Source organism: Amycolatopsis sp. cmx-11-32 (assembly GCF_047608695.1).
Lineage (GTDB): Bacteria > Actinomycetota > Actinomycetes > Mycobacteriales > Pseudonocardiaceae > Amycolatopsis.
The window spans coordinates 167,566-282,312 of record NZ_JADNQN010000010.1 but is presented as its reverse complement, the minus strand read 5'-3'; the positions used below and the strand labels follow the sequence as shown (position 1 = coordinate 282,312).

At 67.4% G+C, this 114,747-nt stretch carries 107 protein-coding genes and 3 pseudogenes (2 of these 110 cut by a window edge); 56 read left to right on the top strand and 54 right to left on the bottom strand.

Features of this window, described 5'->3' with window-relative positions:
- The 15 genes from ACM6LR_RS28180 to ACM6LR_RS28110 form a co-directional block, all read left to right on the top strand.
- Positions 1-113 carry the final stretch of a BTAD domain-containing putative transcriptional regulator gene (locus tag ACM6LR_RS28180; protein ID WP_414944880.1) on the top strand. 2,974 nt of this gene lie to the left of the window's left edge, so 113 of the gene's 3,087 nt are visible here — the last part of the coding sequence; its start codon lies beyond the left edge, outside the window; its stop codon occupies positions 111-113.
- A gap of 991 nt (positions 114-1,104) precedes the next feature.
- A complete protein-coding gene (locus ACM6LR_RS28175) occupies positions 1,105-1,377 on the top strand; it encodes a hypothetical protein (RefSeq protein WP_414944879.1) in 273 nt (90 codons plus the stop codon).
- A gap of 83 nt (positions 1,378-1,460) precedes the next feature.
- Positions 1,461-1,748 carry a hypothetical protein gene (locus ACM6LR_RS28170; RefSeq protein ID WP_414944878.1) on the top strand — a complete coding sequence of 96 codons (288 nt, stop codon included), beginning with the start codon at positions 1,461-1,463 and terminating at the stop codon, positions 1,746-1,748.
- 35 nt (positions 1,749-1,783) lie between these two features.
- Entirely contained in the window at positions 1,784-2,974 is a 1,191-nt protein-coding gene (locus tag ACM6LR_RS28165; protein WP_414944877.1) for an AAA family ATPase, read from the top strand.
- A gap of 42 nt (positions 2,975-3,016) precedes the next feature.
- Positions 3,017-4,771: a VWA domain-containing protein gene (locus tag ACM6LR_RS28160; RefSeq protein WP_414944876.1), complete on the top strand. Its 1,755-nt coding sequence runs from the start codon at positions 3,017-3,019 to the stop codon at positions 4,769-4,771.
- A 51-nt stretch (positions 4,772-4,822) separates the two neighbouring features.
- Positions 4,823-5,056, top strand: a complete 234-nt coding sequence (locus ACM6LR_RS28155) for a hypothetical protein (RefSeq protein WP_414944875.1) — start codon at positions 4,823-4,825, stop codon at positions 5,054-5,056.
- Between the two features lie 71 nt (positions 5,057-5,127).
- On the top strand, positions 5,128-5,379 hold the full coding sequence (locus ACM6LR_RS28150) for a hypothetical protein (protein ID WP_414944874.1): 252 nt from the start codon (positions 5,128-5,130) through the stop codon (positions 5,377-5,379).
- The gene (locus tag ACM6LR_RS28145) at positions 5,379-6,236 is read left to right on the top strand and encodes a hypothetical protein (RefSeq protein ID WP_414944873.1); all 858 of its coding nucleotides are present in this window, start codon (positions 5,379-5,381) and stop codon (positions 6,234-6,236) included. Before ACM6LR_RS28150 ends, ACM6LR_RS28145 begins: the two co-directional genes overlap by 1 nt.
- A gap of 73 nt (positions 6,237-6,309) precedes the next feature.
- Positions 6,310-7,008, top strand: coding sequence for a hypothetical protein (locus ACM6LR_RS28140; protein WP_414944872.1), 699 nt, complete (start codon positions 6,310-6,312; stop codon positions 7,006-7,008).
- Positions 7,005-7,913, top strand: coding sequence for a hypothetical protein (locus tag ACM6LR_RS28135; RefSeq protein WP_414944871.1), 909 nt, complete (start codon positions 7,005-7,007; stop codon positions 7,911-7,913). The genes ACM6LR_RS28140 and ACM6LR_RS28135 overlap by 4 nt, the downstream gene beginning before the upstream one ends.
- A gap of 39 nt (positions 7,914-7,952) precedes the next feature.
- Complete coding sequence (locus tag ACM6LR_RS28130) at positions 7,953-8,432, top strand: hypothetical protein (RefSeq protein WP_414944870.1); 480 nt, start codon at positions 7,953-7,955, stop codon at positions 8,430-8,432.
- Between the two features lie 62 nt (positions 8,433-8,494).
- A complete protein-coding gene (locus ACM6LR_RS28125; protein WP_414944869.1) occupies positions 8,495-8,713 on the top strand; it encodes a hypothetical protein in 219 nt (72 codons plus the stop codon).
- Positions 8,714-8,727: 14 nt separating this feature from the next.
- Positions 8,728-8,934 carry a hypothetical protein gene (locus ACM6LR_RS28120; protein ID WP_414944868.1) on the top strand — a complete coding sequence of 69 codons (207 nt, stop codon included), beginning with the start codon at positions 8,728-8,730 and terminating at the stop codon, positions 8,932-8,934.
- A 440-nt stretch (positions 8,935-9,374) separates the two neighbouring features.
- Positions 9,375-9,731, top strand: coding sequence for a hypothetical protein (locus ACM6LR_RS28115; RefSeq protein WP_414944867.1), 357 nt, complete (start codon positions 9,375-9,377; stop codon positions 9,729-9,731).
- On the top strand, positions 9,728-10,066 hold the full coding sequence (locus ACM6LR_RS28110; protein ID WP_414944866.1) for a hypothetical protein: 339 nt from the start codon (positions 9,728-9,730) through the stop codon (positions 10,064-10,066). Before ACM6LR_RS28115 ends, ACM6LR_RS28110 begins: the two co-directional genes overlap by 4 nt.
- Before the next feature lie 103 nt (positions 10,067-10,169).
- Here ACM6LR_RS28110 and ACM6LR_RS28105 read toward each other — a convergent pair whose 3' ends face one another.
- Positions 10,170-10,445, bottom strand: a complete 276-nt coding sequence (locus ACM6LR_RS28105; RefSeq protein WP_414944865.1) for a hypothetical protein — start codon at positions 10,443-10,445, stop codon at positions 10,170-10,172.
- A 642-nt stretch (positions 10,446-11,087) separates the two neighbouring features.
- Here ACM6LR_RS28105 and ACM6LR_RS28100 point away from each other — a divergent pair.
- A complete protein-coding gene (locus ACM6LR_RS28100; RefSeq protein WP_414944864.1) occupies positions 11,088-11,546 on the top strand; it encodes a DNA/RNA helicase domain-containing protein in 459 nt (152 codons plus the stop codon).
- 232 nt (positions 11,547-11,778) lie between these two features.
- Here ACM6LR_RS28100 and ACM6LR_RS28095 read toward each other — a convergent pair whose 3' ends face one another.
- Positions 11,779-12,594: a hypothetical protein gene (locus ACM6LR_RS28095; protein WP_414944863.1), complete on the bottom strand. Its 816-nt coding sequence runs from the start codon at positions 12,592-12,594 to the stop codon at positions 11,779-11,781.
- Positions 12,595-12,890: 296 nt separating this feature from the next.
- On the opposite strand from ACM6LR_RS28095, the gene ACM6LR_RS28090 reads away from it, so the two are divergent.
- From ACM6LR_RS28090 to ACM6LR_RS28070, 5 genes are all read left to right on the top strand, one after another.
- Complete coding sequence (locus ACM6LR_RS28090; RefSeq protein WP_414944862.1) at positions 12,891-13,115, top strand: hypothetical protein; 225 nt, start codon at positions 12,891-12,893, stop codon at positions 13,113-13,115.
- 373 nt (positions 13,116-13,488) lie between these two features.
- Positions 13,489-13,737 (top strand): hypothetical protein, encoded by a 249-nt coding sequence (locus ACM6LR_RS28085; RefSeq protein ID WP_414944861.1) that lies wholly within the window; start codon positions 13,489-13,491, stop codon positions 13,735-13,737.
- A 354-nt stretch (positions 13,738-14,091) separates the two neighbouring features.
- A complete protein-coding gene (locus ACM6LR_RS28080) occupies positions 14,092-14,964 on the top strand; it encodes a hypothetical protein (protein ID WP_414944860.1) in 873 nt (290 codons plus the stop codon).
- A 397-nt stretch (positions 14,965-15,361) separates the two neighbouring features.
- The gene (locus ACM6LR_RS28075) at positions 15,362-15,868 is read left to right on the top strand and encodes a hypothetical protein (protein WP_414944859.1); all 507 of its coding nucleotides are present in this window, start codon (positions 15,362-15,364) and stop codon (positions 15,866-15,868) included.
- A 3-nt stretch (positions 15,869-15,871) separates the two neighbouring features.
- Positions 15,872-16,393, top strand: a complete 522-nt coding sequence (locus ACM6LR_RS28070) for a hypothetical protein (RefSeq protein ID WP_414944858.1) — start codon at positions 15,872-15,874, stop codon at positions 16,391-16,393.
- A 22-nt stretch (positions 16,394-16,415) separates the two neighbouring features.
- Here ACM6LR_RS28070 and ACM6LR_RS28065 read toward each other — a convergent pair whose 3' ends face one another.
- Positions 16,416-18,170, bottom strand: coding sequence for a sigma factor-like helix-turn-helix DNA-binding protein (locus ACM6LR_RS28065; protein WP_414944857.1), 1,755 nt, complete (start codon positions 18,168-18,170; stop codon positions 16,416-16,418).
- 142 nt (positions 18,171-18,312) lie between these two features.
- Entirely contained in the window at positions 18,313-18,525 is a 213-nt protein-coding gene (locus tag ACM6LR_RS28060) for a hypothetical protein (protein WP_414944856.1), read from the bottom strand.
- Positions 18,526-19,096: 571 nt separating this feature from the next.
- Here ACM6LR_RS28060 and ACM6LR_RS28055 point away from each other — a divergent pair.
- Positions 19,097-19,522, top strand: a complete 426-nt coding sequence (locus tag ACM6LR_RS28055; protein ID WP_414944855.1) for a hypothetical protein — start codon at positions 19,097-19,099, stop codon at positions 19,520-19,522.
- A gap of 149 nt (positions 19,523-19,671) precedes the next feature.
- Here ACM6LR_RS28055 and ACM6LR_RS28050 read toward each other — a convergent pair whose 3' ends face one another.
- The 11 genes from ACM6LR_RS28050 to ACM6LR_RS28000 all read right to left on the bottom strand — a co-directional run bounded on the left by ACM6LR_RS28050 (position 19,672) and on the right by ACM6LR_RS28000 (position 34,584).
- On the bottom strand, positions 19,672-20,637 hold the full coding sequence (locus ACM6LR_RS28050) for a C40 family peptidase (protein ID WP_414944854.1): 966 nt from the start codon (positions 20,635-20,637) through the stop codon (positions 19,672-19,674).
- A gap of 26 nt (positions 20,638-20,663) precedes the next feature.
- Positions 20,664-21,752 carry a replication-relaxation family protein gene (locus ACM6LR_RS28045; RefSeq protein ID WP_414944853.1) on the bottom strand — a complete coding sequence of 363 codons (1,089 nt, stop codon included), beginning with the start codon at positions 21,750-21,752 and terminating at the stop codon, positions 20,664-20,666.
- 68 nt (positions 21,753-21,820) lie between these two features.
- Positions 21,821-24,430 (bottom strand): type IV secretory system conjugative DNA transfer family protein, encoded by a 2,610-nt coding sequence (locus ACM6LR_RS28040; RefSeq protein WP_414944852.1) that lies wholly within the window; start codon positions 24,428-24,430, stop codon positions 21,821-21,823.
- Between the two features lie 44 nt (positions 24,431-24,474).
- Positions 24,475-26,355 carry a VirB4 family type IV secretion system protein gene (locus ACM6LR_RS28035; RefSeq protein WP_414944851.1) on the bottom strand — a complete coding sequence of 627 codons (1,881 nt, stop codon included), beginning with the start codon at positions 26,353-26,355 and terminating at the stop codon, positions 24,475-24,477.
- A 115-nt stretch (positions 26,356-26,470) separates the two neighbouring features.
- A complete protein-coding gene (gene ltrA, locus ACM6LR_RS28030) occupies positions 26,471-28,240 on the bottom strand; it encodes a group II intron reverse transcriptase/maturase (RefSeq protein WP_414944850.1) in 1,770 nt (589 codons plus the stop codon).
- 661 nt (positions 28,241-28,901) lie between these two features.
- Positions 28,902-30,047: a PrgI family protein gene (locus ACM6LR_RS28025; protein WP_414944849.1), complete on the bottom strand. Its 1,146-nt coding sequence runs from the start codon at positions 30,045-30,047 to the stop codon at positions 28,902-28,904.
- Between the two features lie 12 nt (positions 30,048-30,059).
- Positions 30,060-30,716 (bottom strand): hypothetical protein, encoded by a 657-nt coding sequence (locus ACM6LR_RS28020; protein ID WP_414944848.1) that lies wholly within the window; start codon positions 30,714-30,716, stop codon positions 30,060-30,062.
- The gene (locus ACM6LR_RS28015; protein ID WP_414944847.1) at positions 30,677-32,353 is read right to left on the bottom strand and encodes a hypothetical protein; all 1,677 of its coding nucleotides are present in this window, start codon (positions 32,351-32,353) and stop codon (positions 30,677-30,679) included. Before ACM6LR_RS28015 ends, ACM6LR_RS28020 begins: the two co-directional genes overlap by 40 nt.
- A 3-nt stretch (positions 32,354-32,356) precedes the next feature.
- The gene (locus ACM6LR_RS28010; RefSeq protein ID WP_414944846.1) at positions 32,357-32,899 is read right to left on the bottom strand and encodes a pilin; all 543 of its coding nucleotides are present in this window, start codon (positions 32,897-32,899) and stop codon (positions 32,357-32,359) included.
- A gap of 340 nt (positions 32,900-33,239) precedes the next feature.
- The gene (locus tag ACM6LR_RS28005) at positions 33,240-33,746 is read right to left on the bottom strand and encodes a hypothetical protein (RefSeq protein WP_414944845.1); all 507 of its coding nucleotides are present in this window, start codon (positions 33,744-33,746) and stop codon (positions 33,240-33,242) included.
- Positions 33,747-34,401: 655 nt separating this feature from the next.
- On the bottom strand, positions 34,402-34,584 hold the full coding sequence (locus ACM6LR_RS28000) for a hypothetical protein (protein ID WP_414944844.1): 183 nt from the start codon (positions 34,582-34,584) through the stop codon (positions 34,402-34,404).
- A 1-nt stretch (position 34,585) separates the two neighbouring features.
- Between ACM6LR_RS28000 and ACM6LR_RS27995 the strand changes: the two genes are divergently transcribed.
- The 11 genes and pseudogenes from ACM6LR_RS27995 (at position 34,586) to ACM6LR_RS27945 (ending at position 43,469) form a co-directional block, all read left to right on the top strand.
- Positions 34,586-35,359 (top strand): hypothetical protein, encoded by a 774-nt coding sequence (locus ACM6LR_RS27995; RefSeq protein ID WP_414944843.1) that lies wholly within the window; start codon positions 34,586-34,588, stop codon positions 35,357-35,359.
- A gap of 71 nt (positions 35,360-35,430) precedes the next feature.
- Positions 35,431-36,569: pseudogene (locus tag ACM6LR_RS27990) on the top strand (TRM11 family SAM-dependent methyltransferase).
- A 246-nt stretch (positions 36,570-36,815) separates the two neighbouring features.
- A pseudogene (locus tag ACM6LR_RS27985) lies at positions 36,816-36,995 on the top strand (DNA cytosine methyltransferase); the annotation flags it as partial.
- A gap of 68 nt (positions 36,996-37,063) precedes the next feature.
- Positions 37,064-37,327 (top strand): DNA cytosine methyltransferase, encoded by a 264-nt coding sequence (locus ACM6LR_RS27980; RefSeq protein WP_414944902.1) that lies wholly within the window; start codon positions 37,064-37,066, stop codon positions 37,325-37,327.
- Between the two features lie 501 nt (positions 37,328-37,828).
- Positions 37,829-38,335 carry a hypothetical protein gene (locus ACM6LR_RS27975; RefSeq protein WP_414944842.1) on the top strand — a complete coding sequence of 169 codons (507 nt, stop codon included), beginning with the start codon at positions 37,829-37,831 and terminating at the stop codon, positions 38,333-38,335.
- 83 nt (positions 38,336-38,418) lie between these two features.
- Positions 38,419-39,096 carry a recombinase family protein gene (locus ACM6LR_RS27970; protein ID WP_414944841.1) on the top strand — a complete coding sequence of 226 codons (678 nt, stop codon included), beginning with the start codon at positions 38,419-38,421 and terminating at the stop codon, positions 39,094-39,096.
- A 136-nt stretch (positions 39,097-39,232) separates the two neighbouring features.
- On the top strand, positions 39,233-39,571 hold the full coding sequence (locus ACM6LR_RS27965; RefSeq protein WP_414944840.1) for a helix-turn-helix domain-containing protein: 339 nt from the start codon (positions 39,233-39,235) through the stop codon (positions 39,569-39,571).
- An 81-nt stretch (positions 39,572-39,652) separates the two neighbouring features.
- Positions 39,653-41,164 carry a tyrosine-type recombinase/integrase gene (locus ACM6LR_RS27960; RefSeq protein ID WP_414944839.1) on the top strand — a complete coding sequence of 504 codons (1,512 nt, stop codon included), beginning with the start codon at positions 39,653-39,655 and terminating at the stop codon, positions 41,162-41,164.
- 219 nt (positions 41,165-41,383) lie between these two features.
- Entirely contained in the window at positions 41,384-41,662 is a 279-nt protein-coding gene (locus ACM6LR_RS27955; protein ID WP_414944838.1) for a hypothetical protein, read from the top strand.
- On the top strand, positions 41,659-42,219 hold the full coding sequence (locus ACM6LR_RS27950) for an RNA polymerase sigma factor (RefSeq protein ID WP_414944837.1): 561 nt from the start codon (positions 41,659-41,661) through the stop codon (positions 42,217-42,219). Before ACM6LR_RS27955 ends, ACM6LR_RS27950 begins: the two co-directional genes overlap by 4 nt.
- Positions 42,216-43,469: a DEAD/DEAH box helicase family protein gene (locus tag ACM6LR_RS27945; protein ID WP_414944836.1), complete on the top strand. Its 1,254-nt coding sequence runs from the start codon at positions 42,216-42,218 to the stop codon at positions 43,467-43,469. Before ACM6LR_RS27950 ends, ACM6LR_RS27945 begins: the two co-directional genes overlap by 4 nt.
- A gap of 178 nt (positions 43,470-43,647) precedes the next feature.
- Here the strand turns inward: ACM6LR_RS27945 and ACM6LR_RS27940 are convergent, their stop codons facing one another.
- From ACM6LR_RS27940 to ACM6LR_RS27895, 10 genes and pseudogenes are all read right to left on the bottom strand, one after another.
- Complete coding sequence (locus tag ACM6LR_RS27940) at positions 43,648-44,334, bottom strand: NYN domain-containing protein (RefSeq protein WP_414944901.1); 687 nt, start codon at positions 44,332-44,334, stop codon at positions 43,648-43,650.
- 157 nt (positions 44,335-44,491) lie between these two features.
- Positions 44,492-47,266, bottom strand: a complete 2,775-nt coding sequence (locus ACM6LR_RS27935; protein ID WP_414944835.1) for a pPIWI_RE module domain-containing protein — start codon at positions 47,264-47,266, stop codon at positions 44,492-44,494.
- 25 nt (positions 47,267-47,291) lie between these two features.
- On the bottom strand, positions 47,292-50,732 hold the full coding sequence (locus ACM6LR_RS27930) for a hypothetical protein (RefSeq protein ID WP_414944834.1): 3,441 nt from the start codon (positions 50,730-50,732) through the stop codon (positions 47,292-47,294).
- Entirely contained in the window at positions 50,725-51,834 is a 1,110-nt protein-coding gene (locus ACM6LR_RS27925; protein ID WP_414944833.1) for a hypothetical protein, read from the bottom strand. Before ACM6LR_RS27925 ends, ACM6LR_RS27930 begins: the two co-directional genes overlap by 8 nt.
- A 31-nt stretch (positions 51,835-51,865) precedes the next feature.
- On the bottom strand, positions 51,866-53,521 hold the full coding sequence (locus tag ACM6LR_RS27920) for a PD-(D/E)XK nuclease family protein (protein WP_414944832.1): 1,656 nt from the start codon (positions 53,519-53,521) through the stop codon (positions 51,866-51,868).
- Between the two features lie 471 nt (positions 53,522-53,992).
- Positions 53,993-54,179, bottom strand: a pseudogene (locus tag ACM6LR_RS27915) (hypothetical protein); the annotation flags it as partial.
- 123 nt (positions 54,180-54,302) lie between these two features.
- The gene (locus ACM6LR_RS27910) at positions 54,303-57,350 is read right to left on the bottom strand and encodes a type I restriction endonuclease subunit R, EcoR124 family (RefSeq protein WP_414944831.1); all 3,048 of its coding nucleotides are present in this window, start codon (positions 57,348-57,350) and stop codon (positions 54,303-54,305) included.
- Complete coding sequence (locus ACM6LR_RS27905; protein ID WP_414944830.1) at positions 57,347-58,591, bottom strand: restriction endonuclease subunit S; 1,245 nt, start codon at positions 58,589-58,591, stop codon at positions 57,347-57,349. The genes ACM6LR_RS27910 and ACM6LR_RS27905 overlap by 4 nt, the downstream gene beginning before the upstream one ends.
- Positions 58,588-59,403, bottom strand: coding sequence for a hypothetical protein (locus tag ACM6LR_RS27900; protein ID WP_414944829.1), 816 nt, complete (start codon positions 59,401-59,403; stop codon positions 58,588-58,590). Before ACM6LR_RS27900 ends, ACM6LR_RS27905 begins: the two co-directional genes overlap by 4 nt.
- Complete coding sequence (locus tag ACM6LR_RS27895) at positions 59,390-61,000, bottom strand: type I restriction-modification system subunit M (protein ID WP_414944828.1); 1,611 nt, start codon at positions 60,998-61,000, stop codon at positions 59,390-59,392. Before ACM6LR_RS27895 ends, ACM6LR_RS27900 begins: the two co-directional genes overlap by 14 nt.
- A gap of 692 nt (positions 61,001-61,692) precedes the next feature.
- Between ACM6LR_RS27895 and ACM6LR_RS27890 the strand changes: the two genes are divergently transcribed.
- Positions 61,693-64,263 carry an NACHT domain-containing protein gene (locus tag ACM6LR_RS27890; protein ID WP_414944827.1) on the top strand — a complete coding sequence of 857 codons (2,571 nt, stop codon included), beginning with the start codon at positions 61,693-61,695 and terminating at the stop codon, positions 64,261-64,263.
- A gap of 90 nt (positions 64,264-64,353) precedes the next feature.
- Here the strand turns inward: ACM6LR_RS27890 and ACM6LR_RS27885 are convergent, their stop codons facing one another.
- On the bottom strand, positions 64,354-65,175 hold the full coding sequence (locus ACM6LR_RS27885; RefSeq protein ID WP_414944826.1) for a hypothetical protein: 822 nt from the start codon (positions 65,173-65,175) through the stop codon (positions 64,354-64,356).
- Between the two features lie 278 nt (positions 65,176-65,453).
- Here ACM6LR_RS27885 and ACM6LR_RS27880 point away from each other — a divergent pair, with 278 nt between their 5' ends.
- From ACM6LR_RS27880 to ACM6LR_RS27865, 4 genes are all read left to right on the top strand, one after another.
- Positions 65,454-66,722: a hypothetical protein gene (locus tag ACM6LR_RS27880; RefSeq protein ID WP_414944825.1), complete on the top strand. Its 1,269-nt coding sequence runs from the start codon at positions 65,454-65,456 to the stop codon at positions 66,720-66,722.
- Between the two features lie 305 nt (positions 66,723-67,027).
- Positions 67,028-67,567, top strand: a complete 540-nt coding sequence (locus ACM6LR_RS27875; RefSeq protein WP_414944824.1) for a DinB family protein — start codon at positions 67,028-67,030, stop codon at positions 67,565-67,567.
- A gap of 25 nt (positions 67,568-67,592) precedes the next feature.
- A complete protein-coding gene (gene pcaB / locus ACM6LR_RS27870; protein ID WP_414944823.1) occupies positions 67,593-68,966 on the top strand; it encodes a 3-carboxy-cis,cis-muconate cycloisomerase in 1,374 nt (457 codons plus the stop codon).
- A gap of 82 nt (positions 68,967-69,048) precedes the next feature.
- Complete coding sequence (locus ACM6LR_RS27865) at positions 69,049-70,041, top strand: SCO0930 family lipoprotein (RefSeq protein WP_414944822.1); 993 nt, start codon at positions 69,049-69,051, stop codon at positions 70,039-70,041.
- Positions 70,042-70,050: 9 nt separating this feature from the next.
- Here ACM6LR_RS27865 and ACM6LR_RS27860 read toward each other — a convergent pair whose 3' ends face one another.
- Positions 70,051-70,647, bottom strand: a complete 597-nt coding sequence (locus ACM6LR_RS27860) for a DUF4383 domain-containing protein (protein WP_414944821.1) — start codon at positions 70,645-70,647, stop codon at positions 70,051-70,053.
- A gap of 197 nt (positions 70,648-70,844) precedes the next feature.
- On the opposite strand from ACM6LR_RS27860, the gene ACM6LR_RS27855 reads away from it, so the two are divergent.
- Positions 70,845-71,744 (top strand): hypothetical protein, encoded by a 900-nt coding sequence (locus ACM6LR_RS27855; RefSeq protein WP_414936215.1) that lies wholly within the window; start codon positions 70,845-70,847, stop codon positions 71,742-71,744.
- 66 nt (positions 71,745-71,810) lie between these two features.
- On the opposite strand, the gene ACM6LR_RS27850 is transcribed toward ACM6LR_RS27855, so the two are convergent.
- A complete protein-coding gene (locus tag ACM6LR_RS27850; protein ID WP_414936216.1) occupies positions 71,811-73,028 on the bottom strand; it encodes an alpha/beta hydrolase in 1,218 nt (405 codons plus the stop codon).
- Between the two features lie 131 nt (positions 73,029-73,159).
- Positions 73,160-74,107 (bottom strand): alpha/beta hydrolase, encoded by a 948-nt coding sequence (locus tag ACM6LR_RS27845; protein WP_414936217.1) that lies wholly within the window; start codon positions 74,105-74,107, stop codon positions 73,160-73,162.
- Between the two features lie 143 nt (positions 74,108-74,250).
- On the opposite strand from ACM6LR_RS27845, the gene ACM6LR_RS27840 reads away from it, so the two are divergent.
- The 5 genes from ACM6LR_RS27840 to ACM6LR_RS27820 all read left to right on the top strand — a co-directional run bounded on the left by ACM6LR_RS27840 (position 74,251) and on the right by ACM6LR_RS27820 (position 79,279).
- A complete protein-coding gene (locus ACM6LR_RS27840) occupies positions 74,251-74,718 on the top strand; it encodes a MarR family winged helix-turn-helix transcriptional regulator (protein ID WP_414936218.1) in 468 nt (155 codons plus the stop codon).
- Between the two features lie 27 nt (positions 74,719-74,745).
- The gene (locus ACM6LR_RS27835) at positions 74,746-75,594 is read left to right on the top strand and encodes an SAM-dependent methyltransferase (protein WP_414936219.1); all 849 of its coding nucleotides are present in this window, start codon (positions 74,746-74,748) and stop codon (positions 75,592-75,594) included.
- Positions 75,595-75,712: 118 nt separating this feature from the next.
- Complete coding sequence (locus ACM6LR_RS27830) at positions 75,713-76,249, top strand: PadR family transcriptional regulator (protein WP_414936220.1); 537 nt, start codon at positions 75,713-75,715, stop codon at positions 76,247-76,249.
- Positions 76,250-76,258: 9 nt separating this feature from the next.
- The gene (locus tag ACM6LR_RS27825) at positions 76,259-78,277 is read left to right on the top strand and encodes an FAD-dependent oxidoreductase (RefSeq protein ID WP_414944820.1); all 2,019 of its coding nucleotides are present in this window, start codon (positions 76,259-76,261) and stop codon (positions 78,275-78,277) included.
- A 48-nt stretch (positions 78,278-78,325) separates the two neighbouring features.
- On the top strand, positions 78,326-79,279 hold the full coding sequence (locus tag ACM6LR_RS27820) for a prephenate dehydrogenase (RefSeq protein WP_414944900.1): 954 nt from the start codon (positions 78,326-78,328) through the stop codon (positions 79,277-79,279).
- A gap of 69 nt (positions 79,280-79,348) precedes the next feature.
- Here the strand turns inward: ACM6LR_RS27820 and ACM6LR_RS27815 are convergent, their stop codons facing one another.
- From ACM6LR_RS27815 to ACM6LR_RS27805, 3 genes are all read right to left on the bottom strand, one after another.
- Entirely contained in the window at positions 79,349-79,618 is a 270-nt protein-coding gene (locus tag ACM6LR_RS27815; RefSeq protein ID WP_414944819.1) for an antitoxin, read from the bottom strand.
- Positions 79,619-79,680: 62 nt separating this feature from the next.
- On the bottom strand, positions 79,681-80,613 hold the full coding sequence (locus ACM6LR_RS27810; RefSeq protein WP_414944818.1) for a TauD/TfdA dioxygenase family protein: 933 nt from the start codon (positions 80,611-80,613) through the stop codon (positions 79,681-79,683).
- 233 nt (positions 80,614-80,846) lie between these two features.
- Positions 80,847-81,185 carry a hypothetical protein gene (locus ACM6LR_RS27805; protein ID WP_414936224.1) on the bottom strand — a complete coding sequence of 113 codons (339 nt, stop codon included), beginning with the start codon at positions 81,183-81,185 and terminating at the stop codon, positions 80,847-80,849.
- Between the two features lie 89 nt (positions 81,186-81,274).
- Here ACM6LR_RS27805 and ACM6LR_RS27800 point away from each other — a divergent pair, with 89 nt between their 5' ends.
- Entirely contained in the window at positions 81,275-81,892 is a 618-nt protein-coding gene (locus ACM6LR_RS27800; RefSeq protein ID WP_414936225.1) for an AAA family ATPase, read from the top strand.
- A 3-nt stretch (positions 81,893-81,895) separates the two neighbouring features.
- On the opposite strand, the gene ACM6LR_RS27795 is transcribed toward ACM6LR_RS27800, so the two are convergent.
- Positions 81,896-83,863: an FUSC family protein gene (locus ACM6LR_RS27795; protein WP_414944817.1), complete on the bottom strand. Its 1,968-nt coding sequence runs from the start codon at positions 83,861-83,863 to the stop codon at positions 81,896-81,898.
- Between the two features lie 49 nt (positions 83,864-83,912).
- Between ACM6LR_RS27795 and ACM6LR_RS27790 the strand changes: the two genes are divergently transcribed.
- On the top strand, positions 83,913-84,353 hold the full coding sequence (locus tag ACM6LR_RS27790) for an SRPBCC family protein (protein ID WP_414936227.1): 441 nt from the start codon (positions 83,913-83,915) through the stop codon (positions 84,351-84,353).
- Between the two features lie 228 nt (positions 84,354-84,581).
- Here ACM6LR_RS27790 and ACM6LR_RS27785 read toward each other — a convergent pair whose 3' ends face one another.
- From ACM6LR_RS27785 to ACM6LR_RS27760, 6 genes are all read right to left on the bottom strand, one after another.
- Entirely contained in the window at positions 84,582-87,185 is a 2,604-nt protein-coding gene (locus ACM6LR_RS27785; RefSeq protein WP_414944816.1) for a CHAT domain-containing protein, read from the bottom strand.
- 42 nt (positions 87,186-87,227) lie between these two features.
- Positions 87,228-87,707 (bottom strand): hypothetical protein, encoded by a 480-nt coding sequence (locus tag ACM6LR_RS27780; RefSeq protein ID WP_007030725.1) that lies wholly within the window; start codon positions 87,705-87,707, stop codon positions 87,228-87,230.
- Entirely contained in the window at positions 87,704-88,309 is a 606-nt protein-coding gene (locus tag ACM6LR_RS27775; protein WP_414936229.1) for an RNA polymerase sigma factor, read from the bottom strand. The genes ACM6LR_RS27780 and ACM6LR_RS27775 overlap by 4 nt, the downstream gene beginning before the upstream one ends.
- A gap of 331 nt (positions 88,310-88,640) precedes the next feature.
- Positions 88,641-88,808 (bottom strand): hypothetical protein, encoded by a 168-nt coding sequence (locus ACM6LR_RS27770; protein ID WP_414936230.1) that lies wholly within the window; start codon positions 88,806-88,808, stop codon positions 88,641-88,643.
- Between the two features lie 116 nt (positions 88,809-88,924).
- Positions 88,925-89,650, bottom strand: coding sequence for an SGNH/GDSL hydrolase family protein (locus ACM6LR_RS27765; protein ID WP_414936231.1), 726 nt, complete (start codon positions 89,648-89,650; stop codon positions 88,925-88,927).
- A gap of 83 nt (positions 89,651-89,733) precedes the next feature.
- Complete coding sequence (locus tag ACM6LR_RS27760) at positions 89,734-90,366, bottom strand: NAD(P)-dependent oxidoreductase (RefSeq protein WP_414944815.1); 633 nt, start codon at positions 90,364-90,366, stop codon at positions 89,734-89,736.
- Between the two features lie 96 nt (positions 90,367-90,462).
- Here ACM6LR_RS27760 and ACM6LR_RS27755 point away from each other — a divergent pair, with 96 nt between their 5' ends.
- Entirely contained in the window at positions 90,463-91,080 is a 618-nt protein-coding gene (locus ACM6LR_RS27755) for a TetR/AcrR family transcriptional regulator (protein ID WP_414944814.1), read from the top strand.
- Positions 91,081-91,142: 62 nt separating this feature from the next.
- Here ACM6LR_RS27755 and ACM6LR_RS27750 read toward each other — a convergent pair whose 3' ends face one another.
- Positions 91,143-91,646, bottom strand: coding sequence for a GbsR/MarR family transcriptional regulator (locus tag ACM6LR_RS27750; protein WP_414944813.1), 504 nt, complete (start codon positions 91,644-91,646; stop codon positions 91,143-91,145).
- Positions 91,647-91,740: 94 nt separating this feature from the next.
- Between ACM6LR_RS27750 and ACM6LR_RS27745 the strand changes: the two genes are divergently transcribed.
- Together ACM6LR_RS27745 and ACM6LR_RS27740 are read left to right on the top strand one after the other, a co-directional pair.
- Entirely contained in the window at positions 91,741-92,637 is an 897-nt protein-coding gene (locus ACM6LR_RS27745) for an ATP-binding cassette domain-containing protein (protein ID WP_414936235.1), read from the top strand.
- A complete protein-coding gene (locus ACM6LR_RS27740; RefSeq protein WP_414936236.1) occupies positions 92,634-94,268 on the top strand; it encodes an ABC transporter permease in 1,635 nt (544 codons plus the stop codon). The genes ACM6LR_RS27745 and ACM6LR_RS27740 overlap by 4 nt, the downstream gene beginning before the upstream one ends.
- Positions 94,269-94,310: 42 nt before the next feature.
- On the opposite strand, the gene ACM6LR_RS27735 is transcribed toward ACM6LR_RS27740, so the two are convergent.
- The 5 genes from ACM6LR_RS27735 to ACM6LR_RS27715 all read right to left on the bottom strand — a co-directional run bounded on the left by ACM6LR_RS27735 (position 94,311) and on the right by ACM6LR_RS27715 (position 97,258).
- Entirely contained in the window at positions 94,311-94,706 is a 396-nt protein-coding gene (locus tag ACM6LR_RS27735; protein ID WP_414936237.1) for a hypothetical protein, read from the bottom strand.
- A 60-nt stretch (positions 94,707-94,766) separates the two neighbouring features.
- Positions 94,767-95,315, bottom strand: a complete 549-nt coding sequence (locus ACM6LR_RS27730; protein WP_414944812.1) for a TetR/AcrR family transcriptional regulator — start codon at positions 95,313-95,315, stop codon at positions 94,767-94,769.
- Between the two features lie 222 nt (positions 95,316-95,537).
- On the bottom strand, positions 95,538-96,323 hold the full coding sequence (locus tag ACM6LR_RS27725; protein WP_414936239.1) for a metal-dependent hydrolase: 786 nt from the start codon (positions 96,321-96,323) through the stop codon (positions 95,538-95,540).
- A gap of 57 nt (positions 96,324-96,380) precedes the next feature.
- A complete protein-coding gene (locus ACM6LR_RS27720; RefSeq protein ID WP_414936240.1) occupies positions 96,381-96,734 on the bottom strand; it encodes an STAS domain-containing protein in 354 nt (117 codons plus the stop codon).
- A gap of 215 nt (positions 96,735-96,949) precedes the next feature.
- Positions 96,950-97,258: a WhiB family transcriptional regulator gene (locus ACM6LR_RS27715; protein ID WP_414936241.1), complete on the bottom strand. Its 309-nt coding sequence runs from the start codon at positions 97,256-97,258 to the stop codon at positions 96,950-96,952.
- Positions 97,259-97,449: 191 nt separating this feature from the next.
- Here ACM6LR_RS27715 and ACM6LR_RS27710 point away from each other — a divergent pair, with 191 nt between their 5' ends.
- The 3 genes from ACM6LR_RS27710 to ACM6LR_RS27700 all read left to right on the top strand — a co-directional run bounded on the left by ACM6LR_RS27710 (position 97,450) and on the right by ACM6LR_RS27700 (position 99,138).
- Positions 97,450-97,866 carry an anti-sigma factor gene (locus ACM6LR_RS27710; protein WP_414936242.1) on the top strand — a complete coding sequence of 139 codons (417 nt, stop codon included), beginning with the start codon at positions 97,450-97,452 and terminating at the stop codon, positions 97,864-97,866.
- Positions 97,863-98,636 carry a SigB/SigF/SigG family RNA polymerase sigma factor gene (locus ACM6LR_RS27705; protein WP_414936243.1) on the top strand — a complete coding sequence of 258 codons (774 nt, stop codon included), beginning with the start codon at positions 97,863-97,865 and terminating at the stop codon, positions 98,634-98,636. The genes ACM6LR_RS27710 and ACM6LR_RS27705 overlap by 4 nt, the downstream gene beginning before the upstream one ends.
- 76 nt (positions 98,637-98,712) lie before the next feature.
- A complete protein-coding gene (locus tag ACM6LR_RS27700; RefSeq protein WP_414936244.1) occupies positions 98,713-99,138 on the top strand; it encodes an ATP-binding protein in 426 nt (141 codons plus the stop codon).
- On the opposite strand, the gene ACM6LR_RS27695 is transcribed toward ACM6LR_RS27700, so the two are convergent.
- The gene (locus tag ACM6LR_RS27695) at positions 99,107-99,583 is read right to left on the bottom strand and encodes a MarR family transcriptional regulator (protein WP_414944899.1); all 477 of its coding nucleotides are present in this window, start codon (positions 99,581-99,583) and stop codon (positions 99,107-99,109) included. The genes ACM6LR_RS27700 and ACM6LR_RS27695 overlap by 32 nt on opposite strands.
- Before the next feature lie 55 nt (positions 99,584-99,638).
- On the opposite strand from ACM6LR_RS27695, the gene ACM6LR_RS27690 reads away from it, so the two are divergent.
- Entirely contained in the window at positions 99,639-100,274 is a 636-nt protein-coding gene (locus ACM6LR_RS27690; protein WP_414936245.1) for a nitroreductase family protein, read from the top strand.
- On the opposite strand, the gene ACM6LR_RS27685 is transcribed toward ACM6LR_RS27690, so the two are convergent.
- Positions 100,252-100,908 carry an alpha/beta fold hydrolase gene (locus ACM6LR_RS27685; protein ID WP_414944811.1) on the bottom strand — a complete coding sequence of 219 codons (657 nt, stop codon included), beginning with the start codon at positions 100,906-100,908 and terminating at the stop codon, positions 100,252-100,254. The genes ACM6LR_RS27690 and ACM6LR_RS27685 overlap by 23 nt on opposite strands.
- 28 nt (positions 100,909-100,936) lie before the next feature.
- Entirely contained in the window at positions 100,937-101,614 is a 678-nt protein-coding gene (locus tag ACM6LR_RS27680) for an HNH endonuclease family protein (protein ID WP_414936247.1), read from the bottom strand.
- A gap of 154 nt (positions 101,615-101,768) precedes the next feature.
- On the opposite strand from ACM6LR_RS27680, the gene ACM6LR_RS27675 reads away from it, so the two are divergent.
- A complete protein-coding gene (locus tag ACM6LR_RS27675; protein WP_414944810.1) occupies positions 101,769-102,776 on the top strand; it encodes a tetratricopeptide repeat protein in 1,008 nt (335 codons plus the stop codon).
- Here the strand turns inward: ACM6LR_RS27675 and ACM6LR_RS27670 are convergent.
- Positions 102,773-103,666 (bottom strand): SWIM zinc finger family protein, encoded by an 894-nt coding sequence (locus ACM6LR_RS27670; protein WP_414944809.1) that lies wholly within the window; start codon positions 103,664-103,666, stop codon positions 102,773-102,775. The genes ACM6LR_RS27675 and ACM6LR_RS27670 overlap by 4 nt on opposite strands.
- 17 nt (positions 103,667-103,683) lie before the next feature.
- Positions 103,684-104,340 carry an SDR family oxidoreductase gene (locus ACM6LR_RS27665; protein WP_414944808.1) on the bottom strand — a complete coding sequence of 219 codons (657 nt, stop codon included), beginning with the start codon at positions 104,338-104,340 and terminating at the stop codon, positions 103,684-103,686.
- Between the two features lie 46 nt (positions 104,341-104,386).
- On the opposite strand from ACM6LR_RS27665, the gene ACM6LR_RS27660 reads away from it, so the two are divergent.
- Both ACM6LR_RS27660 and ACM6LR_RS27655 read left to right on the top strand, forming a co-directional pair.
- A complete protein-coding gene (locus ACM6LR_RS27660) occupies positions 104,387-104,953 on the top strand; it encodes a TetR/AcrR family transcriptional regulator (protein WP_414944807.1) in 567 nt (188 codons plus the stop codon).
- 72 nt (positions 104,954-105,025) lie between these two features.
- Positions 105,026-105,406: a very short patch repair endonuclease gene (locus ACM6LR_RS27655; protein ID WP_414944806.1), complete on the top strand. Its 381-nt coding sequence runs from the start codon at positions 105,026-105,028 to the stop codon at positions 105,404-105,406.
- Between the two features lie 4 nt (positions 105,407-105,410).
- Here the strand turns inward: ACM6LR_RS27655 and drmB are convergent, their stop codons facing one another.
- The 4 genes from drmB to ACM6LR_RS27635 form a co-directional block, all read right to left on the bottom strand.
- On the bottom strand, positions 105,411-107,189 hold the full coding sequence (gene drmB / locus ACM6LR_RS27650) for a DrmB family protein (protein WP_414944805.1): 1,779 nt from the start codon (positions 107,187-107,189) through the stop codon (positions 105,411-105,413).
- Between the two features lie 82 nt (positions 107,190-107,271).
- Positions 107,272-110,496, bottom strand: coding sequence for a helicase-related protein (locus ACM6LR_RS27645; protein WP_414944804.1), 3,225 nt, complete (start codon positions 110,494-110,496; stop codon positions 107,272-107,274).
- Positions 110,493-112,415 carry a UvrD-helicase domain-containing protein gene (locus ACM6LR_RS27640; protein WP_414944803.1) on the bottom strand — a complete coding sequence of 641 codons (1,923 nt, stop codon included), beginning with the start codon at positions 112,413-112,415 and terminating at the stop codon, positions 110,493-110,495. Before ACM6LR_RS27640 ends, ACM6LR_RS27645 begins: the two co-directional genes overlap by 4 nt.
- Positions 112,412-114,747 carry the 3' end of a DEAD/DEAH box helicase gene (locus ACM6LR_RS27635; RefSeq protein ID WP_414944898.1) on the bottom strand. The gene runs 2,437 nt beyond the window's last position, so 2,336 of the gene's 4,773 nt are visible here — the last part of the coding sequence; its start codon lies beyond the right edge, outside the window — the gene reads right to left on this strand; its stop codon occupies positions 112,412-112,414. The genes ACM6LR_RS27640 and ACM6LR_RS27635 overlap by 4 nt, the downstream gene beginning before the upstream one ends.

Below are 114,747 nucleotides of genomic sequence, written 5' to 3'. Positions count from 1 at the left end.
CCACTCCCACCCCGGAGACCACCGAGCTCGCACGGCGGCTACGCGCCCGCCACACCGGGATCTCCGACACCGGCACCACCGGCGCGGAATCCGATGACCCGCCCCATACCTGACCGGGGAGCCGCAACTCCGGGAAAAGGCACTCCATTGCCCACAATGGAGAATAGTGAAATACCTCGACGCTCCACGGGCCCTTTGCCGCCGACGATGCTAGCGTCGATGACGACGACGAAACCCTTGCGGCAAAAGAAAAGTATCTCCGTGCGCACGCGCTACCTTACCGCCCGCCCTATTCACCTGACGATGCACGACGAGTCCTTGACCTATTGCGAGGCAAGGGAAACGTCATCTACGGACGGTCAGCGAGAAACGGAGTCAACGCGAGGGACGAGTGCGCCGTCGGCGAACGCGGATTCACGCGCACCGCGGCGTACGCAGGCAGCAGCGCGGCGAAACCGAGTCACGCGACGCGCTCGCCCCTCTGTGTCATGCCCTGGCCGAGTACACGCAGCGACCGTGTCCGTGGCTGGAGGCGCGGAGCGTGTCTGCCAGTGGCGGGGCCGATACCCGGGCCGATACACCTCGTCGTCCGGTATCCGCTTAAGCCGGATCCCCCCATGCCCCGCGTTTGCGCAGCGTATCCCTGGCACAAGGGGATCCAATGGTGTCCCAGACACGCTTGACACCAAGCAGGTAATCACATCGGGCCGGGCAGCAGTGTCTGACGTATCGAACTCGATTCACCCTGCCCTCACCTTTGATGACACCTCACCTTATCGTGTTCTCGTCTCTCTATTATTGAATTCACTACTGAATTCCTATTTCATTCGCGGCCCCGCCTGTCCGCCCTCAACCTCCGACTCCACCCCGATCGGCGCCGGACCTGCGGAAACCGTTCGCGAAACGCCGAGAATACGGATTCCGAACGGACGGTATGTAAAACCGCGAAAATTCCCGCGAATTCGTCCCGAAAACCTATTGCGCGGCGCCCGGGTCAGAGTTACGTTTGTTGCGTCACCGGGAAAACCGGAAAACAAATCGAAATACCAAACCCGGCGCGAGCTATGCCTATAGCGCCACAAATCCCGAAACGGAGAAGCCGTGATGACAACCGCGAACGCAACCACAGACGAGGTGATTGCCTACCTGACCGGACACGGTTTCGCGCCGCACAGAAAGGGTTCCGGCTTGTGGGTCTCGTTCGACTACGTCCATGCCACCGGGAACGCCCGGGTCGCGGTGACGGACGCCGGAGCGGCGTGTTTCGACGTGTACGCGTTCACCCGCGACGGGTACCGGTTGCAGGCATGGCGGGTACAGCTCACCGGTGCACCGTTGGCCGTGGTCGCCGCAACCGTTACCGCCGCGATCGATTGACTCACCGCCCGCCACATTGTCGTAATTGAGTTACCGCCGGGGAAACCGGAAACAACAACCGAATACCATGCCCGGCGCGAGCCGTGTCCGATGAACGGGAGCCGATGATGTGCCACGTTAACGGTTATTGCATTGTCAACCATGACAACGGAATGAGTTCCGTGTATTGCCACTGTGGCTGGTCGGTAACGCGCGATACCCCCAGCGCGGTGGACCGCGACCTAGCACGCCACCACGCGGAACAGTCTCGGAACACCGACGTCGTCATCGCGCCTGCCCGTCCGGGGCGGCGCTGGAGCAACCGCGAAATAGACCAGGCGATCGCGCGCATTCGCGCCGTCAAGCCCGACGCCACCGCCGCCCTCGACTGACCCCGCCCACGCTGGATCGAAAGGACCCACCCGCGATGACCACGCCAGCCACGCCGACGACCGCCCCGGCGGCATCCGGTACGACCGCCGCCCCGGTGGGCGGGCGGTTGCCCAACGGCGAACTCCGCCGACAGGTAGCGCAAGCCCTGACCGATCGGGCGGGCACCGAACTGACCCCGCGCACCATCGCCGCCGCACTCGGCGGGAAATCGTCGGGCGCGATCGGCAACGCGCTCGCGGCGCTCACCGCCGGGGGCTACGCCGAACAAACCTCGGACAAACCGATCCGCTACCGGTCGACCCCGACCACACCCGACGCCGCCGCCGCGCCCGTGGTGGTCCCGTCCGGCACACCCCGCCGCCCGCGCACTCCCCGTCCGACACCGCCGCCCGCCACGACCACACCCGCCGCCCCCACGGGTCCGGCCGTGACCGGTCCGGTAGCGCGCCCGAACGGGCAGCTCTACCACCCGCGCACACTGTCCGGGCTGCCCGACGTGACCGCGTTGCGCACGTTGCGCGACGCCGGGGTCCCCGCCCTGATGTACGGGCCACCCGGCACCGGGAAAACCAGTGTGATCGAGGCCGCGTTCGGTGACCTGGTGACCATTCAGGGCGACGGCGACACCACGGTCGCCGACATCGTGGGCGAGTACACCCAAACCCCCGACGGGAAATTCGTGTTCGTACACGGCCCGCTGGTCCGCGCGATGCGCGAAGGCCGGACCCTGTTCATCGACGACGCCACCCTCATCCCGCCGACCGTGCTCGCCGTGGTCTACCCCGCGATGGACGGCCGCCGCCAAATCATGATCAAGGCCAACGGTGGCGAAACCATCGACGCCGCAACGGGTTTCTACGTGGTGGCCGGACACAACCCCGGCGTGCACGGCGCGGTGCTGTCGGACGCATTGGCATCGCGGTTTTCCGTGCAGATCCAGGTGACGACCGACTACGACCTCGCCACCCAACTCAAGATCGACAAACGCGCCGTCACCGTGGCACGCAACCTCGCCACCCGACAGGCCAACGGCGAGATCCGGTGGGCACCGCAACTGCGCGAACTGCTGGCATTCCAGCAAGTCGCCGACGCATGGAACCCCGATGCCGCCGCCGGGAACCTGATCAGCATCGCGCCGGAAGAGGACCGCGACATCGTGGCCGCCGCCGTCAAAACCGTCTTCGGGAAAAACGTTGCCCCACTGGCACTCGGCGCCCGTATCTGACCCACCGCCCACGCCCGAACCGTCCGGAAAGGACACACCGCGATGACCGCGCACATGATCGCCGACCCCGACGCCACCGCGTCGGCGGTGTTCCCCGCCGCCCCCGGATGGGACACGTTCTCGGCCGCATTGACCGCTGAGGTCCCCGTGATCGCCGACCGGGACGACCTGCTGGTCACCATCGCACCCGGTGCCGGACACGGGGCTGCGGCCTGTTTCCTGCCCTCCAGCGCCCGGATCGAAATCGACGGCACGCACCTGCACCCCGTCGACCCCGCCACCGCCACACCGCACCGGATCCGCGACCGCGCACGCTACGCCCCCCTGTGGGGCGCGCTGGTCCACGAATGCGCGCACAGCAAACACAGCCGATGGCACGCCGCCGCGCCCTACGACACCGACCCCGCCGTACTCGCCGCCGCCATGCTGCTGGAAGAGCCCCGCATCGAACGCGCCCAGATCCGCCGCCGCCCCGACGACCGGCACTGGCTGCGCGCATGCGTGACGACCATCGTCACGGGCGGCATGACACTGGACGACCCAGCCTTCGCCCCGAAAATGACCCCCTACGACGCCGCACACACCGCCGCACTGTTCCTGGCACGCACCGACGGCGGCATCCTTACCCGCACCGAAACCGCCCCCGTCGCACGCGCGGTGGAAACGGTGCTCGGCGCGGAGAAACTCGCCCAATTGCGGGCGGTGTGGCGCGCGGCGTTCCTGGTCGCCGACGACGACACCGACGCCATGCTGGACCTCGGCCGTAAGTGGTGCGACATCATCGGGCCCGACCCCGACACCACACCGCCGCACCTGTCCGACCCCGCCGCCGATTCGTCGGGCACGTGGACGCCGTCGCCGATGGCGGACGCGATCGGCGAGACAGTGCGCAAGGTGGCGCGCGCGGTCGCGCGGGCGAAGCTGCCCGAGGACCCCGCCGACATCGCCGCACGGGAGAAAGCCGCCGCCGCCGACGCCCGCGTCACAGCGGAGAAGGCCGCCAAGAAGGTGTTCGCCGCCGCCCCCGGTCATTTCCGTGACGGCGACACCGGGATCAGCGGCACCCGCACACCCACCGCCGCCGAACGTACCGCCGCGCGCGTGCTGTCGCGCGCGTTGACCACCGCCGGGGTCCGTGACCGGGTCGCGACGAAGACGACCTCGCCCATCCCACCCGGACGCCTTCGGATGCGCGGCGTGCTGGCACGCGAGGCACAACGCGCCGCCGGGGCGATCCCCACCGCCGAACCCTTCACCCGCACCACCCGCAAACCCGTACCCGCCCCGCCGCTACGGCTGGGCATCGCGTGCGACGTGTCCGGGTCCATGGGCAGCTTCGCGAAACCGGTCGCCTCGACCGCGTGGATTCTCGCCAACGCCGCCGCGCAAACCCCGGTACCCGCCGACACCGCCACCGTGATCTTCGGCAGCCACGTCCGCCCGATCACCCGCCCCGGCACCACACCCACCGCCGTGACCGAGTTCGACGCGCGGGACGACTGGGAAGCCATCGACACCGCGATCGACGCCCTCGACGGCGCCCTCGGGCTGTCCCAGCCCGGTGCCGCACGGCTCCTGGTGATCGTGTCCGACGGGTACGTACCCGACACGTTGCGACGCAACGCCCAACGGCTGCTCGATCGATTGCGCGCCACCGGATGCGCCGTGTTGTGGCTCGCCCCGAACGACGACGACGAACCGCTGACCGGGGCGACCGTGCACGTGATGACCGACCCCACCGCCACCGCGCAAGCCATCGGCCGCGCCGCCACCAGCGCACTACGCGCCATCCACTGAACCCGCACCCGGAACCCATGACCCGCCGTCCGTCCACAAAGGAGTCCTCGCATGATCACCAACGCCGCCAACAGGATCGCCGACCGGGTGCCACAGCTCACCCTGGACGAACTCCGGGCAGTGTTCCTCGCCGCTGTCCGATGCCTGGACGAGGAAGCGGGCGAGGAAATCGACGTCGCGGGCGACGACTACGCCGGACCTGCAGTCACCGGCTTGAACACCCTGGCCGAAACGCTCGGTGTTCCCGGCATCACGCCCGGCGATGCCCCTTGCGTCGAGCTGTAGTCCGAGCCGCCCCTACGTCCACACCATCGGCACGGATTCCGCCACCCAACCTGACCTGGAGATGACTACCGATGACCGACACCACCATCGCGACCGTGGGCGAACTGATCGCCGCACTCGACCGATACGACCCGGCGACCCCGGTCCGACTTGCCACAGAACCGCACTCCCCGCTGGAAAATCTTCTCGCGCGAATCGCGTGCACCCCGGACAACGCCGAGTCCCGTCCCGCGCGCACCGACCTGCCCGTGGTGTGGCCTGGCGCGGGTGACGAGGTCGGGTACCTGCCCGCACAGGCCGCCAACGCGCTGGGGTGGTCGTGATGGCCACCAACCACCTCGACCCCGCCACGACCACCGGGCACGGCTTTCCGGCCGAGACAGTGCTGCTCGCCCCCGCACCGCCGTCAGCCGTTCCCTTGCGCCCGCCCGCCGGGGCGTGGGGGCTGGTCGTCGTAGCGGTACGGACCACCGACCCTGCCGCAGCTCCAGTGCGGCGCACCGGGCACACGCCGACCCCAGAGCCCGCCCGCCCCGACACGGCCGACCTGTTCGCAGGGGTGTGGCTGCCCGCGAAACCACCCGCACACGTTCACACCGGGGATGTCGTGGTGCGCTTAAGGCCTCCCTACACCAGTTCCCCGCGCAACCCCGACGACCCGACACTGGCCGACGTCATCATCCTCGCCGCCGTCGAGGGCGAATGGCGCACGATACGCACCTGGGCACGGTCAATGGGTGCGGGCTGGCCGCACGAGGCCGCGATGCCGGTGCTGTATCAGATGCGCTGTCTCGCCGACACTGCCTTCAACGACGCCCAGTGGGCGACGCTGACCGGGCTGATCGCCGCCTCGTTCCCTCCAGGACTCGTCCCTGCTGGCCTCGTCGGCGAGTCCGCGGCCTCGCCCGACGGGCGCCCTCGCGCACCCGATGCCCTCGCCCAGCTGATCAAGGCCGGGCTGGTGCAGGTGGGCGAGCAGCTGGTGTGGAACGGGCACACCGCCACCGTCCAGGAGGGCGGTGTCCTGCACGCCGACGGAGCACACGAGTTCGACGTCTCCACCGTCACCGCGCTCGCGACCAGCCTCGCGGGCTACACCGTCAACGGCTGGCACCTCTGGCGGCGCGCCCACGACAACCGCTCCTTGTCGGATCTCCGCACCGCACTCGCCACCCACTGAACCAGTCCGCCGCTATCGACGCCTAGCCCGAAAGCGCACCAAGTAACACGAAACGACGAACGGAACCTGGACAATGACGCCGAACCCTTCCATCACAGCGCCCGACACGGCCCTCGCCGTCGCCCCGGCACCACGCGTCACCAAATACGACCGAGTGGCCCTCGACGCGATCCACGTCGCCACCGCGCTACCGGGCAAGTGGACGGTCGGCCGTGGCCGCAACCCCGACGAGGCCGCCGATGTCCTGTGTTTGACCACCGGTGTCCGCATCGGGTTCAGGCCACGGCGAGGGCCGGGCGCGTGGCGCTACGACCTGGTACCCGGGGACGTTCCGCGAGACCTTCAGGACGTCTTCGTGTGGCAGCACCGGGACGCGGAGCCTTCCCCGCGCAGCTTTGCCGTCGGTACCCCGGCCACCGAAGTCGCGACCCACATCCACAAACACCTCATCCCGGCCTTCCACCAGCGCCTCGCTCGCGCCCGGATCGCCCGACGTGAACGAGACGAGACCCACGCACGACAGCACGAAGCGCGCCGCCAGATCGCCGACCAGCTGGAAAGCCTGATATCTCCGGCAACCGGAGACACCCCGCGCTTTCCCAGGCCCGTTCGCATCTACTGCCTGAGCGACGACCTCATGAGCATCGATCTGACCATGCCGATCGACGACGCGATCGCCCGCGCCCCCGCACTCGCACAGGCCCTCGGCATCCGGGCCGATGAGACCACCACCACACCGCCCGCCCCGACGGAATCCCAGGAGAAGAAATGACCTCGATGAACACCACCGTCACGCGCCTGCATCCCGGTGATCTGTACGAGTCTTCCCACACCGAGGTCTTCGTCGGCACTGGCCCGGCCGCCCTGTTCTGCGGCTATCTCGGATCCGCGTGGCCAAACAGGGTCCCCGACCCCACGACCGTCGCCCTCCTTCCCGTCGGCCGGGAATTCCTGACCGCCGCCACCGAACCCGACTTCCGAACCGCGCTGGACAACCTGGTCGAAGCGTGGCCGCTGTGCGGGTTCGGGATAGCGGAATCCGGCTACGACGACGAGCTCGCCACGCTGGACAAATGGTGGCGCACGGACCTCTACGTCGGCGGCGCCTACACCTTCGACGGCGGCCGTGTCCTGTACCTGCCCGACGGCCGCCCGCACACCGACAACACCGAAAACGACTGGCAGAGCATCACTCTCGCCTCCGGACGGCCCACCACTCGCGGGACCACTCTCGCCGGGCACGCCTGCGCTGCCTTCGACCGGGCCCGGCATCAGGACCCCGAATTCGGCCTCCGTCCCCACGACGTCAAGCGCGCCACCTTTCGCCGCAACCTGGTTCGCGACGTGACTGAGGCGTTCGGGGTCACGAAGGCTGCGGTGACGGTCACCGACGATCCCGACCGGGAACACGGCGGATGGCGCTGGTTTCGCGTCACCATCACCGACGACGGCACCGACTACCGGTTCACCTGCTTCAGCGGCAAAGTGGACGACCTGCGCGTCCTCGGGCCATGCCCGGAGTGCCGCGGCGAGGTACCGCTGATCGCGGCCGACGAACCTGCGGCCCTCGGCCGCGTCCTCGACGCGCGGGCCAGTGGACACCCCGTGCCGTGCCCGCCCGGACTGACGCGCGGCGTCGGGCACACGCCCGCATGCCCGATCCGCGAGGACCTCTGACCCATCTCACACAACCCGCCACATAGGAAGGACCCCGCGATGGTCACGCGCACCGACTTCTACCTCGGCACCGGACCGACGGCGCACTGGCTCGGTTCGCTGCAGTTCGCCTGCCACCCCGACAACCTCCTCAAAGATCCCCACGGACGCGCCGCGCTGACCGCGAGACAGCCCTCGGCCTACCGGACGGCGGTGAAGGACCTGCTGATGATGTGGGCCGTCGGCGGCCTCGGCGCCGCGCACGAGCCCCGCAACGGATGGCCATGGGACTGGGACACCAGTCACCGCAACGACTGGATCATCACCCACCTCGACGGCGCCGCGCACATGACCGGGGGCGGCGGCGACCGCTGGCACCGGCTCGACCCCGACGACCCGCGCCCACCGTTGCGGTGCGGCCCACCGGACTTCGCGAGATGGCTGCGCAACCCCGCCGCGCCACCCGCGATCCCGCTCCCGACACACCGCCCACCCGCCACCACCGTGACCGATCCCCGGCCCCTCTGGCAACAACCCTGAACACCTCGACCCGTTGACCGACTGCTAGTCCCCGCACCACAACCTAATTCGAGGAGAAACCCATGCAAGACAGGAAGAAACTTCTCCTGTGGACCGTGCTCGCCATGATCCTGCCAGGACCGTGGACCCCGGTGATCGTGCTCGCCTACCTCCTCGACCGCGCCACTGAACGCGACCAGGACACCCCGCGCCACGACGAGACACCACCGCACCCGCCACCTGACCCGTACGCCTGCGGCCCAGCGCCAGCCAACCGGAATCCCTACGCACCAACACGATAAGGAGGACACCACCGATGTCGAGCACCACCGACTTCTACCTCGGGCGCGGCCCGGACGCCGAATGGCTCGGCTCGGTGCTCCTCGACACCCGGGACGGCCTCTGGCTCGAGGAGATCACGCGAGCCCGATCCGCCGGCGGGTTCATCAACCCCTCGTCACCTTCTTCCTGCGCCCTGCCGAGATCGACGAGGCTGGCGAGGTTCACGACCGCAGACCAATGAGTGGCCGTGGCCCTGGCCCAACAGCCACGGCACTGATTGCGTGCACGGCCTTCGACACAGGCGCGGTGTGGACCGCGAGACAGGGTGACCGGTGGTCGATGCGCGCGGACGAGTACATCCCATCCGGACCGGGCGAGAATCCGCTGGTGTTCCCACTGCTGGGCCAGGACCTATCGCCACGACCTGCTCCAGCTGGGACTGCGGATCCTGGCCGACCTCACCGGGGCCACCAGGGCCGGGCGATCCCGCCGCCGAAGCCGCCTCGCAGGCACTCTCGCTGCTGCCTTCCCTCTACGGATGGACTGATCCCTCCGGCGGCCCGCCCCGCTTCGGCGTGCGGGTTCGCATCGCCGACGGCGAGCGCCACACCAACCACCGCGCCCGCGCGGTGCTCACCCGCCACTAATCCCACACACCGCCCGACAACCACGGAGGACACCATGCCGCCGAACACCACACCCACCGACCCGGCCACCGCCGATGCCGGAGTAGCAGAGCCACGCAGCGCCGCTGAACACTGCGCCGCCGCCGAGGCCCTTTTCGCCTGCGCCCGCGTGATGTACCCGAAGCTCAGCCACTACGCCGTCGACCTGGACGAGTACCAGCGCTGCTTCGACTGGGCACGCATGCACCTACGGCTCGCCGAGGCCATCACCGCCGGAGCCGGACTGGTTCTCGCGCACCGCCAACTGCTCGCCAACGATGTGCGGCTGCATGACACCCACGTCAGCTCAGAGACCCACGAGTGGGCCGAGTTCCTCGAAGCCCAGCACGCCAACACCAGGAGGTCGGCATGACCACCCCACCCACCACAACGGGCGCCCCGCCGCTGGAGCCGTCCTGCCCGCGCTGCCACGCCGAGATCGGCCAAGCCCACCACGAGAGGTGCACCGTGGCCCGCTGTCTGGCCACCGGTCTCCAGCGCACTGGCCACGACGAAGCATGCCGCTGCCCGAACGACACCTGGGCCGGGCTGTGGCCCGGAGCAGCCGAATGCATCGAGTTCGGCTGGCTGTACGGGCCCGGTCTCCCCGACCTCAACCGCCTGATGGCCACCGCCACCTGGGACCCGGTGACACACCGCTGGATCCACCCCGACAACCACACCACGAGCACCGAAGGAGAAGCGTGATGAACACGCCCGCCACTATGGACTCGTCCGCGGGCATCAACCCTCGTGGCGGGCGAGAACTGGATCGAACTCGTACCCGCCGACCACGCTGAACCACACCGAGTCAGCTTTCCCGCTGTGATCCGAACCCCGCCGCCACCACGGCCTGTGGGTGCGGCCCCGGCTGCGCCGGGAGGTCACCGAGGCGATGTGCGAGTGGCTGAACCTGGTCTCCCCGGTCGACCCGGACTGGTAGCCGCAGGCTCGTTTCGAAGACGACCTGCTCGTCGTCCTCACCGGGGACGCCGCTCACCACCGCCACGAAATCGCCCCCGGCCGTCGACGCGGCCGCTACCCACTGGGTGAGCTGGGCCGCTGGTTCCTGTCCGGCCACCCGCACCCCCGGCCGCCTCGCCCACCAGCGTGCAGTGGGGCGCGAGGTTCGCACCCCGCCGTCAGCTGGGCAAAACCCTGGTCACTTGCGGCCCTGACAACCTTCCCTGGAACAGGGTTCCCGCCCGTGTCGAGACCCGCCAGACCGCCGACGGGTACGTCGCGACGTTCCGGCCCGAGATCGCGCAGGACGTGGCCACCTTCTGCACCCACGCGCACGAAGGGTTCCCCGACGACTATCCGCTGGTGTACTGGTCCACGTCCACCAGCATCATCGCGCCCGCGATGGCTACCTGCCCTGGCGCATCGAACCCAGCCCGGACGGCACGTACCACGTCGACGGAGACGAGTGGACCTTCCACTCGGTGCCCGGAAAATCCGAGGGAATCGTGCACGCGTTCCGGTCACCCCGGCCCCGGTCGGCGAAGCGGCCATGACGGCCCCCACCCCTGCGTGACTGGGGTGAACGTCCGGGCACGATCACCAACGAGTTCTGAAACCCTGAATCCGACGGCCGACAAGTCCTCGCGCGAAGGAGGAACCTGCTCGCCATGCCGACCGCCGACTCCTCGTCGCAGGCGCTCCGGATGGTCCGCGCCGCGGGGTCGGGCAAAGAGGGGCGCCACCCCCGCCGTGACTCTGCTCGGTGATGCGCTGCGTACCGACTACCGGGCCCGGGCACGCCACCAGCTCACAGGCGTTCACCACCGCCTCGGCCTCGGACACCATATTGCCGCCGGCCACGTGGAAACCCAGCGGAAGGGATACAGCTGGTGCGAGCGCGCGGATGGCCGCCGGATACTGCTGGTCGTGGAGTGACGCGACTCCGGGAAATCCGTTGGTCGACGACATCGTGATCGGCGACTTGCGGCGGCCGTGGACCGTGAAAGACACCCGCGCGGTCAACGGTTTCCCACTGTCACCACGGTGGGCTCTCGATCCCGCTGGGACCGGGCATGTTGGCGACATCTACACCGCACAAGGCTTCGAGAACGACCACGACGGAGTCATCATCGACCCGGACCTGCTCTGGCGCGACGGTCATTGGATCACACAGCCACCCGCGACGATGCCTTCCGCACTATCCCAGCCGTCGACGCAGACGTGATGATCTGCCGCGCCTACCGTGTCCTGTTCACCCGTGCCCGGCGGGCCCACGGTCCCTCCATGCCGCCGACCCCGGCACCAACGCCCATCTTCACACCCTGGTTGGCGCCTAGTGGATCACCGCTCATCCTGTCGCGACACGCAACGGGGGCACACGGTGATTCGGCCACAGGAACGCCCGTGTGCCCCCGGTCAGCTCGGCTGACCGGGGGCACACCGGCACAGGCTGCTCGTCACACGGTGACGGCGACGGCGTCTGTTGGCGTGGCGATGTCGGTCTTGTCTGGGTTGATGGCGAACCGTTTCGGGGCCTCGCAGGTCTTCAGCGCGTACCCGTCGGTGACAAGCTTCTCCAAGGCGTTGTTGACCGCCCCACCGGACCGGCTCAGGGCCTTCCCGATCTGGGCCGGGCCGAAGCTGTCTTGAGGGTGCTCAGCCAGATAGTCCTCCACCAGCGCCCTCAGCCCACCCTTGCGCAACCGGTCCTTCGCCTGTGCCGCCACAGGACTCGCGGGCGTGGTCGGCGGGTCGTCCACGGTGGTCCCGGCGTCGTCTGTGGTGGGCGTGGCATCCGGACTCGACGGGCCAGCATCCTCGCCAATGCTGTCGCCGTCGCGTGTCGCGAGGGTCTGGTCGTTCTTGGTGTCGTTGGTGGCGGCGGGATCGGCCGTGTCGTGTGTGGTGGTGTCGGTCGCGGCGGTGTCGGCAGCGATGGGGGCGCTGGACACTGTGGCGGCGTTGTCCGGCACGCCGTCGGCGGCGTCGTCCTCTGGCGGCGTGGGAGCCCAGGTTGTCGGGCTTGCGGTGCTGTCACCGGAGGCGCGGATGACGGTGCCGTCGCGGCCCCACTGCGCCAGAATCTTCGCGGCCGTCGAACGCCCGACCCCCGCTGCCGCCGCCAGCCGGGCGGTGGTAGCTCCCGGATCGGCGGCCAGCGCGGCCCACACCTTGTCTGCGGTGGCCGGGGTTTTCTGTGTGTCATCACTGTCGTCGACGGCGTGCAGGTGACGGTCGGAGACAGGGTTGGCGGTGTTGTTGTTACCGGACATGACGAACTCCTTGTGAGCAGAGGGGAATGGTCATGCCCCGGCCGGGGCGTCGCCCGCCGGTGCGCATCCGGTTGTTCGGGCTATACGCCTATGGACGCTCCATTGCTGCCTTCATGTCAAGGGATCCGTCCAACAAGACAGGTATCTCGCGTGGACGTACACGCGATCCGGTGGCATCACGCCGTGGATCGAGGCAAAACCTATACATGGCTTGACATCCCGGCGTGTATGGAGCGTTCCTGGATGTGTCATAGCGCGGATCGCGCACCACATCGCCGAAGAGATTGGTGTCTCTTATGGACGGAACACGCACCGCCGTTCCCGGTTCCGCCGCGGGGGTTCCGGTGCTGCCGGAAGGCGAGGTGTGGGTGGCGATGCCGTACAAGCCGATATTTCCCGGCATTCTCCCCGGCAACGAGACGCCACCGGGAACCGTCGAGTCACTGGACACGTGCCCAGTCCTGCACAACCCGGACAACGTCTACGAACTCCGCTTGCGATGCCGCCCCGCCGTCGCCTAATGGATCGGAATCCATCTCGAAGCCTTCTGCGGCACCGACCACACCCGCTTCACCTGGCGCGGGGACACCCTGGAAATCTACGACGACCCGTGGGGCCTGTCGGAGCAATCTCAGCCGTGCGTGATCCGGCCCGGGGACGACGGCCGATACGAGATCCGCGACTTGTGGTGTCCAGCCAGTCCGTCTGCTGTCAGCGACCGGTATCGACACCACCCCCACGCGCTGACAACGCTGGCTGGCGACGGCACACCCACGCCCTCCACGCACATGACGGCCTATCTGACCGACCAGCCTCACCTCCAGCCGACGACCATGCGCCGCAACATCGAGACCGCGCTGGCCAAACTCGCCGCAGAACTGGACGGGTGACCCCATGGCGATCACCGTGTCGGCACGCGACGTCCCGGAGATCCGGGCACGGATGACCGAGTGGGCGCGTGACCCCGGCCTCGATGGCGCGGGCAACTGGTTCCACTTCTTCCTCGGCCCCCGACCCCGGGACACGGCAGGGACGCCCGCATTCCCGCAGATCGACGACCTCGGGACTGCCATCGCGGACACCCTCGCCGCTAGTATCCGCTGTCGCGAGAACATCATCTGGTGCCGTGGCACCAGCTACTGATAGCCGCCACCCGTTCTCCGGCAACATATCGGCACACCACGAGCAAGCTCGCGGTGGCGTTTTCGCCAAGTAGCCTGCCTGGTTTCGCCAACCACCTCGCTTCGCCACGCCCGCGCGTGGTCGGGCACCCGAGGAACGATTGCCGGATTCGACCGCCCGGAACCCGCCGCTATCGCGACGATAGGCAATGAATTGCCTTTATGCAGGGATGTTATTTGCCGGGAAATGTGCACCAGAAAGGCTAACTATGTCGTTGCCACACCTAACAGGGGTTGACAAACCCCCGGAAACGAAGCGTCCATACAGGTCGGTTCACACCGACACCTAGCGCCGAACCTGAAGGGACACAGAGCAATGACGACCGAATCCGACACCATGGAAGCACCAACCGTCGCCGTTGACGTGGCTGCGGCCGAAGAACCACCCGCAATCCGGACCGACCGTGACGACGGGACAGCCGATGCGGGAGAAACCGATGGCGAGGCGATCCTGCGTGATTGGGAAGGCTTGCCGCCGGACGCGACGATTCTCGTCCCGGCGTTCACCGCGCCGATGCGCATGCCGGTCCAGGCGTGGGCGATGCTCGTGCTGGCGGTGGACATCCTTGACGTCGAAACCGAGGGGCCCGCCGAGGTTGAGCTGTTCGCGGGGTGCTGGATGCCCGACATGCCTTCGGCCGACCTGCATGACGGGGACCTTGTCGTACGGTTGGCGCCGCCCGCCGACCCGATCTGCATGCTGCCGCGTGATCGCGTCGCCGACGTTGAGATGTTGCTGGCGTACCACGGTCGCTGGCAGCATGTCGGTCTCTGGAAGGCGGTCGACGATCGCTGGCCGCGCGTCGTTGCGCCGACTGCCGCCGCGCTGATGGGCTTGCATGTCGACGCCACCGAAGCCGCCGTACCGCCTGAACCGGCACCGTCACTGTTCGTACCCCCGGTGAAAGGGGCGCGTGGTGGCGTCGCGGAACTTCTCGCCGCCGGAATGATCAAGGCAGGCGAGGACTTCGTCTGGGCCCGTCGCCACATCGGAGTGGAACACTTCGCCCGTGTCCGGGCCGACGGCTGCCTTGTCCTGTCCGACGGTCGCGCCTACGCCAACCCGTCCGGCGCCACCACCGCATTGGGCGGCAACCACCAGAACGGCTGGAGCGCGTTCCGGCGCGTATCCGACGGGCGCACGTTAGGCGACCTGCGCCGTGAACTGGCCGCGCAGCGCGGCCAATGACCCCCAGGGGCGACGGTGCCGCCCCTCCGCAGTGCGCCGTGTTGGCGTGCAGGCCCTGCCGACGAGCGGCCGCATGGATGGGTCATACGGCTCGGCAGCACCGGGCACGAGCAGGACCCGCACCATGCCGGACCGTTCGCCGACGAACACAACACGCGAACCTGGCGCCCAGGAATCCATCGTGGCCGCCGTCTAGCGGCGACCGTGCTACCGATCTCTACGTCCTGACCCGATGGTTGTGCGCCCAGGATTCCGGGCCACGATGCCACCGTCCACATGTGACAGTCGAACTTCGTCGCCGCGAATTCCTTCGGCAACCCTTGACACTTCGGCAGATCCGAGCATCCACCCCCAAGTGCCCACTCCTACTCAATCACGAGAACGGAAGGAACACCTGATGAATAGGCCGCTTTTCGCCACCATGGTCGTCCACCCTGCCCACGGTCTGGCACTGCACGGGCCGTTTGCCGAGCGGGCTTCGGCCGCGAACTGGATCGCCGACACCAGCGACACCTACGGGTGCCCGGTCGCGTTGTATCCGCCGGATAGCGACCCGCTCACCACCCGCGCTACGACAGATGTGGCTGGCGATGTGATCGCGCTGGACGACGATGTCGCCGACGCGCTGTTCACCGACGCCGACGCCGAGTCAGACCCGACCGGCGCGGTGGTGGTCTCCGTGCTGGTCGACCCGCCCGTACGGCGGTACGCCCTGTGGATCGGCCCGTTCACCGGACGGGTCGAGGCGCAGACCTGGATAAACCGCGCCGCAGACACCGCGCGCACCGGCGATCACCGGGCGACGATGCGGATCCACCCGCTGCACCGCGTCGACACCGTGCCTGCGGCGACGACCGCCCCGAGGCCGGACAGCAAGCCGGTCGCGGTCGACGAGGTGTCCTAAGCCATGACGGGGGCTGAGTTCCCTCACCTGACCCCAGGCGCCGCTCGCCGAGTGTCCACACCGGACGCGAGGCGGGCGGTGCTGGACACCTTCCACAACCCGCAGTGGACCGCACCGGTACGCGACGCGCCCGCCCTGCTCCGTCACCGCCGACGCGGCTGTGAGTTGCACGTACGCATCACCGACGACGTGGTGTGCTTCGTCGCGTTCCACCTCGACAGTGCGACCAGCCCACGCCCCGCGCCTGTGCGCAGTGAACCGGTGCGGCGCCGACGACGAGGCGGGGCCGGGAACGTCTGGCCCACCATCTGGCGTGAGTTGCGAGCCCGGCTGCGGGCCGCGGGGTGCGAGCTGTCCCGCCGCGGCAAGCACGACCTTGCCCGCCTGCCCGGCGGAGGTACCTACACCCTCCCTGCCACCGCGTCCGATCACCGCGCCCTGCGCAACGCCGCCCACGATCTCACCGCCCTCGGCGTCGAACTACGTCGCCCGCATGGCCGCCGCCCCCGACGCGAAGCACGCTGAGCTGTTCCGCACCTGACAGTGCTCAACGACTTCGGCCACGAAAGCTCGTAGTCGCACCCGTGCCGGGTGTGTCATCCGGAGGCGTGGTCGACAGCCAGAAGGGATTGCGGTGCCAGTGCCAGCCGTGACGTAACGCGAGTGTCGCGATGTCGGAGAAGCGGATGTGGTTCTCGTCCATCAACGGAGAGAGACTGTGCCAGTCGGTTGGCCCGGTACTGAGATGGTGTCGTAGCGCTTGCTCAACGCTGGCGTCGACTTGCCGGTTCACCAGGGTAATAGGCGTCTGGAGGCGGTCCGTGACAGCGAGGAAGCCCCATCCCAGGACACGGCAGAATTCCTGAGCGGCCTCGAATTTGACCACGTTCTTGTACAGCGCGAACTCGTCGAGACGGGCTTTCACCTCGATCAGCAACCGACGACCGTCCCGAAGATCCACCAGCAGGTCCGGGTAGTAGTCGTGGCGGTGTCCGTACATCGTGTACGAGAGCTTGACCGGTTGCTCACAGTACGACGCGATCAGATCATCCGCGCCGTCGAGCATCTGGATGATGCGCAGTTCCGCTTCGGAGTCATATCCGACCTCACGTCCAAGTCGGTCGGCGAGCCAACGGCCAGGCTTGCTGTAGGCCTTATCCGGGTCCAGGGGCGAGAGCAGGGGAGTCGCCTCGCCTCCCGCCGGACGCGGTTGTCCCGTCGGCCAGTCGGCCATGTCCGCGAGCTGCTGCACCTTGGCGGTCAGACGCCCCCGCTTCTTCTGCTCCTGAAGCGATTGCTGGTAAAGCCGCGTGCGTTCCTGGTGGCACTCCTCGACCGCGTCGACCAAGCTGCGACCTTCCCCTGCCTCGATGCCGCACAGGTTGGCCACCAGGGTGACGACAACCTTGTGAGGCGCGACCGGCGCGGCGAGGTTGACAAACGACAACACCAGATCGGGATCAAGCGTCTTCTGGTCCCCGCCGCGAAGAGCCGCGAGCAAGAGGTCGTGCACCCGGTGCCAGCCACGCCGCACCCCCGAGCCTGGACGCACCCGGGCGTGCTTGAGCGCGTTCTGCTCGATCTGACGGATGCGTTCCCTGCTCAGACCGAACCGTCCCGCGATGGCTTTGAGGGTCATCGCCTCGCCGGTGAGCCCAAGACGCATCTGCATGACCTCGCGGTCGCGTTTCTTGGACTTGCCCAAGCCGGCCAGCAAGAGCTCCGCACCGACGCGCTGAACCTCCTCATCACCCTCGCGGATCTGCTCCGCGGTGATCTCAAGTTCCTCCACGCCAGGCCAGTCGCATTCAAGCACCCAGCCGGCTGGGCCGAGCTCGCCGCGAGCACGTATGACGGCACGCCCCGCCCGCTCCAGACGGGCATCGTCAACTCCGGCGAGCACGTCCAAAGTCTCACCTCGCGGCTGTTCCCGCGCCGCTTGCACGCCGTTGTCCGCGGCGAGCGATGACCAGATCGCGAGGACCTCACGACGACGTGTGACCGTGGCCGGCCGAACCCGTGCCGGTGTCCACTCCTGCCCTTCCACTGGTAGCAGTTCGGCGGGCTTACTCAGCGTGGGGTAGACGACTGGAGTGCCTACCCGGTCCGCAACCTCATCCTGGTGTCCCGCAGGCACAGCGCGCACCGCTGATCGCGCCCACTCGAACAACGCCTCATGGCTGGGAAACTCGAGTTCAGGCGTCACAAGTTTCTCGACCCGAGCACAGATCGCACCGGTTGACCGCTGGTGACGCACGGCGATCTCTGCCAGGGTGCTGTCTCCCCGGAGCTCGTCAAGCAACCTGTCCTGCTCGGCCTGTCCCCACTTCTGCCCCTGTCGCGCCGGTCGCACACCGCCCCCACATCCTGTCCTGTGATCAGTGACGCAGAAGGATAATCGCCGCCCCCGACAGTTTCACCGACGCTACGCGGGCGCATGGCGCTCAGACACCGGTTTTCTCGTCCGCGACGAGACGAAGCCGTTGTCGCCCAATGGTTCTGTCAATGGTCAGTTTTTCTCCCGTAGGCGGCCAGATGTTCTCCCCGCTGGCGGCCAGGCCGATGTCCCCAACTGCAGCCAGATACTTCCCCGGCTGGGACACCAGTGAGACGCTGACCTGGTTCTCGACAGGCAGGCTCAGCATCTGGCGCACCATCAGGGAACACCCACTCGGACGATTCGAACTCGACGGCCCCGGGCTCTACCGGGTCCGGGCACACACCGGAGACCGTCACCAGATCTGGCAAGCCGCGGACAGGGCGTCGCACCGGATCGACGAAGGCTCGGGACCGGGGCCTGTACGGGGAGCTGAGCGGTTCCTCATCCGGTTCTGGCCAGCGCCCCCGTCGGACATGCGCGACATGGTTGAGGCCCCAGGCAGTGTCTACCCGGAGCAATCCGAGCAGAGCGCGTTCGCGCAGGCCATCCGCATCATCGGCACCAGCGACTTCTCCGATGTCATCGGGCGCACCGAGCGAGCAACCCGCGTGCGGGCCAGCACGAGAAGTGAGAAGACTGATCGAGCCGCTCTGAGCCTCTTCGACGCGGGCGATTCGCCCAAGCAGCCATGCTCGCTACCACATCGACAGGTGGCTGACCCTACGGGTCGGTCGCGATGTCAGTCGACCGCGATACATGGTCACCCCCAGTCTGCTGGTCGCGCGAATACTCAGGGCTAAGCGTGGTTCGACCAACAGCCCCACCGAGACGCTCGAGATAATGCCGGCATGACACGTTCAGCAGCGACCGTGACCACGCTGGTAGCGATAGGCGCGCTTACCCTCGGCGGATGCGCCCAGCCCGAGACCAGCTCTCCCGATACCAGGTCACCCGACACTGGCACGGTCCGGCAGCCGACGACACCGATCTCAGCACCCGGGGTTGTTCCACGGCCGGATGCCGACACCACTGCCGCGTACATCCGTGAGCTGGACGCCATCGATCCCGACATCGCGCACGGCAAGCCAGACAAGGCGGTCAGTCGCGGCCGAGATCAGTGCAGCTCCGTTAAGGATGATCCGGACGACCAGGCCAGGCTGGTGACGCTCACCAACCAGCGATTCACCTCCCCCAACCACCCGAAGGGTCACGGCACGGCGGTAGCGGAGAAGATCCTTCGCGTGGTGCGTACCCATATCTGCCCGGATTACTGACATGGACCGCATGGCCTAATGTTTCCGCACGATGTGATCGGTCGACAGGTGGCTGGTGTCCGTTCTGCTTGATAGCACGCAGTCCGGCAAATGCGGAACGCTCAGCGGCATGACAGAGCATTCTAGGTCCGGCATCCGGCCGTCGAGCACTAATTGGTCGGTCTCGTCGCGCCGTAGAAGTCGCCGTGGAAGTAGGGGGCGATTTGTACGGGCCTACCAAAGGTGGGAGCGTTGATCATTTTTCCGTCGCCGAGGTAGAGACCGACGTGGTGGATTTTGCTGGTGTTGCCGTAGAACACGAGATCGCCCGGCAACAGGGGTTGCCCGGCCGGGATTCGGGGTCCGTCAAGGAATTGGGTGTGTGCGGTGCGAGGTAGGGAGATGCCTGCGGCGTGGTAGGCGGCTTTGGTGAGGCCGCTACAGTCGAAGCCTGCGTCGCCATTCCCGGGCCCGTCGCCGCCCCAGACGTAGGGCAGTCCGCGTTGTCCGCAGGCGTAGTTGATCGCGGTCAGTGCCGCTGCGGTGGGTGCCTGGATATTGTTGCAATCCCCGGTTCCCGTACCTGCGGTGTCGGCGCAGGACACTCCGGCCAGCGCGCCGACGATCTGCCGCGCGCCGAGCTCGTGGTCGGCGTACCGGTCGGGGAATCCGGAGCGCTGCACGGTTTGCGCGGCCTCAGCGACACTCATCTGTTGCCACTTCGGCACCCTGAGCAGGTGCTGATAGAACTGGGTGGCGGCGTAGGTGGGAGTCCGGATCTGGTCCGGTGTGCCCCAGCCCTGGGAGGGCCGCTGCTGGAAGAGACCGAGGCTGTCGCGGTCGCCGTAGTCGAGGTTACGCAGCTTGGATTCCTGCATCGCCGCGGCGACCGCGATCACCCACCCGTACTCAGGCACCTGCATCTGTTTGCCGACCGCGACGATGGTGGCCGCGTGGCCCATCTGCTCGGGCCCGTACCCGGCCGCGCTGGTGGCCGAGGCCCCTTCCGGCGCGCATGTGCCCTGGCCGGAACCGGAGAACACCGAGGCGACTCCGCCGACCGCGAGCACGGTGATGACGACGGGCAGGAGGAACACGACTGCGGCGGCGGCGGCGAGTTTGGTGAGGACGGACATGGGAGGCTCACCTCCACGAGGCGGGGTCAGGGATCGGTCCGGTGGATCCGGTTGGGGCTGGCGGGTGGCGGGATCGGTGTGGGTGGCGGGAGTCGACTGAAGGCCGTGGCGCTCTCGGCCGTGGTGGCGGAGTTCTCGTCGTCGGGGGTGCTCGCGGTGGGCGGTGCGAGGCCCGGCCAGGCGTCAGGCAGGCCGGCGAGCTCGAACCGCCCAACCGTGCGGCGCGAGGTGCTGGTCAGGGGCAGCCAGACGGCGTCGGCCGGGCTCGGATGCGGTGCGCGGGGGTCGAGCAGGTCCGCGGCGGCGGTGGCGACGGGGACGGTGTCCGGGTGGTCGAGTCCGGCGTGGATCTGCGCGAGCGCTGTGCGGGCGCCGGCCTCGCGGCGGGTGGTGGGCAGCCAGATCAGTACCGGGGTCGCGATGCCGGTGGCGTCGGCGAGCCGTTCGTAGGCGAGGAGTTTGCGGGAGAGTTTGGTCAGGCTTTCGGTGCCGGTGTCGTACTCGAGGAAGAACTCGACCTCGGTGTTGCCTGCGTGCCAGCGGCCGTAGGCGTCGGGGATGACCAGGTCGCTGAAGTGCCGCGCGCAGCGGGTTTCCGACCACCACGCCGTTAGCGCCTCGGGGTACCCGCGGGTGGAGTTCGCTGGCCGGTATCGGGTGCGGGCGATCAGCGAGGTGAAGAAGTCGCCGATGCCGACGGTGTGGGCCAGGCGCTGGTTGTGGGCGATGCTCATGGCCCGGTCGTGGCGGTAGCCGAGGTCTTTGACCTCGAGGCCGTGTTCGGCGGCGAGCACCCCGGCGCCGGCGGGTCCGAGGATGTAGTGCATCGGGGCTCGCCCCACTTGCTGGAAGGGTTGGAAGCGGGACACCGCCCGCCACAGGTAGAGATCCCGCAGCCGTTGCCGGGCCGAGCGGCCCGACGGGAACGCGGCGTCCTGCAGCTGCTGGCTGGTGAGGACCCGGTGCTCATGGAGCAGGGCGAGGATCCACCGGTCGCGGGCGGTGAGCCGGGTGGCGAGCGCGGCTTGGTGGTCGACCGAGTTCGCCGCCCGCGCCGTGGTGCGGCCGGGCAGGTGCTGGCGCAGAGCGTGCTGCCGTGTCGTGGTTGTGATCAACGCGAACCTCTTTCACAGGCTGTGGATAAGTGCTGTGGGCAAGCGGCCCGGGCCAGCGCCCGGGTTGGTTAGCTGCGGGTGCGGCGCGGGTCGGTCTTGCGGGGCCGCGGCTCGGGCCTGCGCCGTACGGGCGAGGGCGCGGGCGTCCGTGTCCGCGCGGCGGGTGTCGTGGCGTTGGTGGGGCTGCTGGCGCGGGTTGGCGCGGGAGCGACGCACTCGCTGGCGGCGCCGGACGACGCGGACGCGGTGGCGCGCCGGGTGCGGCGGATAGCCGCGCGGATCTCCCGTGCCCGCCCGGGGACCGGTTCGGGCAGAGGCGTGGTCGTCATCGTGAACGGCTCGGTTTCCGCGCCATGGACGACCAGGCGGGCCGCGACGTGGTAGACGCCGAGGTGGGCGAGATCGTGGTCGGACAACCGCGGCGCAGTGTGCCGGGACAGTTCGCGGGCGTCTTCGGGGGAGGCGTTGAAGAACACCTTCGACCGCGCGTTGGTGGAGATGCCTTCCTTGAGTTCCCGGGGCAGCTGGCCGAGGTGCTGATGCGCCAGGGTCATCGCGACCCGGAACCCGCGAGCTTCGGCCAGCATGTCCTCCAGCGGATACGGCAAGTTCAAGAAGTTGTGGCACTCGTCCACGACGAGCGAGGCGTCCGGACGCAGTCGTTGCGGGACGCGGGCGCGGGCGGTGGTGGCCTGCCAGGTGCGGGCGACGACGAGGGACCCGACCAGGCGGGTGGTTTCCTCACCGAGGGAGCCTTTAGGGATCCGCACCAGGCAGATCCCGCCCTCGTTGAGCACCTGGGTCATGTCCACTGTGGACTTCCCGCCCGCGATGGCTTCCTTGACGAAGGGGCGCAACAAGAACGCCCGCAGCTTGTTCATCAGCGGGGAGATCACCTGAGACCGAGTGGAATCGGTCAGATCGTCATACCACTCCCAGAACCCGGCCAGGACGGGGTCGGTCAGGCCGGCGGTGACGCGGGCCCGGAACGCCTCGCTCGCGAGGAGCTTGGGCAGATCGGCCAGGGTGGGCACGCCTTCCTGGGCGCGCAGGGTCAAGCAGGCGGCACGCATGAGGTCGTCGGTGCGCGGTCCCCAGAAGGCGGAGTAGACACGGCGGAACACGGAGACGAGATTGTCGACCTCGCGGTCGGTTTCCCCACCCTCCAAGGGATTCAGGCACGGGGGTTTGTGCAGCGAGTCGGCGTCGAACAGCACCACACGGTCGGCCACGGTTTTCGGCAGCCGGTTGAGGACGTCGGTGACCAGATCGCCTTTCGGGTCGATCAGCACGATCCCGCGGCCACGGTCGGCGTCGTCGAGAATCATGTTGCCCAGCAAGGTCGACTTCCCCGACCCGGTGGCGCCGAGCACGTGCAGGTGGTGACGGGCATCAGCCACGCGCAGGCCGATGGGGCGGGCGTGTCCGGTGTCGGCCACCCCGAGGGGTTTGACTTCCGGCCCCGGGGTGGCGACCCCGGGTGGTGGGGCGACGGCTTTGGCTCCGGCGCGCTCGACGCCGGGGATCTCCGCGTCGACCGGGAGGTGCGCGATTGCCGCGAGCTCGGGCACCGACAGCAGATCGCCCCGGCCGAGCCGCCGGGCGGTCAGCTCGCGGGCGGGGTGGCGCAGGCGGCGCCGGTGGAAGCGGTTGTGCTCGTCGAACGGGGCGAAGGCCGACGCCAGGGCATGCGCCCGCCCGCGGCCGACGTCGCGCGCCTGGCGCACCGCGCCGTCGGCCGCGTCGACGGGCAGCTGCGCGGCTACCGCGTAGCGCACGACGGTCTCGTATTGCGGGCCGCGCCCTTTGGCGACGATGGCCTTGTTCTGCGCGGAGTATTCCAGCGACAGTTGCGGGTCCTGGCTGATGCGGCCGGAGTCGGTGGTGCGCCCGCTGCGGCCGGCGTTCCCGCCCGGGGTGATCAGGTCGAGAATCCGTCCGGCCCAGTGTGTTGAGGCTCCGGTGTGCACCCGGCGGGCGGCGCGGCGAGCCTGGGCGACCCGGCGTCCGGCGACCGGGCGGGCCAGCACCTGCACGCAGGCGTGCTCGTCCCGGCCGAGGCCGACGGGTGCGCCGAGCAGGCTGCGGATCGGGTCAGCGTCGAAGGCGGTGCGGATCGGCAGCGCCTCCGGGCGCTGCAGCCGTAGCTGCCCGCCCACGGTGATGCGCCGCCGCCCGGCCACCAGCTCGGGCAGCGGTGGTGTGGCCGGGGAGGTGCGGGTGTGCGAGCCGGGCCAGGCCGCCTCGACTGCCCGCTCGACGAGGTGCGGTGGGATCACACCGGGGACCCAGAACCGGATGGTGACGCCGTGCTCGCTGAACACGTACTCCAGCGCCACGTGCGGCTGACCGGTGAAAAACCTCTTCCAGGCGGGGCGCAGCAGCCCGACGAGGTTGGACCAGACCGCGGTGCCGCCGGCGGTGTCGACGGTGGGCGGGGCGAGCACGGTGATGCACCGCGCGTTCTGCTGTAACCGGGCCTGACAGCGGGCTCGCCACCACCGCCGTCCCGCGACCCAGGACGCGAATGTCACGGCGAACAGCGGGCCGACGATCGGGCCCCACGTGAGCGCCTGTTCGCGCAGCGCGATGAGTAGCTCGTGGAGGGCGGCGCCGGGGTCTTGGAGGTAATCCCCGAGCCAGCTCTGTTTCGCGACCGAGGTCATGTGTGTGGGCATGACGAAATACACCTTCCGAAAAGCAAGAAAAGGCGGGTAATTGGTCAGGCCGCGTCGAGGTCGATATAGGCCTCGGTGAGGCTGGAATCAGTGTGTGCGGGATCGTGTTCGGCGACGGCGGCTAGCTCCGCTGGATCTGTTGTGACGGCTAGGTTCTCGACCTGGGACGCCAGCGCCTGAAACGCCACCCACTCGGTCCCCGAACCGAGTAGTCCTTGGCCGCGTTCGGCTGAGAGCAGGAATTGCCGTTGCCCTGCGGCGAGGTTGAACGTCGCGGCGATGTCGGCGATCGCCTGCGGTGACTGGCGCAGCAATACCACGGTCGCCGCGTTCGCCACTACCGCGCGACCGAGGTCGGAACTGAGAACGTCGGCGGTGTCCTGGGTCGCGACCGTCAAGCCTGCCCAGTGTTTGCGGGCGGCCTTCGCCATCCGGAACAGGAACTTCGCGCCCTCGGGTTGCTGCATGAGCAGCCACGCCTCATCGACCACGACTAGCCTCGGCCGGCGGTGCGCGGGGTTGGACACGTGGCGCCAGACGGCGTCGAGGGTCAGCAGGGTGCCGATCGCCTTGAGCTCGTCGGGGAGGTCACGCAGGGAGAACACGACCAGGTGCCCCTCAGGTGGGGTGGTGGTCGGCCCGGTGAACAAGTCGGCGAACGCGCCGTCGACGAACGGGTGCAGCCGGGCGGCGAGATCGGCCGCGACCGGGTCACCGTTGCCGGTGAGGGCGAGGGTGTCGCGCAGGTCCCGCATCAGCGGTGCCGGGCGTGTCCAGCTGCGCGGGTCCGCGCTGATCCCCGCTGCGGCGTAGGTGCCGGTGATCGCGGTGTCCAGCACGGTCCGCTCGGCGGCGGTGATCTCGGTGCCGAACAGCACAGCCAGCACGGTGTGCAGGAACAACGCACGCCGGTTCAGCGCATCGTGCGGTGCGGTCCGTCGCCCGCTCGCGCTGGTGTGGATGGGCAAGTCGAACGGGTTGAGCCGGACACCGCCGGCACCCAGATGCACGTAGGTGCCGCCCACCTGGGCGGCGAGGCGGGCGTATTCGTCCTCGGGGTCGATCACGAACACCTGCACCCCGTCCGCGCCCCACCCGCCGTCGCTGTCGTTGGTGGGTGGCCGCATCCGCCGGTACAGGCTGCGCAGGGTTTCGAGTTTGACCAGGTAGGACTTTCCCGCGCCGCTGCGGCCGAGGACGACGGAGTTGTAGTTGTCGCAGGCGAACCGGTCCCAGTGCACCAACCCGGCCGAGCCGACGTTGTAGCCGTAGAGCACCCCGGTCGGCGCGGCCGACACCGGATCGGTCAGGGGCAGATCGGGTGAGGTGAACGGGTAGGCGGCCGACACGGCGGCGGTGTCGAACGTCCTCGTCAGACCGAGTGAATCGAGTCCGAGTGGCAGGGTGGTGACCCAGCCCTGCAAGGCCCGGTAGGTGGCGGGTTTCGCGTCCAGCAGCAGCGACGCGCACAGTGACCGCAGCGCCGAGACTTCTTCGGCGAGGGTGTCCTCGTCCGGTGCGTGAATGGTCAGGTACAGCCCGAATTTGAACAGTTTGCCTTCGCCGCGGGCGATCTGGCGGGACAGTTCGGCGGCGTCCTCGGCCGCGGCGTCGAGCTCCGGGTCGTCGAGGTTGCCCGCGCGTGCGCGGCGGGAGGATTCCAGCTTTCCGCGCTGGTTTTTCAGCTGTTTGGCCGCGGTGGCGGGGTCGACCGGCTGGACGTGGACGGACACGTCGAGGCGGGCGGGGTAGGTCAGCAGCGGGGCGAGCCAGCCGGGATAGACCTCCTGGGGGTAGCCGGTGACACCGAACGAGGCGACCCATTCGTTGCCGACCTCGAGATGCCGGGTACCGACCGACAGTGCGTCCGGGGTGAACGCCCCGGCCGACGCCGGCCCGGTGCGCGTGCGGTGGATACGGGACATGTCGGGTTACCTGCCTTCGCTGTCGTCGGCCTCGGCGAGGTGTCGGGTAGGCCCCCCGCATTGCTGCGGGGGAGCCCCCCTCAGAACCGGACGTGCACCTTTCGGCGCATCCGGCTCAAGCAGGTCCCAAGGACCGTGCAGGAGGGGGTTCCAGGGGGCCACGCTGACTGCCAGTTGCGTGGTGACTGTGGTGGCAGTCGGCGTGGATGAGCATGGGAGATTGCGCATGGTGTCCTCCGGTTGATCGGTAGATCAGGCTGTCCGTGGTGCGGGTGCGGTGTAATGCTGTGAACCAATTCGCCCAGTCACGTACTGAGTCAGGTTCGTAGCCCGCGCCCGCGATCAGGTCCAGCCCGCAGAGTGGGCAGAGCCCTTTCTGTTTCGCAGCAAGGCCGACGTGGAACTGACCGTCGGCTTGTGGGTGCCTGCGTTTCCGTGTCCGAGCGGCCCAGTAGTCCGTCAGGCTCGGGTCGTCTTTGGACGCCGTTCCCTTGACCGGGATGTGCCGTTGGATGACGGTCCACACGAACTTGTACAGGTACCGTCCACTGTGATGATCGCCGAACACCCAGTGGTCGTCGCGCCGGGAATGGAAGCGCCCGAAGTACCGGTTTTTCGTCCACGACCGGCTTTTCCGGGGATGTCTCCGCAGGGCCCATCTCCATGTCCTGTGCCACACATAGTGGTCCAGGTCGGCGAAGATTTCCTTGGCTACCGCGCTGCGGTAGTAGGTGGCCCAGCCCTTGATCAAGGGATTGAGACGCTGAATCAGCAGTTCCGTGGTCGGCCTCTGCTCGACGATCCGGCGGATCTTGTCCTTGACCCGTTTCACCGCCTCGGCGCTGGGCTTGATGAGCGTCTTCGGGCCGTACTTCCTCACGTTGAAGCCGAGGAAGTCGAATCCATCCTCCAGCCGGACTATTCGTGTTTTGTCCGGATGGATGGTCAGCCCGCGTGGCTCCAGCCACTCGGCCAGTTTCTCCTTGACCTGTTCAGCCTCGGTCTTCGAGGTGCAGAACACCACGAAGTCGTCGGCGTAGCGGACCAGGAGTGGCACCTTGGCCCTCTGCCTTTCGGTGAGGGTGTCCAGGTCGCCGATTGCGGTTCCCATGCCGTGCAAGGCGATGTTCAGCAGAAGCGGGCTGATGACCCCGCCCTGAGGAGTCCCCTCCTCGGTGGGCGCGAATCGTCCCTCCTGCATTACACCGGCCTTCAACCACCGGAGGATTACCCCAGCAGCGGGGAAACCTCCGATAGTGTCCATCAGACGGGTGTGGTCGATCCTGTCAAAAGCGCCGGCCAGATCCGCGTCGAGGACCCACGTGCGGCGAGCAGTGCTGCGCGCGGTGAGCCGGAAGATCTTCTCGATCGCGTCGTGACAGCCGCGTCCGGGGCGGAAACCGTAGTTTTTGCCTTCGAACCGCGCTTCCCATTCAGGTTCCAGAGCGTTCTTCACCCTGGCCTGCTGCGCCCGGTCCCGAATCGTCGGGATACCGAGCGGACGGGTTTTCCCACCAGCCTTCGGAATGTGCACTCGCCGTACAGGCCTGACGTCGGTGGCGGGTTCGTCGGCGAGTGTCCTCGCCAGCCTTCCCCGCTCCTGTGCCGTCAACGCCCTGAGCCCGTCGATGCCGGGAGTACGACGCCCCGCGCTCAGCTGCGTGACCCGGCGAACACTCACCAGAGCGTTCGCGCGGGAGCGCAGCATGAGCTTCTGGAGATTCCGGACCTTCTTCAGGTCCCCTTCCTGCGCGGCCGTGAAGATCCGTTGCCTCAGTCGCCGTACGTCCCGCTCGGCCTGCGCCCAGTTGATGCTGTGCCAGGCTTGAGCGTCGCCCGTGGCCTCGTTCAACGGAGGCACCGCCATGTCGGCTACCGCGTCCATGTTGTTCCCTTTCGTCGTCTAACTCGGCTGCTGGTAATGACTTCTGTGTGCTCGGTTGTCCTCACGGACCCACCAGACCCGCGTGGGCTCCCTTTCGGGCCCGGCCACCGGGCCGGTATCCGCCGGGTTATGCGCAGCGGCTGAGGTGCCTGGTGCTGCGGTTTCCCCTGGGCTTTCGCCCCAGCGGCGTTCGCTTCTCGGGTCTTCCTGTTCCCGCAAGGGAGTTCTGCCGTGGTTGCCCGTGGCTTACCGAAACGCATCCGCTTCGGACCCTTACGGGGTTTCGCTGTTCCGCTCCTTCCAGATACGACCTGCGAGGACGTCCCCTATACCCCGGACCCGGTGGTGATCACGCCGTCCGATAGACGACTCGGACGGCCACGTGGGCTTCTCAACCCGGTGGGCCATTAACCGCCGATTGCTTGCCATGACGCGGTCTGACTATGACGAGGCTTCATCAGGGATTCACTGGTGTTCGTCCGTCAGGTCTTCTCCCCGCCCCGTGGCTCCGCCATGGCTCGGCGGTGCCCTTCGGGCTTTCCGGGAGGCTTCTCCCCACGCCGTTACCGGCGCAGTTCGCTCCCTGGGAGACCGGCTCAGTGATCACTTAGCCGGAGCGACAGTCCACCTCCTTCTTGTCGCCACTGGTTGGAGCGGCTTTTCAGCTCGCACCGTCGTCGTAGTCCCAGTCCTCGTCCTCCCCCAGCCACGGCCCAGCTCCGGACGGCGGTGACATCCGGGGCGGCGTGGCAGTCGAGCGAGGTTCGCTGCGGTCGCCTGCGTAGAGATCGGTGAAGGTCGTGGTGCTGGTGACGATGTCGTCGGCCCCGGCCAGCGCGGCCGAGGGCGGCAGGAAGGTGTCGGGGTTGGCCGCCGAGGCCAGGACCCCGGTCGCGGCCGGGGTGTCGAGCGGGGTGACGACGATTCCGGCCGGGGTCAGCAGCTCGGCGGCTTCGGTCATCCGCCGCACCAGCCGTTGCTCGGCGGCCTGACGGGCACCGGGGTCGGCCACACGCCGGTGCGTAGCCGGTCGCCACCGGGCGCCGGGCCGGGCGTCCGCACCGAGGGTGGGGATCGGTTCCCGTAGCACCAGCAGCACCTGGCGGCGCAGCAGGTCGGCCTGTTGCGAGAGGTCCTCGAGGTAGTCGGCGTGGTCCCTGGCGGCGGCCTCCAAGGCCGGATGTGGCAGCCCGCCGGCGTGGTGGCGCAGCTCGGCGATCTGCGGCGCGAGGTCGAGCCGCTCGGCCCGGACGAGGAACTGCACCGGCGCCGTGAGGGAGTGCAGGTAGCGGGCGAACGACCCGGCCAGCGCCTCCTGCTCGGCGGGGGTGCGCAGGGAGAAGTTGACCGTGGAGCAGGCGCCGATGACCGCCAGCCCGTCGGGGCCGAGATCGACCACCCCCACCTGGCCGGTCCCAGCGATGCCCCGGGCGGGTAACTCCAACGGTGTCGGCGCGATCTCGTCACGCTGTACGCCGGTGGCGAGCCAGGCGGGGGCGGGCCGGACCCCTTCCGGGGCGGAGACCCGGTGGCGTGGGGCGAGGCGTTGACGGATCGCGGCCAGCAGCAGCCGGTCCAGCGGCAGCCCGTCACGCTGCCCCAGCGCGATCACCGTCACCGCGATCCCTACCGGGACCGCGACGCACAGGAACACCAGCACCGGGACAACACCGCGGGTGGCGCCGTAGAGGGCATAGAGCAGGAGCCCGGTGACACCGAGGATCGCGACCTGCCGTCCGGTCAGCGGGCCGAGCACACGGTCAGGGCGGTCGACATCGGCGGGAATACGAACGAGGCGGCTGGACATGAGCGTGGTTCCTCACTTCTTCTTCGGACGACGCGGGCGAGCGGGCAGATCCAGCGGCAACCGCAACTGGATGCCTGCCCGCTTCGGCCGCGCCGGGTCGGGTGACGTCGGTGTCCCGGCCGGTGCGGGCTGGCGGTGGACGCCGAGCGGGAGCGGGTATTGGCCAGCGGCCAGCGGCCGGTTGCCGGTGTAGGCGTCGCGGGCCGGGCGGCGGTGCGCGCGAGCCGCTTTGGTGATCTCCCCGGACCTCGAGATCAGCGCGGGTCCGGTCTGCGGTGCCCGGGTGGTGCGGGCTGGGTCGGCCAGGTCGTCGGCGAGCGTGTGCCGCGCACGGCGTGCGGTCTGCGGCGGCAGGTGGATCGGCAGCATCCCCGTGCTCGGGGCGATCAGCCCGCCTCGCAAGGTCACCGGTGGCCGGGCCCGGCGATTGACCCGCCCATCCGGAAGCAACAGCCCCGGTTGCGGCGCCGGTAGTGGCCCGGTGTGCCCGGCGGCGAGGTCGTCGGCCACGGTGCGGCGCGGTACCCGGCTGGGGTCGCGGCGCACGGTGATCGGCAACCCGAGCTGGTCGGCGGGGAGCGCGTGGGGCAGATCCGTGGGTGGCACCGCGCGCGGGTTGGGGCTGGCGGTCACAGTGTCGCCGTGACGCCGCAGGGTGAACAGCGACATCTGGCCCGGTCCCGGGACGCTGTCGCCGAGGGCGGGCCGGGGGTGCTCGTCCCAGCCCCGGCGCGGTGTGCGGAACGGCTTCGACACGCGCCGCACGCGCAGCGGCAGCAGGTACTGGCCCGAGCGCGTCGCCGCCGGATCCGCCGTCTCCGCGGGCCCGTGGCCTCCACCGCGAGGGTGCCGGCCGCCGCGCTTGGCTCCGCCCAGGACACCGCCGAGCATCCCATCGTCTTGTAGGCGATGACGCCCCGGATCAGTGAGCCGATCCACGACCGCCCACCCGAGCGCAGCGGGGACAGGAACCAGAACGGGATCTTGATCAACACGAACAGCATCGCGATACATAGCAGCAGATTCGTCAGCGCCGAGGGCGTCGGGCCGAAGATCGTGAACCCGCCCGGCGCGAAGAAGATCTTCAACCCGGTGACCAGCGTCAGCGACTGGGCGACCTGGATGCCCAGCACCCCGCCGTAGGCCTTCCACCACGTGGTGGCGATGCCCTCGGTGTGCGGGAGAGCGTGGAACATCAACGCGATCGGGGCGGCGGCGATCAACAGGATCGTCACGATCACCCGCACGATGAACGTGACCAGCAGAACCAGCAGCATCACCACCAGCGCGACGCCGAGCAACGCGAGGAACAGCCCACCGCCCTGCAGGGACCCTTGCACCATCGTGACGAGACCGCGGGTCATCGTGGCCGGATCGACCCCGTCGCCCATCACCGCGCGGGACAGGGCGTTGGCGATCTCGATGCCCTTGGTCGCCAGGAACAGCGACAGCGTGCCGGCCAGGAACCCGACGACCAGACGCGGCGCGAGTTCCTTGACGGTGTAACGCGCCTGCAGCGTCTGATACGCCATCAGGATCATCCCGGCCAGCAACACCAAGACCACGTAGGCGGCGAGCAGGACGTGCCAGGACTCGGTCCACACCGCCCCCAAATTGGGCACAGCACTCGGTTCCGGTGTGGTCAGCAAGGTCTTGCCGAGCAGGTCCAGCAGCGGGTTCAACCCGATGGCGACCACGGTGGCGAACAGCGCGGTCGCCGCGTTGACCATGCAGCCGGTCAGGCTGCCGAACCCACAGTCCGCCTCCCCGGCGCCCGCGCCCGGGATCGGTGCGAGCGGCCGGGTGCCTGGGGTGAGTGAGGTGGGCTGGGGAATGCAGTTCGGGCCTTCGCACGGCACGGCTGGCGGGGTGCTGCCGATCGGGCTGCAGCCGGGCAGGATCGAGCCGGGGAAACACGACGGATCCGGGCCGGGCAGGGTCGTGATCGGCGGCAGGGGCGTCGCCGGAACCGACCGTGTCGGGCTGGTGGCGGGCAGCTGGCAGACCGGCTCGGTAGAGCCCGGTGTGCAACTGGGGTTCGGCGGGATCGGCAGCAGCTGGGCGGGTGCGGGTTGCGCGACGGCTGCCGGGTGCGGGCCGGGAGTGGCGAAGGCCAAGACCATTACGCCGAGCACGGTCACCAGGAACATGACCAGTGCGGCCAGCCAGCGGGAGCGCCGTCCTGTCCACACCCGCCGACGGGATGGCGGTATGCGACGAGCACTGCCCTGCGACAACGGAGCGGTCGTCGGCGGGCCGACCATGACGCGTGCGGACCGGGCGGTGCACGGGGTGTGGGTGGGCATCGGTCACACACCGCCCACGATGCCTTTGAGGATCTCGACCACGATGGGCGCGAGCGCGGCGAGACCGAACCCGATCCCGGCGGCTTTGAACGCGCCCTTGGCCTTCTCGATCTCGCCGGGGTCACCGGAGGCCATGAGGTAGCGGAGTCCGCCGATGCTCAGGAACACGACCGCGATCCCCGCGAGAATCCCCATGATCCACTCGCGGATGTTGTCCAAGACTTCGTCGAGGGTGCGTGCCAGGGCGACGACGTGCACCGTCTCCGCCGACGCGGCCGACCCGGTCAGCAGCAGCCCGGCGAGCAGCAGCCACAGCGCCTGCAGCAGGTTGGTGTTCGTCCGGCGCGCAGCGGGCAGGGTGGGGCATGCAGGGGCGTTGTGCCGCCAGGACGTGCGGTGCTGGCAGGTGTGCCCGGACAGTCGGGTCCCGCGTCCTCTAACTCCGGATTTCGCGGCGTCCGGGGACGCCGGGCGGCGAAGTTTGTCCGCGAGACCCGGCGCCGTGCGGGTGACGCTGCGTAGCCGGACGCGGCGGGTCGGGCTCACGTGCACAACGGGATGCGCGGACACCCGGGCAGCCGTCGTCGAGCCCACGCGCGGCAGGCCGGAGCCCGAAGCCTGGGGCGGTGCGTCGGCGGCACGGGCCTGGTCGGCGAGATATGCGGCCCGGCGTGTTTCGGCCCGCTGGCGGGCCTTCTTCGCCGCCTCGTAGTTCTGCCCGCGCGCCTGGGCGGCTTCGGTCAGCGAGAGTTCGCCGAGGCGCGTGGAGCCGATCAGCGCGGCCTCGTCGGCGGTGATGGCCGCGTCGTTGACGGCGGCGGCGAGGACGAAGTCGGGGTGCCCGCTCGGGCGGTGCGGCGCGGCCGACCAGTACCCGATCTCGCCGCTAGCTAGGGGGCGGACTGTCGAGTGACTCCCGCAGGGCGGTGTGCCCGGCGCGGTAGGCGGCCCAGCGCAACCGCACCAGGATCACGGGCCGCGCCAGGTCGACTTCGCAGAGTTCGCTGAGGAAGCCGGCGAGGACTGCGGCGTGGATGTCGTGGACCTCACCGCGGAAGCGGCGGGTCAGCCGCGTCGCGATCGGCAGCAGCACCGGCAACGCCAGCCCGACACAGGCCACCGTCCAGGTGCCGCCGTCACGGCGGGAGCGGGTGATCAGCCGCGCCCAGACCGCGTCCCGGGTGCGCTGGGCGCAGTCCTTGGCGAGCATGAGCAGCCCGAGTTCGTCCAGCGGCACCAGGCGGGGCGGCAACCCGGGGATGTCGCGGCCATCGAGAGCGACCGGATGCGGCCCGGTCACCAGCCAGTCGAATGCGGTGCGCGCGGTGTCGAGTACTCCCGGGGCCGATAAAACACCGGCTTCGGGGCCATTTTCCGGCAAGGACAAATCCATGGTCGGTTCTCCTGATGGGTGCGGGAATCGCAACACCACGAGGAAGCCATCCGAGGCGCCTCAAAAGCGCCCCAAAACCGTGTCATAAGCGTGCCAAAAGCGTTTCAAAAGCGCCTCAAACCCTCGGTATATGAAAATTCAATGACCAGGACATGAGGTGGCCGACGGAGACTGATCGCCCGCTATTTGATCTTTGAAACGTCCTTTGAACTGCATTGAAACGCCCTGGGTGGATCCCGTTCGGAGAGTGGCGCCTCAGTCGCTACGTGGTCGCGTAGGGGCTTGAGGCGCCTTCACGAGCCACGACTGCGAAAACTTTGTCCTGGACTCCGGAGTGGTCGTGTGGCTTCCTGGAGATACGACATCGAATGCGCGAACCGCTCTCGCGCTTCTCTTCTTGAAACCTTCGAATTCTGATTCCGGCGAACGGACCCCGCAGTGACTTTGGTGAACTTTTTCGGCGACCCGCGTCCCCGGGAGGCCGTTTTTCCGGAGTTAGTCAGTGACAGCACGAACTCCGGCCAGCATCGCGCTGGCCGCCCTGCCCCAGGAGGCTTCTCATGACCCAGCGCTCGCAGCCCCCGGCCGACCGCCCGAGGGCCCGACGCGACTCCACCCGCCCCTCGCGCACCCGCCACATGGCGGACCGGGCGCCCTACCCCGGCGCTGCCACACCCACGTGGAGCACCGGTTCGCCGACCCACTCGCGGCGCACCGCGACCACCACCCGGACGCGGGCGACAACCGCGACCGCGCCGACCCCGGCCACGGTCTGGTCGTGCGGCCCCGACCCGATCGACACCCACGCCGAGTGGCCGGTGCCGATCGTGGAAACCATCGTGGCAGGCTTCGCACACCCCGAAGCCCGGGTGCTCCTGCTCCCGTGGCCCGCCTCGGCCGAGGCGGGCGGGCCGGCGCAGCCACCGGCCGGCGGCGAACTCGCGGCGGCGCGCGAGGCTGTCCGGGCACTCGGGCGCAGCTGCGAGATCGTCCACCTCGCCGCTGCCGACCGTGCCACGGCGGCAAAAGCGTCGCGGCCGTTCTGGGCCGACCTCGTCACCGACCGGCCGCACCCCGCGCCCGGTACGTCACCGCCGCCCTCGCTCATTCCGGCACGCCCAGCCGGGGCGGCCGGCACCGCTGTCGGCGACTCGGCCGGAATCGCCGATCTGGTCATCACCGCCCTGCCCCCGCATCAGGCTGGTGGCGGCTCGCTCGACCGGGTCGCGCTTGTCGCGGCCCGTCTGCTGACCGTCGGCGGCATCCTCGCTGTGTACACGCACAGTGACTGGTATCAGGGCAGATTGGTCGACCCGACGGGTGCGATGGTCGCCGCCGGGCAGAACGCCGACCTGCTCTACCTCCAGCACATCGTCACCCTGCACACCCCCATCCGCGACGGCCACCTCCACCCCGCCGCCACGCCCGCCGAGGCCGAGGACTACGCCCGCGCACGGCACCGGGCGCAGCTCCGCGATCTGCCCGCTCCGCACGCGCACGCGCACGGCGACGTGCTGGTCTTCGCACAGCCACACGACCACCACGACCTGCCGTCCACACCGCCCGGTCGGCACGACGAGCGCGGTCCCGTCGACCCGGCGGAGATCCGATGACTCGCCGCCTCGCGCCCGCTGCGGCGCCCACTCCTTCCTCTGCGCTGACCCTCGCGAAAGACAGGTGCACCATGCCGCACACCTCGGCTTATCCCAACCGCGTCACCGGCTCGTCCGTGTCATCCGGAGGGGCCGGCGAGCCGACCGTGCGCATCCCGTGCGCGGTCATCACCGCCCTCGACACCGGCGCCTCCGGCGTCGCCCTTGCCCGCCCGGCAGACACCGGCCCAGCCGATCCCGCCGATCCGCCGCCAACGCGAACCGGGCTGGCCGACGAGGTGCCGATCTCGGTGTGGGCGACCGCGCAAACCTCTCCGGCGGCGCAGCGCAAGGGCCGGTTCGTGCCTGAGTCGACGGCACACCCGGCCAAGATGCTCCCGGCCATCGCCGCGCACGCCATCCGGCACTACACCCGCCCCGGCGACCTCGTGCTCGACCCGATGTGCGGGATCGGCACCACCCTCGTCGAGGCGATCGACAACGGGCGCCGCGCGGTCGGGATCGAGTACGAGCGCACTGGGTGACCGTGGCGCGCGCGAACCTCGAGCTCGCCCGCGACCGCGGATACGACCACGACGGTGAAGTCGTCGCCGGCGACGCCCGCCAGCTGGAGACGCTGCTCCCACCGCAATACCGGGGCCAGGTCGCGCTGGTGGTCACCTCCCCGCCCTACGGGCCGTCCCTGCACGGCCAGGTCAGCACCGCCAGCGACCCCTCCGGAGACGGCAAGGTGCACAAGTACCACCACCGCTACGGCAACACCCTCGACCGCGGCAACCTCGCCAACATCGGCCACCACCGGCTGCTGTCCGGGTTCACCCGCATCCTCGCCGCCTGCGCCCAGGTCCTGCGGCCCGGCGGGCACGTGGCGATCACCGTGCGGCCATGGCGGGAACACTCCGAGCTGATCGACCTCCCGTCGCAGATCCTCGCCTGCGGTATCCACGCCGGGCTCGTCCCAGTGGAACGCTCGGTCGCACTGCTGGCCCGCGTCGCCGAGCACGAGCTGGTCGCCCGCGGCAGCTTCTTCCAGCGGGACTTCATCCGCAAACAACGCGAAGCCGGGCTGCCGCTACACCTGATTTCGCATGAGGACGTGATCGTCCTCATGCGTTCACAGGCCGACGAGCCCCGGCAACCGCGTCCCGGCACAGGCGCCCGGGTGCGGGATGAGTACCGGGCGATCGGGCCAGGCCGGTGGGCGGCGTGAGCACCCGAGTGCACTGCCGCGACTGCGGATGGGACCGCCACTACCGGCGCCCAGCCGCCGCCCACCGTGCCGCCGCCCGCCACCGCTGCCCACCCCCGGCAGACCAGGCCCCACAGCGGCACCAGACGCTGGAGGCACTCCGTGCCGCCTGACGGCCACGACGTCACCGACATCGTGCCCTCGGTCGCCGACGAGTTGCGTTTCACCGCGACCGAGGGCCCGGTGATCGGGTCGCTGTGCACCGGAATGGCCGGGCTCGACCTCGGCGTCGCCGCAGTACTCGGTGGCCGGATCGCGTGGTGCGCCGACACCGATCCTCATGCCGGCCAGGTCCTCGCCGCCCGGCTGCCCGGCGTACCGAACCTCGGCGACCTGCGCGCGGTCGACTTCACCCGCGTCGAACCGGTTGACGTGCTGATCGCCGGATTCCCCTGCCAAGACATCTCCGCCGCCGGACGGCGCGCGGGCATCGAGAAAGGCACCCGCAGTGGCTTGTGGGGACCTACATCGTGGACGCCGTTCGCGTACTACGACCCCGCCTCGTCGTCGTGGAGAACGTGGCCGCGCTCCGCTGGCGCAACGGCGGCCTCGACCGCGTACTCACAGGGCTGGCCGAAGCGGGGTACGACGCGGTCTGGCGTTGCGTACGCGCCGCCGACATCGGCGCCGCCCACCGCCGGGAACGCGTGTTCCTGTGTGCCATCCCCCAGCACACCGGGAACACGGATGATGCCCACCCCGCAAGCCCGCGACGGTGAACCACGCGGCCCGGTCGACCCGGTGACTCGTCGAGCGGGCGGACATCAGGTCAACCTCAACGACGCCGTTCACCAGGTCGTGAAACCACTGCCGCCTCCGCGGACATCCGGCACTAGGCCGAGCCCGCAGCGGCCGATTCCGGCCGGGTGCGTGGCGCGAGCCGACTCAGCCAGATCCCGGCGTACGCCGAGCGCAACGCCCACGAAACCGACGACGGGATCGGAGGGTTCCGGGGTGTGGTGCGGCGCAACGAAGTTCCACGGAGGCGGGCTTCGTGGCTGTCTGTCCCCGAGCGTCTGGGGACCTACAGCGCACACCGACCACGCAGGACAGGAGGACCGCCGCTGTGGACACGCAACGGCTCTTGCCGACGCCGCGCGCGACTGACGGCACGAAGGGCTGCCCGGCCCAGCGCGGCTCGAAAGGCGACCTGATGCTGCCCTCGGTCGTCATCGCCGTCACCACACCACCGCACTCATCCAAGAAGGAGACCGACAGCGATGACCGCCCACGCCCGGCCCGCCGAACCCGACCGCAGCGCGGTGGACTGGGGTGAATACGCCGCCGCGGTCCACCGCTGGGAAACGATAACCGGCCGCCGTGCCCCGTACCCGACCCAGCCCGGCCGCCACGGCCGCCCGGTACTCGCCCCGATCTTCGTGGAATGGCTCATGGGCCTGCCACCGGGCTGGGTCACCGCCGAACACCTCGATCTACCCCGGACCGGGCAACTGCGCGTGCTGGGCAACGGGGTCATGCCCCAGCAAGCCGCCCACGCCCTCGCCCAGCTCCTCGACGACCTCACCGAACTCGGCCACCACCTCGACTTCACGACACCGCGCCAACCCCAACGCCCATCCGCCCGCCAGGCACCGTCGGCTCGGCCCGCTCGCCGGGCACCAACCGGCACGTCGCGGCGGCAACGTCCTGCGGCGACCCGGCCACCTTCCGCGGCCCGACGACCCCGGGCCCGCACACAAGGCCCTGCCGACAGCCGCACGCGGTGACCGCCCCTGCACGAAACCCGCACCTCGATCGCGCCCAAGTCACGGACCAAAACACTGCCGCCACCGTTGAAAGAGACGACACCATGCCCACTCCGCGAACCACCCGCCCGCTTCACACCCCGCGCCGACGCTGGTGGCCCAAGCTCCGCGCCTGGCTAACTCCCCACCGGAACACCACCGCCACAGCGGCCCCGCCTATCGCGGGACAGCACCGCACCATCCCAGCCGTCGTCGGCGAGGGTGGGCCGGCGGTCCTGCAGAGCGCGCACCAGGCCACCGCCACCTTGATCCGGCAGGGCTGGAACCTGCACCAGCCTCCCTACGGCTACCTGACCATGACCGTGTCCAGCGCGGGCTCGGCCAGCGGCCGAGCCCGCACCCGCCTGACCCCGGACCCACACCGTGCCCGCGTGGTGCAAGACATCTTCTACTGGCGCGCCATCACCGGACTCGACGTCGACCAGATCACCCAGCGGCTGAACAACAACCCCGACCGCTACCCGCCACCCGGCAGCAGCTGGCAACCCGCCGCCGTCGCCGGGATCCTCACGAATCTCAAGTACACCGGGTACCAGACCTTCAACACCCGCGACGAGATCGGCCGCTTCCGGCCCGCCGAACAGTGGGTGCTCTCCGAGCAGCCGGCCCACCGCGCCTTGATCACCACCGCGCTCTTCTGGGCGGCGCAGAACCCCACGACCGACACCCAGCGCGCGCTGCGGCACCGCCTGCTCGCCCTGCCGCGCCACCTCGCCGCGTAGTCCCGGAGGTGCCACGTCGATGGACACCACACGATCAGCGTCACGTCGCCGCGATACGGCAAGGCGCGCCAGCAGGCCGCCCGCCGGACCGCTGACTGCCCGGCGGGACTGCCCTGGCCCCCGTACATCGAACACCGTGCCCACGGAACGTGACGGGCGACACCGAGAGCCCAGCGTCCACCGCACCGCCACCCCGGGCCAGGAGGCGGGCGCGGTCCACGATCTCGATCGCCTCACCGCCGCCACTCGAACGGGCAACCCGCCGCCGTGGTCCCGCGACAGTTTGCACGCGCTGGGCGTCACAACCGATCTGCTGACCGCCGCGCGCATTCTCCGGATCGGCCGGACGAAGGCATATCAACTCGCGAAGTGCGGCGGTTTCCCCGTCCCGGCCACGCGCATCGGCCGCCATTACGTCGTCGCCGTCGCGCACCTCGCCGACCTTCTCGGACTGGGCGAAAGAGCCTCGTCCTAGCGGCTTCCCCTCTGTGCCGCACGCGAGCGTCCATATCCGCTGCACACAAAACCAGCGGACTGGATGAAAGGACTATCCGCAATGCCCCCACGCGCCTCCACACGCATCAAAGGCCGCACCTACAAACGCTGTGCCTGTACCGACCCCGTCACCGATAAACGGCTCGGCAACACCTGCCCGAAACTCAAGCGCCGCAGCGGCGCGTGGAGTTCGGACCACGGAAGCTGGTGCTACCAAGCTGAACTCCCGCGCCGCGCCGACGGGAAACGGCGCCCGCTGCGGCGCGGAGGGTTCGCCGGGCAGACCGAAGCACAGGCCGGACTGGACCAGGTCGCCGACCTTGTCGAGCTCGCAGAACACCGCGGCCCCGCCGAGCTGACCCTCGTCGGCGACCTCATCGAAGACGCGCTGCGCGCCAAAGAACCCCTCCCCACACCGGAGGAAGTCACCAAGCGCCTCGATATGGGCACCGACCCCGACGCCATCCCCACCGTCGGACAATGGCTGGAGACCTGGCTTGCAGGGAGGAAGAAACTCCGCGGCGGCACCAAACGCTCCTACAGCAGCCACATCCAGCTCTGGCTGATCCCGCACCTCGGGCACTACCGGCTCGACGAGCTCACCATCGACCACATCTCCCGCATGTTCGACGCGATGGCCGAACGCAACGACCGCATCGAAGAAGCCCGCGCCAGTGACGACCCGGAAATCCGCGCCACCGTCTACGGCCTGCGCACCATGGGCGCGGCCACCATGCAGCGTTACCGCGCCACCCTGCGCGCCGCGCTCAACGCCGCCATCCGCCTCAAACGCGGCCGGAAAGCAGTCCCGCTGATCACCTTCAACCCCGCCTCCTACGTCGAGCTGCCCTCCGGCAAACGCCCCAAGGCGCTGCTGTGGACACCCCAGCGGGTCCGCCGCTGGAAGGAGACCGGGAAGAAGCCGTCCCGGGTGATGGTGTGGATGCCCGAGCAGGTCGGCGAATTCCTCGACCACGCCTACGGCCACCCCTACTACCCGCTGTACCACCTCATCGCCTACCGGGGCCTGCGCCGGGGCGAAGCCTGCGGCCTGCCCTGGTCGGAAACCAACCTGGACACCCAGGACATCACCATCTCCTCCGCGCTGGTCCAGCTCGGCTGGAACGTCGAGTTCGGTGAACCCAAGTCCGAAGCCTCCGGCCGGATCGTGGCGCTCGACAATGCCACCACTGAGACGCTGACCGAGCACAAGGAGCACCAGGACCAGCAACGGCTCGCGGCAGGAGACGACTGGCAGGAATCGGGGCTGGTGGTCACCAACCCCGACGGCACCCCTGTGCACCCGGCCAAGGTCACCGACGTTTTCCAAGAACTCGCTGACGCCGCCGGGCTCCCTCCGATCCGGCTGCACGACCTTCGCCACGCCGCCGCCACCATCGCGCTCGCCGCCGGAGCCAGCCTCAAGGAAGTGCAAGCCCTGCTCGGACACTCCAGCATCACCATTACCGCCGACACCTACGCCCACATCCTGCCCGAACTCGCCCGCGGAACCGCCGAAGCCTCCGCCGCACTCGTACCCCGCAAAACCCGCCAGCAACCGCCCGCCGCCTAACGCGGCGCCCACAGCGCCATGACACAGCCCCGGCCCCGTCCAGCAAGGGCCGGGCCAAGCTCCTGGTCGGGCATCACGGCGCGCAGCGGGCGGCCGGGTACCCGGCGCGGGGACGGGAGGCGGCCAGCTCAGAGGCCAATTTTTGCCTGGGGTTACCCGATCCGGCATCCGCGCCCCATATAGAGGGTGCCAACTTGTTGACGACGATGGAGGGACGCGATGTCCACAAACGGCACTCCGGAGCCAGCTGAGCCGGTGGTGGTGATCCAGCGCGGGCTGACCGGGCTGGCCAAAGCGGCGATCCTGGGTCGTCACCGGGTCGAAATGGCGCAGCAACGCGCGGCCACAATGACCGACGTGGCAGCGACCATCACCACCGCAGGGTCTGCGGCGCGTGTGGCCAGCAAGGACCCTGATGGTGCGGAATGGTCGATGGAAATCGTCCCGTTCTCCGGTGGCGTGGGCGGGCAACCCGATGTTCGGGTCATGCCCTGGTGAACGGCGAGCCCACTCGCGTGCAGGAGGTGGACGAATCCCGATTTGTCGACCTCCTGCACGCGCAGGGACCCCAGTTGTTGCGTTACATCCTGACGCGGGTTGGCGATACGCACGCCGCCCAGGTCATCCGTCAGGTAGTCCTCGGAGAGCTGCTGGTCTACTGGCGCCGCCGCCATGGAGTGCCAGACGACGACGCGGTCCGCCTCCTGTATGGGTTCGCCAGGCGCAAGATCGGCAACTGGCGTCGCGAGCAGACCAACGCCCCGGTTGCCACCGACGACGAGGTGCTTCACCGATGGCTGGATACTCACGCCACGGACACCTGCGCGCTGATCGACACCCGCGTCGACCTCGTCCGTGCACTCGCTCAGCTCGATGAGCTGCAACGACAAGCGCTGATGTATGTCTACGTCGACCAACTGTCCTACGACGCCGCGGCCGCCTTGCTCCGCGTCAGCCGCGACGGCCTGAACAACGTGCTGCGCGCGGCGAAGAAGGCCGCGCGGAAGTGCCCCGAACTCACCGAGTACGGCACACAGAAGGAGGCGAGCGCATGACCGACCTCAGGCCGGACGACCACGCCGAAACCAGGGTTGCGGCAATGCCCGAGCAAGGGCGCACGTTCGTGCAGCGCACGAAGGAGACGGCCGACGCAATGCCCCCACCGACCCTCGCCCAGTTGCAGGACGCGGTCGACATGCTGACCCCGGCCGAGACCGACGAGATCATCCGGGAAGGCGAGGACATCGAGTTCGGCTACGCCGCACTCGAACTCGCTCAGGACCTCCTGGCCGTTGGTCATGTCCAGCGTGCGATCCGGTGGCTGCGTGCCGCCGCCGACCGCGACATCCCTGGCGCACAGGGACAACTGGACGAAGCCACACGCCTGCACAGAAGCCTGACCGACGCCGTCCACGTTCGCCGCCAAGGACAAGCTGTCATCGGCATCGCTTCTACTTACGACGGAGGCGCCGAGGACGAGCAAGTGGGCTTGTTGGAGGATCCAGGATCGAAGGCCGCTGTCATCCGCTCGGCCGATGACACGGCAGCCCGCATCATCGCCGAAACCCGCGCATCCCAAGAACACGCACGCGACCGCCTGCACCACGCCACCGACCTACTCAGCCCGAAGCGGTTCACCGACACTGCGCTACCCATCGTCGTGTACGCCCCACCCGGCACTGGGAAGACCCACACCCTGGCCGACATAGTGAGCAGGTCGATCGCCAGAGGCGAACATTGTTTGGTTGTCGCGAACTCCTACTCCGTTGTCGAAAAGGTGTTACGACGCCTGGATCATGCGGCGGCGCCCGGGACAACGAGTCGCGACAACACCGCGGAAAACATGGAGGCGTGGCTGTGGTCGGTTGTCGAAGCGCTGTGGCCTGCGGCCAGCAGTCTTGATCTGCACGTCAAGGAGGCTCTTACGTCCTGGGCGCGACCAGCTGCTCGCCGGGCAAAGCAGTCGGAGAGAAGTCTTCTGCTTGCGGCCGCGGTACTCGAGTCAGCGCCTGCAGCGGTGGCGATGGAAGGCGTCTCGACGCTGGCTCGACAAACCTCGCCCCATGAGATCGCAGACTTCATCGGACCGAGCGGTGAGCTCATCCACGTGAAGCAGGGACCATACGAGGCAGCTGCGACCGATTTGTACCTACCTTGTCGACGCTCGCACGCCATGCTGGGCTTGCCGGGCCTCTCAGCGGCAGAGCCCAAAGTCACCATGGACCGCTTGAACCCAGGCCCCACGTTGGGCCGCGCGCTCGACAACACAGCCCTACAGACCGACACCACCGCCCTCGTCCAGTGAGCCGGGTCCATTGCAACTCCTACGCGGACCCGACGATGCTGATCGGCGCGGTCCCCTTAGTCACCCGGGAGCGCCGTCTGTCGAGTCGGTTGAGGTTGCCAACTCTGCCGGCGTGGCTTTCGGTTTCTTGTCCGGGCGGTGTCGTTTGTCGAGTGCGTAGATGACAGCGGGTTTCCCGTCACCCGGGCTGCGGGCGGTCCAGCTCGAACAGGGTCGTCGCGGCGATCAAGTCGCTGAGTTTGGCGTAGCCGTAGTTGCGGGCGTCGAAGTCTGGGCGCTGTTTGGTGATGATGTGACCGACCGTGGCGAGGGCGGCCCAGCCGTCATCGTCGGAGGCCGCTTCGATCGCGTTGCGCAACTGCCTGACCAACGCGGTGTCCTGCTTCAGCTGTGCGGCCGATGCACGCGGGGGCGGCTTGAGCGCGATATCGGTCGGCGCCGCCGGGCTCGCGCTGTAGGTGAGGTTCTCGGTATAGATGAACTTGTCGCAGGCCACGACGAACGGCTTCGGTGTCTTGCGCTCACCGAACCCGTAGACAGTGACGCCAGACTCGCGCAGCCGTGCGGCCAGCCGGGTGAAGTCGCTGTCGCTAGAGACGATGCAGAACCCGTCAAAGCGGTCCGAGTAGAGCAAGTCCATGGCGTCGATGACCATCGCCGCGTCGGTGGCATTCTTCCCGCTGGTGTAGGCGGATTGCTGGATAGGTTGGATTGACTGCGCGAGGAACTGGTCTTTCCACCCGCGCAGGCTGGTGCCGGTCCAGTCGCCGTAGGCGCGTTTGACGTAGGCCGTGCCGTACTTGGCGACCTCGGCCAGCAGCCCGTCGACGATCGATGGCTGGGCGTTGTCCGCGTCGATGAGCACTGCCAACTTCGCGGCGTTCTCACTCACGATGAGCACACTCCCTGGACATCAGGTACGACTTCTGCTGCATTCGAGGTGACACATGTGGGCAAGTACGCCAGATACTGGGCTTCGGCCAGCGTTCTCCCAGCGCCGCGCATCCCCGGCCGGTCCAACACTATTTGCCCTCGGCGGTTGACTCGGCTTGATCGAGTTGGGTGTTGGGTGAGTCGTCGGGTTCGTCGTCGTGCGGCAGTCCGTACTGGGAGGTGAGTTCGGCTACGTGCTGGATGAGTGGGAGGGCGAGCGCGTCACGGTAGTCTTCAGCGAACCGCTGTTGGTGAAGGAACATGGCCCAATGTTCAGCTTCGACAGCATCCGAGAACCCAATCATAGTGATTTCCAGGAGCTCCGGATTCCAGGCGTTCTTATCCGGACGAATTTCTTCCTTCCCTTTCGAGTTGATTCGATGAGTAAGTTTCGTTGATTCCACGGAGAGCGTGTGCGTTCCGGTCTTGTCGCTCGTACTGTAGAAGACACGGCTATTCTCGTCGATGTTTGCCAGACTCCACAGCCCTTTGCTGATGCCGCCTGATTCATCTTTCTTCGGCGCCCACCATTGCGGGGTTTCGTCTCGGTCGTTGGTGGCAATACGCGCGATGCGCAGGTTCTGGCCGAAGAGTCGGATGCGTTGGGCTGGGCCGTTACCGAGCTTAACGCGGTCGGCGATGAGGCCGCTGTTTGTCAACCAGGGCCATCGGTTGCGGGTGTTCTGGGCGTGGGTGACGACGAGTGTGGGGGTGCCGCGCATGGCGTAGAGGGTGTTCTGGACGAAGGCTGCGACGGCCTTGGTCTGCTGGTCAGCGGTGGAGAGGTCTTGGGGGCGTACCTGGCCGGTGAGTGCGACGAGTAGCTGCGGGTAGGGCACCCACTCGGTCATCTCAGGCGTCCGGCCGAGGATGCACTTCTGCCCGGGGCGGATGAGGACCGCGACCGGGGTGAATTGTGACCGATTTGTCTCGCCGGTGGCTTGGCGTTTGACGATCCAGAAGGCGAGCTGGTTGAGGCCGTCGGGGATCTTGTCGCCCACTGTGTGTTCGGGCACGAGGCGCATGCCGAGTTGGCGCAGTCCGTCTGCCCATGCAGCAGCGACACGGAACTCCGCATCATCGTCGGGATCGTTCGGTTTTCCGGGGATGAAGAATTGGCTGACCATGCTGGCGTCTGCGCAGCCAAGCCGGATGGCGAATTTCGGGTCGGTTGTTCGTGGCTTGAACTTGTCGCGCCCGTCGAGTTCGACGAAGGTGATGACGGTTGCCTCGCCGAGTGCGGAGGCGAGGTCGCGCAGGTGGGAGACGACTGCGGAGCGGCGGTCGCCGATCGCGTCGATGTGTTCTTGACCTTTTCGTGGTGCTTGTTCGCTGGTGCCCAGTGGTGCTCCCAGGGCGCCGAGTTCGCGGGCGTGTATGCGCACTCGAAGGTCGGGTGTGTTCCAGCTCCACACGTCCGGCCCGGCCTCTTCGCGGTAGTCGGCGAGTCCGAGGCTGGCTTCTGCGGCGTGGATGAGTTGTTGCCGCATGTGGCTGGACTGGTACAGCAGGACGGCGGTGAGATCCCGGCCGTTGAGGGCGAGGGACGTGTACTCGCGACGGCGGACGGAATTGTCGAGGTCAATGAGTCGATTCTTGGTGACCGCCTCGTCGATCTGTTCTTGCGTCGCATCCTTCTTGGGAACAGGAACTTTCGGTGTGAGGAGCTTCGTCGGGTTCTGTCTGATGGTGCTGCGGGTCAGCACCGGTGCCGGGATGAATTCGGGCTTGAGCGCGGCGGCGGCCCATTCGGTGAGGCGGCGTCGTTCGGCGGGCATGAGCCCGGCACCGACACCATGCCAGCCCATCATCGTGTGGTAGTTGGCGGCACCCTTGATTCCGTCTCGTTCGTCGATCCAGCTGTCGGCTTCCTTGGCGAAGACGTCGGCGGCGGGGAGGTTGTCGACTGCGCCGACGCGGGCGAGCATGCCCTCCGGGCCCCCTTGGACCCATTCGATCTGACGGGTGCGGGGGTTCCAGGCGAACTGGGCGACGGCGAACCGACCGGGCTGCTGGCCGTCGTTGATGAATGGTTCCTTTGTGAGCAAGTAGGCGGACACCCGTTGCGTCCCTGACATCGATACCTGGCCCGAGACCCATCGGCGGATTCGGGTGCTCAGGTAGATCCGCGGGATCGGGGAGAACGGCACGGTACGCAGCGACACGCTGATCACGGCGGAGTAACGCCAGTCTCGATGGCTGCCGTAGCGGTTGCGGGCGTCCTTGTCGTTGACCTTGGTGGTGTGTTTCAGTGGCGGCCAGGACATCAGTTCGGCGCCGTTCGCGCGGGCGTCGACGGCGACCCGGTGGAACCGCACCTGTTCGCCACCGAATTCGTAGGGCTGTTGGGCCGCGATGCGGTCGGCCAGGATCTCCGGGAGGACCCGGTAGAGCCGTGCGGCCGGCATGCAGGTTCCGCCTGGCGAGAGGTCATGCTCGAGGAGGTCCACCGTGTCGGACTGCCAGCGCAACGAGTCCACGTCGAGCACGCGCGCGGTCTGCCTGAAACGTTGGAAGCCCTCTGCCGTGGGTTGCAGGCTGCGCAGCCAGGCGTGCACCATCCGGGAGAGGATGTGTGGCGGGTGGTCGGTCCGGCTGTAGAGCCAGGGCTGGGTGGCGTCGAACGAGGCGTTCGCGTCGACGGTGACCAGGTCCGGCGCGACGGTGCGGATCAACGAGTTCAGCGACCTGATCGGCACTTCTTTGATCTTTGCCTGTGCTGCGTCGGACTTGCTGGACTTGTACAGGTCAAGCACGGGTTCGCGCCATGATGCGGGGAAGGCCAGTGTGTGCAGTTCGGCGTGGAACGGCCCGCTGTCGGGATCAGGGATGAACGCGGCGGGTTGAATTTCGTTGAAGACCATGGGGTTCCCTGTCGTGGTCGCGGGTTCAGTCGAGGTCGCCGAGTGCCCGATACAGCGGCTCGTACAGGGCTTGCACGAGCGATCGGTCGAGCGGAGTGGTAGTTGGGGCGGCGGTGAAGTACGGGTCGAGGACGGCGCGCATGCTCGCCAGCAGGCTGGTGTCGGGGGTGTCGACGGCGTGGAAGCCGGCTTGGCGGGGCGCGAAGGCCGCGTCGACGCAGACCACCCTCGCGGGGACACCGCCGCGGACCAGCCGGCCGATCACCTGCCACATGACGACCAGCTGGTCCCAGGTGAAGCTGGTTTTCTCGGTCGGCGTCAGGCTGCTCCACGCCACTTGCCGGGTCAGGAACCGGTTCCACTCCTGGCGCGCTCGCCTGCGGAATGCCAGTGCGGCCTGGTCGGGTGTGCCAGCGGCGAGGGCGTCGGTGTGGAACGTGCGGGCTGGGTTACGGATTTGCCGTACGGCCCAGTCGTTGATGGCGTGGATGGCGAGCGCGATGTCGTCTGGTCGAGGGTGTGGCCGGGCGAGGAAGTAGACGCTGCCGATGGCTGCCTTGCCTCCGGGCAGGACGATGTTGTGGCCGCGTTCGACCGCTAGCAGAGGAGCCACGAGGATGTCGCTGCCGATGTCGGGAAACTTGGTCAGCTCGCCGCGGCGCAGCACCATCCAGCTGTTGTCGAGATCGGCATCGTCGGAGACGAGCTGGGTGACCCGGCCGCTCCATTCCGGGATGCTGTCGAGATGGCGTGCGGCATGTTTCGCCTCGGCGTAGCTGCCGACGAGCAGCAGGATCCGACGCCGCTGTGGGTCGTCGATGTCGGCCAGTTCCGCGTCGAGCATGCTCGGGGCGTCACCGAGGCTGCGGTCCGGGACCGCGAGCTGGTTGAGCATCTGCTCCAAGACCTTCTCGCGATCGTCTGGACCGCTTCCGGAGAGCCTCAGCGGCTTCGGCGGCGAGGTGCCGGGCCAGTACAGGAACTGGGTCCGCATCGTGGTGTCCAGGATCGCTGCGACCTCGTCGTCGTGCGGTCGCAGGACGGCGTCGACCGGAGCGTGGACGTGGTAGCGGGTGGAGGTGCCGGCCCAGCTGGTAGCTGACATGAGCAGGACGTTCGGGCCGGGCCGATCGTCCACGAGGGGCAGGTCGGGCAAGCCGAGCAGCAGCTCGCGTCCGACGCCGCTGCAGCGGAAGAACCGTAGCTCGCCACTCTGGTCGCCGTCGGCTGTTCGTTCGCCGAGTTGGAACTGGAAGCCGAGGACGTTGCCCATGGGCGATTCCGGGATGACGGGCTCGTAGTCCTTGGGCGGACGGCGCGAGAGCACGTTGGACGTCGCTTCCAGGTTGAGCGCGGCCTCCACTCTGCCCCACAGGATGGTCATCCGGTCAAGCCGATGGTGCAAGGCCGCCAGGATGAGGGTGAGTTCGAAGCGTTTGGCGTGGGTTTCCAGATCATCGGCGATAGCCGGGTCGTGATCGACGAGATCGAGCAGCACGTCCCGCAGCCGCTGACGGATCAAGGAGTCGCGGTGAGCGTGCAGCAGCTGCAAAGTCAGGTGCACCAGCGTGTTCGCCACGGGGGTGACTCGATCGGCTGGGTCCCGCGGTGCCCTTTCCTCCAGTGGGTCGTCGCGGAACTGGTCAAGGACGGCCTCGACATGGTCCATACAAGCCTGTCGCTGTGCGTGGTCCGGCGCCGCGGCACCCACCGTGGCCGCCTCGTCGTCGTGCCCGGTGAGGTCGGGAAACCAGGACCGGATCAGCCACTGGTGCAGTGTCATCGCGCTGAAGTAGTCCGCGGTGATCCAGCTGCGCAGCGGTGGGGTGCCGATGAGCAGCGCGTAGAGACGGTCGGTGGCTGCCGACACGGTGTCGACGGCGCCTGTCCAGTCATCCACATCCTGGGCCGACAGCTGCAGCCGTCCTCGGCGTGCCAGCTCCGCCACCTTGTGGCCGGCGACCTCGTCTAGCCAGGAGTTCGGCGACCGTCCCGCCAGTGTGGTGGCAGGAGCGAATGCACGGTCGAGCTGCATCTGTACGCGGTCAGCCTCGTCCACGATGACGAGGTCGCTCAAGCGGCAGGCCGCCTCGAGCTGGCGAAGGCGTTCGGTTTGCTGCGTCGGCGGGACGCCGCTGTGGACAAGGCTCGCCGGGGTTGCGACCCAGATCTGGGCATCGACCAGGCTGCGCGCGCCGTGGTGTCGGGGACATACGGTCCACAGGGGACAGCCGTGCCTTTTCCGGCGCCCGGTTCGGGACGAACGGGCGGTGTCATTGCTGCTGGTGGCGAGGAGGTCGTCAGCGTCGGGATCGGGGTGCTGGACGGGGTAGAGCGCGTTGCAGGGTGCCTCGGCGATCCGCAGGGGCTGGCGTGCTTCCAGGCCGCGTAGCGCGTCTAGCGGGCAGGCGCTGCTGAGGTAGTCGAAGCTGGGGTGGTCGTGGCCGAGCATGGTTTCGGCTCCGGCTGAGGCCATGCGACGGTGCAGCCGTTCGAGGTTGCGCTCGCGCGTCGAGTGGCCCAGGACCGGGGCGGCATCGACCCCGAGGCGGGTGAACTGGTTGACGATCGCGAGGGTTTCGGCGACGTCGCCGACGACGATCGTGATGCGCCGTCCGGTTTCGGTGGCAGCCCAGAAGGCGAGGATGTCGCGCAGCGTCGATTTCCCGGCGCCCACCATGCCGACCAGGTTCATCATCCGGTCGACCCGCAGGCGCTCATCCTCTGGCGCGGCGAATTCGCCGCGGGCGTCGTCGCGGATCAGCAACTGCACGCGTCCCAGACGGTGCGCCCAGTGGTTGGACTTGCCGGGCAGGTTCTGCTCGATCGCGTCCATCTTGGCCGCAGCGTCTTCCAGCTCCGCCCACGTGACCTCCATCGGCGCTCCGCCGCAGGGCGGCAGCCCGTTGAGGTCGTGCCCGACCGGTGCAGGGATGTCAGCGAGAAGCTCCGGCGGGAAGGCGACCGAGTAGCGCCGGTCGCGCACATAGAACTCGTACTCCCCCGGCCCCGCGAGCGGTAGCGGCTGGCGCGCGAAGGACGGCGGTGTGGTCAGCAGCGCTTCGTACACGTCGAACCGGTCCGCCGCACGGCTGGGCTCACGTTGCTCCGGTGTGCTGTCGATGCCGGTTAGGCGATAGCCGCGTAGCTCCTCGGGAACGCGCAAGTACGCCTCGACTGCGCGGATCCATTCCCGGCGGCGGCGCATATCCCACAGGTAGTGCCGGCCGCGCATCACCCGAAGCGCCGTGTCGGCGGTTTGTGCCCCGAACACCTCGCTGTAGGGGTACCCGCCGAACAGCGTCCAGGCATCCTGCGCGGTGTGTCCCGGCGTCGCCGAGCAGAGCAGGTAGAGCCCAAGCTCCACATCAAGCATCTGCCCCGGCCGGAAATCCGCAAGGGAATCCGGCCAGACCGGGGTGAGCTGGCCCAGCAAACGGGCGTGCCATCCACTGCGCTCACGCATTGGCAGTCCCCTTCACGTCGGCGACGACCTCGTCGCGGCGGGTACGCCGGAGCTCTCGATCCACGCGCGCCAGCAGGTCGCGGTCGGAGATCAGGTCGACCTGGCCGGTCAGCTCGTCGGGACGGTGGTGGGCGAACACCCGGCCATAGTCCTCGCGCTCGTCGAATCGGTACTGCGGCGCGACCAGGAAACCCTCGTCGTAAGGCGGGTCGTGCCGCAACCGCTGCGCGCCGCGGCCAAGCAGCGCGGGATTGGCGCGGTCCTTCACATCGATCGCCCACACGCGTCCGCGCGGCAGTGTGATGCGCAGGTCGTACGCGTCGAAGTTGGGCCACATCTCCGGGCGGAGTCCGCGCTCAAACAGCGCGGCTTCGAGATCGGTCTCCGCCAGCCCAGGGCCGGTAATGAACATCCGCATCGGCCGGTTGAGCTGGTAGACGCCACCGCCACGGCGTGCCTCGACCCTCTTGCCGATCCGGGGATGCTGGTCGCGTCGGCATCGGTCCAGTTCGCAGACGTAGCGGTCCCGGCCGATCGGCGCCAGCAGACACCCGCACCGCGCGCACAGCGCGTACGCGCTGTCGCGCAGGTATGACGCTGGCGCGGGCTCGTAGCAGCGCTTGATCACATCGTGCAGCAGCTCCAGGTCCAGGTCGTCGGCGAGCGCGGCGCGTTCGGCATCGGTCAGCACTGGTTGACGGATCAGCAGCCGTCGGAAGACGGTGTAGGACTCGGGCGCGTTCGCGGCCCGGCATTCGGCAATAGCCGTCAGCATCAGTTGATTCTCGACCTGTTCGGCGGCGACGTCGCGCGCCGCGACCCGCCACTCCCAGCACTGCTGGGTCGGGGTGTGTGTCTGGCCGTCGACCAGGATGGCCGCACCGCCGTCGAAGTCGTCGGGCAGCGTCCACGGCCACGGGTCCTCACCGATCGGGTGCTCGGCCGCCCACCGCACCATGTCCGGCACGCTGGCCGGCGGTGTGTGTCCTTTCCGCAGGCACAGCAACACGAGCTGGTTGTAGGTGTTCTGCACCGTGGCGTCGTAGACGGGCTCCTGCGGACCCTGTTGTTGCGAGAGCCGCACGATGGCGCTGGCCACCATCCTCAGCAGGGTCTCGCCCTCGAAAACGGATTCAGCTCTCGACTGCTGTTGCTGACGCGGCACCGGTGTGGTGGTCCTTCCCGTTCCCGTCCGGGCCTTGGTAGCTCGGACACCACAGTGATACCGGACACCCCCGACAGTTTCGGCCCGGTCGCGCCTCGAACAAGCGATCCGTCCGCCACGGGGCGGCCCACTCGCGCAGCACCGCGCGGGCCGTCTCGACCCGCTCGTCGTCGTTGGGGTCGATCAGCACGATCTCCGCGCCCGTCGGGCGCAAGATCTCCAGTTCGACGCGACCCGCGCCGCCGGGACCGAGCGCGCCGGCGGCCAGCACCGCCACGCCGAGAGCGAGCTGCGGGAATTCCCGCAACGGATCGGTGAAGGTCCGCGGTGTCTTCTGGGTTGTCTTGAGTTCGCGCCAGACCCACTGCCCGGCTTCCCGGTACACCAGATCAGGTTTCGCCAGCACAATCGCGCGCGCCGTCGTGTCGGCGAAGGTCAACTGCGGCTCGACCCGAACGGCGTCGATCTCCGGCGCCTCGCGAAAAGGACACACCTCGACGTGGTGGGCCAGCATGCGGATGCCGGCGTCCGCCAGGTCGCCAGTGATCTGCCATTTCCCGGCGGACCAACTCGAGCCAAGCGCTGGCAGAGCCTCTGGACCGCATGCGATCGGCTCAGCCTCGTGCGCTGCCTCCAGCCACGCATGCACCGCTTGCCCCAGCTCCGCCTCGGGGCTGTACTCGTACGTGCGCGGCAGGTGAACCGAACGCAGGTACGCCTGCGCCGGACACTGACGGTGATACCGAAGACCGCTAACCGAGACCGTCCGTAATGGTCCCTGTGACGAGTCAAGTCCCAGCAGTCCAGGCGTCCGGATCGGCCCGTCGCACACCGTGACTCGCTTGCAGCTCGCGCACCCCGAGCCTGGAACCGCGTCACCGCCCGCCACGATCGTGCCGACCTGGTCCCGACCGTGCTCGGCGAAGTACTCCTCGACCTCCTTCGCCGTGCCGTCGAAGTACGGCTCCATCGAGCCATCGACCAACCCGACGTCCACCACCAGTACGCGCTCCGTACCTACTCTGCCGCTCGGGCGAAAAGGTTGTGACCACGGCTCCGGCCAGGCCGCCGGTGCGCCGAAGGCGGCGGCGTAAGCCGCGAGCGCGATCTCGGTCGGGTCCCGCACACGAGAGCCCACATCGCCCAACCGCAGGAAACGGAACTCTCGCAGCCGGCCGTCAACCGACTCATACCGGCGTCCCCACGCGTACAGCTCCCACACCACCGACTTGGTGATCCGCTGAGCCACCCACAACTCGCGCACCGGCCTCATGGTGACGTCACCTCGCCGGTGCGACGCGAGATACAGGCGTGTCGCATGCTCGGCAAACCGGGTGACCCCAGGATGCGTCGGCTTGCCCAGGCGCTGGACCTCCGAGATAGCCTCGTCCGCCGACAACCCGTCAAACTCGACTTTGTCCAGGGCGGCCATCACTGGGCGCAGAACGAAATCGTCCAAGCGCTCGTAGGGGAAGCGGCTTACCGAGCGTGATCTCGGCCGAGACTTCCAGCCCAACGACGACGGACACGTCCACTCATCTGCACGACCCGCGCCAGCCCCCACGCGAACAAGATCGAGCACCGGTAGCGCATCGTTCTGCTGCTCGGCTCCCTCGGTACTCACACACGACCCCGGCGCGGCGCACAAGAGAACGGGTCGCGATAGACAATCCACACGACGTCACATCGTATCGACGCGATCACCATTCGTGAGACATAACGTTGCGGATCACTCAATCGGCCCAGACCAATGACTGACCGATAGTCGCAAGTAGTCAGGTACCCCCGGCGCGACATATGCTCAGGTCAACGGCACGCAGAACGGTCCAGACTACCAAGCCGCCTATTCGATCTTGAAAAGCGGACATAGTGCCGGGCACGGTGGTGATTACGCATGCTTTCGCGGCGTAAACGCCCTGTCAGGAGGCTCGACTCCAACCAGGGGCCTGACTAGTTACCGACAGTTTTCGCTCGAAGTAGGCCAACCGAAGCCGAGTACGTTTCAACGGGTAGAGCCACACGATAGACGAGACCAACGTCCCTAGATCAGTTCATCGGCCAGGTCGTGGACGAGCCGCTTCCCCACAGCCGGCCGGTCGTGCTTGTCATAGCCGAGATGGTCGGCGATCTCGCCCTCGAGCGCCGACCAGCCGTTTAGTCAGCTGCGACAGCACCCCGCCTTCGCCAGTTAGCTGCAGCCCACCAGCCTTGGCGCGGCTCACCAGCGGGCCGAGCGGAATGGCAAGCGCTCTGCGGTGACCCGGCTGCGGCCAGATGATCAGGGTGGTGATGCCGTGGTCGTTGTACCGGTCCTCGGACCATGCAGCAACAAGCCAGGACCAAGTTCAACGAGCGGATTGCGGTCGAACCGGAAAGGCCGGGGTGACCCACGACGGCGGTGTCTTTCAGGCTACCCCGGAGAAGCGCTCGAAGTATTCGGTCAGCCTCGCGATAACGCGCTCCTTCTTAGTGCCGAGGTTGTTGTCCTTCGCGAAGCGCGAGACCGGCGGCAGGATCTGGGTGATCGCCGTTCCGTTGGTTGCGATCGCGCCGTCGAGGAAGGCGGCTTCAATAAACGACTTCGTCTGCTCGGGTCGAAGGCGCTCGGAGTCGATGATCTCGGCGAGTTCGACTTCTCGTCGTCGGGTGACAAAGATGCGCCAGTCGTCGCTGAGCTCGCCGGTGACCGACATGGAGGCAACGAAGTCCATGATCAGGTCCTTCTTGTTCCGCAGCGATGGGCTGGCATCGACGGCGTCCTCGATGGCACGCAGCGGCGTCCTGGCTTTGGCCTGGCCCTCGTCACGCCACCTCTGCACCAGCATCAAGATGTAGTCGATGTTGACCTCAACCTGTTTGATGAGCTCGATCTCGAAGACGACATCGTCGAGGATCGACTCCTTCTCGCCGGTGTCCCGCTTGCGGTGCCTCTCCCACAGTGCGTTGTAGACGCTCGTGTAGTTCTGCAGTTGCCTCGGTGGCAGCGACTCGTCGTGAGCGAACTCGTCAAAGGAGGTCAGGATGTTGCGCAATTTAAGGATTCGGCCGAAGAGCTCGACAAACGCCTTCTCCTGAGTCTCCCCGAATGGCTCGGTTCCGGGCGGGCACTGCTCCAGGAGTTGCTCGACCAGGCTGACGTACGCGGCGTGGTAGTAGCTGTACGGCTTGAGCAGCACCACTCCGCGGGACTCGGAGTTACCGAAGAGCACCAGGGCGTCGTCGACGGCCTTCTCCAGATTGCGGAAGCAGACGATGTTGCCGTAGGCCTTGACCGAGTTGAGGATCCGATTGGTGCGGGAGAACGCTTGGATCAGCCCGTGAGACTTGAGGTTCTTGTCCACCCACAGCGTGTTCAGTGTGGTTGCGTCGAACCCCGTCAGGAACATGTTGACCACAATGACCAGGTCGACCTCACGCTCCTTTACTCGGCGCGCGAGGTCCTTGTAGTAGTTCTCAAACTTCGCTGCCGAGGTGTCATACGTCGTGCCGAAGGCGGCGTTGTAGTCGCTGATCGCGCGTTCGAGGAAGTCGCGGGACGAGGAGTCGAGTTGGTCCGCGTCCATCGCCTCGTCATCGAGGATGCCGCCGACCTGCTCGTCCTCGTTGGCCGCATAGCTGAAGATCGTGGCGATCTTCAGCGGCTGGTAGGACGGGTCTGCGGCTGCGCGCTCGGTCTGCTGCTGGGCGAACTCGTCGTAGTAGATCTTCAACGCGGGGATAGACGCGGTCGCCAGCATCGAGTTAAAGCCACGCACCCGCTTCTCGCCCAGGCTGTACCCCTGGGTGCGCATGGTCTTCGCATCGAAGTGGTCGAGGACATACCCCACGATCTTCCGAATTCGCTCGGGGTGGCGCAGCACTTCTTCGGTGTCGATCGCGGCGACCTGCTTGTCTTCGACGTCGTCTGCAGCCCGCACGGTATTCTGGTAAGAGACGCGGAAGGGCAGCACGTTTCCGTCGTTGATCGCGTCCACAATCGTATAGCTGTGTAGGCGCTCGCCGAAGATCTTTTCGGTAGTGTCCTTGACCGCCCCGCCAGCGTTCTCCGGGAAGATCGGGGTTCCGGTGAACCCGAAGAGGTGGGAGCGGCGGAACGCCTTACGCACCGCGGTCCCCATGTCACCGAACTGGCTCCGGTGACACTCGTCGAAGATCAACACCGAACAAGCCTTGGTGATCTCGTGACCCTTGTTCTGCTCGATGAACCGCGACAGCTTCTGGATCGTGGTGACAATGATCGAGGCGTTGCGGTCCTGGAGTCGCCGCTTGAGCTCGGCGGTCGAGCGTGACCCGTTGACCGAGCCCTTCTCGAAGCGGTTGTACTCCAGCATCGTCTGGTAGTCGAGGTCCTTACGGTCCACCACGAAGAGAACCTTGTCGACACCCTCCATCTTCGATACGAGTTGCGCGGTCTTGAACGACGTCAGCGTCTTTCCCGACCCGGTGGTGTGCCAGATATAGCCACCGGCTTTCTGCCCGGTCGCCTTCGCCGAGGACACCACCCGCCGCAGGATCCGCTCAGCCGCCACGATCTGGTAAGGCCGCATCACCAGCAGGGTGCGGGAGACGTCGAAGACGCAGTACTTCGTCAACACGTTCAGCAGCGTGTGCTTGGAGAAAAATGTCCGCGTGAACGCGGTGAGATCGCCGATGCGCCGGTTTTCCGCGTCAGTCCACCACGAGGTGAACTCGAACGAGTTCGACGTCTGCTTCCGACCACGCTTGCCGCCCTCGGACTCCGCCACCTTCCGGGCACGAGTCGTGTTCGCGTAGTACTTGGTGTGCGTACCGTTGGAGATCACGAAGAGCTGGACGTATTCGAACAGTCCGGCATCGGCCCAGAACGACTCCCGCTGGTAGCGATTGATCTGGTTGAACGCCTCCTTCAAGGGCACCCCGCGCCGCTTCAGCTCCATATGCACCAGCGGCAACCCATTGACCAAGATCGTCACGTCATAGCGGTGTTTGCGGGCCGTGCCAGCACCCTCACCGACAGTCTCGTACTGGTTGATCACCTGGAGCCGGTTGGCATGGATGTTCGACTTGTTGATGAGCTTGATGTTCTTGCTCGTGCCATCGTCACGCGCGAGGACCTGGATCGGGTCCTCCTGGATGCGCGCCGTCTTCTCGACAATACCCTCATTCTTCGAGGCAATCTTCTTGACGAAGAACCATTTCCACTCGTCGTCACTGAAGACCACATCGTTCAACAGCTCCAGCTGACGACGAAGGTTTACCTCCAGGTCAGCCGACGACGTGATGTGGAGTTGCTCGTACGCCTGCTGCCCCAGCATCTTGATGAACTTGGTCTCAAGCTCAGCCTCAGACTGGTAGCCCTGATCGCTGCCGCCGTCCGGTTCGTACGCCGCGACCACCGTCGCCTCGTCGCTCACCGCGATCGGCTCGTACCGCAGCGCCGAGTCCGGTGCCTCCACACCACCGCCCTGACTCACGCCACCCGCTCCTCGAACTTGAACAACTTGTCCCGGTAGTACTCGTACTGCTTCCACCGGGCCTCGATCTCCGCTGACAGGCCAGCAGACAAGTCTGTCACCATTCCGTCAAACTTGTCGAGAATCGACACAATCCGCGCCTGCTCCTCAAGCGGAGGCACAGGGAGAATGATTCCAGACAGATCGTCCTGACTCACCTTCCACACTCCCGACGTGAGCTTCGCCGATCTCTGGAGCTGCACCCGTGTCGCGGGACTTTCCCAGATGTAAAATAGATACCGTTGGGACACTTGGCCAAGGTCGGGCCGGACTCGAATCATCGTGTCAGGAAATGCAATCTCCTCCGTGCGCTCCACCATACACGCCCGCGCGATCAGATCTTTCGAACCGTTCCCACGTACAACGAGTAGGTCTCCAGCCTCGATACGGAACCGCCGCCCAGTTGCATCATCCCATCTGCCAAGTTTGTGCCGACTGACGTCCACAACGGACCCGTGTAGTGCAGTAAGACGAAGAACTGGATAACCCAACCCATCTGGGACCGATCGTCCGTTAGCCAAGGGCTCTTTCAACAGTTCGCTCAACCTTGCACGCCTGACACTCTCGCCCTCAGCAAAGGTGAAAATTCCGCGGCGGTGGTAATGGAACTGTTGCGTGCGAGCCTGCAGCTCAGCTTGCAGCTCAGCTTGCAGCTCAGCTTGCAGCTCAGTCGTCTTGTCGAGGATCCGTACGATCTCGCGCTGTACTTCAAGTGGAGGAACCGGGATAGTGACCCTGCTCAGTCCACTGCTGGAGAGCCTTTTCACCTTGGCACGGGAGACATGCTGTTCCTTTTCAGCGCGGAAGGTGCCGGTCTGGAAGTAGTAGGAGACGTAGGTCGGATCGAGTTCGCTCCGGAACAGAAAAGAGTCATCGTGGATCGCGACCTCTCCTTCGCCAAGCCAAGCCACGGCCTTGCCTACGTCCTCGACTGTCTCCCCGACACCAGCGATGATGAGATCCCCCGGCTGGGCGTATCGTAACTGATCACGCATGTCCTCCCTCACATGTGAGACGGTGGTGCGCGCGGATATGCCGTATTCTGTGTAGATCTCCCCGTAGTGGATACAGGGGATTCCTTTCTCGACCATGTCAGCTTTGGTAAAGCGACGTCCACGGACGAAGGTTCCGATCTCGCCGAGCGTCATGACCTCAACGCCGTCCGGGCAGTGCTCGGCAAGCAGCCTGTAGATCTCGCTCATTGCACCATCGCCCCACCGGAAGGCACGTTCAACCCGTTTATATTCCATCCGAGTGCATCGATCGCCCACTGCATATCTTGATCGCTAGCGACATTCTGAATGATTCCTATGACCAAGCTTCGGCAGGGGTGGTACTTCCGCAGGGCCATTTCCTCACTTGAATCTCCGTGGACGATCTCACTCAGCTCGCTGAACAACTTGTATCCTTCGCTGGAGAATGCCAGCGGAATGATGTGATGCCGCTCGTCGACCTCTTGCAGGAGGCTGCGGAACGGCTTGCGAGCGCCGTTGTTTCCGGTGGTGGGTATGCCTGCGATATCGGCGACCTGCTTGGTGATCGCTTCGAAGATCTTCCGGAGGTAAACCATGGATCCCGCTCCGAGCTGTTCCTCGTAGGCGAGCTGCGCACGCTCTAGCAGATCATCGAAATCACCGGCACCGGCACTGACTCCGACTCGTCTCGCCATGCCGCGCCGGTTGTCTACGTAGCGCTCCAACCGCACGGTCGGCGCCTGCCCGTCCAGTTCATCCCTGGACACCACTAGGAACCAGGCTTCTACGGTCGCTTCGCAGACTGGGCATTTGAGGCACGCGTCGATGCTCACCACACGATCACCAACGCCGAGGCAGGACAGCCTGTCGCCCGACATGAACGTCCGAGCGTCGTCGCAGGTCTTGCACTTAAAATTGATAGCGACCTTGCCTACCTCGATCGTCTTGTGTTTGCCCCAGGCCAGGCGAGCATTGAGGAAGCGCTCGACCTGCGCCTCCTCCTTGGCAGGCGCTTTGGACAACAATTCAGACAGCCGCATCGTCGGATTCCAGGTCACCGACAATGGCACCGATTTGGGCGCGCAGCTCAGCTTGGCGGGCGACTATCCGAGCAATTTCGGCGTTCAACGCCTTGATATCTACCGCCTCGCGGGTGTCCTCGGCCTCTACGTAGGAACTGACCGCGATGTTGTACTTGTTGTCGCGGATGGTCTCGTAGTCGACCAGGGTCGCGAAGTGGTCGACGGCCTCCCGGCGCGTGAACGCCTCCAGGATCTTGGCTTGGTGGCCGGCGGTGAGCTTGTTCTTATTGCCCTGGCGCATGAACTCGGCCGAGGCGTCGATGAAGAGCACCTGGTTGTCGATCTTCGACTTCTTCAGCACGATGATGCAGGTCGCGATCGTCACCCCGAAGAAGAGGTCCGGTGGGAGCTGAATGACGGTGTCGACGTAGTTGTTGTCGATGAGGTACTTGCGGATCTTCTGCTCCACACCGCTGCGGTAGAGCACACCGGGGAACTCGACGATCGCGGCCGTGCCATTGACTGCCAGCCAGGACAGCATGTGCATCGTGAACGCCAGGTCAGCCTTCGATTTCGGCGCCAGCACACCGGCCGGGGCGTACCGCTCGTCGTTGATCAGCAGCGGGTTCGAGTCACCTTCCCAGCGCGTGGAGTAAGGCGGGTTGGAGACGATCGCCTCGAACGGCTCATCGTCCCAGTGGAACGGGTCGATCAGCGTGTCGCCGTGGGCGATGTCGAACTTCTCGTACGGGATGTCGTGCAGGAACATGTTGATCCGGCACAGGTTGTAGGTGGTCAGGTTGATCTCCTGACCGAAGTAGCCCTGCCTGACCCCATTTGGCAGCACCTTCTTGAACTTCAGCAGCAGCGAACCCGAGCCGCAGGCAGGGTCGTAGACCTTGTTCACCTCAGTCTTGCCGACCACGGTGATCCTAGCGAGCAGCTCGGAGACCTCCTGCGGTGTGTAGTACTCCCCGCCAGACTTGCCGGCCGAGGACGCGTACATCTGCATCAGGTACTCATACGCGTCACCGAACAGGTCGATGGTGTTCTCGTTGAACTCGCCGTTGCCGAAGCTCAGCGACCCGATTGCGTCGAGAAGCTTGACCAGCTTCTCGTTACGCTTCGCGACAGTGGGGCCGAGCTTGCCGCTGTTGACGTCGAGGTCGACGAAAAGGCCCTTGATGTCGTCCTCGGAAGCGGTACCGACCGCGCTGGCTTCGATGTTGGTGAAAACCCGCGTCAGAGTCTCGTTGAGGTTCTCGTCCTTGCTGGCCCGCTCACGCACGTTCGCGAAGAGGTCCTGGGGCAGGATGAAGAAGCCCTTTTCCTTGGCCGTCTCCTCGCGCCCGAGTTCGGCGTCGGCGTTGGACAGGTAGCGGTAGTCGAAGTCCTCGTTGCCTGCACTGCGCTCGGCCTCGTTGAGGTAGGCCGTCAGGTTCTCCGAGATGAATCGGTAGAACAGCATCCCCAGCACATACGTCTTGAAGTCCCAGCCGTCCACGCTTCCACGCAGGTCGTTGGCGATCTTCCAGATCACCCGGTGAAGTTCGGCTCGCTCCTGCTCCTTCTTGCGGTCCTCAGCAGTGATGGTCCAGGCTGGCTCAGTCGTCACAAGGTGAAGTCTTACCAGAGCTGGCCGACATCTCGCGTTACCGATGGCGGAAGGTGCTTGACAACGTGTCAACGTGAATGCTCGTCGCCACGGTGTCGACGTGCTCCGGGCGCCACGGCTCAGTCCGTGGCCGCTGGCACGGGACGATCCCGACCTCGAAGTTCCTCAGCAGGTCCATGGCCCTCGCGCTAACGCAAAGGTAGACGTCACGGCGGGAGGACAGTCGCCGTCTCGTCACCGTACGTGACCGACCGGACCAGAACAGACAGCGCATTGCCCTCACTCATCTCCATAGCCTGTTCTCCAACACTGACCGTCACCGAGGTCCGGTCAGCAGCCTCGACCTGAACCGGCTGGTACGTCTGGACCCCGGCGACGACTTCGACGAGGCCGTGTTCGCCAGTCCAGACGATGCGCTGCTGGACACCAGCGGCTGCCCGATCGCCGACCGCGCGGCAGGGCTGGCCTGCACTCGGCCAGCTCCGCGTTCAGCAAACCGGCGGCCTCAACATCGCCAGCGCCGCTCTCAGGATCGCCAATGCCGTTGCGGACACAGAACGATAGAAGTCAACCGAGGTCAGCGAGCCAACTGTTGGTTATTGCCCGCCATCATGCAGCCAGGGCCATCGACGGGATCGGGCGGTAGTCGATAACCTCGGCGCGTGGGAGGACATAGGCCCTTGGGCCCTGAGGTGTCAGAACAGATCCGCTTCGGCCTGGACCGGTTGCGTGCGAGGAACGGGTTTCATGAGTTCGAGGTGCTGTGCCTCGACTTCGCTAACGCAACTCTAGGCGGTCATTTCGTGCCTGCCACCGGGCCAGTCGGCGACGGCGGCGACGGCGGACAGGACTTCGTTTCACACCTGCGCCTGATCCAGAAAGAAACGGAGATAGCGTTCGCTGACGAGGTCGTCGGCATCTGCACCATCCGAGCGGGCGATCTCGTCACGAAGATCCGCTCCGACCTGCGAGCGGTCGCTGCGGCTGGTCACGTCACGGGGGTGTTCGCCTTCCTCACCGCCGACCTGCCGATCAGCCGGATCCAAGATTTGCAGCGAGAGGCCAACGCAAAGCACGGAATCAGGTTGGAGGTTTTCGACGGGAATCGCTTGGCGACCGCGATGGCCAGGGTTGACTTCGCGGAGATCGCGTACCGTCGGCTCAACCTCGACCAACGTTCCCTAGCCGCGGCGGTCCGCTCGACGGACGAAGCGCGACGGTGGGCAGAGGAGACGACACCCGGCTCGTTTCACCCGGAGTTTTATGACTACCTCAAGGCGGTCATGGAGGCGAGCCGCCAACATCCGTGGTCGTTCGTCGATCAAATCCCGGATCTGGACGAGCTTTACCAACCGCAGACGCTTCGGACCCCGAACGGCTCTACCTGCACCTGGCGACAGGCGGTGGAGCAGTCCGAGCATGTGTTCGTCACCGGCCCCGCGGGATCGGGCAAGTCGAGCCTGCTCCGACACATCGCCACCGCTCTCTCTAGCCGATGGCTCGGCAACGAAGCACAACCCTGGGTGCCCGTACCGGTCCACGCGCATGACCTCGCTATGGGTAAGTCTTTGACTCAAACGCTCCATGATGGCGTCGAACGGCAACTCAGAAGCCTGCTACACCGGCCGTTGGAAGCCGACTTCTTCGACCGCGAGCCGCTGTCCGGGCGATGGCTGGTCCTGGTTGATGGCCTCGACGAGGTACGCGACCACGATCAGCGCCAAACGGTCCTCCGGGTGGCGGAGTTCGCGACCCGCATGTCCTCGATGCGCTTCGTGATCACAAGCCGACCCGGCGGTGCGAACAAGGTCCCCGACCCATTCACCTCCTACGAGGTGAAGCCGTTTAACGCGGCCAACGTGAGGCAGTTCGTCGAACGGTGGCTCGAACTCCGCGATCGCCCCTCCGAGGCAGGCGCCCGGGTCACGCATAGTCTGACCAGCCTGCTCGATCGGACCAGTTGGGCCCCGTCCCCACTGGTCCTTCTGATGATTTGCACGCTGGCCGACAACGATTCACGCCAACCACTCCCAGAAACCCTGGACCAGATCTACGCCAAGTTTGCCGAATGGCTCGTTTCCCGCCTGAAGTCATCCGGCGAACCGGTTATCGACGACCTCCAGAACCAGATTCACACGCTGCTCGAGGCTGCGGCCTCCCACCGGCTGCTCGAGGACCCTGAAGCCCACCTCCTTGACCTGGCGATCAAGTTGGCTGCCACCCGCGGCATCACTCCCCCCGCCCCCCTTGCGGCCAACTGGCACCGGACGGTGGAGGAAGTTCTGCTCCGATCCGGGCTGATCACCAAGCTCGGCGGCCAGCTGGACTTCCTCCACGCCTCGTTCGAGGAGTACTACGCGGTGCGCGCGTTCCCGGATCCTTCTCCGGAGGACCTTGTCGACATACTTGCCACTCAGGAAGCGAGCTACGACAGCGTCGTCGACCTCGTGAGCGTCAACCTCCATCTCCTCGAACTCCTCCTGGACAGAACCGACGACGCGGATGCCGCGATCGCCGCCATCGTGGAGGCCTACCCGAGCGCCGTCACGGTCATCGTCGAGCACTTCGAGCACTACGGCCTCAGTGAACGAACCGCCGACGCCTTGAAATCGGTCGCGGACGACTATTACGAGCTGGACGTCCAGGCCCAGGCAGCGGCCGCACTCGACGACATCGAGCCAGGCAAAGGCCTCCAACGTCGGCTCGCGCTGAGCATCGACCTCGACATGGAGGATGACGACCGGCTGAACGTCATCAGTGGGCTAGTCCGTCATAGCAGTGACGTTGCCGCCGCCATCCAGTGGCTGACGTTCGAGACACTCGACAACACCTTGGACTCTGCCTGGAAGTTCCAGGCTGCCCCGCTCGTGACCTTCGCAGTGTCCGACGAAGACCGGGCACGCGGACTCCAACTCCTCGCCAGCAACACAGAGCTACCAGAGCACCACCGGATCGCGGCATGTTGCGATCTAGCCGGGTACGACCAAGAGCAGGCATACCGCCTGCTCCGCAGCTTCACACAGACACGATGGCTAGCGATGAACCTCACCGATAGCCGACGAGAAAGCTACGCTCCAACCCTGCTCAAGCGGTTCGTCCTGGACGACACAGTGGCTTTCACTCACCGCCTCGACGCCATCAAGTACGTCGAAGACGACGACCCACGCTGGGCGCGAACCCTTTACGACGCCCTTGCTCACTCCCCCGTATTGACCGATCAGCAGCGCGACGCTGTGACGTCAGCCGTAGAAAACCACAGCTGACAAAGCTGTACTGACATTAGGACGATGCTTCTGTATTCAGTTTACACTCTGGCCATACACGAATTCCCTGGTCGAAAATGGCATTTTCGGCTAATGGATCTGTTTACGTTTACCGTCGTCCGGCCACCCGGCTGAGGTCTCATCCAGCAGGAGCCTCTGAACCCGAGGGTCGGACCAGACTCGAACCAAATCGTCTAGCAGTGGCCGCATTTCCTCGTCAGCCGCGACACCGTCCTCGAGCAGTTTGGGGAACCAAATCAAGCGATGCTGTTGAAGGTCCGCTTTGGCGTCGGCGAGATCGATGTCCACGGCGTCCCGGCCCTGCGCTACCAGAGCCGCACGTTTCCGTTCATCGTCAGAAGCGCTCCGCAGCGCGAGTCGACGTGCCGAGTCCACGTTCTGCGGGACGGGACCGAAATGAGAGTGGTCGACCACGCGAAACCGCGCGATCAGCGACCACGGCAGGCCGGTTACCGGGTCAAGATCGCTGCCTGGTCGGGTTAACCATGCCGCCGTTCGTGTTTGGACAGCGCGGTGTGCCTTCCGCACCGCCTGCGAGGTTCCAGAATCAGCCTGCGCGGCGTGTGCAGCCAGGAGATCGCTCCACAGCTCCTCATCGCTCGGGGGTGAACTCGACAGGGCCGTCAATCGGTCGGTCAACAGCGCGTCGATATCGCCACCGTTGACCAGCCAGTCAGTCAGAAATGTTCCCACCTCCTCGAGATCCACGTCAGGCATGTCGGCCCGCAATGCTGCGTCCTGCTCCCGCCATGCCTCGATCGACAGCGAGCCGGAACCAGCTTGCGATCGGAGTGAGAACAGACGATCAAGCACCTCCACCGGCCAGCCCCACAACTCATCAGCCACCAGCGCCTGAGCAAAGTCCATCCACGCAGCATCCCAGATCGCCACGGCACCAGGGCACTTCAGCACGGGCGTTATCGGGCACGATGTGGCCGGACAACCGAGGAAACTCACGTGAGGTCGATGCGCGGATCTTGATGCCGTCAATGACGCGGGAAGGAGGCAGCGGCGTACGCTCCCACCTCGGTCCCCAGCGTCAAGCCTGGAGTCGGATCAACCATCTGGGCCACTTCGCATGTGCTCCGACCGTGGAGCGTCGCCATGATGCGGCATCCGAGTGAACACGCCCGATTGGGTTGCATGCGAGCGAGGAAGGATGTTTCTCGGTGAAGCGATGGGCTGCGCTGAACACCCGGCAGCACACGCTGCTCAACCAGATCAGCGAAGCCGCCACCGCGGTGGCACGTGAGGTGGCGCATCCCCGCACGATGTCCGCGTTACGCGACCGCGGCCTCATCAGGGCTCAACGTACTTCAACCGGGTGGGACGCCTGGCTGACCGAGTCTGGCCGCTTCTACCGTGACCATGGCCACCACCCCGACCACCCGGCCTACCACGACCACAGGCTGCTGGCGAAGTCGGCCGACGGGCACAACCCGGTGGTGTGGGATGGGGAACCGCTTGAACACGACGGGATGCTGTGGAAACCGGGCTCTGACACCACCGTCACATTCGACGAATTCGTGTCCGCTCGCACGACCGTTGTCGAAATCCTCGGTCACACCATCTGGAATCCGTGGATTCGCGAAGAACGCGAGCCCGAGCTCCGCGCCGCCATGACCGTATTCGGTCAATGGGACCGCGCCGAGCCCGGTTTCCACCAGTGGGACGAGGATGAGGCCATCGCGTGGCTCGACCAGGAACGCGCGGAATCAAGCGCACGCGGCGAACGCGAGGACCAGCAGCGCCTGGCCAGAATTCCACACTACGACCAAGCCCGCGACGAAGCACGACTCAAGCTGCTCGAGTATGACGGACGTCCGTATCTGCCAATCGAACCCGACGCGCTTGATGACCTGCGTCGTCTGGTAGGTGACCCCGAGACTGTGATCGACCGGCACGGCTGGCTCCCTGCCGAACGACGTCGCCTAACCCGTGTCGGGTTCTCCTGTTGGCGGCACACCGAAGTCAGACGGCGTCGCTCGCTCATTGCTGACCTCCGCGCGAAGTATGACGCCAGTACCGACCGTGCCGAACGCGGCGAGCTCCGCGCCACTATCGCCCGCGAAGACCAAGCCCGCCAAGAGCACGAAATCATTCCCGAACCCGACGTCGCGAACATGTGCGCGGACTGCGACAGACCTTCCAGTTGGCACCACAGCCGGTCAAACGTCCTGCCACAAGGCCACTGTTACGCCTGGCCTCAGTACCTCGACGAATGCCGTCAAACCGTCGAGCTCCTCCGCCAACTCGCTGCTAACCGGAAGAAGCCCGAGCCACCGAAGCCGAAGCCCCTCGCCGTCATCCCCTCCGGCCTGTCCATCGACCAGATCATGAGTCGACTCGCCACACTCAAGGCACAGCACCCCGACGCCACCGTCCGGCGCGGCAACGCCAACAAATGGGAACTCTGGCCACCACGGAACGAAAAATAAGTTCCTGCGACGTGCGGCAAGGTCGTCCAGCAACCCTGCGACACAGGAGCACCGACGGAGCACTGCATGAATTTCAAATATGCAGATCTGCCAGACCTAAATGGAGAAGCGGCAGGTAGAACGCAGATTGCCAGAAAGTCGCACGTAGAGCGTTATGGAAACCAGGTGTTTAAAAGTCCGCAGCTCTACCAATTGAGCTAACGGCCCGTGCCGACGAGTCTAGTAGATCGCCGCCGGCCACCAGGATGGCGGGGTTGCCGCTGAAGCGCCACGGAATTGTCGGGGGTCTCTGCCAGGGTCGGGGGATGGACACGATCCCCGAGGAGAACTACTCGGTCGACTGGTCGGGTGACCGGCCGAAGATGCCGCGCACGGCCAGCGAGCGCGAGACTCTGACGTCGGTACTCGACTGGCATCGACACACGTTCGAGCTGAAGTGCCAGGGTTTGACGCCGGAGCAGATGGCCCTGCGGTCGGTCGATCCGTCGACCCTGTCGCTGCACGGGCTGCTCAGGCACCTCACCGGCGTCGAGCGCTGGTGGTTCCGCATCCAGTTCGCGGGTGAGGACGTCCCGATGCTCTATTACTCGGACGAGTGGCCTGAGCAGGACTTCGACGACACGGGTGGCGACGTCGAGGCCGCGTGGGCCGCGTGGCGCGAGGAGTGCGCGCGGTCGCGGGAGATCGTGGCGGCCGCTTCGCTCGACGACGTGGGCAAGAGCCGCCGCGACGGTGAGCCGTTCTCGCTGCGGTGGCTGCTGGCCAACCACATCGCCGAGTACGCGCGGCACGACGGCCACGCGGACCTGCTGCGCGAGCGCATCGACGGGAGGACCGGCCGCTGAACGACGAAAGTGCGATGCTGGGCCGATGAACGCCGATCCCGATTCCGGCCTCCTTTCCCCGGTCCGCGCGGGTACGCCCGCCGAGGCGGCGACGGGTGATCTCGCCTGGGTGCGGGCCCTGCTCGATACGGAGGCCGCGCTCGCCAGGGCGCAGGCCCGCACCGGGCTGATCCCGCGGGCCGCGGCGGACGCGATCACCAAGGCCGCCGCGTCGGCCGAAATCGACGTGGTCGCGTTGGCGAGGGCGGCGCGGGAGACAGCGAACCCGGTCGTGGGACTGGTCAGGGAACTGACCGAGGCGGCGGGTACGGAGTACGTCCATCGCGGCTCCACCAGCCAGGACATCTTCGACACCGCGATGATGCTGGTCGCCACGCGGACACGCGACCTTCTCACGGCCGACCTTGAGACGACCGCGGACGCGCTGCGGGATCTCGCCCGCGCGCACCGCGACACGACCATGCCGGGCCGCACCCTCACCGCTCACGCCGTCCCGACCACGTTCGGGCTCAAGGCGGCGGGCTGGCGGCGGCTGACGCTCGACGCGCTCGACAGGCTGAACCGGGTCGTCCTCCCGGTCTCGCTCGGCGGCGCGGCCGGCACGCGAGCCGCGTACGCCGAGTACGCGCGCCTCGCCGAGTTGCCCGACGGCTATCCGCAGCGGCTGCAGTCGGCCTTCGCCGCGGAGACCGGTCTCGCTGAGACCACGCTCCCCTGGCATACCCTCCGCACCCCGACCGCGGACCTCGCGGCCGCCCTCGCGTTCACCGCCGCCGCGCTCGGCAAGATCGCGGTCGATGTCCAGTTCCTGACGCGGACCGAGGTCGGCGAGATCACCGAACCCGCGGGCGAGGGCCGTGGCGGTTCCTCGGCGATGCCGCACAAACGCAATCCGGTGCTGGCGACGCTGATCCGTTCGGCCGCGCTCCAGGTCCCGGTGCTGGCCACCGGCGTCACCCAGGCCATGGTCTCCGAGGACGAACGCTCGGCGGGCGCGTGGCACGCCGAGTGGCAGTTGCTGCGCGAGTGCCTGCGCCTGACCGGCGGCGCCGCGCACACGGCGGCCGAACTCGTCCGCGGTCTGGTCGTCAACGACGGCCGCATGCTCGAGAACCTCGGGCTCACACACGGCCAGATCGTCTCCGAGCGACTCTCGACCGTGCTCGCCCCGCTGCTGGGCAAGGCTCGGGCCAAGGAGATCCTCGGGCACGCGTCCCGGCTCGCTCTGGAGCAGGACCGGGCCCTCGGTGAGGTTCTTTGCGACTTCACCGAAATAACCGGAGTCCTCCCTGCGGAATCCCTCGCCGACCTGCTGAATCCGGCGAACTACACCGGCTCGGCCGGGGCACTCACCGACGCCGCGCTGGACGACTGTGAAGAAAATCCGAAGATTCCTTGAACCGGTCCTGTGAGGGGCCCGTGTAGGGGGTACAAGCTCACCGCGCCAAGCCGCGGAACCCCTACGAACAAGGAGAAATCCCATGCTTCGCAAGCGTTTCGTCGGCGCAACGGCGTCTGCGGCAGCGGGCCTGGCGCTGCTGTCGGCCTGCTCGGGTGGCACCGAGACCGCCGCACCCGCCGTCGCTCCGGCTGCCGCGGTCGCCGGCGCCGGCGGGAACGCCCCCGCCGCCAAGGGTGAGACCAAGGTCGCCGTGGCCGAAGCCGGGGATCTCGGTCAGGTGCTCGTCGACAAGGACGGGTTCACCTTGTACCGCTTCGACAAGGACAGCGCGAAACCACCGAAGTCCAGTTGCGACGGTGACTGCGCGAAGGCCTGGCCGCCGGTGCTCGCCGACGGCGAAGTGCAGATCGAAGGCGTGGACCAGGCCCTGGTCGGCGAGCTGACCCGCGCCGACGGCCGCAAGCAGGTCACCGTCGGCGGCTGGGCGCTCTACCGCTACGCCAAGGACGCCAAGGCCGGCGAGGCGAAGGGACAGGGCGTCGGCAGCACCTGGTACGCCGCGAATGCCAAGGGCGGCAAGGCGGGCCAGGCCGCCAAAGAGGCTCCGGCCGAGCAGAAGGACGGTGCGACGAAGCTGGTCGCGAGCGACGTCGACGGCATCGGACCGGCCATTGTGGACAAGGAGGGCTTCACCCTCTACATGTTCACCAAGGACAAGAAGAACAAGCAGCCGACCTGCAACGGTGACTGCGCCAAGACCTGGCCGCCGGTACTCGCCGAGGGCGACGTCCAACTCGAAGGCATCGAGCAGAAGCTGCTCGGCACGGTGAAACGCGCGGACGGCACCACGCAGGTCACCGTCGGCGGCTGGGCCGTCTACCGCTACGCCAAGGACGCGAACGCCGGTGAGGCCAACGGCCACGGCGTCGGCGGTACCTGGTTCGTCATCGAGCCCGCCGGCTGCAAGAGCACCGCGCCGGTAAAGGGCAGGGCGGCCCAAAGCGGGAACGCCGCCCCCAAGAAGGAAGACGGCGCTCCCGCCCAGTCCGGCGGTTCGGAATACGGCTACTGAGCCCTTGATCTAGCGGGCGAGGCCCGGCGGTCGCTCATCATGAGCGACGGCCGGGTTTTTCCCGTGCTTCGGCCGTCGCGAATCCTCCGGGACGGGTTCGACGACCGTGGCACTGTCGGCCCGGCCCGGCACCACCGTCTCCTCTTCGTCCTCCGGCAGCAGCACCTTGTGCCGCGCGGGCAGGAACGCGATCACCAGACCGAGCGCGGCGAGGCCGAGGTGCAGCCAGTTGTCCGGCCCGTTGAGGTTGAACGGGTTGCCCGCCTGTGAGACGGGGTTCGTCGAAACGGTCCCGGCGATCATGAGACCCCAGACGAACAGCGCCGCGAAGGCGGCGAACGTCAGGAAACCGAACACCCGGGACCGGCCCGAGCCGAAGGTCAGCAGCAGCCCGAGCGCGCCCAGCAGGACGAACCCGAGGTTGTAGAGAGGGTTCACCGAGAACCCGAGAACGGTCGCGTCGTTTCGGCCGACGAAATTGGCGAACCCGGTCCTGGTGAATCCCACGATCCCGAACACCAGGAAGGCCAGGCTCGCCAGCCCGGCGAGGACCTGCGCGGGCTGGAGCCCCGCCGTCCGAATACGAGCGCGTTGTGCACGTGCCATTGCTCCGCCTTCCAGAGTTGGCCACCTAAAGTCACGCTGGGAGTCACATACCCCGGTGACCTCCCGGACAAACCGGAAAGACGATCCCTGGCGACACCGCGGGGTCAAGTCGTCACAGAACTCACGGCCAAACGAGACCTGCGCCACACGAACGGCCCAGCCGGGAACACGAATGGGTGATATGACCAATAAGTCGTGTGGGCAAGGTAAGCGGAGTCTTTCTCCTGGCGGGGCTGTGCCTGGGAGCCATCATCGCGATGCTGCTGGTTCCGCCGTCGCGTTCCGATACGACAATGGTCGCCGACGCGGCATCGGGTGTCGCGACGATGACCGTCGAATCAGCGCCGGCCGAGCCCTCGGCCACACCGGCACAGTCGAAATCGGCCGTGCCCGGCAAGCCCTCGCTGGAACTCGATCCGAAGACCCTCGCGGGGCTCGTCCCCGACGGTCAGGTGAGCGTGGTCGTCTACGACCGTGTCGCCAAGAAGAACACCGTTTCCCTTAAACCGGAACGTTCTTACACTTCGGCGTCGCTCGTGAAGCTCCTCATCGCGCTCGAAACCCTTCAAGCGGGCGGATCTCCGGGCGCCGTACAGCGGATGCTTTCGGTCAGCGACGACGGCATCGCCAGCAGGCTGTGGTCCGACCACGGCGGTCCTGTCATCGTCACCCGCTGGGCGGCCAAGATCGGTCTCGGCGGCACCCGCCCGCCCGAGGATCCCGGCCGCTGGGGTGACACCCGGATCACCGCCGCGGACGTCGCGAAGATCTACCGTTACGTGCTGGACCAGACCAGTGCGGGAACGCGGACGACGATCATGCGGGCGTTGAGCGGCGCGATGGAAAGCGGCTCCGACGGGGTTCGCCAGTATTTCGGCGTTCCGGACGCCGTCGGCACCCGTCCCTGGTCGATCAAGCAGGGCTGGGCGTGCTGCCGTGGTTCCCGGATCCTGCACAGCTCCGGTGTCGTCGGCGACAGCGATCGCCACATCGTCGTCGTCCTGACCTCGCAGCCGACGTCGACCACCTACGCCAATGGCGGCAAACGAGTGACCGAAGTGGTCAAAGCGCTGGTCCCGGCGCTGAACCCGGAATGACCCACTGTCGACGACCGTGAACACCCGCCCGTCTTCGCTTGTACCCCAAGGCTTACCGCGCCAAGCTCACTCGACGACGTCGACCAGCGCGCCCTTCGCGCCGGTGTTGGGCAGGGGCCAAGGGGTGACACCGCCGTTGGAGATGATCTTCTTGTCCTGCGGCGCGCTCGGCGGCACGGTCCGCGCGCCGATCCACGCCAGCACGTCGGGAACCTGCGCCTTGAAGGTGTTCATGTTGTGCCCGGCGTCCGGGATCCGCCACGACGAGAGCGTCGCGGGTGCGCGGACGGCGGCCTGGAGCTGGTCGATCGAGAAGCTCTCGAAGCTTTCCTTGTCCCCGGCGATCGCGAGGATGTCGACCGGCGACGGGTGCTTCCGCATGTTCACCGTGATCGTGTTCGCGTCCACGATGTCTTGCCTGCCCTTGAACAGGTTCTCTGTCTCCGCGTCCACCGAAGCCTTGTAGTACCCGCTGACGCTCGCCGCCTGGCCGTACCACTGCGGGTGCCGGGTCACCAGGTTCATCGCGCAGTATCCGCCCGAGGACCAGCCCGCCATCGTCCACGCCTTCCGCTGCGGATTGGCGCCGAGCCGCTCGATCGCCCAGTCGCGGATGTCGGCGCTCAGGTAGGTGTCGTTGGCGGTCCCGTTGACCTGGTCGATGCATTCGGTGTCGTGGCCGACCTTCGGTTTCCCGGTCGGATCCGGGATGATCACCAGGGTCGGCGGGAGCACGTGCTTCGCGATGGCCGCGTCGAGCTTGGCAGGCATCTCGTAGGGTCCGGAGACCACTTCCGGACCGGACGGGTAGTTCGGGATCCATTCGATGACCGGGAACTTGAGCGCCCGATACGCGGGATCGTAGTACTGGGGCGGGAAGTAGACCGAGACGTCGCGCGTGAGGCCGGTGCGCTTCCCGGTCACCGTCATGTGCACGACGGAGCCCTTGCCTTCCTTGGCCCGCATCGCCCCGGCGTCACGCAGCTTGTCGAGGTCCGAGCCGTTCTGGCTCGCGACGGCGTCGACGCTCTCCCCCGAGTACACGCCGGTGCCGAACAGCGCGCCGGCGGTCGGGAAGAACCCGCCGATCATGTTCCCGCCCATCCCGGTGCTGACCACGATCAGCACCACCGCGACGAGGATCGTGGTGCTGCGGCCGAGCACCTTGCGGCGCCAGCGTTCCCAGAGGAACGGCACGGCGATGATCGCGAGCAGCGTCAGCACCACGACGATGACGAGGTTCAGCGTGGAGTCGAGCCGGATGGCACTCAGTCCCAGTCCCATGGCGATCGTGTTCCTCCCCGGCAGGGGCCGTGCACCCCATGTCCCACATCTGGATCAAGAGACGTGCGACCGCCGGGAAGTGTTGTCCAGGGTGACGCGTGTCACCCTGGACAAACCGTGTCCTGGGCTACTCAGCCTTCGAGAGCGGTGCGCAGCACCCCGATCGCCTGGTTGATCGCCGCTTCCGCGGCGTGCGTTTCACGCAGCGTGTTCAGCATGACGAAGTCGTGGACGATGCCCTGGTACCGCACCGCCGTCACCGGTACTCCGGCCTGACGCAGCTTCGCGGCGTACGCCTCACCTTCGTCACGCAGGACGTCGGCTTCCCCGGTGATCACCAACGCGGGCGGCAAACCGGCCAGCTCGTCGAGGCTCGCCCGCAGCGGCGACGCGGTGATTTCCGCGCGCTGCGCCGGGTCGGTCGTGTACTGGTCCCAGAACCACTTCATCCCGTCGAGGGCGAGGAAGTAGCCATCGGCGAACCGCCGGTAGGACTCGGTGTCGAAGTTCGCGTCGGTGACCGGATAGAAGAGGACCTGCTGACGGAAGACGACGTCCCCGCGCTGCTTCGCCATGAGGGTGAGCGCCGCGGTCATGTTCCCCCCGACGGAGTCACCCGCGATGGCGATCTTCGTGCTGTCGAGCCCGTTTTCGGTACCGTGCTCGGCGACCCATTTCGCGACGGCGTAGTTCTGCTCGATGGCGACCGGGTAGCGCGCCTCCGGCGAACGGTCGTATTCGGGGAAGACGACGGCCGCGCCGGTGCCGACGGCCAATTCGCGGACGAGGCGCTCGTGGGTGTGGAAGTTCCCGAAAACCCAGCCGGCGCCGTGGATGTAGACGATCACGGGCAGCGGGCCGGTGGTGCCCACCGGGCGGACGATACGGACCTCGACGCCGTCGACGTGCGTGGTCTCGACGTCCGCGGCGGGCAGTTCGACGTCGCCACCCTGGACTTCGTCGACGGCCTTGCGGCCTTCCGCGGGCGGCAACTCGAAGAGGAACGGCGGGTTCGCGGTGGCCTCGACGAAGGCCTGCGCGGCCGGTTCGAGGGTCAGGTCGTGCGGGTTGGCGGTCATTTCTGCCTCCTGGGATCCGAAGTCGATGGCACGAAAGTAGCTCACAACTAAATTGTGCACAACTAAAATGTCCTCAAGGAGATCTGGCGCACTCAAGTGGCGGGCTGAGGCATGATCGACGCACCATGGGACGAGGAGGACCGATGCCGACAGACAACGCCGGATCGCTGTGCCTGGACGATCAGCTGTGCTTCGGGCTCTACGCGGCATCGCGCGCCGTGACCGGGCTTTACCGCGTGGTGCTCGACGATCTGGGCCTGACCTATCCGCAGTACCTGGTGATGCTCGCGCTCTGGGAGGAGGACGAGCGGCCGGTCAAGGAACTCGGCACCGTGCTGAACCTCGACTCCGGCACGCTGTCCCCCCTGCTCAAGCGACTGGAGAGGTCCGGACTGGTCCGGCGTGACCGGCGGGCCGACGACGAACGGTCCGTTCGCATCAGCCTGACCGAGGACGGCGTCCGGCTCCGGGACCGCGCGAGCGGGATCCCGGCGATCATCGGCGACGCGATGGGCCTCGACACCGCGGGGCTCGCCCGCGCCCGCGCGGAACTCGATCGCTTGACCGAATCCGTGAACGCCTACCGCGAGGCCTACGTCCCGGCCGGTTAGCATGGGATTTCCGGCGCGGACAAAGGGATGACGATGATCGATCACGACGCGGCGCTCAAGGCCGTCGAGAACAGCTTGGACCGACCGTCCGCGGCGCGGGTCTACGACTACTTCATCGGCGGCGACACCCACTACGCCATCGACCGCGAGTTCGCCGAGAAGGTGCGCAAACGCCTGCCGCTCATGGGCGACTACTGCACGACCAGCAGGCAGTTCCTCGGCCGGGCCGTGCGGCACTGCGCGGAACTGGGCATCCGGCAGTTCGTCGACATCGGCTCCGGCCTGCCGACCGCGGGCAACGTGCACGAGGTCGCCGACGAGGCGCGGCCGGAGGAGGACACGCACGTCCTCTACATCGACAACGAGCCGATCGCGCTCGCGCACTCGACACTGCTGCTCGCCGACACCGCCGACCCGGACCGCCACCACGCGATCGCCGCGGACCTGTTCGACCCCGAGGACCTCTGGAACCGGGTGATGGACTCCGGCATGGTCGACGTCGAGCGGCCCATCGCGCTGGTGATCAACGCGGTCATGCACTTCATCAAGGACGAGCAGGACCCGGACGGGCTGCTGGCCTTCTACCGTGACCGGCTCGCGCCGGGCTCGCTGCTGGTGCTCTCGCAGATGACCAACGAGAACCCGGCCAACGACGAGGAGCGGCAGGCTCTGCTCGACATCCTCGACTACTACGAGACCACGACGAACCCCGGTTTCCTGCGCACGATGGCCGAGTTCCAACGGTTCTTCGGCGGCTGGCCGCTGCTGGAGCCGGGCCTGGTCTACGCGCCGGCGTGGCACCCGGACGAGAAGACGGTCTTCGCCGCGAACCCCTCGGAGTCCCGCGTCATCGGCGGGATCGCCCGCAAGCCTTAAGTAGCACCGCAGTACATGAAGGCCCCCTTCCTTGCGCCTAGGTACAGGAAGGGGGCCTTCATGTATTTGTGACGCGTGTCGCCTTGCAGTGCAACTAGGTGCATATGAAACTGGGTGCATGGCATTGGAGCACGCGATCCTGGTTTCGCTGTCCGAGCGGTCCGGCTCGGGCTATGAGCTGACGCGCCGCTTCGAGAAGTCCATCGGCCTGTGGTGGAACGCCACCCACCAGCAGATCTACCGCGTCCTCAAGCGTATGGAGGACGCCGGCTGGGTCGCCGTCGACCATGTGGCGCAGTCCGGGAAGCCCGACAAGAAGGTCTACACCGTCGGCGACGCGGGCCGGGCCGAACTGGCCCGCTGGCTCGCCGAACCCGATCCCGCCGCCTCGGCGCGGGAACTCGCCGTCAAGATCCGCGGCGCGACGCTCGGCGCTCCCGGCGCCGTCGCCGCCGAGATCACCCGGCACCGCGACGCGCACGCGGCGAGGCTCGACGCCTACCTGCTGATCGAGAAGCACGACTTCCCCGACCCCAGCGTCCTCAATGGACAGTCGTTGCACCAGTTCCTCGTGCTGCGCGGAGGAATCCGAACCGAACAGGGTCACGTCGAGTGGCTCGAGGAAGTCCTCCAGGCATTCCACCACGACGCGTAAGGACCAGCGATGAGCCAGTACCCGAACCTGCTGTCCCCTCTCGATCTCGGCTTCACCACCCTGCGCAACAGGGTGATCATGGGCTCGATGCACACCGGCCTCGAGGACAAGGAAGCGCGTTTCCCGCAACTGGCCGAGTACTACGCCGAACGTGCCCGCGGTGGCGTCGGGCTGATCGTCACCGGCGGGTTCGCGCCGAACCGGACCGGCTGGCTCCTGCCGCTGGCGTCGAAGCTCTCGACCCGCGCGGAAGCCAAGGCGCACAAGCAACTCACCGATCCGGTACATGAGGCGGGCGGCAAGATCGCCCTGCAGATACTGCACGCGGGCCGGTATTCCTACCACCCGCTGAGCGTTTCCGCGTCGGGTATCAAAGCGCCGATCAACCCCTTCAAGCCACGGACTCTGTCCGGGTACGGCGTACTGCGGCAGATCCGCGCGTTCGCCGATTGCGCCTTCCTCGCCAAGGAAGCGGGCTACGACGGTGTCGAGATCATGGGTTCCGAGGGTTACTTCATCAACCAGTTCCTCGCCGAACGGACCAACAAGCGCACCGACAAATGGGGCGGCAGCGCGGAAAACCGGCGGAGGATCGCCGTCGAGATCGTGCGTCGCACCCGTGAAGCGGTCGGCGAGGACTTCATCATCGTCTATCGACTGTCCATGTTGGACCTCGTCGAAGGCGGCCAGCGCTGGGAAGACGTCGTCGCGCTCGCCAAAGAGGTCGAGGAGGCCGGAGCGACGATCATCAACACCGGCATCGGCTGGCACGAGGCGAGGGTGCCGACGATCGTGACGTCCGTGCCGCGCGCGGCCTTCACCTGGGTGACCGGGAAGCTCAAACCGCACGTCGGGATCCCGGTCGTCACGTCGAACCGCATCAACATGCCCGAGGTCGCCGAGGAGGCGCTGGCCGGCGGGGACGCGGACCTGGTGTCGATGGCGCGGCCGTTCCTCGCCGACCCCGGATGGGTCCGCAAGGCCGAGACCGGGCGCGAGGACGAGATCAACACCTGCATCGCCTGCAACCAGGCCTGCCTCGACCACGCGTTCAAGCGGAAACCGGTTTCCTGCATGGTGAATCCGCGCGCGGGCCACGAGACCACGCTGACCATGTCGCCCACGCGCAAGACCAAACGCGTCGCCGTCGTCGGCGCGGGTCCAGCCGGGCTCGCGACCGCGACCGGCCTCGCCGAACGCGGGCACGCCGTCGAGCTGTTCGAGGCCGACGACGAGATCGGCGGCCAGTTCGGCATCGCGCGGAAGATCCCCGGCAAGGAGGAGTTCGCGGAGACCATCCGGTACTACAAGCGACGGCTGGAGGTCACCGGCGTCAAGGTGCGCCTCGGCGCCCGCGTGACCGCCGCCGACATCGTGGACGCGGGGTTCGACGAGGTCGTGCTGGCCACCGGTGTGGCGCCGCGGGTGCCGTCGCTGCCAGGGATCGACCACCGCAAGGTGCTGTCCTATGTGGACGTCGTCAAACACGGGAAGCCGGTCGGCGGGAAGGTCGCGGTGATCGGCGCGGGCGGGATCGGCGTGGACGTCAGCGAGTTCCTGACGCACACCACCTCCCCCGCGCTCGATCTGGACGCGTGGATGGCCGAATGGGGCGTCACCGATCCCGAGCACGCGCCGGGCGGACTGACCGAGCGGAAGGTCGAGCCGTCACCGCGGCAGGTCTTCCTGCTGCAACGCAAGAAGTCCGGTATCGGCGCGGGACTCGGCAAGACCAGCGGCTGGGTGCACCGGGCGGCGCTGAAGGCCAAACGCGTCGAGCAGCTCACCGGGGTCACCTACGACCGGATCGACGACGACGGCCTGCACATCACCGTCGGTGACAAGCCGCGTGTGCTCGACGTGGACACGGTCGTCGTCTGCGCGGGTCAGGAGCCGGTGCGCGACCTCGCCGACGGCCTGCGGGCGGCCGGGGTACCGGTGCATCTGATCGGCGGCGCCGACGTCGCGGCGGAGCTGGACGCCAAACGGGCCATCGATCAGGGAACGCGTCTGGCCGCTGTTCTCTGACGAGTGGGCTCGCAGATGGCAGGATGAACCCTTGTGCGAGACGTATGCGTGATCGGGCTCGGGTTGATCGGTGGTTCGCTGCTGCGCGCGGCCAACTCGATCGGCCGCACCACGTTCGGGGCGGCGATCTCCGACGCTGACGCGGACGCCGCCAGCAGAGCGGGTTTCGACGTGACCACGCAGGTCGAGGCGGCGCTGAGCAAGGCGGCGGAGCGGGACGCGATGATCGTGCTCGCGGTGCCGCTGCCCGCGGTCGAAGACGTGCTTCGGACCGTTTCGCGGGTCGCCGGGCACTGCGTGCTCACCGACGTCACCAGTGTGAAGGGCCCGGTGCTCGACGCTGTCCGGCGCCGCGCCCCGTACGCGAAGTTCGTCGGCGGGCACCCGATGGCCGGGACGGCGGAATCCGGCTGGAAGGCGAGCAACCCGGCGCTGTTCGGCGGCGCCGCGTGGGTGCTCGGCGTCGAACACGACACCGATCTGACCGCGTGGGCCGAGGTCGCCCAGCTGGTATTGGACGTCGGCGCGCACGTCGTGCCGCTGCCCGCGGACTCGCACGACGAGACGGTCGCGCGGATCTCGCATCTGCCGCACATCTTCGCGGCCATCCTGGCCACGATCGGCGCGCAGGGCGGGCCGCTGGCGATGTCGCTGGCCGCCGGGTCCTACACGGACGCCACGCGGGTGGCGGGTTCGAGCCCTGCGCTGGTGCGGGCGATGACCGAAGGCAACCGGGACGCGCTGCTCCCGATCGTCGACGAGGCGCTCGGGCGGCTGGGTGCCGCGCGGGGTTCGCTGGCGTCGACGGGCGGGCTCGCGGTGACGGTCAACGCCGGCCACGAGGGCGCGCAAGCGTTTGCGACGGGCAAGGACGCGGAACGCGCGGGGGTGCGCGTCAGCCTGACCGCCCCCGACGCGCGGGACGGTCTGATCGCCCTCGGCGAGCGCGGTGGCCGGATCACGGCGATCGACGGCGACACCGCGCTCGGCGAAGTCTCCTGACGCGTTTCGTCCTCTAGTTGCGGTAGTTGCGTGTGCAAGGACCGCAACTAGAGGACTACTTGCGGGAGGTTACTGGCCCTGCGGCGGCTGCTGGCCCTGCGGCGGCTGGCCCGATTGCTGCTGGCCCTGGGGCGGGTTGTCCGGGTTGTCGGGGGTGTTGTCGAACTTGTTGATGAAGCCCTTCGCCTTCTCGACACCGGAATCGATCTGGGAGTCGTGGCCGGAGAACTTCGACTTGGCGAAGCCCGCCGCCTTGTCCAGGCCGCCCTCGATCTTGTCGTTGTGCTCACGGAGAGCGTCGGTGGCCTTGTTCTTCAATTCATCGAAGTTGATGCCCATGGCCTCATCGTCACACAGGTACCGGTGAACCCGCGCGAACGATCACCCGTCGCGGGGACCGCTCAGCACGGCCGGTCACCCACGATGGCGACACGTTCGGCCACCCGCGCGTACGGGTGGTAGTCGTTGACGGCGTAGTGCTGCGTGGCGCGGTTGTCCCAGAAGGCCACCGAACCGGGCCGCCAGCTGAAGCGCACCTGGAACTCCGGGACGTGCGCGCGGCTGAAGAGGTACCGCAAGAGCCTGTCGCTCTCTTCGCGATCGAGCCCGACGATGTGGGTCGTGAAGGCCTGGTTCACGAAGAGGGTGCGCCGCCCGGTTTCCGGATGCGTGCGGACGACCGGGTGCTCGACCGGCGGGAAGGCGTCCTGGTGACGCAGGAGCAGTTCCGGATCGGAGAAGCGGGCGAAGCCGGGGACGAAGTCGTGCACCGCGGTCAGCCCGTCGATGCGGGCACGGACGTCTTCCGGCAGGTTGTCGTAGGCGGCGGCCATGTCGGCCCACATCGTGTCGCCGCCGACCGGCGGGACCTCGATCAGCCGCAGCACCGAGCCGAGCGCCGGCGCTGGCCGGAATGTGACGTCGACATGCCAGATGTTCTCGAACGCGGGCATGGTCGCGGACCGGGTGAACCGCGTGGTGTCCTCGGTCTCCCCCTTGGGGATGAACGGGTTCGTCTCCAGTTCACCCCAGTAAGCGGCGAACGCGCGCTGGTGCGCCGTCGTGATGCGCTGGTCGCGGAAGAACAGCACCTTCCACTCCAGCAACGCGCGATTCAGCTCGGTTTGGAGTGCGGGTGTCAGGGGTTCGGCGAGGTCGACGCCGCCGATCTCGGCACCGATCACGCGTCCCAGCGGACGCAGCGCGAACAGCTCGTAAGGGCGCTCTTCAGCGCCCTCCGGCAGGCGCCGCAGCACGCGCGGTCCTTCGAGGATTCCACCGTCGGGGACGGTCGCCGGGCGGACGCGGACACGGTCGGACAGTTCGATGGACATGCTCGGCTCCAGGGTTTCCGATTTCCGGGGACGACGAAGACGGCCACCTTCACGGATGGCCTTCGCGGGAAATGCGGTTACGCGGGCGGCGAGCCCAGCCGTCCGCGGCGCAGGAGCAGTGCGGTGACGCCTTCACCCACCGTACGGCGGGGTGCGAACTCCCAGGTGACGGACACCACGCCATAGTGGACGCGTTCTGGCACTCGGTCAACACCGTCCAGGGGGCGGGACGATCATCGGCGCCGCTCCGACGGGAAGCTGCCCGACCAAGCGTTCCGCTGCTCGCGCGGTCGGAGCGCCTCGGCCAGCACCCACTGCGAATGTGTGGTCCCGCCCCGGCCGACCGGGCCGAGCTGAAAGGTCACCCAGCCGACCCAATGTCCCGTCGTCGTCGCCCGCCACATCCCCAGCAGCCCGGGGACGGTGGCGGTCAGGTCGAGGCCGTCGGGCAGACGGGTCTTCGCCGGGCCGACCGCGTACACCAGCTTGAGGTCGACCCAAACAGGCTGGTTGGGCCGGACCATGTGCAGGTGACGCGGCCCCGGCGGCGACGTGTCACCAGTGTCGAGCATGCGTCGATTATGCTTGAAATCTCGAACATTAGTTCGAGAGGATGCTCACCCTCCCCCGGACGGGTGGGTGTGTCGCTAGGGTCGGTGCCATGCTCGTCTGGATCAACGGCCCGTTCGGCGGTGGCAAGACGCAGACCGCGCACGAACTGCACCGGCGCCTGCCCGGCAGCGTCCTGTCCGATCCCGAGGTCGCGGGCTTCGGCCTGCACCGGATGCTGCCGCGGGGGCTACGCGGCGACTTCCAGGATCTGCCCGCGTGGCGTCAGGGCGTTTTCGAGATGCTCGACTTGCTGCTCCGCGAACAGGACGGCGTGGTGGTCGTGCCGATGACGCTGGTCGAGCCGAAGTACTTCGAGGAGATCGTCGGCGGGTTGCGGGAGCGCGGGCACGACGTCCGGCACTTCGCGCTGCTGGCCGAACGCGAGACCGTGCTCCGGCGGCTGAGTGAACGCGGTCTCGTCCATTCCTTGCGCGGTGTGCCACCGAAACGCGAGAGTTTCGCGGTGTCGAAGGTGGACCTCTGCCTGGACCGGCTGAGCGGCGCGGAGTTCGGCGAACACATCCATACGGACACGCTCACCGTCGCGCGGGTCGCCGACCGGATCGCCGCGTCGGCCGGGCTGGCGCTCGGACCGAACACGGACAGCGCGCTGCGGGGCCTCGTCCGTCGCAAGTGGACGAGCGTCAAGCACATCCGGTTCGGCTGACGTTCAGGCGCGGCGGTGATACGGCAGGAACCGCCGGACCAGCCGCAGCGGCGCGCGCTCGACGAGGTCGGGGCCTCGCACGGCGTCGAAGGCGGCGCCGATCTGGTCGACGACGCCGGACAGTCGCTCGTTGTCGGGCATCGGCATCTCCGCCGGGTCCCGTTCTTCGCGGACGGCGGCCGCGAGTTCGGCGAGCGCGGCGGTCAGGAGGGCGACGTCGGCGGCGTCCGGCGCGGGGGCGCCGCGGCCGAGGGTGACGCCGACCTCGGTGACGGCGTCGGCGACGCGTTCGAGTCCGGCGATCACCGGCCACCAGGCGACGGCCTGCCGTCCGGCGGCGGAGGGTTCGACGACGACCTGTTGGAACGCGGTCCGCAGGTCGGCCAGCGCGCGGTAAGCGCGCCGGCGGGCGCGTGAGCGTTCCAGGCGTGCTTCGCCCGACGGCGCGAGCACGAGTCCTTTGTCGACGTACTCCACCAGGCTGTCGAGGCTTTCGGCAAGCCGTCCGCCGATCTGCGGGCGACGGCTGCCCGGCCAGAGCAGGTAGCCGAAGAGCAGGACGATCGCGCAGCCCAGCACGGTGTCGACGAGCCGCGCGAGCACGACGTCCCAGCTTCCGGTGCTGGCGAGGTCCATCTGCAGGATGATCAGCGGCGTCACGAAGGCGCTGAGGATGCCGTAGTTGCGGACTTTGCCGACCGCGACGCCGCCCGCGAACACGGCGATCAGCAGGACCAGCAGCCGGCCCTCGCCACCCGCGGCGAGCACGGCCGCGCCGATGCCCACGCCGATCACCGTGCCGATCCCGCGCAGCACCGCGCGGCCGAACACCGAGCCGAAGTCCGGTTTGAGGACGATGCCGACGGAGAGCGTGATCCAGTAGGAGCGTTCGAACGGGACGAACAGCGCGACGACTTCGGCGATCGCGACGCACAGCGTGAGGCGGAGCGCGGCGAACCAGGTGAGCGGGCCGGAGATGAGCGAACCCGCCCAGCCGCGGAGGCGCTTGTGCCATGGCTGGACCTCACGCCGCTTCCGGTTGTCGCCCTTGCCTATCCGGGTGAGCCCGGCGTAGAGCGCGGCCAGGACGGCGTCGAGGTCCTCGCCGGGCGGTGACGGCGGTTCCGGCAGCGGCTGGTTCGCGAGCACGGCGGCCGATGTCGCGATGAAGTGGTCGATCACGTCGTCCGGGGCGCGGCGGCCCGCGTTGACCATCGCGACCGACGCCTCGACGGCCGGGGTGCTTGCCGACAGCAGGTTGAGCAGTTGCCGGTAGGTGGCGTCGCGGCCCGACAGCCAGGATCGCGCGGTGAGCAACCGGTCGTAGGCGGTGTTCATCGCGGTTGTGAGCTGGTGTCGCGCGACGCGGGAGGTGGCTTCGTCGGTCGCGGACAGCATCGCGGCGAGTTCGACGTAGACGTGGGCGACGGCGCCGCGTTCCGGGCTGGTGGCGCGGAAGGTCCAGCTGGACAGCGCGACGAGCAGGCTCCAGGCGGCACCGACGCAGAAGTAGCCGAGCAGGATTTCGACGCGCAGACCGGTGACGTGCTGGCCGGTGCCGAGCACGCAGAAGACGAACATCTGCAGCCCGGCGACCGACGCGTTGCTGCCTGCCGCGCTGATCAGCGCGGACACCGCCGCGACTCCGACGACGACCGGGATGGAGGCGGCGGGGATGCCACCGGTGATCAGTCCGGCGAAGTAGCCGAGGGCGGCGGCCGCGGTGGCACCGCCGAGCCGCCGGGCGCGGTAGCGGTACGGGCCGGCGGATTCGGACAAGACGGTGGGCAGGGCGCCGGTGGAGATGAGCGCGCCGACGCCGATGTCGCCGAGCGCGTAGCCGACGGCCAGCGGCACGGCCAGTGCGAGGACGGCGCGGGCGACCATGTTCCACGGGATGGGGACCGGCGTGCTGCGGAGCAGTTGCACCAGCCAATGTGGTGCGGCGATCTCGCGGCGCGTCGTGCTCACGCCCCTATCTTGACTTATCCGTGGCGCCTGAAGCGGTTATCGTCGCCACATGGGCAAGACGTACTCCTTCGAGATCAACCGGACGAGCAGCGCCTCGCCCGCTTCCCTCTTCGCGCTGGAGGCCGATGGTTCCCGGTGGTCGGAATGGGCGAAGCCGGTGGTGTTCCACTCGCGCTGGGCGCGGGAACCGGGCGCGGACGGGGTGGGCGCTGTCCGGGCTGTCGGCCTGTGGCCGGTGTATCTCCACGAAGAGACACTGGAGTACGAACAGGACCGAAAGCACGTCTACGGCTTCGCGGGCCTCAAGCTCCTGAAGGACTACCGCGCCGAGGTCTCGTTCACGCCGAACGCTTCCGGCGGTACGGATCTGCGCTGGACCGGCCGGTTCACCGAACCGCTGCCCGGCACCGGCGCCGCGGTGTGCACCACGCTGCGCACCGTGGTCTCGCTACTGGCCACTCGCCTGGTGAAACACGCCGAACGCGCCTGACCCCACCCCCCACCCGTCCCAAGGGGGGCGACCCCGAGTCCAGTCTACCGGGGGTGGAGGACGGGAACGGCCGCTCAGCGGAGTTGTCCACAGGTGACGGTGATTGTGGACAACTCCTGTGGGCTACTGGGTGGGCTGAAGGACGCCATAGCCGCATAAGACGCGGCGAAGGGAGCTTTCACCGCATGAGACGCGGGGAAAGTCCCCTTCAGCCCCCCGCCCGAAACGTCAGCCCGCGCCCAGGCACAGGAACGGGCGTCGCAGGGGATCGGCGGCCGTCGCTTCGGCGAGTGCCAAGGCGGGTGCGGTCCCCGAAGCCAGCCGACGGTGCAGGTCGGACATCGCGTCGGCGGCGGCCTTGTCGCCGACCCGCGCGATCGCGCCGATGACCGTCCGCGAGCCGCTGGCGAGCAGCGTCCCGGCGAACCCGAGCGCCTCCTCGCCGGGCCGGATGTGACTCATCGCGAGTTCGCACGCGGCCAGCACCACCCGTTCCGGCGGCTTCGCGAGCCGGGCGGTTTCGTGCGCGTACAACGGGCCGCCGACGAGTTCCAACCGTGAGAACAGCGCGTTCGCCGGTTCGTGCGCGCCGTGCGCGACCAGGTGCGCCATTCCGGAACCGTCCAAGGCGAACAGTACGGTCTCGCTGGTCGCGTCCTTCCCGTCGACGAGCCGGGCCTGCGGGTACACCGTCCGCAGGTTCCGCACCTCACCGACCGAACCCGGCACCCCTGGCCCGCCGGCGAGCAGGACCGGCCCCTCGCTGTGCCGCCCGGTCGCGGTCACCCAGGCTGTCGCCGACGGCGCGATCGACACCGGATGCCCGTGCAGTGACGGCAAAGCGCCCCAAGGCAACGCGTACAACGAACCGATCGGCACGATGATCAGCTCGCGGTTTTCCAGTGTCTTCGCCAGCGACGCGGAGATCAGTTTGTCCAGTTTGTCCGCTCGGCGCCGCGCGGAACCGGTGACGACCTCGACCAGCGGCGCGGGCAGGTTGTCCGGGGCCAGCGCGTCGAGGTCCGCGTGCAACTGCCGCGCGGTCTCGACGATCTCCGCGAGCGGCCCCAGCTTCAACAGCCGGAACCGGCCGCGGTCGACGACCACCGCGTACAAGGTGTCGCGGTACCCCATCAGGCTGACCAGCACACGGTCTTCGAGCCGCTCGACCACCTCTTCGGGCGCCGAGACCGGCCGCGGACGACCCCATTGGCTGGTGTACCACCCGAGCCGGGTCGCCTCCTGCTGCAGCCGGTCGTAGCGCTCCTCGAGCTTCCCGACCGGTTCACCCGACAGCCGCCGCGCCTGGATCGTCCCCTGCACGTGCCGCATCTCGTTGATGTGCCGGGCGAGCGCGGGATCCTCGATGACCGGGAGCGGTTCGTAGCGGTAGACCTGCGCGCGCGTGCGTTCCAGCCACGCGAACAGGCTCTTCGCCCCGGCGCCGCTGCGCCTCGCCTTCTTGAGCACCAGCGTCAGCGCGAGTTTGCCCAGCTCTTCACCGTGCGCCGCCGTCCCGCAGACGAGGTCGAGCCCACCCATGCGGTCGCGGATCTGCCCGAGTTCGGCCAGCCCGGCCCGCGCCTGCGCGAGCGCCGACCGTGGCCGGTGGGACGCCACCGCGAGTTCGGCCCGGCACAACCGCAACAGCATCCGGTGGTCGATCGGCGTGGTCTGCCGCGGTTTCGGTACCTGCGCGAGGAGTCCCTGCGCGGTGGCCGTCTCGTCGCGACGGATCAGCAGCCGCACCGCGAACATCCTGGCCGCGCCCGCTTCGTCGCGCAGACCGAGTTCGGCCAGCCGGACGGCGAGATCGGCCAGTTGGTCCGGCAGTTTCGCGGACGGCTTCTTCTCCCGGTCCGCCAAGACCTTCACCGCGTCGGCGCGGAGTCTCGTCAACGCGGCGATCTCGGCCCAGCGTCCCTTGCCGCGCCTCAGGAAACTCCGCCGCGCGGACGTCGCGAGCTTCTTCGCCAGCGCGTAATCGCGCTCCAGGATGGCGGCACCGGCCCTGGCGACCTCCGCCTCGGCGACGAGATGCACCGCTCCGTTGTGTCGCAGGTCCGGGATCGCTTCGTCGAGATGCCGCGCCGCCTCTTCGGCGAGTCCCGCGGTGAGCAACGCCTTCGCCTGATCGAGCCGGACGAGCGGTAGCGAACCGGGACCGTCGGTCACGAAGATCGCCGCGGCCCGTTCGTAGTTCCGCAGCGCTTCCGGGATGTCGCCGAGCAGCTGCGCGTGATCACCGAGGTTGTGCTGGATCTTTCCTTCCAGCAACCGATGGCCGTGCTCGACCGCGAGGTCCAGCGCCTCGACGAGGTCCCGGTACGCGGCGTCCGGGTTGCTCATCTCCAAGTGCAGCCAGGCGCGGTTCACGAGCGACCGGGTCAGCACCACGCTGTACTTGCCCGCCTCGGCGGCCAGTCCGGGGAGGAAGGCGTTGTTGAGCGCGAGCGATTCCTCCAGCCGACCTGCCCGCATCAGCACGACGGCGCGCTGCAGCCCGACGACGAACCGCAACTCGTGCCGGACGTCGCCGTCCGGCAGCAGTAACCGGATGCGTTCCGCCTCGTCCAGCCGGGCGAAACCGTCCTCTTGGGACACGAACTCGGCCTCGGCCGCCGCCAGGCTGATCAGGATCCGGACCCGGATCTCCAAGCGGGCGACCAGATCCGCGTCCACCGGGCCGAGCAGGTCGAGCCCGCGCAGCAGCAACCGGATCGGCCTGCTGAGCCCGTGATCCGAGGCGGCGGCCCTCGCTTGACGATGGAGGTCGGCCGCTTCCTCGGCTACGGGATCGACGACAGGAGGAGACGACGCGGGCACACGCACTATGGGAGCACACCCACGTCGCATAACGGAACAGCCGTCCGGTTAGAGCACCACTGTCGGGGTCACGACGGTCCGGCGACAGGTCACGTCGCCGAGGTGGATCACGATCTGGGTGGTTCCCTGGGGAACGTTGTCCAGCACGAACCGGCCTCCCTCGTCGGCGGTGGTGGAACTCGTGCCGTGCTCGGCGACGCGAACCTCCACTCCGTACTCTCCGGCTGGCACGAGCCAGCCGTCGATCCGGTGCTTCTTGCCGATCTTGGTGAGGTTGATCATCACGGTCAGATCGCTGACGGTGAAGGTGATCGTGCCGGTGTCGCTGCCGCGAACGCCGGCCGTGGCGTCCATCCGTTCCCAGCGAGCGACCTCGACATCGAGGTTTTCGAGTGCGAGCGCGAACTGAACCCGCTGCACCAGGTCTCCCGGTGGCGGGTCCAATTCGTCCATGAAGCGCCCGATATCGGCGAGCAAGGCCTCATCGCCCGGGGAGGTCATCTCCCCCGGCGTCCCGAGGTCGTTCATCGGCTTCCCCCTTCGTGGGCCAGCAGGTCGCGCATCGATTCGAGGCAACGGCCCCTGGTCGGGCCGACACTGCCGCGCGGCATGCGGAGTGCTTCGGCGACCAGTTGGTATTCGGCCCGCCCGGCGAGCACGGTCAGCCGAAGGAGCTGCTGACAGCGGTGCGGCAGGCGGAGAAAGGCGCGCCAGACCCGGCGGTCCCGGTCGGCGCGGACGGCTTCCTCTTCGGGAGCCGGGTGGGTGCTCTCCATGTTTTCGGCCACCTCGTCGGTCAGCGGAACGGGCTGAGCGCGGCGGCCGAACGGGTGCTGTGCTTCACGTCTCGTGGTGGTGATCAACCAGGCGGCGAGCGCCTTGGGGTCACGAAGTTTTTCGAGCTGGCTGAACAGGGCGAGCCACACCGTCTGGACTACGTCCTCGGCGGTCAGGCGATCGAGCCCGTTCGCACGCGCGACATGCCAAACGAGCGGGGTCAGCTCGCTCACCAGTCTGTCCATCGCCTGGCGGTCACCGGCCCGCGCCGCGCGCATGCAGGCGGCATGCAGATCGGCACCGGTCAGTCCTTCCCATGGCGGGTCTACCTCGGTCGTTTGCACGTCGGTCACCGTATCTGCCCCACTTCGGACGTGTCTTCGTGTCGGCGCTGGCAGTATCGCGGGCCCTTCGGGGAGAAGGAGCGTGCAAGAGGCTCTGGGATACATCAAGTCACTAACTTTTTTGTGTCGGCATTCCGGGCGTCCCCTCGGTCTGGTGGGGAGGGCAAAGGCACCGGCCGGCGCGAGCAGGTGTGGACTGCGCACCGGCCGGTCCTTTTTCCCTCCCCCGGGCCCGCTCCCCAACGGGCCCACGTCCGGGCGTCCCCCTCCCCCGAAGGAGCACCCGGAGGCGATGTCCGGAGGCCCCCTCGGCCTCCGGACATCACCCGTCTGTGTTCGTTCAGTTCACCGGCGGCTTGGTGCCGTGCGGGTCCCAGTTGCCGTCCGGACGCGTTCCGGGGCGGGGCGGGACCGGTGCCGTGATCGGGCCCGGCTTCGGGGTCTTTTCGAGGTCGTCAGTGGCCGTGGCCTCGTCGTCGACGGGTGCGGTGTTGATCTCGGTCGTCATCGGGTGTCCCTCATTTCCTCGACTGCTCCATAGGACGCAACGAGGCTGCCACCAGATACACGCAGAGCCAGCTTTTTCGCGGATATTTCTTGAACTGTGGCAGGCGGGTGACCTGATCAGCGGTTTTCGGGCCGAATTGTGTCGCTGAGTAGTTGACGACTCACGTCCGCGAGCTGCTCGGCCCAGCGCCGGTAGCCCTCGGGACCGGGGTGGAAGCGGTCCTCGGCGAAGGTCGCGGGGTCCAGCATCGCGGCGGGCATCGGGACGTGGACGACGCCGGGCAGCAGCCCCAGCCCGGCGGCCGCGGCGTCGAGGGCGCCCGACCGCGCGCCGAGGACGTCCCGCAGCGGACGCGGCAGCCCGGGGAAGCGGCCCATCGGCGGTACGCCCGCCAGCACCACCGGGACGCTTCCGGCGCGGCGCCGCAGGGCGACGAGCAGGTCGAGCAGGTCACGCCGGTAGCGCGCGGCCGAGTGCAGTTCGATCGTGTCGTTGACGCCGAGCGCGATCACCACGAGGTCGGCGGGTTCGAGCAGCGGCAGCAGGTCCTCGCGCACCACCCTGGCGTTGGCCCCGGTCCGGCCGACGGCCTGCCAGGCGACCGCGCGACCGTCCCGCGCGAGTTCGTCCGCGAGCCGCCCGGTCAGTGCTTCGGCGTGCGTCGCCGCGCCGACGCCGTCCACAGTGGACTCGCCGAGCACCGCGAGCCGCAGCGGGCGGCCCTCGCCTCGCACGAGCCCGCTGGCGGGCCCCGTCGCGCCGGGCAGCCTCGGCGTCGTGCGGCGCACCCGCACCGCCTGCGCGAAAAGGATCGGGGCGAGCATCACCGTACGACTGATCACCGGCCGACCCTACTTCCGCGTTTCGTCCTCTGGTTGCGATCGTTGCGCACGCAACAACCGCAAGTAGAGGACTAATCGCGGCGTCAAGCGCGGGCGATCGAGGCCGTCCGGTGGATGAGCGAGTCGTCCGAAGCCGCGCGAAGCAGGTAGTCGGCGACGTCGGCGCGGTTGATGCTGTAGCTCCCCCGGACGTTGCCGTCGGTGCGGGCGGCGATCGCGCCGGTGTGCGGCCCGTTCAGCAGCCGCGGCGGGCGCACGATCGTCCAGTCGAGGTCGCTCGCGCGCACGATCCGCTCGGCGGCGATCATGTCCGCGAACGCGTGCCGGAGGAACTTGCCCAGGATCGGCTTGACGAAGTTCCTGGTGAAGAAGGTGTCGCCGTCGACGAACGCGCCGCTCGCGCTCACCAGCAACAGCCGCCGGTTCCCCGCGGAGCGCATCGCGGCGAGCGTGGCGTGCGCCCCATCGGTGATGACGGTCGTCGGATTGCGGTCGCGGGTGCCGAGGGCCGAGATCACCACGTCGCGCCCCGAAACGGCTTCGGTCAAGGCGCCGTGCTCGGACAACTCGGCGACGACGACCTCCAGCAGTTCACCCTGGACGTCCAGCCTGGACGGGTCGCGGACGACCGCCGTGACGTGGTGCCCCGCGGCCAGCGCCTGCTTGACGACTTCGGAACCGACCCCACCCGTGGCACCGAGAACAGTGAGCTTCATGATCACGCCTTCCTGGGTTAGTGAACACTCACCCACTATGGTGAGTGTTCACCCACCACTTGTCGAGTGAACGCTGAGAAGCCCTCAGGAGCGAACATGGGAAGCCGCGAGGAGATCGTCGCCGCGGCGGCGAAGGTGATGCGCGAGCAGGGTTACGCGCACGCCACCACGAAGGCCATCGCGCGGGCGGCGGGTTACTCCGAGGCGTTGCTGTACAAGCACTTCAAGGACAAGACCGAGATCTTCATGAGCGTGCTGACCGAGCAGCTGCCCGCGCTGGGGACGACCTTGGACGAGCTGATGAAGACCGCGGTGGACACTCCGCTCACGGCGAATCTCGCCCGGCTGGCGCGGATCACGCTGTCGTTCTATCTGGAGAGCTTCCCGATCGCGGTGTCGCTGTTCTCCTCGCGGGAGCTGCTCGCGACCCATCGGGAACGGGTCACGGGCAGGCAGGGCGGGCCGGACGTCCCGCTCGTACGCGTCGTCGAGTACCTGGGCGAGGAGGTCCGGCTCGGCCGGATTCGCGAGGACGCGGATCTGGAGGCGTCGGCGTCCCTGCTGCTCGGGGCCTGTTTCCAGTACGCGTTCCTGGCCTCCTTCGAGGACCGCGAACCGTCCGAAACGGAACTGGGGGAATGGGCGGGGCGGCTCGCGACGACGCTGGTGGTGACGCTGGTCGCGGAGGCTGAAGGGGACTTTCCCCGCATGTGATGCGGGGAAAGCGCCCTTCACCGCGTGAGACGAGGGGAAAGTCCCCTTCAGCCCCCGCCCGCTTACTTGCCCTTTTCCGCCCGCATCTCGTGCCACTTGGCGTACATGTCGTTGAGTTCCTTGATCATGAAGCTCAGGAAGTCCCGCATCTCGGCGACCCGTTCGCCCGCCGGCGTGTCCGTCCCCAGCGCCGCGACACCCTCGTCGGCGGCGTCGCGCCACAGGGTGATCATGCGGTCGCGTTTCATGAAGGTGGCGTACCAGAGGTCGTCGAAGAGCCGGTAGTGGTCGCGGCGCGAGCCCGGCTCGCGTTCCTTGGCGACCAGTCCGATCTGCTCCAGCCAGCGGACGGCCCCCGAGATCGCCGCGGGGCTCACCGAAAGCTGTTCGGCCAGTTCGGCGGCGGTCAGGCGGCCGGCGTCGGTGGTCATCAACGCGGCGAACACCCGCGCGGGCATGCGCTGCATCCCGATCTGGGACAGTGTGAGGCCCAGGTGCTCCACGTAACGGCGGACGGCGTCCTCGTCTCTCTGGGTGCTCGAGGCACCCTCAGGCGTCGTCGTCATGGGCACATCCTCTCGTACGACCCCCAGAGTGATCACATCTTCCATATGTTTTCTTAACTTCACAACTTCATGAAATAACCGTACCTTCAGTCGTATGGAAAACGCCATCTCCATCTCCGGCCTCCACAAGTCCTTTGGCCGGACCAAGGCCCTGGACGGCCTTGACCTGCGGGTACCCGCTGGGGAGGTGCACGGTTTCCTCGGCCCGAACGGCGCGGGGAAGTCGACCACCGTCCGGGTCCTGCTCGGCCTGCTCCACGCGGACTCGGGCGACGTCCGCCTGCTCGGCGGCGACCCCTGGAAGGACGCGGCGAGCCTGCACCGGCGCCTCGCCTACGTCCCCGGCGACGTGAACCTCTGGCCCAACCTCTCCGGCGGCGAGGTGATCGATCTGCTGGGGAGGCTGCGGGGCGGGCTCGATCAGCGCCGCCGCAAGGACCTCGTCGAACGCTTCGACCTCGACCCCAAAAAGAAGGGGCGCACCTACTCCAAGGGCAACCGGCAGAAGGTCGCGATCGTGGCCGCGCTGGCCTCGCACGTGGACCTGCTGATCCTCGACGAGCCGACCTCCGGCCTCGACCCGCTGATGGAGGCCACCTTCCAGTACGCGATCCAGGAGGAGCGCGAACAGGGCCGCACGGTACTGCTGTCGAGCCACATCCTGGCCGAGGTCGAGGCGCTCTGCGACAGGGTCAGCATCATCCGCGACGGCCACACCGTGGAGACCGGGACGCTGGCCGAACTCCGGCACCTCACCAGGACGTCGATCTCGGCCGAACTCGCCGGTCCGCCGAACGGGCTGACGAGCCTGGAGAACATCCACGACCTCAAGGTCGAGGGCAACCGGGTCCGCTTCGACGTCGAAACCCGTTCCCTCGACGACGCGCTGCGTCAGCTCACCCAGGTGGGTGTCCGCAGCCTGACCAGCCAGCCGCCGACGCTGGAGGAACTGTTCCTCCGCCACTACACCGGCGAAGCGAGCGCGAAATGACCGCGACGCTCGACCGTCCTGCCGTTTCCGGACCGGCGCACGGGCTGGTCGGCACCTGGCAGCTGACCAGGCTGGCGCTGCGACGGGACAGGATCGTCCTGCCGATCTGGATCGTCCTGCTGGGGATCATGCCGTCGACGTCTTCGGGGACGTTCGAAACGCTGTATCCGACGGCCGCCGAACGGACCGGGCTCACCGCGAGCATGGGCGCCAACCCGTCGCTTTCGCTGATCTACGGCCCGGCCTTCGACCTCTCGACCCCAGGCGGGTTCACCGCGTGGCGGCTCGGCGGGTTCCTCGCCCTGGTCGTCGGGCTGATGGCGGTCTTCACCGTCACCAGGCACACCCGCGCCGAGGAGGACACCGGCCGCGCGGAACTGCTGGCGTCCGCGGTGGTCGGCCGGTACGCCCTGCTGAGCGCGGGCGTGCTGGTGTCCGCCGGGGCGAGTGTCCTCATCGGACTCGTCGAGACCGGGCTGATGATCGGCGCGGAACTCCCCGTCTCGGGCTCGTTCGCGCTCGGCGGCGCCACCGCGGCGACCGGGCTGGTCTTCACGGCGGTCGCGGCGGTCGCCGTCCAGGTGGCCGAGTATTCGAGGACGGCCAACGGGATCGGCGCCACCGCCGTCGGTGTCGCGTTCCTGCTGCGCGCGGTCGGTGACTCGACGACGGACGCGACCTGGGTCTCCTGGCTGTCCCCGATCGGCTGGGCGCAGCGGATCCGGCCGTTCGCCGACGAACGCTGGTGGGTGTTCCTGGCGCCGCTGGCCGCGACCGTGGTCGTCGGCGCCGCCGGCTACGCGCTGCTCCCGAGGCGTGACGTCGGCACCGGCCTCATCCCGCCGCGTCCCGGGCCCGCCGAAGCGGCGACGTCGCTGCGCGGCCCGTTCGCGCTGGCGTGGCGGCTGCACCGGGGTCCGCTGCTCGGCTGGCTGATCGGCACGGCGGTCTGCGCCGCGGTGTTCGGCTCGGTCGCGAGCGGGATCGGCGACGTCGTCGGGCAGAGCGAGCAGGCGAAGGAGATCTTCCAGCGGCTCGGCGGCACGGCCGGGCTGATCGACGCCTTCATGGCGGCGATGACCGGCCTGTTCGCCATGGTCATCGCGCTCTACGGGGTGCAGGCCGCGTTGCGGATCCGTGCCGAGGAGACCGCGATCCGCGTCGAGCCGCTGCTCGCGACGGGCGTGGGCAGGCTGCGGTTGCTGGGGAGCCATCTCGTGTTCGCGTTCGGCGGCACGGCGCTGATGATGGTCGTCAGCGGTGTCCTTTTAGGACTGTCGAACGGGGCGCGGGCCGGTGAGGCAGGCGGGTCGATCGGCGACATGACGGTCGCTTCGCTGGCGCAACTCCCGGCGGTGTGGGTGATCGTCGGCCTCGCCGTCACGTTGTTCGGCCTGGCACCGAAGTTTTCGACGGCGGCGTGGGCGATCGCCGGACTGGCGTTGCTGCTCAGCCTGTTCGGCCCGGTGCTGAACCTGCCGGAGGCGCTGGTGGACGCCTCGCCGTTCGCGCACGTTCCGAAACTGCCCGCCGCGGAGTTCGCCGCGGCACCGCTGCTCTGGCTCACCGGGGTGGCCGTGGTCGCGCTGACGGCCGGACTCATGGGCTGGCGGCGTCGCGACGTCGGCTAGCCAGGGGAAACCGTGATGGCCGCCCACCGGGGAGGGCGGCCTTCACGGTGCTTGCCGCACTTCTCCGCCCGGCGTGACGACCAGTTTCGCGACCGGCACCCCGCCTCCGCAGTCCTCGCCCGCCGGGTAGGCGATCGACGGCGTCACGTCGAGGACGTGGGGTTTCCCGTCGTCGAAGGTCACCGTGGTCCGGATCGGCGTGGTCGGCAGGCCCTGGACCGGCACGAAGACGTGCTCGCCACCGGTCGCGGACTCGGTCACGCAGTCACCGGCCCAGCACAACTCCAGAGACACGCGGGTGAGGCCGACGGTCACTTCCGGCGGGATGTCGAGGGAGATCCCCTCTGCCAAGGCGATGGCCGGACAGGCTTTCTCACCGGACGGGCCGCATGCGGTCAGTGTCGCGAGCAGGAGCACGAAAACGGGTAGGCGCCGCATACCGGGCAGACGGCGCGGAGGGCCGTCGAGGTTGCATCAATCGATCCGGTATCCCGTACCTCAAGCGGCTTTGCGCAGCCCATCGACCACGACGCGGACAAGATGACGATCTTGGCGTGAGTATCGTTCCGTGGCGAGGCAGCCGGCGATCAGGGCGCGCAGATCGTTGCCGTCGACGTCCTCGCGCACCACGCCCGCGAGCTGTGCCCGCGTCAACAGTGCCTGCAGCGCCGACCGGAAGTCGGTGCCCGCGCTCGCTTCGAAACCCAGCCCGGTCGTCTCGGCGAGCGCGTCGCACAGGGCCCGATTGAGGGACGCCTGTTTGACGACGCGCTTGAAGAAGTCGAAGAACGCCGAGCCGGGGTCTTCGGCGGCCAGCAGGTCGCGTGCTTCCTGCGCGAACTGCTCGATGCGCTCCACTACGACGGCCTGGAAAAGTGCTTCCTTGCTGGGGAAATGCCGGTAGACCGTACCCGCGCCGACACCGGCGAGGCGGGCGATCTCGTCGAGGGGGACGGCGAGACCGTCGACGGCGAAGGCCTCTTCGGCCGCCGCGAGCACCTTCGCTCGGTTGCGTCGCGCGTCGGCGCGCAGCACGGGCTTGTCCACTGTTCCCCTCCTCAACCGGGTCCGGCGTTCCGATTCAACGCCGCCGACGGCGGGGGCATTCCGGGAGCTGAGAGATCCGCGGCACTCCGCGGAGGCCTCCTTTTGGTATCGCTGGCGCCTGCGAGGGGGCCGAGTCGGGAGGATTTGGGACGTTCGACGTCCCAAATCCCTTCATCAACCCTGACTCTCGAGCTTCACGGACTTTCTTCCGCCACCAAGGGCTCACCGCACCGCGGTCTGAGTCCCGTCCGGCGGCAGCCACCCTTGCACGGTGTCGAAGAGGTACTCCCAGACGCCCGGGATCAGCACCACCGCGGCGACCGCGAACACCGGGAAGATCAGCCGGTTCTCGACCTTCTTGCCGGTCCGGAACCGCAGCGGCTTCGGCGGCCGGATCTCGTACCAGGTCTCACCCGCGATGGGGATGGGGAACAGGAACGGGCAGCCGGACTCGGTCAGCGCGTCCCCGAGGCAGTGCACGAAACAGCCTGCCGCGACGGCGATGCCGAGCCAGCCGGAGATCTCCGCGAGCTGCGCCGCCTTGTCCGGCGGCGCGGTCCACACCCACCACCCGACCGCGGCGCCGCTGACCGGCAGCAGCCAGTCGCCGAGCGCGCCTTCCGCGAGCAGCAGGCCGAGGACGACGACACCGAACACCGCCCACGGTCCGCCTTCGGTGGTACCCCAGGAGGTCAGGAAGCCGAGGCCGACGGCAAACAGCACGGTGTGCGAGAGGTGTCGGTGCTTACCGGTGCCCTTCTCGTCGCGGGGTCCTTTGGTCAGCGCGTAGAGGGCCGCCGAAACACGGCGCAGAAACCAGGAGAGCACGCCGGTGAACCAGCCGAGCAGCCTGGACGCGCGGGCGCCCGGGTGGTCGAGATCGGGCAGGAGGGCGAAACCGGCCGTGGTCGCCGCGAACACGACCGCTTGGTGCACTGTGCCCGCTCCGACGACGGGCGCGAGCGCGAGGCCCGCGCACCAGCCGGTCAGGGCATGCGTCCGCCCCATCATCGTGCTGCTTCCCCCAGGTGTCGCGGATCACGAGCCCACGACCGTAACGGGGGATCAGGCGGGAGGCTCCTCCGACACGCTGAGGTGCTCGGCGACGCCGGTGAGTTCGATCACTCGGCTCACCTGGGGGCTGGGGACCAATTCGAATTCGACCGCCTTCTCGGCGGCTTGGCGCTGCGCCTGCAGCACCACGTTCAGCGCCGAGGAGTCGAAGAAGGTCACGCCGGTCAGGTCGGCGACGACCCGGCCCGAAGGTTTGTCCGTGATCAAGGCGCCGAGGGTCTCCTGGAGCTGCGGGCTCGTCAGCAGATCGAGCTCACCGGTGACCACCACACGCGGCGTGGGTGCGTCGGCGTTCAGCGTGATACTGAAACCGGGCGGCGTGGTGTTCTGCTCCGCTGCGGGCATGCACATTCTCCTCATCAGGTGAGAACCGGCGCTTGATGCCGGCCGCTCGCCTGTGGTCTCAAGCTTCGGCCGTGCCCAGTCCGGACACGGACGCACGCTCTTCTTCGGCGGGTAGGCGTGGCTGTCCCCGCAACGACAGTCCCAACCCTAACCCAGTACGGACGGGGCGCCACGATCGCCGTCGTTCGCGTCGCCGACCGGCGCCTGGAGAGCCCTCAATGCGCGGTCAAGGCCTTGCGCCCGGCACGGCGTTCCCGGAGGAACAGCTCGCGACGCTCGATCTCGCCGAGACCGCCCCAGATGCCGTAAGGCTCCTGGACCGCCAACGCGTGCTTGCGGCACTGCGCCAGCACGGGGCAGGTCTGGCAGATCGCCTTGGCACGGGATTCGCGCCGCTCACGGGCCGAACCGCGCTCGTTGTCCGTGTGGAAGAACAGGCTGCTGTCCGCGCCCCGGCACGACCCGTCGAGCTGCCAGTCCCACTCTTCCGCCACCACGTTCGGCAGCCGGCTCACGTCAGCCATGTCGGTCCCCGCCCTTTCAGGAGATCGTTTGTCGCCGGTTACATGCCCGCCGCCTGCGCGGGTCAAACGTGGGTTTGGTTTGCTCACACTCAGGGCATTGAATCCACCACCGGGCGCGCAGCGCCTCCTTCGCGGGAGGCGGCGGGGGCATGGGTGGAGGATCGGCAGCGCAGCTTGAGAGAGGAACACACGTGGTGGACAACACCCCGCCCAGCGGGGAGGGCGCTCAACTCATCGAGGTACGCACGGCCGCGGTACCGCATGTGGTGCCGACTCTCCGGACGATCGTCGCGGACATCGCGATGCGTCAGGACTTCGACCTGGACGCTGTCGAGGATCTCCGGATGGCGGTGGACGAGGCCTGCTCCATGTTGCTCCCCTCGGCTTCCGACGGCCGTCTGAACTGCGTTTTCTCGTGGAAGGACGGACGGATCGAGGTGACCGTCTCGGTGCTTTCGGACTCCCCGGAACCCGACGACGAGACCGGTCTGTCCTGGCAGTTGCTCACCGCGCTCGCGACGTCCGCGCGGCGGAGCGTCGTCCCGGCCGACGGCGGCTATCTGTCCAGGGTGGAGCTCATCCGGGAGAGCGAGGCGGCCCGGCCGTGACGGAACCCGTCGAGCAAGACGGCGCGAACGTACCGGCCCTGTTCGAGCGCATGTGCGCGCTGCCGCAGGACACCCCAGAGCGTGAACGGCTGCGGGACGAGCTGGTGCGCGCGCACCTGGAACTCGCGCGAAACCTGGCACGCAAGTTCCGTAACCGGGACGAGTCGATGGAGGACCTGATCCAGATCGCGACGATCGGGCTGATCCACGCCGTCGATCGCTTCGATCCCACTCAGGGCAGCGACTTCCTCGCCTTCGCGGTCCCGACCATCTCCGGCGAGCTGCGGCACCACTTCCGCGACAACAGCTGGTCGGTCCGGGTCCCGCGGCGGCTCAAGGAGCTGAACGCGAACATCTCGGCCGTGCGCGAGGAGCTGACGGTCCGGCTCTCCCGCGCGCCGAAGCCCAGTGAGATCGCCGCTCATCTCGGCGTCCCGATCGACGAGGTCTACGAGGGTCTCCGCGCCGGTCAGGGCCGGTACGGGACCTCACTGGACAACCTCCTGGAGAACTCGGCGCACACCCGCTTCGGCGAGGCGGACGCCAACCTGAGCCAGGCGGAGCTCCGCGAGGCGCTGCGACCGATGCTGGAACGGCTGCCCGACCGCGAACGCAAGATCGTCGCGCTGCGGTTCGGGTCCGGGATGAGCCAGTCGGATATCGCGCGCCGTGTCGGGGTCTCCCAGATGCAGGTGTCCCGTTTGCTGGCCGCCACCCTCAAGAGACTGCGTGAAGGATTGACCGAGACCGAACTGACGGACGGAGTCTGATTCGACCTTCACCCAGGTGGGTATCCGGGAGGCGAACAGTGGATCTGGGAGTCTCTCGTGAGGGAGGTGCGGAACCATGACGATGTCGATGACACGATCGGAGGGCTCGTTGCCGGTTGTTTCCCTGCCCCTGCCGGTCGATGTGACGGCTCCTGCCGTCGCGCGGCAAGCGGTGCGGACGACTCTGGCGAGCCTTGGCTTCGACGACCTGGCCGTCGACGACATCCTGCTGGCGACCTCCGAACTGGTCACGAACGCCTTCGAGCACGGCGAGAAGCCGGACAGGCTCGAGGTCGAGTACTTCGAAGGCAGGGTCATCCTGCGGGTCTTCGACTCCGGCTCGAACCGGCCGAAGTTGAAGGAACCCTCGCCGACGGCGGCGCGCAGCCGCGGCTTGCAACTGGTGCACGCGTTGTCCGACGACTGGGGATACGAGCCTTGCGACGGCGGGAAGTACGTCTGGGCTGTGTTCAGCCTTCACCGGGCCGACGCCCAAGCCTGAGTGCGGCGTCCGTTTCGGCGATGCGCTCCCGGAGCGATTTGCGCTCCAAGGCCTCGACGGCGGCGAGGAGCACCTCTCTGAGCGGGTACGGCAGTTCGGCTTCCAGCTGTTCGGCCGCGGCGCTGGTCGCCGCCCATTCGGCTTCGAGCGTCGGCATCAGCCGTCGGGTCTTCTCCGTCAGCGAAACGATCCTCTGCCTGGCGTCGGTCCCCGGCCTGAGTGTGACGAGGTCCTGGCGCGCCATCTGCGCGATCGTCTGGCTCGCCGCGGAATGCGTCACCCCGACCTCGGCGGCGAGATCGCGGATGGGCAACGGTCCGCGCGCGACGATCGCGCGGACGAACGGGGTGAAGCGCGGGCGGTAGTCCTCCAGCCCGATGTCTTCGAAGAACGCGGAGACGTCCGCCTCGGTCGTTTCGAGGACATGTCTGAGCAGTGTGCCCATCCCTCGTTCGCGCGGCGGCCTCCCCACCAGCGGATCATAACGACATAATCGCCGGATGACGCCCGAAGAGCTGCTGACGACCACCCGGACCGTCCGCAAACGACTGGACCTGACCCGGCCGGTTCCCCTCGAACTGGTGAAACACGCCCTGCAGGTCGCGCTGCAAGCGCCGAGCGGGTCGAACACCCAGCGCTGGCACTGGCTCGTGATCACCGATCCCGGGCAGCGGGCCGAACTCGGCAAGCTCTATCAGCGGGCCTGCCGCGAGTACCTGGATTCCCCGGACGCGGCCGGGAAACTGTTCGCGGACGACCCTGCGCGCTCGAAGGTGCAGAAGCGCGTCGGAACCAGTGTCGAGTACCTGGCCGACAAGATGGGTGAGGTGCCGGTGCACGTCATCCCGTGCCTGGAGACGAAGACCGCCGACCTGCCGGCAGGCAACCAGGCCGGTCTGTGGGGGAATCTGCTGCCCGCCGTGTGGAGCTACATGCTCGCGGCGCGCGCGGTCACCCTCGGCACCGCGTGGACGACGCTGCACCTCGCGTACGAGAAGGAGGCCGCGGAGATCCTCGGCCTGCCGGAGAACGTGCACCAGGCCGCGCTCATCCCGACGGCGTTCTACACCGGCGACACCTTCCAGCCCGCCGCGCGTCAGCCGCTCGAAGAGGTCATGCGCCTGGACCGCTGGTGAGGTAGGACTCCAGGCGGTCCGCCAAGGCCTCGGGGTGGCTCAACGGCAAGGAGTGCGAGCCCTCGATCTCGTCGGGCGCAATCCCGAGCCTGTCCTGGACGACCCGGCGTTGGAACTCAGGCGTGAAGAAGCGGTCTTCGCGCGCGATGAGCACCTTCGTCGGGACGTCCGGCCACTTTTCCAGCGGCCACGGCTGTCCCCACTCGGCGCTGACCTGGTTCCGGCCGTGCGAGCCCGCCTCCGCGACGAGGTCCGCCGGGACGCCGTTGAAGAACTTCTCCTCGTCGCTGAGGCCCTTGGCGTCTTCGAAACCCGTGTTGCCCCACCAGTCCCCCGGCGTCTCACCCGGCTTCGGGATCATCGCGGTGAGCAGCACGAGCAACCGCGCCGAATGCTTCCCGGCGACCAGCGGCGCGGTGAAACCGCCGTAGGAGTGGCCGAGGACGACCAGGTCGCCACGGTCGCCGAGCGCCTTCGTGACGGTGTCGACGTGCTCCGTGAAGCCCGCCTTCTCGTCCTCGATCGGCAGATTCACCGCGAGGACGTCGTGCCCGCGGCCGGTCAGTTCCGCCTCCAGGAGGTGGAAGTCCCAGGCGCTGCCGCCGCCGCCGTGGATCAGAACGAAGGTCGCCATCGGCCCAGCTAAGCCGAAGCCGGGGGGATCAGCAACGACCGAGCATGTCGCCGAGCGCGCTCTTCTCCGCGGTGGTGATGGTCAGGCCGTAGTAGTGCTTCACGGTGATCCAGTCGGTGGCGTAGGTGCACCAGAACGACACGAGCGGCGGCTTCCACTGGTCCGGCGCCTTGTCGCTCTTCTCCTGGTTGACGTTGTCGGTGACGGCGAACAGCTGCGGCCGGGTCAGGTCGTTCGCGAACTGACGCCGCTTCTCGTCGTTCCACGACTTCGCGCCACTGACCCAGCTCTGGGCGAGCGGGACCATGTGGTCGATATCGATGTCGGTGGGCTCGGTCCAGGTCTCGCCGTCGTAGATGCTGGTCCAGCTGCCCGAGGTCGGGGCGCAGTCGGAACCGGCCCTGACTTCCTTGCCGTCGCGCTTGAGCACGAACTCGCGCGTGTTGCAGTTGTTCCCCTGGTTGTCCCAGTGCGGGTACTTCTTGCGGTCGTAGCCGTCCATCGACCCGCGCGGCGCGACGGTGAGTTCGTCCAGCTGCTTGCGCGCGTCGGCCGAGCCGGCGGTGTTCGCCGGCGTCGGCTGGTTCGGCTGCAGCGCGGAACCCTTGCCGGTCACCAACCAGATGCCGACGAGCACGACGGCGGCGAGCGTAATCAGCAGGAGCAGCCGCTGAGCCGAGGTCATCTGCCGGGTACGCGTGGCCACCGCGCGATTCCTCTCGACGGGGACGGGGAGAGACCAAGTATCGCCGTATCGCGCGGGAACCGGGTGCGACACGACGATGACAGCAGGTAGTTGTTGTCACATCGGGGCCCTGATCTGCGACTACCCCAGGGACGCTGCCGGAAGGAGCGGGTTTGTGGGCGCCGAAAAACGCAAATGGAACACCCGGGTCGACGACTATCTGAACCGGAAGGCCGCGGAGCGCGGACACGTGATCGCCATGGCACGGATGGGATCCACCGCGCTGGAGCGCGGTGATCTCGACGACGCCGAGGCGTGGTTCCGCAAGGCCGCCGCGGGCGGGGACAGGGTCGCGATGGGCAACCTGGCGCACCTCCTGCGCGAACGCGGCGCGCCCGAACAGGCCGAACGTTGGTACCGCGAAGCGGCGACGGCCGGTGATTCGCATGCCATGGCGCAGCTGGGAAATCTCTGTGCGCGGCGGGGAAGCCTCGGCGACGCCGAGGACTGGTGGCGGCGGGCCGCCGCCGAGGGCCGGGCCGAGGCGATGGCGGAACTCGGACGGTTGCTGCACCGCCGCGGCGAACTCCAGGAGGCCGAGAGCTGGGCGGGCCAGGCCGCGGAAGCGGACAACGTCGAAGGCATGATCACGCTCGGCGCCCTGCTGTGCGACACCGGGCGGACGCGTGAAGCGGAACCGTGGTGGCGCCGGGCGGGCGAGGAGGGCGACGCGTCCGCGCTGTGCAAACTCGGCCACCAGGCAGAACAACGGGACGATCTCGCGCGCGCCGAAAGCTGCTACCACGCGGCCGCGGCCGCCGGGGCCCCCGAAGCCGCCGTCCGCCTCGGCCTGGTGCTGCACCGCCGCGGCGAACTCGAGGCCGCCGAACGCTGGTACCTCAAGGCCGCCAAACGGGGCGACGCGGCGGCGATGACGAACCTCGGCGTGCTCGCCAACGACCGGAACGACCCCGGCGAGGCCACCGCCTGGTACCGGAAGGCGGCCGAACTCGGCAGCGTCCCCGCGTACACCAACCTCGGCAGGCTCGCCGCCGAACACGGGAGTTTCCAGGAGGCCGAGCACTGGTTCCGCGCGGCCGCCGACACCGGTGATCAGGCGGGACAACGGGATCTGGACGCGCTGTACCGCAACGCCGGCGCCCGGCACCGGCCGCGGCTTTAGCTTTGCCAGTTCCGCATCGCCGCGAAACCCTCACGCAGCCGCTCGATTTTGCGACTGCGGTACGGGTCCTCGCCGTCGTCGAACCGCCACCGCTCCTCGACGCCGGCGCGGAACACCGCGAGCCCCTCGAAGCCGAGCCCGCCGGTGAAGTCCGCGATGCTCACGTCGACGCGCCCCGAACCGTCGAGATCGAGACGTAGCAACCACTCCGCGAGTTCCTTGGGCTCCGGCGGCGAGTCCGCGCAGGCCTCCGCGTACAACGCGAGCGCCCCGCGGACCTCGTCACCGAGCGCGCCGAACGAGTCCTCGACGAAGTCCAGCGCCTCCACCACCAGCTCGACGATGCGGCACAGCAGCGGCCCGTCCATCACCTCTTTGGCGGTGGCGAGCACCTCGCGGACCTTCTCGGTGTACGCGAGCGTGCCCTGGAAGCCGACGAAACCCCGCAACCGCAAGGTGCCCTCGATATGGCGCCGCAACGCGTCGAGGTCTTCGCGACCGGCCTTGAGCGAGAGTTTGCGGAACAGGACGGGGTCCTCGTTCGCGTGCTCGACGAGCAGTTCGATCAGCTCGGCGCGGTCGAGCGACTCGACGTACCCGCGGATGTCGGCCGCGCCGCCGTCCGCCACTCCCTCGAGGACGAGCAGGCCCACGGCGACGCAGTGCTTGCAGAAGAAGCCGTCCGCCGCGTGCGGGCAGGAACACTCGCCCACCAGCTCGCCGTCGACGTTGCGCAACCGGACCGTGTACCGGTCGGTGCCGCTGACCACCGCCGCGACCCCGCCCGCGACGTCGTCCAGCGTCTCGACCGCCTCCAGGTACTTGGCCCCGCGCGCGAACGACACGTCACCGGCTTGCCTGCGGAGATCGTCCTCGCTGAACCACGTCACCGGCCCATTGAACCCCCTCAGGTTCGCGGGCCGAGGAACAACCCACCGCTCGCGTCGAGGACCTGCCCGGTCACCCAGCGGGCCTCGTCGGAGGCGAGGAACGCGACGACGTCCGCTATGTCGTCTTGGTTCCCCAGCCTTTGGTGCGCCGTGAGGTTCGCGATCACGGCCTCCAGCGCGGGGGTGAAGACCTCCTCGTTGTCCGGCGTCTTGGTCGCCCCTGGCGCGACGACGTTGACCGTGATCCCCCGCGGGCCGAGTTGCTGGGCGAGCGTGCGGCTCATCGTCTCGAGGGCGCCCTTGGTCATCGCGAAGGACGTCTGCGCCGGGTTGGCCACGCGCGTGGCGACCGAGGAAAGGTTGATGACGCGGCCGCCGTCGTTGATCCGTGCTCGTTGAACGAGGAAGTACGGCGCCCGGACGTTGACCGCGAAGAGGTGATCGAAGCTTTCGGGCGTGTCCGTCTCGATCGGCCCCGCCGGTGGTGCGGCCGCGTTGTTGACCAGGATGTCCAGGTCGCCTATGCCTTCCAGGGCTTTGTCGACACCTTCCATCGTCGACAGGTCGGCCTGGCCGCTGTCGTGTCTCAGGACACGGACGCCGTCTCTTTCGAGCCTCCGCGCGATCGCCGCCCCGATCCCGCGCGAGGCTCCCGTCACCAAAGCAGTCTTCATACGCACCCCAGATGTTAGTGACTACCACTTTGATAGTGTCTACCACGTGAACCTCCGCGACCGCCAGCGCGCCGAAACCCGGCTTCTTGTGCAAACGCACGCCATCCGCCTCTTCAGCGACGTCGGCTACGACGCGACCACCGTCAACGACGTCGCCGCGGCCGCCGGCGTCTCGGCGATGACGGTGTACCGGCACTTCCCCACGAAGGAGGACCTGGTCCTCTACGACGAGTACGACCCACTGACCGCTTCCGCTGTTGCCGCTCAACCTGCTGGCCCTTTGGCTTTGCGGATCGGGCGTGCTTTGGAGTCGACCGCGGCTTCCGGGTCGTCGAAGGAGAAGGCGTTCCTGCTGGCACGGCTGCGGCTGATGATCTCGGTTCCGGCGCTGCGGGCGCGGCATCTGGACAGCCAGTACGCGACGGCCGATGCGATCGTCTCGGCCCTCTGCGGGCCTTCTCCGGAGCCTGACGAGGAGTTTCGGGTGCGGGCTACGGCTATGGCGTGCCTCGGGGCGGCGCATGTTGCGCTGATCCGATGGGCCGCGACGGACGGTGAGGGGGACCTGCCGGGGTTGATCCGGCAGGCGCTGACCAGCGTGTTCAGGGCCTAGCCTGCTGACCCACCAGGGTGTTGCGAGTATGTACATGTGAAGCTGGATGCATCAGCGGACGTCCGAACCAGGATGAGCAAGCAGAAGTCTCGAAATACTCGAATCGAGATGGAACTGCGCAAAGCCTTGTTTGCCCTCGGGTTGCGGTACCGCGTCCATCGCAGGCCGGTGAAGGGTGTACGCCGGGAAGTCGACATCGTGTTCGGTCCTGCACGGGTCGCCGTCTTCGTAGACGGTTGCTTCTGGCATGGCTGTCCGAAGCACGCGACCTGGCCGAAAAACAACGCTGATTTCTGGCGTACGAAAATCGAAACCAATCGCCGACGTGACTTGGACACCGACGCACGCCTTGCCGAAGCGGGATGGCTCGCCGTCCGGGTATGGGAACACGAAGCAGTCGAAGCCGCGGCCGCCCGCGTGCACGAAATCGTGCTCGACAGGCGGGCGGGCTGAAACCTCAGTTCACCGCAGCGATTTGTTGGAAGTATCCGGGTACCGCTCCGGAAGGAGCTCCGACAAGCAGCGTGCGATCCAGGAAGCTGTTGTTCAGTTCGCAACTCGTCTCGGGCAACAGCACGCACGCGTGACATGCCGCGAGATTGACGCTGCCCGCCCCGCTCGCCCCGGATTCCATGCACAAGGGGTCGTTCGAGCACCAAGCCGCTCGAGCAAGGGCGGACAGCAGCGTCGCGGCCAGACGCTCCGGATCACCTTGCGCAACGATACCGCCGAGGCTTCCGGCGGAGTCGCTCGTCGCGGTATAGACGAGGATTCCGGCCATGGTGTCACCGGCGTACAGGCGTTCTCTGAGCGCGGACGCGGGGTAACCACCGTCCAGGCTCCACTCGTTGATCAGGATGTGCGCCAATGTGTGGAGCAACACGAAACGCGGAGACACCGGGGACTTGGGCACACTTGTCTTCGGAAGATTCGACGGGGTCCGCTCCCGGATGAGAGCGAGGTGGTTCAGCCGCATCTGCTCGACCTGTTCGATCACAGCGGGCTTCGTCTCCCACTCGTGCAAGCGATCTTCATCAAGTCTGACGAAGACACCTTCGCCTTTGACTTCGATCGCGGGCAACCAGTTGACGTCGTGGGACAGGTGGAGTTCGGCGAGCCGTTGCTCTGGTTCGCTCTCCAGTGGAGCGACGCCACGGGTGAATCCTTCCAGCGCGCGAACCTCACGCAATCGCTTCACCACCATGATCTCGGCGAGACTGAGCGCGTGCACCGGCGTGAGATCGCCTTCCGGCTTCTCACAGACGAACGGCTGCCACTCCGATGTACGTTGTTCGGGATTGCCGCGACACAAACGTTCGTATTCCTCCTTTCGCAGAACCGTATGGGGGTCGACAGGAGTGTCTCCGCTCTCGCTCGGAGTCGGTTTGTCCTCGCTCATTTCGCGAGCGAATTCGATCACCTCCTCGATGGTCGTGTCCGCCCTCTTCAAAAGTCCTGGTCGCTTCTCGAAGTGCCAGCGGATGGCATTCTCGGGTGCCCCGATCAATTTCTCCCGCTCGACCAGTCCGCGCGGTCCCTCGCCCCAAGGCGGGATCGACAACGCACTACGCATGACCGGATGCCAAGCGGAAGACGAACCTCGCTGCATGGCCCGAGGATGGCGCGTGCACGGTTGCGGCTTCGCTCCGCTGAGCCACGGCCGGCGTCCTTCACAACGAATGCCCAACTCTCTCAATGCTTTTACACGGAAAGCGCCCTCCATCGAGACGTCCGGCACGCCGCATGTACACCTCACGACGACCGACCGAAGCGACGCTGTGTTGCCTTCCGTCCGCAGTGCCAACGTCCCACCGCAGAGACCTCTCGCCTGCTCGGAACCTCGATGCACCCACTTCCAGTAGGGAAAGTCCTCGATGTGGCCGTCGTCGCACGCCAGGACGAATCGGGAGGGCAACAAGTCTTCTTGACAGGTCGGACAGTTCGCACGACCGGGTAGGCAATTGAAGGCGGAGAACGGCTGGAGGACACGGCACTTCGGACACGAGTAGAACTCGGGGAATCGCCGAACCCGGACGCCGTCGTCACCGCGGTCGGGATCGGGCGCCGGCGGCAAGCGGAACGACTTGACCTTGAGTACCTTCGCGAGTCTGCGTTCGAAGATTTCCGTTGCGTCGTCGATGTTCCACGAGTCGATTCCCGCGACGATGAACGACTCGTTGTCGATCGCGATCATCGCGCCCACCCCATAGGTGGTGACGAGCTGCGATCGTCGCACCGACCCGAGTTTGCGCGCGCGCGGTCGGGCGGGAACGCCGCCGCTTCGGCGCCGTGATGATGGAGGAGGGGCCACTTCGTTCCTACCGTTTCTCGAGAAAGAGCGTCGACTCAGCGTCGACGTCACGAAGGCTCCAGAGGGTGTCCCAGCCGCCAGTGCCGTCATTGTTCCTGTCGAACCCCTTTAACAGGGCGGGATCTTGGCTTCCGCGCTTGGCTTCGTACACGAGGTCCGGTTCGGCATCGGCTTCCTCACGCCACCAGGCGATGAAATCGTCGAAGTACTCAGCCGTCGCCTCTGACTCGTCGGGGTCGACCGACTGGACTCGGTCCAGAATCGCGGGGCGTACCGTTGAAATGATCTCGGGCAGGAAGGTCTCGATGTCTGAGGCCGCCTGGTTGGGAGAGGCTTTGGCGATCGTCAATCGGGTGAGCGCGACAACCACTGCATGGAACCCCCTGTCGCGGGCACGTGCGGAGAAGGGTGTGACGCTGGTCGACTCCACCTCGCGATAGAGAGCCGAGTGGAAGCCGGGGAAGTTCTCGTAGTGCGAACGATCCCTCGACCGCGCCGAGTTGAGCATGACGGCGATGAGACCTGGATGACGGCGTCCCACCCGGCTGGTCGCCTGGATGTACTCGGCGGTGGTCTGTGGTTGCCCCATGACCGCCATGAGACCGAGCCGGTCGATATCGACACCGACAGAGATCATGTTCGTCGCGAGCAGGAAGTCCAGGGTATTTTCCTCGTCCGGCCACGCGCACTTCAACAGCTTCAAGTAGCTGGGGATCGCACTCGAATCCGCACGGCTGCTCAGCTCGATGTGAGCTGACACCGAACGCGTGTCACTGGAGCCATCCCGCTTGGCCAGCAACTCCAAGCGGTCCTGTACGTCGTCGAGCACTTGCAGCTCTGCAGCGGACAACAGCCGCAGACTGTTGAAGTATCCCACGAGCGTCCAATAGGCATCGCGTACCTTGGGATCGGCTTCAGTACGTGCCACAGCCTGGAACAGTGTCGCGTAAGTTCTGACCAGCAAGGTCGCCTGACTCGTCGCCGGCGTGAGCAGTCCGATGTAGCGACGTGACGCCTTGTCCTTCCGCGGAGCCTCCACGGCGAACCACGAATCCCTGGAATCGAGGCCGGCGGGCGGGAATTGCGCCAGCTTTCGATCGAACAGCGCTCCCACCTGGCCGGAGGCGCGGCGGATCGTCGCGGTCGAGGCGACGATCTTCGGACGGCAGGCCAGAACGTCCACCGCCGTCTCGTACAGACCGGTGAGGGTACCGAGCGGACCTGAGATGAGGTGTAGTTCGTCCTGGACGATGAGCTCCGGCTTCCGGATCTCGCTCCCGAGGTCTCGGTTGAACAACGCCGCCGTCTCCGGCCGCCACGGCATGGAGGCGAACTTGTCCACTGTGGCAATGACCAGTGTCGGATGAGCGTCGTACACTGCCTCGTCCACCAGATGGACGGGTAATCCCTCGTTGGTACCGAATTCGCAATCCGTGTTCGGACAACGCACCAGCATCCGCGTGAGCTGCGGACGTACCTCGTAGTCGCCTGCCCCCAACGGCTCTCCACACCACGGGCAGGAGTGAAGCTGGACCGGGTTTTCCTTCTGGAGCGGCTTTTCCGGATTCTTGCGTAGTTCGTCGAGCTTGATCTCGGCGCGGCCGAGCTTGTTCGGGGTCGCCGACATACCCACCCACATGCCGATCGACACCGGTGTGCTGCCGAGATCTCCTCCTCTCCGCTCGGCGCGAACTCGTTCCATGGCGCAGATCAACGCCGCGGCACGCTCGAACTGTTGGAGAGTGAGAAGGCGGAGGGTGTAGCGCATCAGCACGGTCACTCCGCCGCCGTGCTCGCCGTCGCGGAGGCGACGGAGAAACACGGTGAAGGCCACCAACCCGAGATATGCCTCGGTCTTTCCGCCACCGGTCGGGAACCACAACAAGTCGGCGATACCACGGTCCTCGTGATTCGGGTCGACGATACCTTCCAGACAGAGCAGCATGAACGCGATCTGGAACGGTCGCCATCGACCCGCCTCGGGATCCGGCGAGCCTTCTCGTCCCCTTTCGATCCATTCCGCTCGACCTCGCTGGCGGGCCATGGCCTGGTTCGCCAGGCGGAACGCCTCGATCGGCATGGGGTGAACAGGATCGGCCAGCAGCTCGACACCTCTCCTCATCCGTTCGAGCGCTCGCCCACAGTACTTGACCTGCTCGCGCGCCACGTTGGCGTAGTCGGTTTTTTCCAGCGCGAGCACCTCCTGCCTCCGCGCCTCGATCCACTCCTCATAGCCGTCGAGCATGCCCGCGAGCGCACCAAGGATGTCTTCGACCGTTCCGTGTCCGAGGCGGTGCATACCGAGTGCTTTGTCGTCGATCTGTGGGTTCGAATCCGTCAGCAGCACCTCGTGGCTGGGCACCAGCTCGGTACGGATCGACGAAACAGCGGCCCGTGTCGACATGGAGGTGCGGATCGGCGGAGCCGTCCAGTCCCACGCGACGGAGCAGCCGTGGCCGGTGGCGAAGTAGGGCGCGTGCCGGTGCAGCAACCGACTCAACGCGTGCTCGGCGTCTACCGCACCGAGGGGTGCCTTTCGCTCGACGAACGGTCGAGTGCCTTCAGGGCCGGACGCCTCCAGCTCGGGTTGGAAGAAGCAATAGGCATCTTGGAGGTCGTACACACCTGCGCGCCACGTGTTGACCAGCGTCACTGTCACCGTGACCGTGCCGCCGTCGTCAACGGGACGGATCAGCGTACGCAACTCCAGCCCAGGACACAGTTCCGCGGTACACATGCCGGCAGAAGTGACATCGACGACCACGGGTTCGCAGTCTGCAGGAACACGACGCCAACGCTCTCGTTGCTGTTCGGTACTGCGAGCCTCGCTTCGACGCGGCTCGACAGCGACACCGTTTTCGTCCTCCGGCGCATAGTTCGCGACTCGGACCTTCACACGCACCGAACCCGCGATACCCGGATCGACACCGAACGTCATGCCCATCGACGATGGTTTGCGGCGGTTGGCGAGGGAGACTCCGAGATCGGTCTCCCCCTGCTCGGAATCGTCCCCGCGGACGACGTCCGGGGGGGTGTCCACGCCGTCGGTCTCCGCGAGCGGATCGGAGTTCTCGATCTGCGGAAAAAGGACGCCGACGGGATAAGCGGTGATCGGGGCGTCGGTGGCGAGGATCTCCTTCGCACCGCCCTGCGGACCGAGGAGGTCGGCGCGCAGGGCGGCGCGGAGGTCCTTGCGCAGCGCGTAATGCGCTGCATGGCTGGACTCGGTCACGGGATGTCCTGTCCTTCCGGGACCCGTTCAGCGTGGGTCCAGTCGAATCGGCCGAGGCCACCAAGACGAGGGGCGAGCCATACACCTCGGCCGCCGAGACCATGGCGTTCGGTGACCGCGGTCGAACCGACAACCGTTTCGACACAGTCGATTTTCAGACCGGTAATCAGGTACGGCCACTGTTTCACCCGGTAGCCCGCGGACCTCTTGAGCAGACGCCACAGGTCGTGTCGGAATACCTTGGAGACCTCGCCGATCGGAGTGTCCGCGTGGAAGATGCCGTACGGTGGCGTTTCGGTCGAAGACGAAGGCAGGTCGTGTAGCCTGCGCAACACCACTGTGCTGCCAGGACGAACCGACTCGAGTAGATACTTCTGCGCCGCCGCCGGGTCGGTCTCGGGCTCACGCACGCCGGCAGGCACCTCATGGCACACATCCGTCTCGACACCTTCTACACCGACGCGTTTCCAACGCTCACGGCCTCCCACGTACCAGCGCCCGACCGGCGCCGGCAGGTGTTCTCCCTTACGCAAAGTCCAAGTGTCAGGGCATTCTACGCGATACAAGTCGTCCCGAGGCCGCGTCATGGCTACATGAAGAAGTCGCGCCTCGGTCAGTGTGTCGGTCTCACCGATCCGTCGCTGTGCGGTCGCGTCGAACCCCGCGATCAGCACACGGTCGAACTCCAGTCCCTTGGCTCGGTGGACGGTGGACACGAGGATCGAGTGCGAGGGCAGCGTGGTCAGTTCATCCGGCAGCCGCCCTTCGGCGGCCACCCTTCGCAAGGCCTCCAGATCGAGCTGGTTGCGTGCGCCTGCCGCGACAGTCCTCAACGAACGCCACGTCTCCTCGATGTCGATGTTTGCAGGAATCTTCAGCTCGGGCAGAAGCTGTTCGAACCGTTCCTGACTCAACGTCACAGCACCGGTCGCACTGACCAATCCGGCCACCCAGGCAAACGCGGCACCGGATCGCGGAGACCGCTGGACACGGTGCGGGACATCGAGCTGCCCGAGTTTTTCGGACAGCAGAAGCACCTGGGCGTTGTCCCGGCAGAGGATCGCCGTTGTACCGGAGAAGTCCCGCAAAGAGTCCTGCGCGAACGGCGTGTCGAGCTTTCCGAATGAGGCGACTTCCGCGAGGCGAGAACGGAGCTCGCGGAGAAGCGAAGCCGCCGCTTCCATATCCACCTCGACAGTGTCCGACAGACGCTGCAGACGTTCTCCGTAAGGCACCGCATGGCGTGTCTCGACGGTACGAGCGCGAAAGTTCTCGTCGAGAACGACTTCGCGCAGCTCGTCCCCGAAAGTGGCACGCAGCCACCTGAAGAACAGGCCCGCTTCCTCAGCCCGCGCCTGCGGGTCGGACACCTGGAACCCGTAGATCGATTGGGCGGAGTCACCGACGACGGTGAAACCCATGTCCGGGAACCTGTCGAGGAACGCTTCGACCATTTCCCGCCGCGGTCCGACAAGGTCCTGCACCTCGTCGATGATCACATGGGCGGGTGCGCCTCGTTCGGTCTCCTCGACGACTCCGTTTTCGATCGCGTCGGTGGCGAGTTCGATCCGTCGATCGAACCCACGGCACGAAAGGTCTTCAGGTCGATATCCCGCTTCGAGCAGGAGAGACGAAGCCCAACTGTCGAAGGTCTGGGCACGCACCCGTCGACCCACGACAGCGCTCCGGCCTGCACGGGTGCGCAAGACCTGTGCTGCCGCGCGGGAAAAGGTCCAGATCAAGATCTCCGATGCCGCGGTTTCCTCCACCGTCATCAGATGTTCGATCCGGCGGATCAAGGTGGTGGTCTTGCCCGTGCCTGCCTGTGCCGGAACCAGCAGTTTGTCACCCTGGGCGCTGGTCACGACGCTCCGCTGAGCGGAGGTGAGTTCAAAGCTCTCCCCCTCTGACTCTGTCACCGCTGTCCCCTCTGCCAGAGATAGTCGAACTTCGTGAACGCGAGGTCCTGATGGAAGTTCCTGATGTTGTCGCGCACATCGAGGATGAGGCAGGTGTCCTTGCCTCCGTTGCGACTTCCACGCAGGCCACGCCCGATCATCTGCTGGTAGTCGTTCGGGCTGTACACAGGCCGGGCGATGACGACGGCGCGGGTCGCCGGCGCGTCGAAGCCCTGCGAGAGCACGCCGTAGTTGGTGAGAACCCGGAGTCGTCCCTGCCGGAACGACTCGATGCGCTGACGTCGCTCCGGCAACGGAGTCGCGGAATCGATCGCGGCGGAGCGGACGCCCCGGTCACCGAGTTTGGCAGCCAGGAACTTGGCGTGGCTGACAGACGTCGCGAACACGAGAACCGGCCAGTCCTCGGGCAACGCGACGATCTCCTCCACGAGGAGTTTGTTGCGAGCCTCGTCGTCGGCGAGGCGCAGCTCCGCACTCCTCGGCAGGAATCCCTTGATCCCACCAAGCTCGTCCGGATCGAGCAGGATATCCGCACCGACCAGCTCACGGTGTTCGACGCGGGCAAGGACGCCCAGGTCCTGCAAGTCGGGAATGGGCTCGCCGGAGAAGACATCGTCGTCGAGGCGGACGTTGCCGAATCTCTGCACCAAACGCCTCGTCAGCTCGGCGTCATTGCGGAACGGCGTGGCTGTCAGCCCCACGAGGTGCCGTGAGGTCTCGCGGTGGGTGAGCCCGAGGTGCTCGAGGATGGAGGTGTATTCGCGGGAGATCGCCACGTGAGCCTCATCGATGAAAACGGCCGAAGCGTTGCGCAACCATGCGTATTCATCTGTACCCAAACACATTCGCAACTTCGCGTCCGTTGCGATGACGAGGTGCGGCCTGCCTGTGACGGGGGTGGCTGAATTCGTCGTCCACAGCCGATCGATGACCAAAGACTGCTCGGGACCGACGTTCTCCCAGACATGCTTCCACGACTGGAAGGCCTGCTCGCAAAGCTCGGCGGTCTGCGAGATCCACAAAATCGGCCCCTCGGGAATCCCGTCCTCCCGGATCCACCGGATCGCGCCTTCGGCCGCGACACGCGTCTTGCCGGCCGCAGTCGGAAGACTCAGCATCCCGCGCTCGGCGTGTTCGTTCCGCAGCAGAACGGTCAGCCTGCTGGCAAGCACCTCCTGGAAGGCGTGCAGTCGAGGGAAATCAGTCGGCCCCTCGGCTTCTTCACGCATGGGTGGAGCAGGGATCCGTACACCCGCGAACACATCAGGGAGCCCGAGATCGGTCACGAACCGCAATGCGGCGGGGCCGCCATCGAAGTTCGCCGGGGCAGTGTCGAACCGTTCGGCGATGTCCCTGGCGTGCACCCGAAGCACGCCATCGTCGTGCGCGTTGTACGCCAGCTGCGCCACCCGGTGGGCATCCGGGTCCTGCCCGGTCTCCGAACTCTCACTCGCGATAAGCCCCGGAGGAAGTCCCTTACGCAGGTTCTCCTCGCCGACCAAGAAGACGATCTTCTCCACAAGGCTGTCACAGTCTCGGATCTCGGTGAGCCGAGCCTGGACTTCGCTGTCCTTTTGCTGTTGGTGATGCGCCTCGATCACCCTCCGACAGCCGGAGACTCCGAGATTCCACCCGAATTCCTTGTCGACGAGAATAAGAGCGTCCTCGAACGACGTGCCGTCGACTATCAGCACCGTGTTGTCCTGTCGGGCGCTCTTCATCGCGACGGTTCGAGTGCCCTGAGGACTGCGGGTCACTTCTTCGAGCTCACTGCACCACTGCAGGTAACACCCCTGGACCACGGTCGCCCCCAGTCGCTGTCGAAGCGGTGGCCACTCGTCGGTGAGCGGGACGGCGGGCCTGCTGTAGACCGGGCGCAGCCGCTTTTCGATGACGTCGACGAAACGACGCATTCCGAGCTCACGGATCAAGAACTCGACCCGCTCGGTCTCGTCCGGGAAATCCGCCAGCATCGCAGGATGGTTCTCCCGGACCAGCGCCGCGTATTCCTCCGCGGTCGTGGCCACCGCGATATCACCACGAGCACGGAGGTCCCACTCCTGGCCTACCTGGCAACGCATTGCCTCTTCCCGTTCGACAAGGTCCGGAGCGAACCGGGAGAGGAGGGCGTAGGCGAAACCCACGAACTTGTCGTCAGTGCTGGACTTCACCCGTTCGAGGAACTCGGTCCAGCGCTGCGGGTCCATGTCACCGACGTTGACAGTCATCCCCAACCGCCGGGCCTTGTCCGGGCTGATGTCCGCAACAGGAAGCAGGGAGGCGAACGCGCTCAGCTGAGGACCGACGGCCTCGCGTACCGCGACCAGTCCCA

Excerpts from the sequence above, each read along its gene's own strand:
- ACM6LR_RS28125 (WP_414944869.1), top strand. The coding sequence starts at position 8,495 with ATGCAAGACAGGAAGAAACTTCTCCTGTGGACCGTGCTCGCCATGATC.
- ACM6LR_RS27685 (WP_414944811.1), bottom strand. The coding sequence starts at position 100,908 with ATGGCGACCTTCGTTCTGATCCACGGCGGCGGCGGCAGCGCCTGGGAC.
- ACM6LR_RS27875 (WP_414944824.1), top strand. The coding sequence starts at position 67,028 with ATGGACACGATCCCCGAGGAGAACTACTCGGTCGACTGGTCGGGTGAC.
- ACM6LR_RS27845 (WP_414936217.1), bottom strand. The coding sequence starts at position 74,107 with ATGACCGCCAACCCGCACGACCTGACCCTCGAACCGGCCGCGCAGGCC.
- ACM6LR_RS27970 (WP_414944841.1), top strand. The coding sequence starts at position 38,419 with ATGCCCACTCCGCGAACCACCCGCCCGCTTCACACCCCGCGCCGACGC.
- ACM6LR_RS27945 (WP_414944836.1), top strand. The coding sequence starts at position 42,216 with ATGACCGACCTCAGGCCGGACGACCACGCCGAAACCAGGGTTGCGGCA.
- ACM6LR_RS28155 (WP_414944875.1), top strand. The coding sequence starts at position 4,823 with ATGATCACCAACGCCGCCAACAGGATCGCCGACCGGGTGCCACAGCTC.
- ACM6LR_RS27735 (WP_414936237.1), bottom strand. The coding sequence starts at position 94,706 with ATGCGGCGCCTACCCGTTTTCGTGCTCCTGCTCGCGACACTGACCGCA.
- ACM6LR_RS28145 (WP_414944873.1), top strand. The coding sequence starts at position 5,379 with ATGGCCACCAACCACCTCGACCCCGCCACGACCACCGGGCACGGCTTT.
- ACM6LR_RS27695 (WP_414944899.1), bottom strand. The coding sequence starts at position 99,583 with ATGGGCACACTGCTCAGACATGTCCTCGAAACGACCGAGGCGGACGTC.
- ACM6LR_RS28120 (WP_414944868.1), top strand. The coding sequence starts at position 8,728 with ATGTCGAGCACCACCGACTTCTACCTCGGGCGCGGCCCGGACGCCGAA.
- ACM6LR_RS27815 (WP_414944819.1), bottom strand. The coding sequence starts at position 79,618 with ATGGGCATCAACTTCGATGAATTGAAGAACAAGGCCACCGACGCTCTC.
- ACM6LR_RS27905 (WP_414944830.1), bottom strand. The coding sequence starts at position 58,591 with ATGAGCGAGATCTACAGGCTGCTTGCCGAGCACTGCCCGGACGGCGTT.
- ACM6LR_RS27975 (WP_414944842.1), top strand. The coding sequence starts at position 37,829 with ATGACCGCCCACGCCCGGCCCGCCGAACCCGACCGCAGCGCGGTGGAC.
- ACM6LR_RS27955 (WP_414944838.1), top strand. The coding sequence starts at position 41,384 with ATGTCCACAAACGGCACTCCGGAGCCAGCTGAGCCGGTGGTGGTGATC.
- ACM6LR_RS28090 (WP_414944862.1), top strand. The coding sequence starts at position 12,891 with ATGGACGGAACACGCACCGCCGTTCCCGGTTCCGCCGCGGGGGTTCCG.
- ACM6LR_RS27835 (WP_414936219.1), top strand. The coding sequence starts at position 74,746 with ATGACGATGATCGATCACGACGCGGCGCTCAAGGCCGTCGAGAACAGC.
- ltrA (WP_414944850.1), bottom strand. The coding sequence starts at position 28,240 with ATGGACGCGGTAGCCGACATGGCGGTGCCTCCGTTGAACGAGGCCACG.
- ACM6LR_RS27720 (WP_414936240.1), bottom strand. The coding sequence starts at position 96,734 with ATGCCCGCAGCGGAGCAGAACACCACGCCGCCCGGTTTCAGTATCACG.
- ACM6LR_RS27770 (WP_414936230.1), bottom strand. The coding sequence starts at position 88,808 with ATGACGACCGAGATCAACACCGCACCCGTCGACGACGAGGCCACGGCC.
- ACM6LR_RS28060 (WP_414944856.1), bottom strand. The coding sequence starts at position 18,525 with ATGGTGCGCCAGATGCTGAGCCTGCCTGTCGAGAACCAGGTCAGCGTC.
- ACM6LR_RS27840 (WP_414936218.1), top strand. The coding sequence starts at position 74,251 with ATGCCGACAGACAACGCCGGATCGCTGTGCCTGGACGATCAGCTGTGC.
- ACM6LR_RS28100 (WP_414944864.1), top strand. The coding sequence starts at position 11,088 with ATGCGCTGCGTACCGACTACCGGGCCCGGGCACGCCACCAGCTCACAG.
- ACM6LR_RS28140 (WP_414944872.1), top strand. The coding sequence starts at position 6,310 with ATGACGCCGAACCCTTCCATCACAGCGCCCGACACGGCCCTCGCCGTC.
- ACM6LR_RS28110 (WP_414944866.1), top strand. The coding sequence starts at position 9,728 with ATGACCACCCCACCCACCACAACGGGCGCCCCGCCGCTGGAGCCGTCC.
- ACM6LR_RS28175 (WP_414944879.1), top strand. The coding sequence starts at position 1,105 with ATGACAACCGCGAACGCAACCACAGACGAGGTGATTGCCTACCTGACC.
- ACM6LR_RS28015 (WP_414944847.1), bottom strand. The coding sequence starts at position 32,353 with ATGCCCACCCACACCCCGTGCACCGCCCGGTCCGCACGCGTCATGGTC.
- ACM6LR_RS27810 (WP_414944818.1), bottom strand. The coding sequence starts at position 80,613 with ATGTCCATCGAACTGTCCGACCGTGTCCGCGTCCGCCCGGCGACCGTC.
- ACM6LR_RS28080 (WP_414944860.1), top strand. The coding sequence starts at position 14,092 with ATGACGACCGAATCCGACACCATGGAAGCACCAACCGTCGCCGTTGAC.
- ACM6LR_RS28075 (WP_414944859.1), top strand. The coding sequence starts at position 15,362 with ATGAATAGGCCGCTTTTCGCCACCATGGTCGTCCACCCTGCCCACGGT.
- ACM6LR_RS28115 (WP_414944867.1), top strand. The coding sequence starts at position 9,375 with ATGCCGCCGAACACCACACCCACCGACCCGGCCACCGCCGATGCCGGA.
- ACM6LR_RS27865 (WP_414944822.1), top strand. The coding sequence starts at position 69,049 with ATGCTTCGCAAGCGTTTCGTCGGCGCAACGGCGTCTGCGGCAGCGGGC.
- ACM6LR_RS27780 (WP_007030725.1), bottom strand. The coding sequence starts at position 87,707 with ATGAACGACCTCGGGACGCCGGGGGAGATGACCTCCCCGGGCGATGAG.
- ACM6LR_RS27755 (WP_414944814.1), top strand. The coding sequence starts at position 90,463 with ATGGGAAGCCGCGAGGAGATCGTCGCCGCGGCGGCGAAGGTGATGCGC.
- ACM6LR_RS27740 (WP_414936236.1), top strand. The coding sequence starts at position 92,634 with ATGACCGCGACGCTCGACCGTCCTGCCGTTTCCGGACCGGCGCACGGG.
- ACM6LR_RS28000 (WP_414944844.1), bottom strand. The coding sequence starts at position 34,584 with ATGGTTTCCACGATCGGCACCGGCCACTCGGCGTGGGTGTCGATCGGG.
- ACM6LR_RS28085 (WP_414944861.1), top strand. The coding sequence starts at position 13,489 with ATGGCGATCACCGTGTCGGCACGCGACGTCCCGGAGATCCGGGCACGG.
- ACM6LR_RS28035 (WP_414944851.1), bottom strand. The coding sequence starts at position 26,355 with ATGTCCCGTATCCACCGCACGCGCACCGGGCCGGCGTCGGCCGGGGCG.
- ACM6LR_RS28040 (WP_414944852.1), bottom strand. The coding sequence starts at position 24,430 with ATGCCCACACACATGACCTCGGTCGCGAAACAGAGCTGGCTCGGGGAT.
- ACM6LR_RS27825 (WP_414944820.1), top strand. The coding sequence starts at position 76,259 with ATGAGCCAGTACCCGAACCTGCTGTCCCCTCTCGATCTCGGCTTCACC.
- ACM6LR_RS28095 (WP_414944863.1), bottom strand. The coding sequence starts at position 12,594 with ATGTCCGGTAACAACAACACCGCCAACCCTGTCTCCGACCGTCACCTG.
- ACM6LR_RS27860 (WP_414944821.1), bottom strand. The coding sequence starts at position 70,647 with ATGGCACGTGCACAACGCGCTCGTATTCGGACGGCGGGGCTCCAGCCC.
- ACM6LR_RS27830 (WP_414936220.1), top strand. The coding sequence starts at position 75,713 with ATGGCATTGGAGCACGCGATCCTGGTTTCGCTGTCCGAGCGGTCCGGC.
- ACM6LR_RS27930 (WP_414944834.1), bottom strand. The coding sequence starts at position 50,732 with ATGCGTGAGCGCAGTGGATGGCACGCCCGTTTGCTGGGCCAGCTCACC.
- ACM6LR_RS27850 (WP_414936216.1), bottom strand. The coding sequence starts at position 73,028 with ATGGGACTGGGACTGAGTGCCATCCGGCTCGACTCCACGCTGAACCTC.
- ACM6LR_RS27665 (WP_414944808.1), bottom strand. The coding sequence starts at position 104,340 with ATGAAGACTGCTTTGGTGACGGGAGCCTCGCGCGGGATCGGGGCGGCG.
- ACM6LR_RS27925 (WP_414944833.1), bottom strand. The coding sequence starts at position 51,834 with ATGGTGGCCAGCGCCATCGTGCGGCTCTCGCAACAACAGGGTCCGCAG.
- ACM6LR_RS28005 (WP_414944845.1), bottom strand. The coding sequence starts at position 33,746 with ATGGATTTGTCCTTGCCGGAAAATGGCCCCGAAGCCGGTGTTTTATCG.
- ACM6LR_RS27790 (WP_414936227.1), top strand. The coding sequence starts at position 83,913 with ATGGGCAAGACGTACTCCTTCGAGATCAACCGGACGAGCAGCGCCTCG.
- ACM6LR_RS28135 (WP_414944871.1), top strand. The coding sequence starts at position 7,005 with ATGACCTCGATGAACACCACCGTCACGCGCCTGCATCCCGGTGATCTG.
- ACM6LR_RS27750 (WP_414944813.1), bottom strand. The coding sequence starts at position 91,646 with ATGACGACGACGCCTGAGGGTGCCTCGAGCACCCAGAGAGACGAGGAC.
- ACM6LR_RS28160 (WP_414944876.1), top strand. The coding sequence starts at position 3,017 with ATGACCGCGCACATGATCGCCGACCCCGACGCCACCGCGTCGGCGGTG.
- ACM6LR_RS27760 (WP_414944815.1), bottom strand. The coding sequence starts at position 90,366 with ATGAAGCTCACTGTTCTCGGTGCCACGGGTGGGGTCGGTTCCGAAGTC.
- ACM6LR_RS27690 (WP_414936245.1), top strand. The coding sequence starts at position 99,639 with ATGACGCCCGAAGAGCTGCTGACGACCACCCGGACCGTCCGCAAACGA.
- ACM6LR_RS28130 (WP_414944870.1), top strand. The coding sequence starts at position 7,953 with ATGGTCACGCGCACCGACTTCTACCTCGGCACCGGACCGACGGCGCAC.
- ACM6LR_RS27700 (WP_414936244.1), top strand. The coding sequence starts at position 98,713 with ATGACGATGTCGATGACACGATCGGAGGGCTCGTTGCCGGTTGTTTCC.
- ACM6LR_RS28070 (WP_414944858.1), top strand. The coding sequence starts at position 15,872 with ATGACGGGGGCTGAGTTCCCTCACCTGACCCCAGGCGCCGCTCGCCGA.
- ACM6LR_RS28020 (WP_414944848.1), bottom strand. The coding sequence starts at position 30,716 with ATGTCGCTGTTCACCCTGCGGCGTCACGGCGACACTGTGACCGCCAGC.
- ACM6LR_RS27715 (WP_414936241.1), bottom strand. The coding sequence starts at position 97,258 with ATGGCTGACGTGAGCCGGCTGCCGAACGTGGTGGCGGAAGAGTGGGAC.
- ACM6LR_RS27960 (WP_414944839.1), top strand. The coding sequence starts at position 39,653 with ATGCCCCCACGCGCCTCCACACGCATCAAAGGCCGCACCTACAAACGC.
- ACM6LR_RS27805 (WP_414936224.1), bottom strand. The coding sequence starts at position 81,185 with ATGCTCGACACTGGTGACACGTCGCCGCCGGGGCCGCGTCACCTGCAC.
- ACM6LR_RS27800 (WP_414936225.1), top strand. The coding sequence starts at position 81,275 with ATGCTCGTCTGGATCAACGGCCCGTTCGGCGGTGGCAAGACGCAGACC.
- ACM6LR_RS28165 (WP_414944877.1), top strand. The coding sequence starts at position 1,784 with ATGACCACGCCAGCCACGCCGACGACCGCCCCGGCGGCATCCGGTACG.
- ACM6LR_RS28025 (WP_414944849.1), bottom strand. The coding sequence starts at position 30,047 with ATGTCCAGCCGCCTCGTTCGTATTCCCGCCGATGTCGACCGCCCTGAC.
- ACM6LR_RS28055 (WP_414944855.1), top strand. The coding sequence starts at position 19,097 with ATGACACGTTCAGCAGCGACCGTGACCACGCTGGTAGCGATAGGCGCG.
- ACM6LR_RS27725 (WP_414936239.1), bottom strand. The coding sequence starts at position 96,323 with ATGGGGCGGACGCATGCCCTGACCGGCTGGTGCGCGGGCCTCGCGCTC.
- ACM6LR_RS27655 (WP_414944806.1), top strand. The coding sequence starts at position 105,026 with ATGAGCAAGCAGAAGTCTCGAAATACTCGAATCGAGATGGAACTGCGC.
- ACM6LR_RS27900 (WP_414944829.1), bottom strand. The coding sequence starts at position 59,403 with ATGCGGCTGTCTGAATTGTTGTCCAAAGCGCCTGCCAAGGAGGAGGCG.
- ACM6LR_RS27935 (WP_414944835.1), bottom strand. The coding sequence starts at position 47,266 with ATGGTCTTCAACGAAATTCAACCCGCCGCGTTCATCCCTGATCCCGAC.
- pcaB (WP_414944823.1), top strand. The coding sequence starts at position 67,593 with ATGAACGCCGATCCCGATTCCGGCCTCCTTTCCCCGGTCCGCGCGGGT.
- ACM6LR_RS28050 (WP_414944854.1), bottom strand. The coding sequence starts at position 20,637 with ATGTCCGTCCTCACCAAACTCGCCGCCGCCGCCGCAGTCGTGTTCCTC.
- ACM6LR_RS27745 (WP_414936235.1), top strand. The coding sequence starts at position 91,741 with ATGGAAAACGCCATCTCCATCTCCGGCCTCCACAAGTCCTTTGGCCGG.
- ACM6LR_RS28150 (WP_414944874.1), top strand. The coding sequence starts at position 5,128 with ATGACCGACACCACCATCGCGACCGTGGGCGAACTGATCGCCGCACTC.